Source organism: Mesorhizobium sp. YR577, assembly GCF_900116595.1.
Lineage (GTDB): Bacteria > Pseudomonadota > Alphaproteobacteria > Rhizobiales > Rhizobiaceae > Mesorhizobium_M.
Genome location: NZ_FPBI01000021.1, coordinates 1 through 92,700 on the forward strand (window position 1 = coordinate 1; position 92,700 = coordinate 92,700).

General features: G+C 60.8%; 78 protein-coding genes and 3 pseudogenes. 49 read left to right on the top strand and 32 right to left on the bottom strand.

Going from position 1 to position 92,700, the window contains the following annotated elements; all coding sequences use genetic code 11:
- Positions 1–563 precede the first annotated feature (563 nt).
- The 11 genes and pseudogenes from BM413_RS24835 to BM413_RS24885 all read left to right on the top strand — a co-directional run.
- A pseudogene (locus tag BM413_RS24835) lies at positions 564–1,046 on the top strand (tyrosine-type recombinase/integrase); the annotation flags it as partial.
- Between the two features lie 215 nt (positions 1,047–1,261).
- Positions 1,262–1,567 carry a type II toxin-antitoxin system RelE/ParE family toxin gene (locus tag BM413_RS24840; RefSeq protein ID WP_091917544.1) on the top strand — a complete coding sequence of 102 codons (306 nt, stop codon included), beginning with the start codon at positions 1,262–1,264 and terminating at the stop codon, positions 1,565–1,567.
- Complete coding sequence (locus BM413_RS24845; protein WP_091917545.1) at positions 1,560–1,853, top strand: addiction module antidote protein; 294 nt, start codon at positions 1,560–1,562, stop codon at positions 1,851–1,853. The genes BM413_RS24840 and BM413_RS24845 overlap by 8 nt, the downstream gene beginning before the upstream one ends.
- Before the next feature lie 791 nt (positions 1,854–2,644).
- On the top strand, positions 2,645–3,526 hold the full coding sequence (locus tag BM413_RS24850; RefSeq protein WP_091917546.1) for an amino acid ABC transporter permease: 882 nt from the start codon (positions 2,645–2,647) through the stop codon (positions 3,524–3,526).
- Positions 3,523–4,299: an amino acid ABC transporter ATP-binding protein gene (locus BM413_RS24855; protein ID WP_091917547.1), complete on the top strand. Its 777-nt coding sequence runs from the start codon at positions 3,523–3,525 to the stop codon at positions 4,297–4,299. Before BM413_RS24850 ends, BM413_RS24855 begins: the two co-directional genes overlap by 4 nt.
- A 23-nt stretch (positions 4,300–4,322) precedes the next feature.
- Positions 4,323–5,195 carry an ABC transporter substrate-binding protein gene (locus tag BM413_RS24860; protein ID WP_210188974.1) on the top strand — a complete coding sequence of 291 codons (873 nt, stop codon included), beginning with the start codon at positions 4,323–4,325 and terminating at the stop codon, positions 5,193–5,195.
- Between the two features lie 105 nt (positions 5,196–5,300).
- Entirely contained in the window at positions 5,301–6,950 is a 1,650-nt protein-coding gene (locus tag BM413_RS24865; protein ID WP_091917549.1) for a M24 family metallopeptidase, read from the top strand.
- A complete protein-coding gene (locus tag BM413_RS24870; RefSeq protein ID WP_091917550.1) occupies positions 6,947–8,107 on the top strand; it encodes a M20 family metallopeptidase in 1,161 nt (386 codons plus the stop codon). The genes BM413_RS24865 and BM413_RS24870 overlap by 4 nt, the downstream gene beginning before the upstream one ends.
- Positions 8,104–9,900, top strand: a complete 1,797-nt coding sequence (locus tag BM413_RS24875) for a M28 family peptidase (protein ID WP_091917551.1) — start codon at positions 8,104–8,106, stop codon at positions 9,898–9,900. The genes BM413_RS24870 and BM413_RS24875 overlap by 4 nt, the downstream gene beginning before the upstream one ends.
- Before the next feature lie 4 nt (positions 9,901–9,904).
- Positions 9,905–10,582 (top strand): aspartate/glutamate racemase family protein, encoded by a 678-nt coding sequence (locus tag BM413_RS24880; protein ID WP_091917552.1) that lies wholly within the window; start codon positions 9,905–9,907, stop codon positions 10,580–10,582.
- Between the two features lie 32 nt (positions 10,583–10,614).
- Positions 10,615–11,487: a polysaccharide deacetylase family protein gene (locus tag BM413_RS24885; protein ID WP_091917553.1), complete on the top strand. Its 873-nt coding sequence runs from the start codon at positions 10,615–10,617 to the stop codon at positions 11,485–11,487.
- A 119-nt stretch (positions 11,488–11,606) separates the two neighbouring features.
- Here BM413_RS24885 and BM413_RS24890 read toward each other — a convergent pair whose 3' ends face one another.
- The 8 genes from BM413_RS24890 to BM413_RS24925 all read right to left on the bottom strand — a co-directional run bounded on the left by BM413_RS24890 (position 11,607) and on the right by BM413_RS24925 (position 19,395).
- Positions 11,607–12,362, bottom strand: a complete 756-nt coding sequence (locus tag BM413_RS24890; RefSeq protein ID WP_175544430.1) for an ABC transporter permease — start codon at positions 12,360–12,362, stop codon at positions 11,607–11,609.
- Entirely contained in the window at positions 12,349–13,149 is an 801-nt protein-coding gene (locus BM413_RS24895; RefSeq protein WP_091917555.1) for an ABC transporter ATP-binding protein, read from the bottom strand. Before BM413_RS24895 ends, BM413_RS24890 begins: the two co-directional genes overlap by 14 nt.
- On the bottom strand, positions 13,146–13,595 hold the full coding sequence (locus BM413_RS24900) for a PaaI family thioesterase (RefSeq protein WP_091917556.1): 450 nt from the start codon (positions 13,593–13,595) through the stop codon (positions 13,146–13,148). The genes BM413_RS24895 and BM413_RS24900 overlap by 4 nt, the downstream gene beginning before the upstream one ends.
- Entirely contained in the window at positions 13,592–14,605 is a 1,014-nt protein-coding gene (locus BM413_RS24905) for a zinc-binding dehydrogenase (RefSeq protein ID WP_091917557.1), read from the bottom strand. Before BM413_RS24905 ends, BM413_RS24900 begins: the two co-directional genes overlap by 4 nt.
- A gap of 4 nt (positions 14,606–14,609) precedes the next feature.
- Entirely contained in the window at positions 14,610–16,130 is a 1,521-nt protein-coding gene (locus tag BM413_RS24910) for a class I adenylate-forming enzyme family protein (protein ID WP_091917558.1), read from the bottom strand.
- Positions 16,130–17,317 carry an amidohydrolase family protein gene (locus tag BM413_RS24915; RefSeq protein WP_210188975.1) on the bottom strand — a complete coding sequence of 396 codons (1,188 nt, stop codon included), beginning with the start codon at positions 17,315–17,317 and terminating at the stop codon, positions 16,130–16,132. The genes BM413_RS24910 and BM413_RS24915 overlap by 1 nt, the downstream gene beginning before the upstream one ends.
- Before the next feature lie 63 nt (positions 17,318–17,380).
- Positions 17,381–18,385 (bottom strand): ABC transporter substrate-binding protein, encoded by a 1,005-nt coding sequence (locus BM413_RS24920; protein WP_091917559.1) that lies wholly within the window; start codon positions 18,383–18,385, stop codon positions 17,381–17,383.
- Between the two features lie 14 nt (positions 18,386–18,399).
- Entirely contained in the window at positions 18,400–19,395 is a 996-nt protein-coding gene (locus tag BM413_RS24925; protein ID WP_091917560.1) for an NAD(P)H-quinone oxidoreductase, read from the bottom strand.
- Between the two features lie 372 nt (positions 19,396–19,767).
- Between BM413_RS24925 and BM413_RS24930 the strand changes: the two genes are divergently transcribed.
- Positions 19,768–20,496: an IclR family transcriptional regulator gene (locus BM413_RS24930; RefSeq protein ID WP_091917561.1), complete on the top strand. Its 729-nt coding sequence runs from the start codon at positions 19,768–19,770 to the stop codon at positions 20,494–20,496.
- Positions 20,497–20,781: 285 nt separating this feature from the next.
- On the opposite strand, the gene BM413_RS24935 is transcribed toward BM413_RS24930, so the two are convergent.
- Entirely contained in the window at positions 20,782–21,687 is a 906-nt protein-coding gene (locus BM413_RS24935; protein ID WP_091917562.1) for a LysR family transcriptional regulator, read from the bottom strand.
- 127 nt (positions 21,688–21,814) lie between these two features.
- Here BM413_RS24935 and BM413_RS24940 point away from each other — a divergent pair, with 127 nt between their 5' ends.
- From BM413_RS24940 to BM413_RS24985, 10 genes are all read left to right on the top strand, one after another.
- The gene (locus BM413_RS24940; RefSeq protein ID WP_091917563.1) at positions 21,815–22,537 is read left to right on the top strand and encodes a LamB/YcsF family protein; all 723 of its coding nucleotides are present in this window, start codon (positions 21,815–21,817) and stop codon (positions 22,535–22,537) included.
- Between the two features lie 66 nt (positions 22,538–22,603).
- Entirely contained in the window at positions 22,604–22,837 is a 234-nt protein-coding gene (locus BM413_RS24945; protein ID WP_091917564.1) for an acetyl-CoA carboxylase, read from the top strand.
- On the top strand, positions 22,837–24,201 hold the full coding sequence (locus tag BM413_RS24950; RefSeq protein ID WP_091917565.1) for an acetyl-CoA carboxylase biotin carboxylase subunit: 1,365 nt from the start codon (positions 22,837–22,839) through the stop codon (positions 24,199–24,201). The genes BM413_RS24945 and BM413_RS24950 overlap by 1 nt, the downstream gene beginning before the upstream one ends.
- A gap of 10 nt (positions 24,202–24,211) precedes the next feature.
- On the top strand, positions 24,212–25,087 hold the full coding sequence (locus tag BM413_RS24955; RefSeq protein WP_091917566.1) for a 5-oxoprolinase subunit B family protein: 876 nt from the start codon (positions 24,212–24,214) through the stop codon (positions 25,085–25,087).
- Positions 25,077–26,048, top strand: coding sequence for a 5-oxoprolinase subunit C family protein (locus tag BM413_RS24960; RefSeq protein WP_091917567.1), 972 nt, complete (start codon positions 25,077–25,079; stop codon positions 26,046–26,048). The genes BM413_RS24955 and BM413_RS24960 overlap by 11 nt, the downstream gene beginning before the upstream one ends.
- Positions 26,049–26,299: 251 nt before the next feature.
- On the top strand, positions 26,300–27,052 hold the full coding sequence (locus BM413_RS24965) for an ABC transporter ATP-binding protein (RefSeq protein ID WP_091917568.1): 753 nt from the start codon (positions 26,300–26,302) through the stop codon (positions 27,050–27,052).
- A complete protein-coding gene (locus BM413_RS24970; RefSeq protein ID WP_091917569.1) occupies positions 27,049–27,783 on the top strand; it encodes an ABC transporter ATP-binding protein in 735 nt (244 codons plus the stop codon). The genes BM413_RS24965 and BM413_RS24970 overlap by 4 nt, the downstream gene beginning before the upstream one ends.
- Position 27,784: 1 nt before the next feature.
- Positions 27,785–28,690 (top strand): branched-chain amino acid ABC transporter permease, encoded by a 906-nt coding sequence (locus BM413_RS24975; RefSeq protein WP_091917570.1) that lies wholly within the window; start codon positions 27,785–27,787, stop codon positions 28,688–28,690.
- 3 nt (positions 28,691–28,693) lie between these two features.
- Positions 28,694–29,776 carry a branched-chain amino acid ABC transporter permease gene (locus tag BM413_RS24980; protein ID WP_091917571.1) on the top strand — a complete coding sequence of 361 codons (1,083 nt, stop codon included), beginning with the start codon at positions 28,694–28,696 and terminating at the stop codon, positions 29,774–29,776.
- Between the two features lie 42 nt (positions 29,777–29,818).
- On the top strand, positions 29,819–31,012 hold the full coding sequence (locus BM413_RS24985; protein WP_091917618.1) for an ABC transporter substrate-binding protein: 1,194 nt from the start codon (positions 29,819–29,821) through the stop codon (positions 31,010–31,012).
- Between the two features lie 143 nt (positions 31,013–31,155).
- On the opposite strand, the gene BM413_RS24990 is transcribed toward BM413_RS24985, so the two are convergent.
- The 9 genes from BM413_RS24990 to BM413_RS25030 form a co-directional block, all read right to left on the bottom strand.
- A complete protein-coding gene (locus BM413_RS24990) occupies positions 31,156–31,821 on the bottom strand; it encodes a nuclear transport factor 2 family protein (protein WP_091917572.1) in 666 nt (221 codons plus the stop codon).
- Positions 31,818–33,200: an aspartate aminotransferase family protein gene (locus BM413_RS24995; RefSeq protein ID WP_091917573.1), complete on the bottom strand. Its 1,383-nt coding sequence runs from the start codon at positions 33,198–33,200 to the stop codon at positions 31,818–31,820. Before BM413_RS24995 ends, BM413_RS24990 begins: the two co-directional genes overlap by 4 nt.
- Positions 33,201–33,324: 124 nt before the next feature.
- Positions 33,325–34,044, bottom strand: coding sequence for a LamB/YcsF family protein (locus BM413_RS25000; RefSeq protein ID WP_091917574.1), 720 nt, complete (start codon positions 34,042–34,044; stop codon positions 33,325–33,327).
- Positions 34,045–34,056: 12 nt separating this feature from the next.
- The gene (locus BM413_RS25005) at positions 34,057–36,405 is read right to left on the bottom strand and encodes a xanthine dehydrogenase family protein molybdopterin-binding subunit (RefSeq protein WP_091917575.1); all 2,349 of its coding nucleotides are present in this window, start codon (positions 36,403–36,405) and stop codon (positions 34,057–34,059) included.
- The gene (locus tag BM413_RS25010) at positions 36,398–36,895 is read right to left on the bottom strand and encodes a (2Fe-2S)-binding protein (RefSeq protein WP_091917576.1); all 498 of its coding nucleotides are present in this window, start codon (positions 36,893–36,895) and stop codon (positions 36,398–36,400) included. The genes BM413_RS25005 and BM413_RS25010 overlap by 8 nt, the downstream gene beginning before the upstream one ends.
- On the bottom strand, positions 36,892–37,746 hold the full coding sequence (locus BM413_RS25015; RefSeq protein WP_091917577.1) for an FAD binding domain-containing protein: 855 nt from the start codon (positions 37,744–37,746) through the stop codon (positions 36,892–36,894). The genes BM413_RS25010 and BM413_RS25015 overlap by 4 nt, the downstream gene beginning before the upstream one ends.
- Before the next feature lie 171 nt (positions 37,747–37,917).
- Complete coding sequence (locus BM413_RS25020; RefSeq protein WP_091917578.1) at positions 37,918–39,885, bottom strand: hydantoinase B/oxoprolinase family protein; 1,968 nt, start codon at positions 39,883–39,885, stop codon at positions 37,918–37,920.
- 3 nt (positions 39,886–39,888) lie between these two features.
- Positions 39,889–41,916: a hydantoinase/oxoprolinase family protein gene (locus tag BM413_RS25025; protein WP_091917579.1), complete on the bottom strand. Its 2,028-nt coding sequence runs from the start codon at positions 41,914–41,916 to the stop codon at positions 39,889–39,891.
- A 110-nt stretch (positions 41,917–42,026) separates the two neighbouring features.
- A complete protein-coding gene (locus BM413_RS25030) occupies positions 42,027–43,172 on the bottom strand; it encodes an AraC-like ligand-binding domain-containing protein (RefSeq protein WP_244538019.1) in 1,146 nt (381 codons plus the stop codon).
- 70 nt (positions 43,173–43,242) lie between these two features.
- On the opposite strand from BM413_RS25030, the pseudogene BM413_RS25035 reads away from it, so the two are divergent.
- The 5 genes and pseudogenes from BM413_RS25035 to BM413_RS25050 form a co-directional block, all read left to right on the top strand.
- A pseudogene (locus tag BM413_RS25035) lies at positions 43,243–43,780 on the top strand (IS481 family transposase); the annotation flags it as partial.
- A gap of 69 nt (positions 43,781–43,849) precedes the next feature.
- Positions 43,850–44,227: a flagellar export protein FliJ gene (locus tag BM413_RS33250; protein ID WP_175544437.1), complete on the top strand. Its 378-nt coding sequence runs from the start codon at positions 43,850–43,852 to the stop codon at positions 44,225–44,227.
- 13 nt (positions 44,228–44,240) lie between these two features.
- Positions 44,241–44,498, top strand: coding sequence for a hypothetical protein (locus BM413_RS25040; RefSeq protein ID WP_139238646.1), 258 nt, complete (start codon positions 44,241–44,243; stop codon positions 44,496–44,498).
- Between the two features lie 674 nt (positions 44,499–45,172).
- Positions 45,173–45,640, top strand: a complete 468-nt coding sequence (locus BM413_RS25045; RefSeq protein WP_091917582.1) for a hypothetical protein — start codon at positions 45,173–45,175, stop codon at positions 45,638–45,640.
- 339 nt (positions 45,641–45,979) lie between these two features.
- Entirely contained in the window at positions 45,980–46,465 is a 486-nt protein-coding gene (locus BM413_RS25050; RefSeq protein WP_139238647.1) for a hypothetical protein, read from the top strand.
- A gap of 237 nt (positions 46,466–46,702) precedes the next feature.
- On the opposite strand, the gene BM413_RS25055 is transcribed toward BM413_RS25050, so the two are convergent.
- Positions 46,703–49,303: a winged helix-turn-helix domain-containing protein gene (locus tag BM413_RS25055; RefSeq protein ID WP_175544431.1), complete on the bottom strand. Its 2,601-nt coding sequence runs from the start codon at positions 49,301–49,303 to the stop codon at positions 46,703–46,705.
- 141 nt (positions 49,304–49,444) lie between these two features.
- Here BM413_RS25055 and BM413_RS25060 point away from each other — a divergent pair, with 141 nt between their 5' ends.
- The 6 genes from BM413_RS25060 to BM413_RS25085 are packed head-to-tail and all read left to right on the top strand — an operon-like array spanning position 49,445 to position 56,004.
- Positions 49,445–50,872 carry an amidase gene (locus BM413_RS25060; RefSeq protein WP_244538020.1) on the top strand — a complete coding sequence of 476 codons (1,428 nt, stop codon included), beginning with the start codon at positions 49,445–49,447 and terminating at the stop codon, positions 50,870–50,872.
- Between the two features lie 43 nt (positions 50,873–50,915).
- On the top strand, positions 50,916–52,463 hold the full coding sequence (locus BM413_RS25065) for an ABC transporter substrate-binding protein (RefSeq protein WP_091917585.1): 1,548 nt from the start codon (positions 50,916–50,918) through the stop codon (positions 52,461–52,463).
- Between the two features lie 58 nt (positions 52,464–52,521).
- On the top strand, positions 52,522–53,445 hold the full coding sequence (locus BM413_RS25070) for an ABC transporter permease (protein ID WP_091917586.1): 924 nt from the start codon (positions 52,522–52,524) through the stop codon (positions 53,443–53,445).
- Positions 53,442–54,290, top strand: coding sequence for an ABC transporter permease (locus BM413_RS25075; protein ID WP_091917587.1), 849 nt, complete (start codon positions 53,442–53,444; stop codon positions 54,288–54,290). The genes BM413_RS25070 and BM413_RS25075 overlap by 4 nt, the downstream gene beginning before the upstream one ends.
- Positions 54,287–55,120, top strand: coding sequence for an ABC transporter ATP-binding protein (locus BM413_RS25080; RefSeq protein WP_091917588.1), 834 nt, complete (start codon positions 54,287–54,289; stop codon positions 55,118–55,120). Before BM413_RS25075 ends, BM413_RS25080 begins: the two co-directional genes overlap by 4 nt.
- A complete protein-coding gene (locus BM413_RS25085) occupies positions 55,117–56,004 on the top strand; it encodes an ATP-binding cassette domain-containing protein (protein ID WP_091917589.1) in 888 nt (295 codons plus the stop codon). The genes BM413_RS25080 and BM413_RS25085 overlap by 4 nt, the downstream gene beginning before the upstream one ends.
- Before the next feature lie 77 nt (positions 56,005–56,081).
- Here BM413_RS25085 and BM413_RS25090 read toward each other — a convergent pair.
- A pseudogene (locus BM413_RS25090) lies at positions 56,082–56,516 on the bottom strand (transposase); the annotation flags it as partial.
- A 137-nt stretch (positions 56,517–56,653) separates the two neighbouring features.
- On the opposite strand from BM413_RS25090, the gene BM413_RS33760 reads away from it, so the two are divergent.
- The gene (locus tag BM413_RS33760; protein ID WP_244538021.1) at positions 56,654–57,121 is read left to right on the top strand and encodes a hypothetical protein; all 468 of its coding nucleotides are present in this window, start codon (positions 56,654–56,656) and stop codon (positions 57,119–57,121) included.
- A gap of 735 nt (positions 57,122–57,856) precedes the next feature.
- Here BM413_RS33760 and BM413_RS25105 read toward each other — a convergent pair.
- The 4 genes from BM413_RS25105 to BM413_RS25120 are packed head-to-tail and all read right to left on the bottom strand — an operon-like array spanning position 57,857 to position 62,146.
- Positions 57,857–58,696: an HTD2 family dehydratase gene (locus tag BM413_RS25105; protein WP_091917592.1), complete on the bottom strand. Its 840-nt coding sequence runs from the start codon at positions 58,694–58,696 to the stop codon at positions 57,857–57,859.
- Between the two features lie 10 nt (positions 58,697–58,706).
- Positions 58,707–59,975 (bottom strand): acyl-CoA dehydrogenase family protein, encoded by a 1,269-nt coding sequence (locus BM413_RS25110; RefSeq protein WP_091917593.1) that lies wholly within the window; start codon positions 59,973–59,975, stop codon positions 58,707–58,709.
- Positions 59,956–61,320 (bottom strand): MmgE/PrpD family protein, encoded by a 1,365-nt coding sequence (locus BM413_RS25115; RefSeq protein WP_091917594.1) that lies wholly within the window; start codon positions 61,318–61,320, stop codon positions 59,956–59,958. The genes BM413_RS25110 and BM413_RS25115 overlap by 20 nt, the downstream gene beginning before the upstream one ends.
- A 1-nt stretch (position 61,321) precedes the next feature.
- Entirely contained in the window at positions 61,322–62,146 is an 825-nt protein-coding gene (locus BM413_RS25120; RefSeq protein ID WP_091917595.1) for an HpcH/HpaI aldolase/citrate lyase family protein, read from the bottom strand.
- A gap of 239 nt (positions 62,147–62,385) precedes the next feature.
- On the opposite strand from BM413_RS25120, the gene BM413_RS25125 reads away from it, so the two are divergent.
- From BM413_RS25125 to BM413_RS25170, 10 genes are all read left to right on the top strand, one after another.
- Positions 62,386–63,525: a CaiB/BaiF CoA transferase family protein gene (locus BM413_RS25125; protein WP_091917596.1), complete on the top strand. Its 1,140-nt coding sequence runs from the start codon at positions 62,386–62,388 to the stop codon at positions 63,523–63,525.
- Between the two features lie 113 nt (positions 63,526–63,638).
- Positions 63,639–64,580 carry a LysR substrate-binding domain-containing protein gene (locus tag BM413_RS25130; RefSeq protein ID WP_091917597.1) on the top strand — a complete coding sequence of 314 codons (942 nt, stop codon included), beginning with the start codon at positions 63,639–63,641 and terminating at the stop codon, positions 64,578–64,580.
- Between the two features lie 100 nt (positions 64,581–64,680).
- A complete protein-coding gene (locus tag BM413_RS25135; protein WP_091917620.1) occupies positions 64,681–65,466 on the top strand; it encodes a glucose 1-dehydrogenase in 786 nt (261 codons plus the stop codon).
- A 301-nt stretch (positions 65,467–65,767) separates the two neighbouring features.
- Complete coding sequence (locus BM413_RS25140; RefSeq protein ID WP_244538022.1) at positions 65,768–66,748, top strand: ABC transporter permease; 981 nt, start codon at positions 65,768–65,770, stop codon at positions 66,746–66,748.
- A gap of 46 nt (positions 66,749–66,794) precedes the next feature.
- Positions 66,795–67,823 (top strand): sugar ABC transporter substrate-binding protein, encoded by a 1,029-nt coding sequence (locus BM413_RS25145; RefSeq protein ID WP_091917599.1) that lies wholly within the window; start codon positions 66,795–66,797, stop codon positions 67,821–67,823.
- 65 nt (positions 67,824–67,888) lie between these two features.
- The gene (locus tag BM413_RS25150; protein WP_175544433.1) at positions 67,889–70,024 is read left to right on the top strand and encodes an ABC transporter permease; all 2,136 of its coding nucleotides are present in this window, start codon (positions 67,889–67,891) and stop codon (positions 70,022–70,024) included.
- A complete protein-coding gene (locus BM413_RS25155; RefSeq protein WP_091917601.1) occupies positions 70,024–71,124 on the top strand; it encodes an SMP-30/gluconolactonase/LRE family protein in 1,101 nt (366 codons plus the stop codon). The genes BM413_RS25150 and BM413_RS25155 overlap by 1 nt, the downstream gene beginning before the upstream one ends.
- A 2-nt stretch (positions 71,125–71,126) precedes the next feature.
- Positions 71,127–72,659, top strand: coding sequence for a sugar ABC transporter ATP-binding protein (locus BM413_RS25160; RefSeq protein ID WP_091917602.1), 1,533 nt, complete (start codon positions 71,127–71,129; stop codon positions 72,657–72,659).
- A 44-nt stretch (positions 72,660–72,703) separates the two neighbouring features.
- Positions 72,704–73,831 (top strand): zinc-dependent alcohol dehydrogenase family protein, encoded by a 1,128-nt coding sequence (locus BM413_RS25165; protein WP_091917603.1) that lies wholly within the window; start codon positions 72,704–72,706, stop codon positions 73,829–73,831.
- 85 nt (positions 73,832–73,916) lie between these two features.
- The gene (locus BM413_RS25170; RefSeq protein WP_091917621.1) at positions 73,917–75,395 is read left to right on the top strand and encodes an aldehyde dehydrogenase; all 1,479 of its coding nucleotides are present in this window, start codon (positions 73,917–73,919) and stop codon (positions 75,393–75,395) included.
- A 50-nt stretch (positions 75,396–75,445) separates the two neighbouring features.
- Here the strand turns inward: BM413_RS25170 and BM413_RS25175 are convergent, their stop codons facing one another.
- Genes BM413_RS25175 through BM413_RS25190 form a run of 4 tightly spaced genes read right to left on the bottom strand, consistent with a single transcriptional unit; the run spans position 75,446 to position 79,069 of the window.
- Positions 75,446–76,156, bottom strand: a complete 711-nt coding sequence (locus tag BM413_RS25175; RefSeq protein WP_091917604.1) for a hypothetical protein — start codon at positions 76,154–76,156, stop codon at positions 75,446–75,448.
- A gap of 38 nt (positions 76,157–76,194) precedes the next feature.
- A complete protein-coding gene (gene ugpC / locus BM413_RS25180) occupies positions 76,195–77,277 on the bottom strand; it encodes an ABC transporter ATP-binding protein (protein WP_091917605.1) in 1,083 nt (360 codons plus the stop codon).
- Between the two features lie 59 nt (positions 77,278–77,336).
- On the bottom strand, positions 77,337–78,161 hold the full coding sequence (locus BM413_RS25185; RefSeq protein ID WP_091917606.1) for a carbohydrate ABC transporter permease: 825 nt from the start codon (positions 78,159–78,161) through the stop codon (positions 77,337–77,339).
- A complete protein-coding gene (locus BM413_RS25190; protein ID WP_175544435.1) occupies positions 78,161–79,069 on the bottom strand; it encodes a carbohydrate ABC transporter permease in 909 nt (302 codons plus the stop codon). Before BM413_RS25190 ends, BM413_RS25185 begins: the two co-directional genes overlap by 1 nt.
- A 281-nt stretch (positions 79,070–79,350) precedes the next feature.
- Between BM413_RS25190 and BM413_RS25195 the strand changes: the two genes are divergently transcribed.
- Both BM413_RS25195 and BM413_RS25200 read left to right on the top strand, forming a co-directional pair.
- Positions 79,351–80,607 (top strand): ABC transporter substrate-binding protein, encoded by a 1,257-nt coding sequence (locus tag BM413_RS25195; protein WP_091917608.1) that lies wholly within the window; start codon positions 79,351–79,353, stop codon positions 80,605–80,607.
- A gap of 142 nt (positions 80,608–80,749) precedes the next feature.
- Positions 80,750–82,018 carry an ABC transporter substrate-binding protein gene (locus BM413_RS25200; RefSeq protein WP_175544436.1) on the top strand — a complete coding sequence of 423 codons (1,269 nt, stop codon included), beginning with the start codon at positions 80,750–80,752 and terminating at the stop codon, positions 82,016–82,018.
- A gap of 265 nt (positions 82,019–82,283) precedes the next feature.
- On the opposite strand, the gene BM413_RS25205 is transcribed toward BM413_RS25200, so the two are convergent.
- Positions 82,284–83,936, bottom strand: a complete 1,653-nt coding sequence (locus BM413_RS25205) for a thiamine pyrophosphate-binding protein (protein WP_091917610.1) — start codon at positions 83,934–83,936, stop codon at positions 82,284–82,286.
- A 218-nt stretch (positions 83,937–84,154) separates the two neighbouring features.
- On the bottom strand, positions 84,155–84,907 hold the full coding sequence (locus tag BM413_RS25210) for an IclR family transcriptional regulator (RefSeq protein ID WP_091917611.1): 753 nt from the start codon (positions 84,905–84,907) through the stop codon (positions 84,155–84,157).
- Between the two features lie 372 nt (positions 84,908–85,279).
- Here BM413_RS25210 and BM413_RS25215 point away from each other — a divergent pair, with 372 nt between their 5' ends.
- Positions 85,280–86,992: a flavin-containing monooxygenase gene (locus BM413_RS25215; RefSeq protein ID WP_091917612.1), complete on the top strand. Its 1,713-nt coding sequence runs from the start codon at positions 85,280–85,282 to the stop codon at positions 86,990–86,992.
- Between the two features lie 225 nt (positions 86,993–87,217).
- On the opposite strand, the gene BM413_RS25220 is transcribed toward BM413_RS25215, so the two are convergent.
- Together BM413_RS25220 and BM413_RS25225 are read right to left on the bottom strand one after the other, a co-directional pair.
- Positions 87,218–87,961 (bottom strand): enoyl-CoA hydratase/isomerase family protein, encoded by a 744-nt coding sequence (locus BM413_RS25220; protein WP_091917613.1) that lies wholly within the window; start codon positions 87,959–87,961, stop codon positions 87,218–87,220.
- Between the two features lie 11 nt (positions 87,962–87,972).
- Positions 87,973–90,072 carry an acetate--CoA ligase family protein gene (locus tag BM413_RS25225; RefSeq protein ID WP_091917614.1) on the bottom strand — a complete coding sequence of 700 codons (2,100 nt, stop codon included), beginning with the start codon at positions 90,070–90,072 and terminating at the stop codon, positions 87,973–87,975.
- Between the two features lie 549 nt (positions 90,073–90,621).
- On the opposite strand from BM413_RS25225, the gene BM413_RS25235 reads away from it, so the two are divergent.
- A complete protein-coding gene (locus tag BM413_RS25235; protein ID WP_091917616.1) occupies positions 90,622–92,259 on the top strand; it encodes a GMC family oxidoreductase in 1,638 nt (545 codons plus the stop codon).
- Positions 92,260–92,489: 230 nt separating this feature from the next.
- The coding region (locus BM413_RS33440) for a hypothetical protein (RefSeq protein ID WP_210188976.1) at positions 92,490–92,700 on the top strand (211 nt) is incomplete at its 3' end.

Sequence of the window (92,700 nt, forward strand, 5' to 3'; positions counted from 1 at the left end):
ATGCTGCTTGTCGATGCGGTGCGTTCCGTCGATTGGCCCTCAGACCTTGGCCGTTCATTCTTTTGGGGCGGCTGCGAGCACAAAGCCTTTCGGGCGACGCGGTCTTGAATAAACCGCAATGGGTATTCATATAGAGCGGGTGTAGCGCGTCCCCATCATGAGGTTGATGCGCGGAGGCTTTCCTTTTTGTCCGACCACGGATGTACTGGCGAGTTGAGAAGTTAAGCCGCACATCTCATCTGAGACACCGAAGCCGTTGGGAATTTCCCGGCGGCTTTTTCGTTTGAGCGGGTTGCCATTCTTCGTCCTGCGATTAGATCAGGAACGGCGACCAGTCGCCCTGATCTATGATCTGTCCGAATGTTCCGAAACAGTTCTTTCGGGTGAGGCTATCGAGCTTTCAGGCCTAAATCCCCCGCAGAGTTTCGCCCAAAGAAGGATCGCCCACACCTCTGAGAGAGGCGGTAGTGATGGTCCCGATCTGGTCAGCCAGTTGATATGATCCTCAACTAGCAGCGGATGCTCCGAGAGAGGAAGCTGTTCCACAGCTTCTGAGCCAAGTTCGCCTCGATCAACTCGTCGACCAGGACCCGGTGCCGGCCGATCCAAAAGATTCTTCGGGCGGCACCCTGCCCTGCCTGGCGATCAAACTCGGTCGCACAAAAACCACCGCGGCCGATGCCGACGCGTTTGTGCTGCTGGTCGGCCGGCCGGTTCTAGCGCTCAAGGACTGGATCGCGCGCGCCGGCATTTTTGAGGGCGCCGTGTTCAAAAAGATCGATCGCTGGGGCCATCTCGAACGCCGCGCGCTGACCCCGCAGGCGGTCAATCTGATTTTAAAACGCCGGGTTGCCCAGGCCGGGCTCGATCCGCGGGTGTTCAGCGCCCATGGGCTGCGCTCCGGCTATCTCACGGAAACCGCGCGCCGCGGAATTTCTCTCCCCGAAGCCATACAGCAGTCGCAGCATCGCTCCGTCCAGCAGGCCTCATGCTATTACAACGACGCCGAACGGCAGCTCGGTCGGGCAGCGCGGGTGATTACATGATCCCCGGACAGAGCGCGCATATTGCGAGATACGGCCCGCTAAGAGCGACTTCCGGGAGGCCGCGAGTTTCAACGGTGTGGGTGCAGATGCTTTGCCATGGGAGCAAGGCTGATCCAACGACGAGCGGTTTCCAAAGCCAAGAAAATCAAGCGAAGTGACATCTCCGACGTATCTGCGTATTTTGACAAACTGTAATTTATACCTTACAAATCCCCATGACGATATTGAAGCAGACCGCCACGTTCCGGAAGTGGCAAAGACGGTTGAAAGACGGAAAGGCAAAGGCTGCAATTGCCATGCGCCTGCATCGTCTCGCATCTGGAAATCCTGGCGACGTCGCCCCGGTAGGAGAAGGCGTTAGTGAGTTGCGTATTCACTATGGTCCCGGCTATCGCGTCTATTTCCAAAATCGCGGTGAAACTATCGTCGTGCTTTTGTGCGGGGGTGACAAGGGTACGCAGGAAACTGACATCAGAACGGCCAAGCGACTGGCCTCCGAATGGAGCGAAGACAATGGTTGAAAAAATTCTTGATTTTGATCCCGCTGAAATGCTCGATTCGGATGAGGCCGTTGAGGCGTTTTTGTCCGAAGCCATGCAAACTGGTGATGCAAAGTTCATTGCATCTGCATTGGGTGTTGTCGCCCGGGCCAAGGGCATGAGTAAAATTGCCCGACAGACAGGACTGGCCCGTGAGCATCTTTACACATCGCTCAGTGAAAACGGCAATCCTACCCTGGAAACGACGCTGGCCGTTATGAAAGCTCTAGGCTTTCATCTCGAGCCTAAGCACAATATCGCAGCCTAACCATTCGGATAGGCTCCTGTTGCGACGATCCGTATCAATGCGTCGGTCCCAAAGTGCGGGAGTCGCCCTCTCCTACCGCGACGGCTGGGTGTGTTCCGGCCCTTTAATTGCGGCTAATGGTCAAGCATTTTCTTTTCTTTCGTTCGGAGAATCATGACAGGGTCGATATGACTCGACGTGTGCAACGAGTTCGGATGATCCGACGTCAGCCGATTCAACGAGGTCACCGCAACCACCGTCCCGGCGTGGACATCACGAGCTCCGCAGGGAAGGTTCGAGAACTGGTTTGCGATTTGAGATGCTACGCCATAATCGAGCGCGGAGACGATGTTGCTGGCTGGGATCGAACTGGGCCTGCGTTGCGAAGTCTCGGCAGGCTCGTGTTCCGTCGCGGACGTCGATTTTCCGCTTCATTGACGATCATGGCCGCCTTGCGTGAGACACGCCGGCCACTGCAACTCAACGCGGTTTGACCTGGCACGTACAATACCGCACATAACCCCGGACAGGGACAGATAATTCTGGACTGCACACCGCCTTTGTCCTTTGCGGGCAAACCATCATCCGGAATTTCTCCGCGATGTCTATCAAGCTAGCTGTTGATTGCCGTCGCATGAAGCCGTGGCTTTATGGAAGTATCGGCTTAATGCGGTTTATAAATCCCAGCATGCGGGATATTGTATCTCGATAATTGACACGTTTTGCATTTAGCCTGATCATGAAAGTGGCTTTCCAGCCAGGGTGACAGCATTAGATGGTGTTACTGCAAAATCATTGAGGCTAGGCGAGCTATGACGGCCAATGCGGAGATCGACCTGCCGTTTACGAACGGCGTGAAGCGGGTGAAACTCAGCCATCCGTTGCGCTGGGTCACCGGCATCATCTGTATTATCTTTCTGGCACTCCTGTTCCGAGCCTTTGCCAACGGCCAGATCGAATGGTCTTATGTTGGCCAGTTTCTGACTGCCAAGGCCATCCTGTTCGGGTTCGGCAATACGCTGCTGATGACCGTTCTTGCCATGGCGCTTGGCATCGCGCTTGGGCTCCTAGCCGCGTTGATGCGTCTGTCCGACAATCCCGTGGCAAGCACGGTGGCAGGTGGGTACATCTGGTTCTTCCGCGGCACGCCGGTCTATCTGCAACTCCTGCTCTGGTTCAACCTGGCGCTGATCTTCCCGGTGATGGGCATTCCGGGTCTTTGGGAAGCGCGCACCGTCGATATCATGACGCCATTCTGGGCAGCATTATTGGGCCTTGGCGTCTGCCAGGGCGCCTATACGGCCGAAGTGATCCGGGCGGGTATTCTCTCCGTCGATGCGGGTCAGGTCGAAGCCGCCAAGGCGATCGGCATGCGCCGGTCCCAGGTCTTGCACCATGTCGTGCTGCCCCAGACACTCCGTGTCATCACGCCGCCTATCGGCAACGAAGTCATTGGCATGTTGAAGCACACCTCGCTCGCAGCAGTCATCAGCTACCACGAGATCATGCACACGGCGTCGATGATCTATTTCGTCAACAACCGCGTAATGGAAATGCTGATCGTCTGCTCGATCTACTATCTCGCGACGGTGACGCTGCTCAGCATCGGACAGTCTTTCCTCGAAAAGCGCCTGGGGCGGTCGCTCAGCCGGTCGTCGGCCAAAGTCAAGATCGAAGAGGGAGTGGGCGCATGACGCCAGCCATTCTGTCGCGCGATCTGCGCAAGTCCTTCGGTAGCGTTGAAGTCCTGCGTGGCATCACTCTGGATGTGCAACCCGGTGAAGTCTTTGGCATCATCGGGCCGTCGGGAAGCGGCAAGAGCACTTTCCTGCGCTGCCTCAACAGTCTGGAGACGATCGACGGCGGCGATCTCTACGTCAGTGGCGACTTCGTTGGCCATCGCTTGGAGGGCGGCAAACTATATGAACTAAATGACCGGCAACTCGCCGCCCAGCGCATGCGCACCGGCATGGTATTCCAGCGCTTCAATCTTTTCGCGCATATGAAGGCACTTGAGAACGTCATCAGCGGCCTGACCATCGTCAAGAAGATGCCGAAGGCGGAGGCGATGGCAAAGGGCCGGCGCCATCTGGATCAGGTCGGGCTCTCCGGGCTCTATGATCGCTATCCAGTCCAGTTATCCGGTGGCCAGCAGCAGCGTGTGGCCATTGCACGCGCCATCGCGATGGATCCGGAAGTTCTGCTTTTCGACGAGCCGACATCCGCACTCGACCCAGAACTCGTCGATGAAGTGCTCGAAACGATCAAGGCGCTCGCCCAGCAGGGTCGTACCATGGTGGTCGTGACGCATGAGCTGGCCTTCGCTCGCGACGTCTGCGATCGCATCGCCTTCATGGATAAAGGCCAGCTCGTCGAATGCGGACCTGCTGCCGAACTTTTCGGTGCGCCGAAGATGGAGCGCACGCGCGACTTTCTTCAGCGCTTCCACCTCTCAAACAAGCAATAACCAACGAAAACAAGGGAACTAAGATGATTAGAATGCTTCTTTCAGGCTGCGCACTTGCTGCCGTCCTTGCCATGGCTGCCGGCGCCGCCTCCGCGCAGGACGATTTCAGCGCCGAGGTACCCGCCAAGTTCAAGGATGCCGGCCAGCTCGTCGTCGGCACCAGCCCGACCTATCCGCCTCTGGAGTTCAAGGATCCGGCGACACTGGAGCTGAAGGGCCTCGATATCGATCTTGCCGAAGAGATCGGCCGCCGTCTCGGCCTCAAGGTCGAATGGCAGGAACAGTCCTTCGACCAGCTCATCAATTCGCTCGACACCAGCCGTATCGACATGGGTGCATCGGGCATGACCGATATTCCGGCACGGCGCGAAAAGACTGATTTCGTAGACTATTTCTCCACCGGTACGCAGCTGTTCACCATGCCGGGCGTTGGCGACGATCTGGAAAAGGTCGAGGATGTTTGCGGAAAGCCGGTTGCCGTCAACCGCAACGGCATCTTCTACATCCGTCTGCAGGACTTCAATGAAAAGGTCTGCAAGGCTAAGAGCCTGCCCGATGTCCAGTACGTGCTCGTCGACAAGACCGCGGATGCGCGCCTCCAGCTGATCCAGCAGCGCGCGGTAGCCGCCGCACAGGGCGTCGATGCCATCCGTTACCTCAATGAACATGAAGGTTCCGCCGACAAGGGCAAGTTCAAGCTGATCGGCGAGCCGGTCGCCATCGACTATGCCGGTTTCGGCTTCGCCAAGGCCAATGCGGAACTGCGCGACGTCGTCGCCGACGTGGTCGATTCGATGATCGCCGACGGCACCTACACCAAGATCTTCGCCAAGTGGGAAATGCCCTACGCCGAGGTGAAGGCGACGAAGATCAACGGCGAACCCCGCGCCAAGTAAGCGATCGCGTCATTGCGCCGCCGTGAAATGCGGCGGCGCAAAACACCCGTAGGAAAATGCCGTCTCGCCTCAGTAGGGGCAGCAGCACACAGCAGGACCCCAGCCATGACGGCGCGTCTATTCGCCAGCCTCGATACCGTTTTCGACCACCTCGGAGACGAATTTGCCGACCAGTTGACCTATCCGGGCATCTATCGCGGTTCGCCTCTCAGCGTCTCTCCAGTCGTCGTCGAAGGTGAGGGTGGAGTGTCGGTGGTCATCAGCGAGGCAGACTCGGATGCCTGCCGCGTCCTGAAACCGGGCTTCCAACGCCAAGTCTATGGCCGCTATTTCTCCTGGGACAAGGATATGGCGGCACCCGTCACGACCTTTGCCGAGGCGGTGCGAAAGGCGGTGGGCAGCAGCGTGCTCGCCTGCGAGGCAACGCTGCCGGTAAGCCGGTATCAGATGCTGGTGGACAGCGGGCCGGTCACGCTGTTCGGATTGCCCGATCACCAGCCGCTCTTCGTCTATGAGAAAGCCCGCTTCGAGATCGAAGCGCAGTGGATAGCCACGCGCAACGCCGATGTTGCCGCCTTCGCGCCTTTCATACGCGCCCTGCCGCATGGCGAGCGGCTTCTCGAAGCCGCCACTGCCCATGCACGCGGCTTTGCCCCGCTCGATGCGCTGTGCGTGGAAAAATCCTTCGATGCACTTTATGTGACCGCTCCGCACGAGGTGGAGATGTTTACCAGCATGCCGGCGAAGGTCATCGAACAGCATGGTATCTCCGTGCTGTTTGCACCGCAGGCCACAACGATAACCCTGTTCTCGACCGAGCCGCTGCAACGCGGCGACGTCGTGGCACGCGGCAGGTGCGACAGCCTTGCTGCCGTTCTCCGGAAAGCCGGCCACGCCCGTATCGGATATCAAAGGGACCATTTGTCGGTCGGCGCGCATCTGCTGATTGCCGAAGCGAAGGTATCGCTCGACGATGCCGGCTATGTCCTGAAGCGCTGGCAGGACCGTCGCGCCGGCGACGATCTCGTCTACTTCATCCTTGCCGGCAACGCCGTACTGCATGGCATTGCGGCAGCGCGCGATTTCTTCCGGCGCAACGCCGAGGGCACCATCACCGAACGCGATCTGGTCGCCGTCTATCATCAGGCGGTCAAGCGGTTTGCAGCCAAGTACGGTTTCGAAGAACGCGTCTTTTCTTACTTCGACATCGTGCACTCGGGCGCTCGCACCTTCCTGCCCGCAACCGCAGGCGACTATGCGGTTTCCCCCACCGACCGGACGATCAAATTCGACATGGGTCTGGTCGTTGCAGATGCGTTCGGCTGCCTGCGCGGCTGCTCCGACATTGCCCGCACCATTTGTACCGAACCTGAAATCGCAGCCCTGCACGACCGGTTGCGAGCTATTCTAGTCGAAGACCTGATCCCGGCGATCCGGCCAGGCATGAGCGGACACGAAGTGCATGCCATTGGCGTGGAGAAGCTGCGCCCGCTGGAAGGCGAGCTGCGCAGGCTTAATCTCCTGCCCGAGGGCAAGGGTGTCGAGGGCTATCTGCGCGACTGCGGCCATACCATTCAGCGCCAGACCATCTCGTCGGTCTATTTCCTGCCGGGCGTGACGGAACGGGTCGAGGACGGCATGCTCGGCTGCACCGAATATGTCTGGCCGATCGGCGATGTGCTGATCGCTGTCGAGGACGGCTATCTCATTACCGAAAGCGGCGCGATCCCCTTCACCGCGGATGTGGCGTCGTGACCTCTGCCAATGCCTATGACGACGAGTTGGTCGGCCTTTTGAGCGAACTCGTTGCCATCGAGAGCTATTCCGGCGCCGAACAAGCTGTGCAACATCGCATCGCAGAATGGTTCCGCTCCGAAGGCATGACCGCAATTATCGAGGATGCGGACGGTGGCCTGAAGAACGTTGTCGTCGAGGTCGACGGTCAACCCGGCGGCCCGACGCTCTGGATCGGCGGTCACTGCGACACGGTCGGCATCGCGTCGGACTGGTCGCGCACGCCGCATGAGCCGCGGATCGAGGAGAGCCGCCTCTACGGGCTCGGCGCGATGGATATGAAAGCAGGGCTGGCTGCCGCAATGATGACGACCCGCGCGCTTTATAAAAGTCGCGAAAGCTGGTGCGGCAAACTGATTTTCGTAGCTCTCGCCGACGAGGAAGCCTATTCACGCGGCGCTAACGCCTTCGTGCGCAAGGATCGCGGCATCGATGCGGCCATCATGTGCGAGCCGCATTTCGACGACGTCGTGATCGGCGCGATGGGCAAGATCAACCTCAAGGTCGAGGTGCGGGGCCGTTCTGCCCATGGCTCGCGCCCGGAACAGGGCGTCAACGCCGTCATCGAGGCAGCGCGTCTGCTGGTGGCAATCGGCAGCCTGGATCGCTTCGCGCATCCCGACTTCGGCAAGGCAAGCCATTGCGTGCTCGATGTCAGCTCGGGCGATGGGCGCTACGAAATCCGCGTGCCCGACCTGTGCCGCTTCACCATCAACTGGCATTTCATGCCCGGTGAAACGGTGGAAGGGTCGGTCGCATCGATCGAGCGCCTTGCCGCTGAACTCGGCTCTCCCGCGCAGTTCACAGTCACGGTCGGCGAGCCGCGCTACGAAAGCTTCTGGCTCGGCAAGGAACACATCTTAGTCACGGCATTCGCCGATGCCTATCGCAGCGTCATCGGCAAGGAGCCGGATCTCGCCTTCGGGCGCGGTGTTTCCGATGCGAATATTTTTTGCGGTCGTGCAGGTATCCCGACCATCCTGTTCGGTCCCGGCGGAGCCAATATGCATGCCGGCGACGAGTGGGTCGATCTCGACCAGCTTCATCTTGCAGGCAGGCTCTATACCGAGTTCGCCCTGCAGTTTCTGAAATCCTCGCATGAAAGGCTCTTGCCATGACATCCGGCATCAGCGCCCTCAACTATTCCTTTGCCCAGACGCTCAAGCATGTCGATCACATGCGAACCAACTTTCCCAACCGCAAGAGCGGTCAGGGCCAGGATCTTGCCGCTGGCGAGTATATTATCGAGACCATGAAGTCATTCGGCCTAGATGCTGCGCTTCAGCCTTTCGAGACTTTCGACAGCGACATCGGACAGGCTGCCTTGCGGATCGACGGTTCGCAGGGGCCGGAAATTGCCTGCCGTCCCTGCCTTCACGTCGAGCCTACGCCAGCCGGCGGGCTGACGGCCGAACTGATCGATGTCGGCCCGGGTGCCATCAGCGACTACGAAGGCAAGAATGTTCGGGGCAAGCTTGTGCTCGCGGAAGTGTCCTATGCACCAGCGACCCCCGAAAAAGCCCGCATTGCCGCAGCGATGGGCGCGGCGGGCATCATCCTGATGAACTGGGGCAGTGATGATGGCCGGGAAATTCCATGGCGCGCCCTGAAATCGGTCTGGGGCAACCCGACACCGGAGAACTGGAACGACATCCCGCGCATCGCCGGTATCAGCATCTCCCGCGCCGACGGCATCATGCTGCGCGGGCGCCTGTCTAAAGGCTCTGTAACCCTTCACGCGGAGCTTACCGCAAAGCGCGTTTGGCGCACCCTTTACCAGCCGCTCGCGTGGCTTCATGCCCCTGAAACCTCGCCGGAGCACGAGCAGTTCGTCATCGTTTCGGGCCATATCGATTCCTGGGATCCGGGCGTCACCGACAACATCACCGGCATGTCGGTTATGCTCGAGATCGCACGACTTCTGTCGCGGCAGCGCGATACCTTGCGCCGCTCTGTCGTGTTCTGCTTCTGGAACGGCCACGAGGTCGCGGAAGCCGCTGGCTCGACCTATTTCGTCGACAGCCACTGGGAGAAGATCAACAAAGACGCCGTCGCCTATGTGAACATCGATTCGGTGGGCATGAAAGGCACGAGCGAGTTCCACATCAATTCCTGCCCGGAGCTTGCCGCCTATTCGCAGACGCTCTCCAAAGCCGTCTTCGCGGATACCCTGCCGCAGAAGGTCACGACGCTGCGTCGCGTCGGCGATCAGTCCTTCTTCGGTATCGGCGTCCCGGCCGTTACTGGCCGGCACAGCTACGATGCCGGTGTGGTCAAGAGCCAGAACGGCGCGACGCTCGGCTGGTACAATCACACCGAGTTCGACACGATCGACGTGATGGACGAGTCCGCATTGGAAGCCGACCTGGACTGGTGCTCGCGCTATGTCCATTCGCTAGTGACGAATCCGGTCCTGCCGCACCGCTTCTCCTCCCGGATCGCTGATCTGGAAACCCGCTTCGCCAAAATGCTCGACGGCAGGGACGACCCGGCGGAGTTGTCGCGCATTCCCGAAGGCCTTGCCCGTCTCCGAACCGATATTGTCTGGCTCGACGACTATCTTGAGAACGAGGCCGCAACGAAGACTGCCGCCCATCGCGAGCGCGCCAATCGCCTCGTGCTGCGGCTGGCACGCAATCTCACTTTCATCTCCAGCTCAGCCATCGGTCGTTACGGGCAAGACAGCTACGGCATCAGCACGCTGTCCAAGCCTGTGCCGCTGCTCGCCAGCCTCGACGATTATCGTGCGCTGCCGGCTGATGCGACCGAGGCGCGGTTGTTGTGCACCAAGTTGATGCGTCTGCGCCAGTCCATTACCGATGCGCTCGAGGCAGCCCACGGATTGATCGACGATTTCCGGGCGCTCAGCGATGCGCTCACCGGCACTGCCTCGGCACACGCAGCGGAGTAATCCAATGTCCCGCTTGATCCACGTCATCAACGCTTCGAGCCGTACCGATACGGGCATCACCGAAGATATCGCCAAAAGCCTCGCCTGGACCGAGGCGGAAAGGCTGCCGGCCTTCAACTGCCTGACGCTGGCGGATGGGCCTAACGGGATCAGCACCGCGCGCGACAGCGACGACGCGGCTCCGGCCGTCTTGCGCTTTATCGAGCGCGAGGCTGCGCGTACTGAAGTGGCGGGTTTCGTCGTCGCCTGTTTTTCCGATCCGGGCGTCCACGCTGCGCGCGGCCTGACGGGCAAACCGGTTGCCGGTATCGGTGAGGCCGGATTTGCGGCGGCGCTCAGCCTCGGTGACCTCATCGGTACGATCGGCGTTGCTGCCGGGCGTGGCGCAAAGAGCATGCGTCTAGCCCGCCACATGGGAATCGCGGCACGCATCGCCGGCCATCGTGGCCTCGGCCTCACCTATGACCAGCTGCAGCATCCGGATTTCATCACCGAACGAGCGATCGAAGCGGGCAAGGCGCTCCGTGAGGACGGTGCCGAAGTGCTGTTGTTCGCCGGCGCCGGTCTCGCGCGCTACGTTGCACCGGTCGAGAAGGCTGTCGGCCTGCCCGTCATCGACCCGACGCAAGCCGCGGCCGGAATCGTGCTTGCCCAGATCATGCAATCCGCCAGCCGGGCCTGAGACCCGGGTGCTCGAAGAGGAAGGACTGTCTCATGGACGACAATCTCGCGACAAAGCCTGCAAACCCCGCACCCGCCGCGCCCGAGTTTCCCTGGCCAAGCGGCGCTACATCTGCTCTCTTTCCTGCCTTCGACGTCGATTCTGAATCGGTGTGGCTCGGTGCGGATCCGCAAAACGCCAAGCGTCTGATCACCATGTCCTATGGCGGCTATGAAGCCCGCGTTGGCATTCCCAAGATCCTCGAGGTGCTCAAGCGCCATGAGGTGACGGCGACTTTCTTCGTCACCGGCTGGTCGATCGATGCCAATCCTGCGGCTTGCGAAGCCATTCTCGCCGGTGGCCATGAGATTGCCCATCACGGCTATCTCCATCTGCGTCCGGACACCGCCGACGAGGCGACCCGCATCGACGAAATGGACCGCGCGATCGACGCCATGAAGCGCGTGCTCGGCATTGTGCCGGCAGGCTACCGCGCCCCTTGGGGAGAAACCTGCGTCGAGCAGATGGAACTGCTCAAATCGCGCGGCATCCGCTACTCCAGCTCGTTCCGTGACGACATCAGGCCCTATCGCCATCTCTTGCCTTCGGGTGCCGGCCCAATCGAGATTCCAGTCAACTATTCCTTCGACGACTGGAGCTACGGGCTGACGCACCGCACCAGCCCGCGTGCCATGTTCGGACGCGAGGAAGTTCTGTCGATCTGGCGCGACGAATTCGACCAGACGCGTGAATGGGGCGGCGTCACCACCATGGTCATGCATCCGCAGGTTACCGGCCGGCCAATGCGTATCCGTATCCTCGACCAGTTCCTCACCCATGTTCGTCAATTCGACGACGTCTGGATCGCTACGGGCCGCGAGATCACCGAGCATTACGAGCGCTGCGAGGCAGAAATATCGCGATGACCGTGGAACCTGTTGCGCGCTAGGGTTAGCCTAGCGACCTGAGCACAGGACTTTGACGGGAAAGAGAAAGGGCGGCCGCGCGGCCGCCCTTCTTCTTGCATGGAACACTCCAGCCGGGTTCAGTCCGACTGGAACCGCGCGCGCCAGGACACGGCCTTTTCAATGCGGGTGATCGTGTAGAAAAGCGTTGCGCTTATCAGAATGATGAGCAACAGCGTCGCAAACACGTTGGCCGTCGCAAGCGACGAATTGTAGGCGAGCAGCAGATAGCCCAGACCCTGGTTTCCGACCACCCATTCGCCGACAACCGCGCCGATGACGCTCACCGTCAGGGCAAGCTTGAGGCCGGCGAATATCTGCGGGACGGCTGCGGGCAGCCGCACGTGGCGATAGATATTCCACAGACTGGCATCGACCGAGTGCATCAGTTCGAGATGGCCCTTGTCGGTCCCTTCAAGCCCGGCAACCGTGTTCACCAGAACGGGAAAGAACGCCAGCAGCGCGACAATGAAGATCTTCGGTTCAGGTCCAACGCCGAACCACAGGATCAGCAGCGGCGCGATGGCAATCTTGGGGATCGTCTGCGACATCACCACCAGCGGATAGATCGCGCGCCGCACCGGCGGCAGGACGAGCATTATGACGGCGAGCGAGATGCCCATCACCACGCCGAGCACATAACCCGACAACAGCACCGAAAGCGTCGCCCACATGTTGCGCGCGAGTTCGGGCGCGATGGCGATTGCCGTCTGGATGACGACGGAGGGCGCGGGCAGGATGAACTCGCGGATCGCCAGATAGCGGGTGGCGAATTCCCAAATCAGCACGCCGGCCAGGATCGTGAGCCCGGGCAGGAAGCGGTTAAGCAGGTTCATGCGCATTGCTCCGCTGCATGTTCGAGACCAGGTGGTGGTGGATTTCCTCGGCATGTCGCGTCAGTTCGGGGCCGAACCGCTCGCTCGGCCTTCGCGCGCGCGGCATGTCGATGCGGATGTCGGCGACGATGCGGCCCGGACGCGGGGCCATGACGAAGACCCGGTCCGACAGATAGGCGGCCTCGGCGATGGAATGGGTGACGAAGATGACGGTCAGCTTGTTCTGCGACCAGACACGCACCAGCTCATCGTTCATATCCTCGCGGGTGATCTCGTCGAGCGCGCCGAAAGGCTCGTCCATCAGCAGAATGCGCGGCTTCAGCGCATAGGCGCGGGCAAGTGCGGCGCGCTGGCGCATGCCGCCGGAGAGCTCGTGCGGATAGCTGTCGACAAAATGGCCGATGCCGACCATGTCGGCCAGAGCCTGGACCTCTTCCCGGCTCGGCCGGCGCCCGGCGATTTCGCCAAGAAGCGCGATGTTCTGCCCGATGGTTTTCCATGGAAGCAGCGTTGCGTCCTGGAACATCTGGCCGATGACCTTTTCACGGCGCAAGGTCGCCGGCTGCTGGCTGTTGATTGTCAGCGTGCCCGTGCTCGGTTGCAAAAGGTCGCCGAAGATCTTGAGCAAGGTGGTCTTGCCACAACCTGACGGCCCGATCAGCGAAATGAATTCTCCGTCAGCGATGGTGAAGGAGACGCCCTTCAGCGCCTCGACCGGTTCGGCGCCGGCGCGACGATAGACGAGGTTGAGGCCGTCGCCGATGATTGTACTCGATGCCGCAGTCATGCCTGACGCTCCGTCTGAGATACAGTTTGTATCCCCGCCATGGCGTAGTTCGCGCGAGCGATCGCCACCAGCGCGCCATCCTGTGTGTGGATGTCGATATCGACAAATGCGATGTTGCGTCCCGTCTTCCTGACCGTCGCTGTCGCGACGATACTCGGACCAGTGATGGGGCGCAGGTAATCGACCCGGATGTTGACGGTCGGTGGTGGGGCGCCATGGATCATGATCAGCGCGAAGTCGCCGGCTGTGTCGGCAAGAGCCGACACCACGCCGCCGTGCCATCGTCCCGTCTGGCCTTCGGACCTTTCGAACTCGGGCTTGAGTTTCATGCTCAGCGCCAGCTTTCCCGCGGCCGGATCGACGAGCGTGAGTTCCAGGCCCATGAAGGCGACGAAAGGCGACTGGCGAAGATATCGTTCCAGATCGTTGTTGACGGGCGGGGTCATGGACGAACCACAACCTTGCCCAGAACGCGTCGCTCTTCCACCCGTGCGAAGGCTTCGGCCGCATTCTCAAGCGTGTAGGTCTCATCGATCAGCGCCTTCAGCTTGCCTTGGCTCGCCAGCTCCAGGCATTTCTCGATATCCTCGCGCGTATAGGCGTTGGACCCCAGGATCTGTAGCTCGAAAACCCAGATGTAGCGGATGTCCTCGACCGGGTCGAAGCCTGCGGTAGCGCCGCAGGTCAGCACGCGGCCGCCGACACGCAGTGTTTTCAGCGATTTCACCCAGCTATCGCCGCCGGTGTAGTTGATCATGACGTCGAGACCGTTGGTCGATTTCGGGCCCCGGCGGCTGGGCTTGCCGTAGAGTGCATGGATCTCCTCGAGGAAATCCTTCTCCTGATAGTTGATGACGTGATCGGCGCCCAGATCCTTGAGGCGGGCAAGCTTGTCGGCGGAGCTTGCAAAGGCCACGACCTCCGCGCCGACCAACTTGGCAAGCTGCACGCAGCAGACGCCGACGCCGCCGCTGGCGCCGAGGATGCCGACCTTCTCGCCCGCGCTCACGCGGCCATTGGTGAACATCATCCGCAGGGCAGTCGCATAGGCTGTCGGCATGACCGCCGCCGTGTCGAAGTCGACGTTGTCGGGGATGCGGACGAGCTGATGGGCCGGAACGACGCAATATTCAGCCAGGCCACCATCGATCGTTTCGCCGACGATGCCGCGGCTGATGCGGTTGATCGGATCGACCACGACCCGGTCGCCGATGGTCCAGCCCTCGACATTCGCGCCGATCTCGACGACCTCGCCCGCGACATCGAGACCAGGCACGACGGGGAGGGGCAGTGTGATGCCGGGCATGCCGCGCCGGGTGAAAATGTCGTGGTAATTCAGCGTCGAAGCCTTGACGCGCAGCACAACCTCGCCCGGTTTGGCAACAGCATCAGGATAGTCTGTCGAATAGACACAGACCTCAGGTCCACCGTGCTTGCTGATATAGAAGGCTCTCACTGACTTACCTTTCAACTTTCAATGTCGCGTCCGCGCTGCCGATGTTCAGGCTTCGGGCGAGCGCGTTCCTGTCGATCTTGTTGGTGCCTGCAAGCGGCATTTCCGGCAGGAAATAGACCTTGCGTGGATGCTGGCAGGCTGGCCCGTTGGCGAGCGCGAAGGCCTTGATCTCGTCTTCCGTGACGGTGGCATTCGCATGCGCCACCACAAACGCCACCGGCTTGTGGCCCTTTATCTCGTCGGCTAGTGGGATGACGCTGACTTCGGCGATGGCCGGATGGCGACCGAGGATCGCCTCGACATCGCCGGGAAACACATTCTCACCGCCGCAGACGAACATGTCGTCGGCTCGGCTGACGAAGAAAAAGAAGCCATTGGTGTCACGCCGGAAGATGTCGCCGGTGCTGTAGAAACCGTCGGCGGTCATGGCCTTGGCTGTCAGGTCGGGCCGGTTGAGATAGCCCATCATCACCGCGCGGCTTTTGACTTCGAGCACGCCCTCGTCCTCGACCGGTCGCCCATCGCGCATCAGCCGCAGATCGACGTCGGGATGGGCGCAACCGACCGACATCTGCGGTGTGTCGATGCCGTCGGGATGGGGGCCGAAGAAGATAGGCCCGCCTTCTGTCGTGCCGAACCCGTTGACGATCCTGGCATTGCGGAAGATGCGCGCGATATCGGCGAACAATTCGGGACTCGAAGGTGCGGAGCTGACACGCACCAGCTTGACCTTGGAGAAATCCAGTTCGCGCAAAAGGTCGGCACGCCGCATCAGCATGGCGATCATGGTCGGTACGGCGGTGATCATCTCCACGCTGTGCTCGACGATAGCGCGTGCGAAAGCTTCGACTTCGAAGGTTGGAAGGAGGATCACCGTACCGCCGCTGCCGAGCGTCGCTTGGGAGGATGCGAGGCCGTTCTGATGATAGAGCGGTGCCGCCACAACAGTGCGCTGTGCGGTGGGGCTGGCAAGGCTGGTACGGTGGTCAAGCGCCCAGAGATGGGCGCGGTGGGAGAAGATAACGCCTTTGGGCACGCCGGACGAGCCCGACGTGTAGATAACCATCGCCATGTCGCCTTCCAGCGGGGCGACCGCTTCGAAAGCTCCGAAGTCCCGGAAAACCGACAGTGCATCTTCATCGCCGATGTCGATGTGTCGTATGGTATCCGGCACGAGATGCCGCCGGGCTGCATCGCAGAAGACCAGTTCGACAGCGGCGTCCGCGAGGATGAACGCGACCAGCTGCGCCGGCAGCTTGTAGTTGACCGGAACCACCGTGATGCCGGCGCGCAACGCGCCGTAGACGATTGCCAGATATGTCGTGCTGTTGGAGGCGACAACCGCGATGCGGCTGCCTGAGCCGAAGCCGTTGCCCTTGAGGCCGCGCGCATAAGCCTCCGCAAGGGCGTCGAAAGTGCTGTAGGAAACGTCGCGACGAACGGGACCGCTCAGATCGACGATCGAGATGCGATCCGCATCGATATTCCCCGGCAGCGCCGCGCCAAGGTTGTTGTACATGACCATCAGGCGCGATCCTCCTTGCGGAAGACGACATGCCCGCCGGCAATCACGAGACGGATGTCATCGTCGGGGCCGATCAGCGCATAGTCGGCGTCATAGCCGGGCGCGATCCGGCCCTTCTTCCCCGTGATGCCAAGGACGCGGGCGACATTGGTTGTCGCGGGACGCAAAGCCTGTTCGAACGGCAGGCCTGCTTCATGCACGAGACGAACCACGTCGCGCCACAGCACCGATGGCGGCACCGTCCTGTAGCCGAGCGCGCGCCCCTCCGTATCGCGGATGGTTGCGGGAATATTTCCGTCGGTCGAGATTGTGATGTTGTCGAGGGCTATCCCTTCGGCCAGACAGGCTTTCACCGCCTCCGGCACGTCGATGCCGGTTGGATTTCCATCCAGTTTGGAGACGCAGCACGTCATGTCGATCGTGCCACCTTTCCTGGCAAAAGCGATCGCCTGTTCGAAGACCGGCGAGAAATCGGGCGTGCGGTTGACATGTGTCGGCACGATCTGATCGCGCGGCATGCCGAGTTCCTGGACCAGCCGCTCCAAAGATTCGATCGCTTCGGGCAGCGAGCCGACATGGCAGTGAAGCACGGCGGCCTTGCCCGACATTGCGCTAGCGCGCATCAGTTGCCCCGCGAGTTCGGCGAGATCGTGCCAGGACCGGTTGGGGTGAAGTTTTTCGGCGACCGCCGATTTGGCGCCGATGACTTGGTCGATGAAGGACACGTCGGCACAGACGCTATCGAGAAGATGACGCGCCGGTAGCGGCATACCGCCGGTATAGATGAAGGCATTCAAGCCGCGGGCGCGCAACTCGTGCGCCTTGCGCAACAACAGCCTCAAGTCGCGCGTCTCGTTGTCGACGCCCAGTAGACCCACCGCCGTCGTAGTGCCGCCTTCAAAGAACATGTCGGCAGTCAGCTCGGGAACGCGGCCGAGCGGGCCGTTCGCATCCCCGCCGCCGACGAAATGAATGTGCTGGTCGATCAGGCCCGGAATAGCGCGCAGGCCTGTCGCGTCGATCTGTTCGAGGCCGGGTAGCTCAGCCAGACGGTCGGCTGTTGCATCATCGACCGAGACAGTTCGGCCGTTAATGGCGAGAATAGAGCCAGCGCCAAGCGGCTCTGGCGCATAGATATCCACACCACGAATGACTAGGCCGAGACTTTTAGAAGGGTTATGGGGCAAAGGCTCAATCCGAACGGTAAAAGGCGCGCCGGCCAAACCCGGCGCGCCTGTTTTGGCAGAAGATCAATTCTTACCGGGCAGGTAGTCGTTGGTGTAGACCTTGGAGATGTCGAGGCCCGGCTGCATGACGGCGCCCTCAATCAGGCCGCTGTAAAGATTGTTCCAGGATTGGTCGTCCATATAGCCCCAGCCACTGGCTTCCGAGCGCGGGCTCGTGGTCAGACCGGCAATAATGGTAATCGCATCCGTCAGTGTTTCACGCGGCTGGGTCGGGTCGATGCGCGCCATCATCTCCACGGTTGCAGGAATGTCGGCATTGGCTTCCTGATAGCCGCGTGCGGTGGCCGCCAGAAAGGCGCGCACCGTATCGGCGTGGTCGGCGAGATAGTCGTTGTTGGCGAGAATGACATGGCCGAGGATAGGGAAATCCGGCGTGCTGAACGGCAGGAAGACGGGGTCGATGCCCTTTGCCTTCACCTGCAATGCATGGGCGAAGGAGAAGCCCGTACAGCCATCGGCCTGATCGGTCAGCATCAGGGTGCAGACAGCCTGCGCATCAACCGATAACACCTTGACCTTGTCGGTCATGCCTTCGCGCTTCAAGCCCGCTCGCAACAGCGTGGCAAGCGTGGTGGTGTCGGAGGTGACGATCGTCTTTCCATCGAGATCCTTGAAGCTTTTTGCATCCACCTTGGCCTTGTCGACGATGACGCCGGTAGCATCCTTTTGCAGATGGTTCGCAACCACCCTGATGGGAAGATCCTTGGCGACCGCGGACAATGCGGTGTCGGCCGCGGCGATGCCCAGTTGCGACTGGCCGGCTGCGGTCGACTGGACGGCGAGAGTGGAACCGCGCAGATACTGATAGTTCAGCTCGATGCCGGCTTCCTTGAAGTAGCCCTTCTCGTCGGCCCAATAGATGCCGTACCAGGACAATTGCGGCACGTTGAAGTGCATGGAAAGGTTGATCTTTTCCGGAGCCGCCGCGGATTGCGCGCAGGCGGGAGCCGCAGCGGCAAAAGCCAGGCCGAGCGCCAGCAATGACGAGTACAAAATACGTGATTTCATTTTTTATTTCCCCTTTATGAATTCGAATTTTCTCGGACGGTGAGAACGATCTTTCCGGTGTGCCGGCCCGACTCCATATGGCGATGCGCATGCGCCGCCTCGCCGAGCGCGAAGGTCCGGTCGATGACCGGCCTGACCGTTCCAGACGCAATCAGCGGCCAGATATCGCGAAGCACACCCTGCACGATGCGCGCTTTTTCGCGCGTCGGCCGGTCGCGCAGCGAGGTGGTGAAGAGCGAGGCGCGTTTGGCGAACAACTCGCCCAGCGAAAGCTCGACATCCTTGCCGCCCTGAAGCCCGATCATCGCCAGCCGGCCATCGACCGCCAGCGCGTCCAGATTGCGCCGCAGATAGGACGCGCCCATATTGTCGAGGATCACGTCGGCGCCGTGGCCGTTGGTCGCTTCTTGCACGACGGTGACGAAATCCTCCTCGCGGTACGAGATCGCCCGGCTTGCGCCAAGTTCCTCGCAAAGACTTAGCTTGGCATGGCTCCCGGCTGTCGCGAACACCGTGCTGCCGCGTGCCGCGGCAACCTGGATCGCAAAAGAGCCGATCCCACCTGCACCGCCATGAATCAGCAGTGACTCGCCGCTGTCGAGCCGACAGATGTCGATAAGGTTCGACCAGACGGTGCATGCAGCCTCTGGCAGCGCAGCAGCGGTGATGAAATCGAGCCCTTCGGGTACAGGCATCAGCTGATCGGCCCGCACCGTGACATACTCGGCGTAGCCTCCACCTGAAACCAGTGTGCAGACACGGTCGCCGATCCGCCAGCCGTCCACTTCGCGCCCGATGTCTATGATCGTGCCGGCACATTCGATGCCGGGTACAGTCGGCAGCGATGCGGCTTTGGTGTATATGCCCTGCCGCTGCATCAGATCGGCATAGTTGAGAGCCGCCGCCTCGACGGCGATGACGACTTCGCCCAGACCGGGCTTCGGCTTTGGGAGTTCAGCCTGCTCCAGCACCTCGGGCGCACCGGTTCGAGTCAGCAGAACTGCGCGCATGGCACGGCATGACAGGGTTCTACGGCGAGATGGCAGGGCTCAGCGGAGAGAACCACTCGCCCAACATCACACAAAGATACGCCTCGCGCGAAGATCGCGCTTTTCCCATTCCGATGGGCCATGATGTTCCCTTGGTTCTCTCGCGCCCGATTTTAGAGCGCTACGCCAGTTGTTAGCGCAACTCTGCCGAAGAGCACAATTCGTGTCAATAATTGGAATATTTATCCTATATATTGGGATAATTCATGATATGACATGATTTCTGATTGCGGGTCTGCTGTTATCCGGACTGGCTGTTTGGTGGGATCGTCTGAGACGGGAGCGCCGTGAAGACGCAGGGAACAGCGGTTATCGGATTGAGGAGGATTGTGAATGAGCCTTGTGGTGGAGAAGACGTTGAAGCTTATCGAACTGGTCGCCGACGGCAACCAGACGCTCGCCGGGCTGATACGGGAATCGGAACTTTCACGCAGCACGACCCATCGGCTTCTGGCGACGCTGGTCTCCCACGGATACCTCTCATACAGCCATAAGCGCTATGAGCTGGGTTTCCGGTTTCTCGAAATTGGAGAGAAGAAGAAGCGTAGTCTCGGTTTTGTCGATATTCTTAGGCCCGCTTTGCACGAATACGCGGAAGAGATCGGTGACACGCTTCATATCGCCATTCTCGACGGTACCGACATAATTCTGGTCGAGCGTGTCTCCGGTCGACGGGAGCTTCAAATCCGCTCCCATGTTGGCCAGCGCGCACCGGCCTTCCGTACTGCTGTCGGCAAGGCTCTTATCGGACGGCGTCCTGCCAATACCTGGAACGCTTTCCTGCAGGACATTCCGGTAGGTTATCCCCGCAAGACCTCGGAGGTCCGGGCAGATTTCGAGAACGCAAAACGGCGGAACTTCGCCACCGACTATGACGAGGTCAGCCTGGGGACGTGCGGGATAGCTTCCGCCTTCAAGATCAACCAGTCGGTGGATGCAGCTGTCAGCATCAACGGTGCGACGGTGTATTTTCCGAAGGAGCGCATGAATGAACTGTCCTCTATCATAGTAGGCATATCGGCACGCTTCACCGAGATTATCGCGGCGAGCAACCAACATTAGCCTCATGCGCCAAAGCCGACAGACTTCATTGGATCTCGGCATAGCTGGAACCAAATTGGCATCACGGCGTCTCTCCAGATACTCAATGCCGCGAAAAGTCGCATAAGATGCAGAGTGGATCGCTTTCGCCTACGGTTTGAGATAGTTGACCTTTGCTACGTGCTGCTCGAGTCGAATGCTGCAGCAACGACAGATTTACATGTGAACCGGGGGTGGGACCTAGCGTAGATCTTTGTAGAAACTTTTCGCCGTCGATATCGGTGATTTTGAGACGATGGGCTGCGGTCATCCGCCGCCGCCCATCGTCACCGACATGAAGGCGCGGAAGGTGGCACCGGCTGGGCCAATGGGCCGGTTGCGTGACCACGCCAGGCCGACATCCATGCTGGGGATCGGCTCGACGAGGCCGCGCACCTCGATCCGCTGTCCCTCGAGGGACCACGGCCTGTAAACCATGTCTGACAGCACGGTGACGCCTATTCCCGCGGCCACGAGGGAACGCACCGCCTCCACGGAACTCGTCGTCAGAACGGTTTTGGGTGTGAGGCCTGCGGTGTCCCAATAGCGGGAGGCGGTTTTGCGCGCTTCGTCGACGGTCAGCATGATGTAGTCCTCGGCCGCGACATCGGCGAGGGTGATGTCCCGGCGGACGAGCAGGTGATGATCAGCGGAAAGCCACAGCCGGCGGTTTGAGCGCATCAGCACTTCCTGGACGAGGTCGTCGATATGCGCCAGGTTTGAGACCAGCATGACCGCCATGTCGATCTCCCCTCGCAGTAAGCCCCGTTCGAGGTCCTCTCTCGGAAGCTCGAGCAGCTCGACGTCGATTTGCGGATAGGTTTTGCGAAAGCGCGCATAGTGCCGCGACATGTAGTAGCCGACAACCGTATAGGTCATGCCCAGGCGGAGCTTGCCGGAGAGCCCGCTCTTTTCGCGCAGCGGGGTTCGCACCGCGGCGGCGACCGCGCCGGTTATGACCCGCGCATGTTCCAGAAATCGCGAACCCTCCATAGTCAGCCTTACGCCGGTGTGGGTGCGTTCAAAAAGCTTGACCCCCAGGTCCGCCTCCAGCCCCTTGATGGCCGCGGTGACCGCCGACTGCGAGAGATTCAGCTCGGCCGCGGCGTGGCTGACCTGGCCGGTTTCCGCCGTTGCAATGAAATAATCGAGTTGTTTCAGTGTGATGGTCATGATCTTGGCCCGGATATCTGTTTTTTTGATATCACAATCAAAAAACTACTATTTCACAAGTCCCCCGCGTTGCGTAAAAAATGCTGCAACGCCACAGAAGATGGCAGCTTCCAGGGGTAACAACACGATGACTGTCACACTGAACTGTGACATGGGCGAAAGCTTTGGCCTCTATAAGATGGGCGATGATGCCGGCATGATGCCGCTTATCGACGTAGCCAATGTCGCCTGTGGTTTTCACGCTTCCGACCCGGATCACATTCAAGCGACCGTGCTTCGCGCAAAAGCCAGCGGGGTGAAGGTCGGCGCCCATCCAGGCTTGCCCGATCTTCAGGGTTTCGGCCGGCGCGAGATGCGCATGACGCGCGACGAGGTGAGGAACAGCATCGTCTACCAGGTCGGAGCGCTCATGGGCTTCCTCAAGGCTGAGGGCGTGGAGCTGCACCACATCAAGCCCCATGGCAGCCTGTACTTCATGGCCACGAAGCAGGAAGCCGTTGCGCATGGTGTGTGCGACGCCGCCGAAATCTTCGGTGTGCCGCTCTTCGGCATGACCGGAACCCTGCACGAGAAGGTCTATCAGGAACGCGGCATTCCATTCGTCGCCGAGTTCTACGCCGATCTGGACTACGACGCTTCCGGCAAGCTCATCGTAACGCGAGTGCATGACGCCAAGGACCCTGCCGCGATGGCCGAGCGGTGCGTGCGCGCCATCACCGAGGGCAAGGGCACGACGGAAGATGGAGGCGTCTTCCCGGTCCGCTGCGAAACCATCTGCGTACATTCCGACACGCCGAATGCCCTCGAAATCGCAAAGGCCGTGCGCGACGCCATCGCACCCTGGCACTAAAGTCGATCCCAGCCGTCCCCACGGGCGGCTTTTTATCAGTTAGTCCGCAGATTTTTGGAGTTCGTTATGGCCCAGATTCTTTCGCCTCTTCCTGGTACCTTCTATCGGAGCCCTTCGCCCGACAAGCCGCCTTACAAGGTGGATGGCGATGCGGTGGCGGCGGGAGACGTCATCGGCCTCATCGAGGTGATGAAGTCGTTCCATGAGGTCACGGCCGAGGCGTCCGGCACCAACATCCGCTTCCTTGCCGACAACGAGGACCCCGTCATGGCGGGCGCCCCTCTCGCGGACGTCGACTGATGCTGAAGAAGCTTCTGATTGCCAATCGGGGCGAGATAGCAGTCAGGATCATCCGGGCGGCGCAGGATTTGGGTATCGCCACCGTGGCGGTGCATTCAGCGGCCGACACGGAGTCGCTGCATGTCCAGCTTGCCGATGAGGCCGTCAACATCGGCCCGCCGGCTGCGAAGAAGTCCTATCTGAACATCGAGGCGCTTTTGCAGGCGGCCCGCGATACCGGCTGTGACAGCGTTCACCCCGGCTATGGTTTCCTCGCCGAAAATGCCGCGTTCTCCGATGCGGTCACCGCTGCCGGACTGATCTTCGTCGGTCCATCCGGTGATGCGATCCGCCTGATGGGCGACAAGGTCTCCGCCCGTTCGGCTGCTGCGGCTGCCAATGTTCCGGTGGTGCCGGGCTCGATGGGCCGGGTGGAAGGCATCGAGGCAGCCCGCGAGGTGCTGATCGACACCGGCTTCCCGGTGATGATCAAGGCTGCCGCAGGTGGCGGCGGGCGGGGCATCCGCATCGCCAACTCGCTGGCCGAATTCGAGCAGGCCTTTCCGCAGGCCGAGGCCGAAGCGCTCGCAGCCTTCGGCGACGGTGGGCTCTATATGGAAAAGGTTATCGGCAAGGCCCGCCATATCGAGGTCCAGGTGCTGGCGGACGGAAACGATGCCATCCACTGCTACGAGCGCGAGTGCTCGCTGCAGCGGCGGCGGCAGAAGGTGTGGGAAGAGGCGCCATCGCGCGCGCTGCCTGACCGGTTGCGCGAAGAGCTCTGCGCCTCGGCGGTCGCGCTGGCAAAGGCCGTCGGCTATTCCGGCGCGGGCACGGTGGAGTATCTTTACGACGACGAGGCCGACCGCTTCTACTTCATCGAGATGAACACCCGCATTCAGGTGGAACACCCGGTCACCGAGGCGATCACGGGCATCGACCTTGTTGCCGAGATGCTGCGCATCGCCGGCGGCGAGAAGCTGCGGCTTCGCCAGAGCGATGTTTCGGTCAAGGGACATGCGATCGAGGTGCGGCTCAACGCCGAGGATCCCGCGAAGGATTTTGCACCGTTTCCCGGGCAGATTGGCGAGCTTCGTATCCCCGGCGGTCCCGGCGTGCGCTTCGACTCCATGCTCTATCAGGGCTATCAGGTGCCGCCCTTCTACGACTCGCTGCTCGCCAAGCTGATCATTCATGCCGAGACGCGGGAGGCTGCGATCACCCGTCTTGCCCGCGCGCTTCGCGAATTGAAGATCGGTGGCCTCAAGACCACCAAGCCGCTCTTTCTCGCGCTTGCCGCCGATCCGTCGGTGCAGGCCGGGGAGGTGCATACACGCTGGCTGGAAGGCTGGCTCACCGAAAACGCTGCATCATTGGCAGACTGAAAGGAGACCGATGTCGATACGTTTCAACTTCGGCGGTGACGAACACATCTTCGGTGAAGTGTCCGAGGAAATGTCGCTGGCCTCCTTCTTCACCGGTCTTTCAATGACCAACGCGGTGCGCGCAGCCGACATCAAGGGTGTGACGGAAATCTGCCCGGCGAACGCCAGTTTCCAGATACGGTTCAATCCGGACCTGATTGCGCCGCAGGACCTGCTCGTCGAGCTCAAGTCGATGGAAGAGGCAGCGTCCAAGGCAAATCCGGTGCTGAAGACCCGGATCATCGAACTGCCGGTTTATTTCCAGGATCCTTGGACGCATGAAACCTGCCTGCGCTTCCGCGAGCGTCATCAGGATCCTTCATCCACCGATCTCGAATACTCGGCTCGCATCAATGGCTATGCCACGGTGGAGGAATTTATCGCAGCCTATTCCGACCAGCCCTGGTTCGTCTCCATGGTCGGTTTCGTCGCTGGCTTGCCTTTCCTGTACCAGATGGTCGAGCGCCAGAGACAGATTCAGGCACCGAAATATCTTCGTCCGCGCACCGACACGCCCAAGCTCACCATCGGCCATGGCGGGTGCTTTGCGGCGATCTATTCGGTGCGGGGGGCAGGTGGCTACCAGATGTACGGAGTGACCCCCGCCCCGATCTACGATCCGGCCAGGAAGGTGCGCTATCTCTCCGACGAGATGTGCCTGTTCAAGCCAGGCGATATCGTCAAGTTCAAGTCCATAAGCCGCGACGACTACGACGCCACGCTTGAGGAGATCGAAGCCAATCGGTGGCAGCCGGTGGTGCGCGATTGCACCTTCAGCCTGACGGACTTCAACCGCGACATCTACGGCACCAACGCAAAGCTGACGGAGCTTATCAATGGCCGTTAAGGTAATCTCTCCCGGCCTCTCCACCTCTGTGCAGGACCTTGGCCGTCCGGGCCACTACCATGTCGGCATCCCCGAAGGCGGCGGCATGGACCGCTTCGCCACCCGCATCGCCAACCTGCTTGTCGGCAACGATCCTGGTGCGGCGCTGCTCGAAGCGACATTCATGGGGCCGGAACTCGAGTTCACGCAGGCTGTAACTGTCGCGGTCACCGGCGGGGAGCTGCCGCCCAAGCTCAACGGCGAGGAACGGTCGACCTGGGAAAGCTTTCCGGTGAAAGCGGGCGAGCGGCTTTCCTTTGGCTTCCTGAAGGGCGGTGCTCGCGCTTACATCGCCGTTTCCGGCGGCATCGACGTACCTTTGGCCCTCGGTTCGCGTTCCACCTATATTCTGGGCGCGCTCGGCGGCCATGAGGGCCGCACGCTGAAGGCAGGCGACGAGCTTCCTATCGGCCAGGGCTCCGGGATCGCCGGGCGTTCGCTGCCTGCCAACCTGCGCCGCGCGCAAAGCGCTCCGTCAGAACTGAGGATGCTTCCCGGCATCTACTGGCACCGGATCACCGAAGCCGCCGGCAAGCGGTTCTTCGAGGAAACATGGAAGGTCGCGCCGGAGGCCGACCGCATCGGCTATCGCTTCCGTGGTGGCACGCCACTGGAATTCATCGAGCGTGAGCAACCCTTCGGTGCAGGCTCCGATCCGTCGAACATTGTCGATGCCTGTTACCCCTACGGCTCCGTCCAGGTGCCGAGCGGGACCGAACCCATCGTTCTTCATCGCGACGCGGTTTCCGGTGGCGGTTATATGATGGTGGGTGTGGTTATATCGGCCGACATGGACCTGATAGCCCAGCTCCAGCCACACACGCCGGCCCGGTTTGTTCCCGTGACGCTGGAGGAGGCGCTCGTTGCTCGAGCGGAAGGCAACGCCGCATTGGCTCGCGCTGAAGAGTATCTGGCCGGTTGATATCGGCCAGGGGACTGCCGGCGGAGGAGCCGGAAGGGAGGGGATCGGTCGGCCAAAACCGGCCCCGGTGTGCCGGAAGACAAAATCCGGCGCGCGAAACGACAAGACGATGCCAGTAAATGGCGTGAATTTGGCCATCCGAGCGATCCGTTAGAGACCGCCGGAACCGACAGGGGAAGACACTCGCAACTTAGCTGGCCGCAAGGCCGGACGCTGCGCGCCTTTCCGTCGGCAACAAGAAGGAAAGGGACATGAGTCATCTGAGCGCGGAGAACGTCTCGGTGGCGTTTGCGGGGCTAAAAGCCCTGTCGGCTGTCGACCTCCAAATCACGCCGGGCCGTATCAGCGGCCTCATCGGTCCGAACGGCGCGGGGAAAACCACACTCGTCAATGTGCTGACGGGTTTCCAGACGCCTACGGAAGGTGCCGTGAAGCTCGACGGAGAAGCGCTGACGGGCCTCAAGCCACATCAGGTCAGGCGGCGCGGCATTGCGCGAACCTTCCAGGGCGGCCGCCTTTTCCGCGACCTGGCGGTGGTGGACAACCTCGAAGTGACGGGGGTGGGGCTCGGTATGAGCCGGCGCGCCGCCATCGCGGAGGCGGAAGCGATGCTCGACTGGATCGGCATCGCTTCGCTGGGCTCGCGTATCGCGGGAACCTTGCCCTATACGGACGAGCGACGGGTAGCCATCGGTCGTGCCCTCATGGGCCGGCCCGCCTACATCCTGCTCGACGAACCCGCGGCCGGAATGAGCGGGCCGGAATCGAAGGAGCTTTCGTCACTCATCCGCCGCATCGTGACCGATTTCGGATGCGGCGTCCTGCTCATCGAGCACAATGTCGGGCTCGTGCTCGGCCTTTGCGAGCATATCGTCGTGCTCGATTCCGGAGCCATCATCGAGGAAGGCCCGCCGGCGTCAATCCGCGTCAGCGAGAAGGTGCGCCACGCCTATATGGGCACGGCCGCAGATGCCAACCTGCCCGTGCTGGAGGTGATGGAATGAGCCTGCTTTCCCTTTCCGATATCACCATCCGCTACAGCCGGCTGACGGCGGTTCGCGATGTTTCCTTCTCGATGGACGAGGGAGAAATCCTGTTCATCACCGGCCCGAACGGAGCCGGAAAGTCGTCGCTTCTGCGAGCGATCGCCGGGGTCACGTCGGTGGCGGGCGGGCGGATCGACCTTGCCGGCCACGAAATCACAAGCCAGGCACCGGAGAACATCGCCCGGCTCGGCTTTTCCATGGTGCCGGAGGGACGGGAGGTCTTCGGCTCTCTGACCACCGAGGAAAATCTTCTGATCGGCACCGGCATGCACGCCAGCGATCGCGGCTGGCGCGCACGGGCGACGACCCAACTGGAAGCCATCTACGCAACCTTCCCAATCCTGAAGGACCGGCGCCATGGACAGGCAGGACTGCTTTCGGGCGGCCAGCAGCAGATGCTGGTGATCGGACGCGCGCTGATGACCAATCCTAAGCTGATCGCCATCGACGAGCCTTCGCTTGGCCTTGCGCCCAACATCACCGACCAGGTGTACGAGCGGCTGATCGCTCTGCGCGCACAACGTGGGCTTACGCTCCTCATCGTCGAACAGAGTTCGGCCCGCGCGATGATGGTGGGGGGGCGGATGATCCTGATGCGCGGCGGTCAGATCGTGCTCGACGGCGACGCCCGCACGCTGGGCAATGGCGAGGCGATCCAGGCTGCCTATTTCGGCTACGAGGACCATTGAGATGCTGCAGATACTGTTCGACGCACTCTCGCTCGGTTCGCTGTATGCACTCGGCGCACTCGGCATCGCCCTCATCTTCGGCGTCATGCGGCTCGTGAACTTCGCCCATGGCGACGTCATCGCCTTCTGTGTCTTCGCCCTGTTGTGGCCATCCACGGACGCAATGGCCATCGTCTTTGCCGGTCAATTGCCGTGGTATCTGCTGGTGCCCTTCGTTCTCCTGTGTGGGGCGGGTCTGTCGGTGCTGTGCGAAATCGTGGTCTTCCGACGCTTCCGGAATGCAAATCCGGCGACGATGATGATCGCCTCTTTCGCGCTTGGCTTCGTAATCCGCTACTTCCTGCTGATGCTGTACAGCAGCCGGCCGAAATCCATCTCGCTGCTGCCGACACTTTCCCAGCCGGTCGAAATCTTCGGCGCGCGGCTGCCACTCCTGCAACTGATAACGATCGTCATGACCATGGCCATCCTGATCGGCCTGACGCTGTTCCTGCGCCAGACCCGCTTCGGCCTGGAAATGCGGGCGGCGGCGGAAAACTTCTCGATGGCGCGCATGCTCGGGGTTCGCGCCAATAGGGTGATCATGGGCGCGTTTGCGCTGTCGGGCGCGCTTGCCGGGGCCATAGCCCTGATCTTCGGCAGCCAGACGGGCACCGCCGACATCCAGATGGGCGCCTCTATCATGCTGATGGCCTTCATTGCCACCGTCATCGGCGGCCTGGGCAGCCTTGGAGGGGCGGTACTTGCCGGCTTCCTGCTGGGAGCGGCTTCGGTGGTCATGCAGGTCGTGCTGCCTGTCGACGCCCGGCCTTTCCGCGACGCCTTCGTCTATGGCGCCGTCATCCTCGTGCTCCTCTTCCGTCCTCAGGGACTCATTGCCGCCCGCGGCACCAAGGAAAGGGTCTGACCCATGTCCGCAGTGGTATCTGAAACTCCGCTTGCCGGCGATGTCGTGGCCGCGAAAAAGCCGGCGCGTTTCTCGCTGGCGCGCCGCACGATCATAACGCCGATCCTGCTCTCGCTTTTGCTGATCTCCATCACTCTGATTACCGTGATGACGGGGTCGCGCCCCTTCAACCAGACGGTGATCGACGTTCTCGTCCGCGTCATCTTCGTCGTGGGGCTCTACATTTTCATCGGCAATTCGGGAGTGCTCAGCTTCGGGCATGTCGGCTTCGCCTGCCTAGGTGCCTATGCCACCGCCTGGCTCACCATCAATCCCATCATGAAAAGCAGTGCCTTGCCGGGGCTGCCCGAATGGCTGCTGCAGATGCGGCTTCCTTATTGGGAGGCCGCGGTTCTTGCCGCGCTTTTTGCCGGGGTGGCGGCGCTGATATTCGGCAGGGTGTTGATGCGGCTTTCAGGCATCGCCGCGTCGATCGCCACGTTTGCCGTGCTGGCGATGATCAACACCATCTATTCCAACTGGGACAGCGTTACGGGGGGAACCTCGTCGGTCGTCGGCATTCCCATCATCCGCACCATCTGGCCATATCTGATCGGTGCCGTCGTCGCCGTCTTCATCGCCTGGGCACATGCCATTTCGCGTTCCGGCCTTGCGCTTCGTGCGGCACGGGACGAACCCATCGCAGCGTCGGCATCGGGCGTTGACATCCCCAGGGAACGGCTCGTGGCTTTCGTGGTTTCGGGCGCGGTGATGGGTTTGGGCGGCGCGCTTATGGCGCACTCAATCGGTGTCGTTACACCCGACACCTTCTATCTCAGCCTGACATTCACAACCCTCTCCATGCTGGTCGTCGGCGGCATGGGCAGTCTTTCAGGCGGAGTGATCGGTGTCGTGCTTCTGTCCGCCCTCATCCAGGCGCTGCGCTGGTTCGAGGCGGGCGTACCGATGGGCGAGTCGACTTTCGCACTGCCGAAGGGGCTTCAGGAAATCGCCCTTGGCATCATCATGATCGTGATCCTCGCGCTTCGCCCATCCGGGCTCATGGGCAATCGCGAAGTCACCTTACCCCGCAGAAACCGTGGCTAACCGGCGGCCGGAAGCCGACCGGAAATCAACAAGGAGATGTCGATGGCATACAAGATGAGAATTGCGATGACAGCTTTTGCTGTGTTGTCGGTGGCGTACTCCGCTCTGGCCGATGACGACAAGATCGTCGTCGGTTTCGCCACAGCGGAATCGGGCTTCATGGAAGCCTATGACAAACCCGCCCAGGAAGCGGCCATGATCCGCATTGAGGAGATCAACGCGGCGGGCGGTCTGCTCGGCAAGCAGATCGAGGTGGTCAAGGCCGACACCAAGTCCGACCGTGCAGAAGGGGCCAAGGCGGGTCTTTCGGTGCTCGACGGGGGCGCGGATCTTGTGGTCGTCTCATGCGACTACGACTTCGGATCCCCAGCCGCGCTGGCCGCTGAGGATGCAGGCCAGGTCTCGTTCTTCCTGTGCGCGGAATCGATCAAGGCCGGTATCCAGGGCGTCGGCCCGCACAGCTTCTCGGCCTCGGTGCTGGCGCCGGTTCAGGGTGCGACCATGGCCGAATGGGCCTTCAAGGAGAAGGGAGCAAAGGATTTCTACCGACTGCTCGACACCTGGACGGTCTACAACAAAGGCATCTGCGACGGCTTCGACTGGATGATGCCGAAGCTCGAAGCTCAGGGTGCGAAGCTTGTCGGTGAAGATACCTTCAAGAACGAGGACGCTTCCATCGCCGCGCAGATCACCCGCATCAAGTCCCTGCCCAAGGAGCCGGATGCGATTATGCTGTGCACCATGATGCCGGGCGCCGTCTCGGCCATCAAGCAGCTTCGCGCCGCCGGCATCAATTCGATGATCCTGAACGGCTCGGGCGTCGATGGCAGCTACTGGCTTTCCGCTGTGCCGGACCTGTCGAACTTCTTCGTTCCTGTTCAGGGCTCGATCTATGGCGACGATCCGAGTGCCGACGTCAACAAGTTCAATGCCACCTATAAGGCAAAGACCGGTGCCGATCCGTCGAGCCAGTACGTCTATCCCGGTTATGTCATGATCGACATCTGGGCCAAGGCGGTTGAACGCGCAGGCACCACAAAGGCCGACGCGGTCGTGGCGGAGCTGGAGAAGATGAAGGATGAGCCGACACTGTTTGGTACCCGCACCTTCACGCCAGAGCTGCATCACCAGAATAAGGCACGCTACCTGATCGTCGAAACCAAGGCCGGCAAGCCCGGCGTCGTCGGCAATTGGACGATCTCTGAGCCGGTCCCGATGGAAGCCCTGCTGAAGTAACGGACAGAAGAAGGGCCGGACCAGCTCCGGCCTTTCATGCAAAAGGCCCGGTTGTGTTTACCGGGCCTTTTGTCTTTTCCGTGAGGGATATTTCGGACTCAAGGGCGTCGTCTGGATCGCGCCTTGGTAACTTGAGATGTTCGCTACCCGCGCGCCTTGCGATAGGAATCCTTCAGCGAGATGAGGTCGCCTGAAAAGGCGAAGATATCGCAGCCATCGACTTCAACGCGCTGCCCCGCCGTCGTGGTGCCGACGAAGCGCCAGGACGAGAGGCCGGTATCGCCCGTCACGACGTGACGCCCATTGGTCCAGGCGGCTTCCGGGAAGGCATCGAAAAACGCCGCATAAGCTGCGCGCACGGCGTTTCGTCCCAAATGCCTGCGCCCTTCCGCGTCGGGACCGGCAGAACCGTGGAAGGCGCAATCCTCGGCCATGCAGTCCATCAGCGCGTCCACGTCGCGAGCATTCCATGCCGCCAGGAAACGGTCGAGAACCGAAAGCCTGCGGGCGGAGAGGTCACTGTTCACGACCTCGACCTCTAGGAAGGCGAGGGGCGTCTCGCCCGCATTGATGACATTGTGGGCCACGCCAGTCCGCCGCGAATAGGGAACGCCCTGGGTGAGCGCGGCCTGTGATTGCGTGCCGTCAGGACCCTCGAGACCGAGTTTGCCATCGGTCAGAGGCACGATGACGTAATCATGGCCGTGGATGTGCCACCCCGTCTCAGCCCCGGTGGCAAAGCGCCATTCGGTCACACGGAAACGGTCGTCGTCTATATGGGTAACGGGTTCAGCTTTCGGACGGCTCATTCCAATCCCTCCTCTGTCATGGCGCCGGTCAGGCGTTCGAGCGTCCGGCCCATGCGTGCCATGATCTCCCTGACATCGTCTTCCGTGGAAATCAGTGGTGGGCACAGCGCCAGCTGGTCGCCAATGGCGCGGAAGATGAGGCCTTCCTCGTGGCCGATCCCTGATGCGATAGCGCCCGCTCGCCCGACCGTCGCGAAGGGGCGCTTGGTGGCCTTGTCGGCCACCAGTTCGACGGCTCCGATAAGACCCGTGCCGCGCGCTTCGCCGACCAGGGGGTGATCGGCAAAGGAGCGGATGCCGGCCTGGAACGACGCCTCAAGCCTGGCGGCGTTGCCGATCAGATCGTGTTCCTCGAAGATGGCGAGGTTTTCCAGCGCCACCGCGGTCGCCACCGGATGGCCTGAGGCCGTGAAGCCGTGGCCGAAATTGCCGATGGTTGCCGTGTTGTCGGCGATCGCCTGATAGATTGCTTCCGAAAACACCACGGCGGCCAGCGGCATGTAGGACGAGGTGATCTGCTTGGACAGCGTCATGATATCGGGCGTGAAGCCGAATTTCTGGCAGCCGAACGGTGTGCCGAGACGGCCGAAACCGCAGATCACCTCATCGGCGATCAGGACGATGTCGTTTGCCCGACAGATCTTCTCAACACCTTGCCAGTAGCCGGACGGGGGCGGCAGAACGCCGCCGGCGGCCATGACCGGCTCGCCGATGAAGGCGGCAATGGTGTCGGCACCTTCCTCTGCGATTACGGCTTCGAGTTCGGCGAGCAGGCGCGCGGTGAAGGCCGTTTCGTCCTCGCCTTCCCTGCCGAAACGGTAGAAGTGCGGGCAGGTCAGGTGGCGAACCGGGATCGCCGGCAGGTCGAAGTCGCGATGGTTGACCGGCAGGCCCGTCAGGCTGCCGGAGGCGACGGTGATGCCGTGATAGCCCTTGGTGCGTGCCAGGAACTTCTTCTTTTTGGGCCGGCCGAGCGCGTTGTTCATGAACCACATCATCTTGACGATGGTGTCGTTGGCTTCCGAGCCCGACGACGTGAAGAACACGCGTGTCAGGTTCTCAGGTGTCATCTCCACGAGCTTCTCGGCGAGCCGGATGGAGGGCTCATGCGCCTTTGAGGAAAAGGTGTGGTAGTAGGGCAGCTTGAGCATCTGCTGATAGGCCGCTTCGGCCAATCGCTTTTCCGAGAAGCCGACGGCCACCGACCAGAGCCCGGCGAGGCCCTCGATATACTCCTTGCCGCGCTCGTCATAGACGCGGATGCCGTCGCCTCGGCTGATGACCAGCGGGCCGGTTTTCTCGTGCTGGCGCAGGTTGGTGTAGGGATGCATCGTAGTGGCGATGTCGGCTGCGGCGAGAGAGTTGGAAAGCGCGTCCATGAAAGTCCTCAGCGGCTTGGGGAAATGGCAGGGGTTTTGAGTTCGGGGTATTCTTCGGTCCCGTGTGCTTTGCGCAGATTGCTTTCGCAGAGCAGCGGATCGGTCGCAAGCAGCATGATGAACCTCAGCAATGCGTGTCGATGACCCGCCGCATCAGCGCGGCGACATCACGCGCATTGGGCGGATCGGAGTGAATGCATACCGTGCTGAAGGATATCGGGCGCACCGTATTGTCCGTCGTCACCAGTTCGTTCCTGGTGAGCGCTCGCGCCATGCGGTCTTCGGCGAGCGGCAAATCGATGGCCGACTGGACGCGGGGAATGATCAGGCTGCCGTCCGGCGCATAGGTGAGGTCGGGGAAGAATTCGCCGATGAACTTCACGCCGAGCGCCTGCGCCGCCGTCTCGTGACAGGTTCCGGCCATGCCGAAAAGCGGTACGCCGAACGGCTTTACGGCAGTGGCAATGGCCCGGGCGGTGTCCATGTCGCGCGCGGCCATGCCGTAGACGATGCCATGCGGCTTCACATGGCTGAGCCGACCGCCCTCGGCTACCAGCGTCCCGGTCAGAGCGCCGATCTGGTAGAGGAAGGCTGCGGTCAGTTCTTCCGGCTGCAGTTTCATTTCGCGCCGCCCAAACCCCTCGCGATCCGGAAGGGAAGGGTGCGCGCCGACCTTCTTGCCATGCGACAGCGCCAGCCGGACCGTCTTCAGCATCGTCCATGGGTCGGAGGCATGGAAGCCGCAGGCGATGTTGGCACAGTCGATGTATGGCATGATGCCGGTGTCGTCGCCGAAGCGCCAGTTGCCGTAACTTTCGCCCATGTCGCAGTTCAGGGTGACCATAGTTTGCGTCCCTCAGCCCAGGGTGTTTGCTGCCCAGCCTGGGGCAATGTGCGGGAATTCCGGTTGCGGTTCGCGCTCGTGGAGTAGCCGGAGCACGCGCGGCGGCGTCAGCGGCAACTGCCGCACCGGTTTGCCTGTGGCGCGTGCCACCGCGCAAGCGATCGCTGCACCTACAGCCAGGATCGGCACCTCGCCCGCGCCTTTGGTACCGAGCGGCCCCATCGACGGCGCGCCCTCGTAGAGGTCGGCGTCGACCGGAATTACGTCCGGGGCCAGCGGCAGGCGATAGGTCTCGAAGTCGTCCTGCGCGATGCGTCCGTCAGCGGTGATCGTCACCTCCTCGTGCAAGGCGTAGCCCAGCCCTTGCACGACGCCACCCTGTATCTGGCCCATGATGGCACGTGGGTTGAGCGCGCGGCCGACATCCTGCACGACGCGATAGGCAAGGACCTCAACATGGCCGGTGTCGGGATCGACTGCCACCTCCGCCTCGTGAACCACGAAGACCGGAATATCGAGTGCGTCGATGAAATGACCCATGGCGCAGCCGGACATGGCCGGAGTGTTCTTGGCCGTGAACGCTCCGCTGCCGGATATTGGACCGGTGGTGGCCTGCGCGTGGGCGACGACGGCGGGGATCGCCACGCCGGAGCCCGGGCGTCCTGAAATTTCAACCCGTCCTTCGCGCAGCACCAGGTCGTCCGGCCGGATTTGCAGCATCTCGCCGGCGCTCCGCAGCAGCTTCTCGCGGACCTCGGCGCAGGCGGCTACACTGGCGGCGCCAATGGATACGGTGGTGCGGCCACCGCCAACGCCGACATCTAGGCCGGCGGCGTCGGTATCGGCCTCGCGCACAATCACCTGGTCGGGCGTCAGGCCGAGCTGTCCGGCCACGATCTGCGGCAGGGACTGCATCATCGTGCCCGAGCCGATCTCGACACCTGACGTCACCAAGGTCGCGCTGCCGTCGGCGTTCAGGTTGACCGTCGCGGCCGACGGCCCAACGAAGACGAACCAGGTGCCGACAGTCGTGGCAATTCCGTAGAGCCGACCGTCGGCCTTTGCCTCCGAGGTGCCGGTGTTTGCCCGTAACGTCACCATGCGGTCAAGCATCGGACCCAGCACGTCGGCCTCGAAGACCTGGCCGGTGGGACCGAGATCGCCGTCCCTCAGAACGTTTTTCTTGCGGAATTCAATCGGATCGATGTCGAGCGTATCGCAGATTTCGTCGGTATGCCGCTCCAGCGCGAAGGTGTTGTAGACGCCGTTGCATGCGCGAAAAGCACCATTGGGCGGCGTGTTGGTGTATACGGCGCGGCTGACGAGCCGGATTGCGCCAACCCTGTAGTTGCCGCCCAGCGTGTGCGCGGTCATCGTGGTCAGAAAGACCTGCTCGCCGCCATAGGCACCGCAATCCATCAAGACGACCGCCTCGCGTCCGACGATTTCTCCCTCTGCGGTGACGGCCGAACGGATACGGATTTCCGCATTCTCGCGGCACAGGCAGGTGGCCATTTCTTCCTGCCGGCTGTTTTCCAGGACCACCGTGCGCCCCGTCATCCGCGCCAGAAGTGCGGTGATAGGCTCGATGGAGGCATCGAATTTCAAGCCGAAGCCGCCGCCGACGGGCGGCACCGTGACCCGCACGCGCCCGGGCGGCAGCTGCATCACCCTTCCGGTGACGTTGCGGACCGTCCAGGGCACTTGCGTTGAGGTCTGGATGTGGGCGCGTCCGTCTTCCCAGGAGCCGATGGCAACGCGCGGCTCGAAGGGGACATGACTCTGCCGGCCGACGGTGAAGCTGCTCTCGACGATGCGGACATCGGGACGGGCGAAGGCAGCGTCGACATCGCCGCGGCTGGACTTGGCTTCCCAGGCGATGTTGCCGGCGCGCGCGCTTCCTTCGGTGATTATCTCATAGCTATGCCAGTCTTCATGAACGAGCCGCGCGCCCGGCTGGAGCGCTTCGGCCATGGTGAAGACCGGTGCAAGCGGTTCGATCTCCAGCACGATCGCCGCAAGGGCCGCTCGCGCCTGCGCCTCTGTCTCTGCTGCGACGACCGCGATGGGTTCGCCGTGATAGCGGATCGTGTCGATGGCAAAGAGCGGATGGTCGGCAATGCCGATGCCGTAGAGCCCGGGCGCGTCGGCTCCAGTCGCTACTGCACGGACACCGGGACAGTCGTGTGCCGCTGACACGTCGAGCCGCCGGATACGTCCTGCCGGCACCGTCGAGCGCAAAAGCACGGCATGCAGCATGTCGGGGCGAATCCGGTCATTGGTGTATTTCGTCCGCCCGCGCAGCTTGTCCTGCGCGTCGCGGCGGGGAAGATTCATTATCGTGGCGGACAGCTCAGACATTCATGCTCCCTGCCGTCTCAGTGGTTTGCCGATGTGTATCGAGGCAGTCGACGACGGTGTCGACGATCCGCTCGTAACCGGTGCAGCGGCAGATATTGCCGACCATGGCGGATTTGATTTCAGCACGGCACGCTCCCGGATTGTCGCGCATGAAGGCTGACAGGCTCATGACCATTCCCGGAAAACACATACCGCATTGCACGGCATCCGCCGCCTCGAACGCGGCCTGAAGCGGATGGAGTGCTTCCTGGCCGGAGCTCAATCCTTCGATGGTGGTTACCTCGCATCCGTGCAGGAGGCCGACCGGCTTCAGGCAAGAAGGGACGGCCTCACCATCGACATGGACCGTGCAGGCGCCGCAGAAGCCTTCGCGGCATACGGCCTTCGTGCCAGTCAGGAAGTGTTCCTGCCGCAATATGTCGACAAGCGGGGTCATCGGATCGTCGCGAAAGCGATAGTCTTCGTCATTCAGCCGGAATGTCACCGTCATGCCAGACCCTCCGTCTTGAGAAATGCCGCCAAGCCGCGCTTGACCAAGGCTGGAAGAACCTGACGCCGATACCAACCCTCAGCTTCCGTGCTGTCGCGGCCGTGAAAGTCGTTGTGTTCTGCTGCCAGCTCAGTGACGCGCTCCGGATTGAGCGCGAACCCACCCGGTTCTGCAGCCAATGCTTCCTCCAAGGCGGTCCAGCGCCGCGCTATCGGCTCCACAGAACCGACCGCGATACGAAACCGTTTGTCTTTGTCCACAGCGATGGAGACGATCGCTACGGGATAATCGCCGGCCATGCGAAGCGGCAGGCGGATATGTGCGCTCGCGATCAGGTCGCGGCGCAGGTGGACCTTCGTCAGGATCGCATCGGCCAGCAAAGTAGGCCGGTCTCTGAGGAAATCCGAAATGCCGATGAGCTTCGGGCCGTCGAAAGTCTCCATTTCCACCGTCGCTTCGCAGACAAGAAGGGCAGGGGCAAGGTCCGCGGCGGCAAAATCCAGGGTGCAGAGGTTGCCGCCAACGGTCGCAACTCTGCGGATGCCGGGATTGGCCGCACCGTCCGCCGCTCCAACCAGAGCCTCGAAGCCCGCCAGCCCTCGCAACGCACGACCAAGGACCGCGTGAGTCACCACAGCGCCGATAACGGTATGATCCGGATCGACTTCGACCTCGGACAAGGCCGGAATTCGGTGAAGTGCGACGACCGCCTCGGGAAGATCGACCCCGCGAAGGGGGTCACGCATCATCCATGTGCCGCCGGCAAGCACCGCTGCGCCTTGCCGGCGTGCGACCAACGCCTCGTCAATGCTGCTGGCCACGGTGAACGACCGTTCCACGCTTTGCGCCATTTGTCTTTACCCCTCGGAAACTGCCATCTTTTTGTGGCGCTGCAGCATTGATGCTCCAGCTTTTGGCTCCTGTGAAATAATAATTCTTGGAATATTATATCGAAAAAACAGATAGCTCTGATCGTGGCGAGCGCTCCCGGGATTCTGCGGCGCTCGCCTTTCTCCAGCAGGTCAGGCCCAGTGGGCGGCGCTGCGTTTCTCGAAGCTCTCGCGGAACTGCGCCGTGGTCTTGGGGAGGACTTCGCCCGTCTCCCAGTCGAGGATCACGGCATAGTGCCGAACCGCATCGAGCGTATTGATCTCGCCGGCCTGATATTTGCGCGCGACCTCGGCCGGATCCATTCGTGCCCGATCCTTGCGTGTGGCCCGAATGTCGGCGCGACAGGCTTCGGTCGCCGCCTCGTCGATTTCATATTGGCAAAGATCGCGGTCGATCTCGCGGATTACGACGCCATAGTCGGTCTTTGCGCGTTCCAAGGAAACGTAGTCGTCGATGACGTCCTCCTTCACCTTGGCGGGATCGCGCTCAAGCGGATCGCCGAAGCCGCCACCGCCGGCCGTCGGCCGCGCGAATTCATCGCCAGTACGGACGGCATGATCGGAAAACACCGAGCCGAGCCATGTCGCCGTGTCTTCTCCGGCTCGCTTCAGCGTCAGGCCGTGTGGCATGGAAGGCAGGCCGCCTTCGACGCCCCAGACCACGGCGCGCTCGCGGTCGCAGATGTAGGACATGACGGCATTTTCCGCTTCGAGCAGCACGGAGGTCTTCTGCACGCCGACGCCGCCGCGCCATTTGCCGGGGCCGGCCGAATCCTGCTTGATCTGGAACTCGGTGGTCCGCGTCGGGTTCACCCGCTCGTTGCCTTCATTCGGTTGGGACATGAGGCCCGTGCCGAAGCAGGCGGTGGTGACATCCGCGCCATCCTTGCCGTTGCGCCCACCCCAGCCGCCGGGCAGCCACTCGTAGAACATGAAGATCGGCTTGTCGGGTTTGCGTGCATCGCGGCCGCCCGCGAGCAGATATTCGAGATTGAATGCGCAGGCGATGGCGCGTTCGGGCATGATCTTGGACCACATTTCGAAAATCGCGTTCATGATCTTCTCGAACGGCATCAGGAACCCGGTCACCGCCACCGGCCATTCCGCGCTAACCACGCTGTTCTTCGGCGCGGTCACCTCGATCATGCGATAAAACCCGCTGTTGAGCGGAAGGTCCGGGAAGAAGGTCTTCATGCCGGCGACCACGGCCGAGAAGGTCGCGCCCGGCGCGGAATTGTACATCGAGGCAATCGTCGAATGGCTTCCGGTGAAGTCGTAATGGATCGTGTCGCCCTTGATCGTCATTTTGATGCGGATTGGGATCATTCCTTCGCCGGCGCCGAGATCCCGGTCGATGTAGTCGACCGTCTCCCAGGTGCCGTCGGGCAATTCGGCGAGACGCTTTCGTACGGCACGTTCGACGTAATCCTGCACCTCCTCCATGCCACGCGTTACCTGGTCACGCCCGTATTTCTTGACGAGCCTCAGAAGTTCGCGTTCGGCCGCCTGCGTTGCCTGCGCTTGGGAATGGATGTCGCCGATGATCGATGCCGGATCGCGCGTATTGGCAGCGATCATATTTGCTACGTCCGAGCAGAAGCGGCCGCGTTGAAAAAGGCGTATCGGTGTGATCCGCAGGCCTTCACGGAACATGTCGCGCGCCGTAACGTCGAAGGAACCAGGCACGGAGCCGCCGAGATCCGACCAGTGACCGTTCGACTGTGAAAAGCCGATCAGTCTGTCTTCGTCGAAAATCGGCCGGACGAGGCGAACGTCGTTGAAATGCGTGCCGCCGGCATAGGGATCGTTGATGGCATAGACGTCGCCGGGCGCCATGTCGCCCTCGAAGACGCGGATCACGTCCTTGCAGGTGTTGTGCAGCGTGCCGACATGGACCGCGATGTCGTAATTGCCCTGGGCGACCGAATTTCCGTCGGCATCGTGAAGGGCGTTTGAAAAGTCACGATTGTAGATGACGAAGGAATAGCAGGTGCGCAACATCTGCTCGGCCATCTGATCGACGGTGGTGATGAAGGAGTTCTTCAAAACCTCGAAGGTTACAGGATCGAGGCTGGCGGCGGGTTCAACCATCTTTGTCATGTCTCAGCCTTTCGTTCCGATGAGGATGTTGAGGAAACCATCAACGGTCGCGCTCATCCCCGGTGGAACCACTGTGGTGGAATCGAACTGTTCGACGATTGCGGGGCCGGCAAAGGCCGCGCCGGCAGTCAACCGCTCGCGCTCGTAGACCGCGGCGTCATGGGAAATGCCGTCGAACCAGACACTACGGCGTCCAACCGGTTCGGCCTTGTGCGGTGAGACGTCGTATTTCGGTATCTCGGCTTTAGGAACAATGCCAACCGCCTTCACGGCGATACGGAAGATGGAGACGGGCGCTTCTTCGCGACGGTAGTTGAATTCGCGCTCGTGCTCATTGTGGAATGCCTCGATCATCGAGCACATGCTGTGGATCTGCGATGGCGCGGAGACGGCAAGCGAGCGCCACTGGCCCTGATACATCATCTCGACCGTGCGCTGCAGCGCCATGTCTTCTGGCGCCACACCCTCATGGGCAAGGCGCTCGATGGCCTGTTCCTCCATACGGGCGAAGGCTGTCTGCATCTCGGCAGGCGAGACGGTTGAAGCGTCGGCCATGAAGCTTTCCGAGAAATCGTGCTGCACGTCGACGAGAAGGCAACCGAGCGCGGAGGTGACGCCCGGGTTGAGCGGAACGATCACGATCGGTATCGATAGTTCCTTGGCAACCGCGGCGCCATGCAGGGCGCCGGCACCGCCAAAGGCGACGAGCGCGAAGTCGCGCGGATCATAGCCGCGGCTGATGGAAAGCAACCGGACGGCATTGGCCATGTTGGCGTTGGCCACCGCGACGATCGCCTCGGCGGCCTTGTGCAGTTCCATGCCGAAGGGGGTTGCCACGGTCTCCCGCACCGCCTCGGCGGCGAGGGCAGGGTCAAGCGTGATCTTGCCACCGGCAAGGCTCGTGCCGAGACGGCCGAGCATGACGTTCGCATCGGTGTTCGTCGCCGTGGGGTTGCCGTTCTTGTAACAGGCGGGGCCGGGATAAGCACCAGCGGACTGCGGTCCGTTGCGCAAGCTGCCGCCTTCGTCCTGCCAGGCGAGCGACCCGCCGCCCGCACCGATCGTCAGCACCTCGATGGAGGGGAAGCGGATCGGATAGCCGTACTCGATGTACCAGTCCTTCGTAATACGCGATTCGCCGTTCCAGGCGAGCGAGACGTCGGTACTGGTGCCGCCCATGTCGAAGCCGATCGAATTGGGAAAGCCGCAGAGATTGCCGATGAAGCGGCTGGCGATCGCGCCGGCAGCAATGCCCGACCCGGCAAGGCGGGCTGAGAAGTCCTTGACGCTTGCGGGTGTCATGACGCCGCCGCCCGAATGCAGCAGTAAAAGGTCGCGCTTGTAGCCTGCGGCGGCAAGCTTTTCGCCCAACCGCGAGACGTAGTCGACGACGACCGGCGCGCAGACGGCGTTCGCCATGGTGGTGGAAAAGCGTTCGTGTTCGAAAATTTCCGGCAGCACCTCGGACGAGATCGAGACCGGCACGTCCGGCATGATCTCTTTGAGGATATCGCGCATGCGGCGCTCATTGGCGCCGTTGACGTAGGAGTTCATGAAGCAGACGGCGATGGACTTGACCTCGCGCTTCTTCAGCACCTCGCCAACACGACGGGCGTCCGCCTCGTTCAGCGCCTCCAGAATTGTCCCTTCCGCATCGATCCGTTCCCGAACCGTCAGCCGGTCGCGGCGAGGGATGTAAGGCTTGGCGACGTCCTTGTAGGTGTCCCAGAGGTCTTCCTTGTTGGCGCGGCGGATCTCGACGACGTCTCGAAACCCCTCGGTGCAGACCATGGCGGTGCGCGGCAGGCGGCGGGTGATCAGCGCGTTGGTCGCGACAGTGGTGCCATGCGAGAACATGGTCACCTCCGACAGGTCAATGCGGCCTTGTTCCACGCCGTTCATGATCGCCTGCATTGGATCGTCAGGCGTGGATGCGGTCTTTTCGATGCGGATCGCGCCGCTGTCTTCGTCCATGATGCAGATGTCGGTGAAGGTCCCCCCGACGTCTACGGCAACTCTGGTTCTGCTCATAACGGTTCCTTCGCAGGCTTGAATGTTTCGGGCATGACCCGTCAGTCGCCGCCCCGCGGGAGCGGCGTTACGAAAAATCAGTCGGGAAAGCGGCTAGGCCGCCGCGCGCTTCAGTGCCGTCCGCGGAGGGTCGATGCGTGTCCTGCCCGGACGGCTGCCTCGCGACGGGTATCGGTGGGCGAGCAGCCGAACCGCGCCCGGTAGTGCTTGCAGAATTGCGACTGGTCGGCAAACCCCCAGCGATAGGCGATCTCGGCGATGCTGCTGGTATTGGTCAGCAGCATCAGTTCCTCCGCGCAGCGGTCGAGGCGATGGTCGCGGATAAAGCCGTTGATCGATTTGTTGCTATCCTGGAAAAGCCCCTGCAAATAGCGCAGGGAAATGCCGCAGGCATCAGCCACGGCCTGCGGTCCGAGATCGAAACTCTTCAGGTTATCGCGAATATGCTGCTCGGCGCGGTGCAGATGGCCGGCCCGGATCGGCGAGATGCTGCTGTCGAGCACGCGGTCGTCGCTAACGATAGACAGGCACAACATTTCCAGGATGTGCCTGCCTGCCATCTCGCGTGCTGCTTCGCCGACATTGTCGGCATGGCCGATTGTAGTGCGGACCGTATCGATGAAGAGTGCGGCCACACCTTGTGTGGCATCGAAGCTGAGGGCGCTGAGCCGTTCGGCCGATCCGATCCGCGCGCGGACGCTCGACGATGGCACCTTGAGAACCCACAGCGCGTTCGGCTTGCCGTGCCAGAATTCGTAAGGGGCATCGCCGCGCTCGAGGAGGAACCCGCCCGGCGCGCATTTCACGGTGCGCGACCCCTGCGAGAAATTCACCTCCGACATTTCCGGAATGGTGATGAGAAGACTGGCGTCGCGCTCGTTGAGGAAATGGCGGCGGTGACGGCGATAGCTGACGGCATTGCAGCGCATCTTCGAAACACTGACAGGCCCCAGCGAAAAGATTTCCAACGTACCGGAAAATTCCCGACGATTTTGATAATCCGTGTCGAGCGGAAAATAGGCTTCGGTTACTGCGGCCTGCCAGGCGTCTCCGCCCGTGGGGCCGCCGATCGTATCGACGACGTATTTCATTCCCCGACCTTTCTGTTTGGCCCCCGGTTTTCCCGGTGTTTTTTGCAGAGTACAGGAAATCGGCGATACGTATTGTTCAAAAACGAATAAACTTATGTTGCTGCAGCCTTCACGAAGCTTTGTCTCAGGCAACGTAAAAGCGTGCGACAGCGCTCCAACTTTCATCAAGCTGTCCTAGGTGGTTAGTCCCGGCATTTGATGGTGCATTATTCGGCCAGGAATGGAAGGATGTGCTATGGGCCAGATTTTACACGGGGAGCGCCCGCACGACAGAGGCAGTCCGTCGAGCGATACAACATAGTCAAGAGAGCCTGAGGGTTCTGGCGAAGCGTTACGGGATCAACCAGAAGACTGTCGCGAAGTGGAAGCGACGCACAGCGGTGAAGGACCTGCCGACTGGTCCGAAAGACGTGCGCTCGACGACGCTTTCAATCGAAGAGGAGGCGATCATCGTTGCCTTCCGCCGACACACACTGCTGCCGCTTGATGACTGCCTCTACGCTCTGCAGGCTACGATCCCGTATTTGACCCGCTCGTCCCTGCATCGCTGCCTACAACGGCATGAGATCAGCCGATTGCCTGAAGTGACGGGCGACAAGGAACCAAAGAGGAAGTTCAAGACCTACCCGATCGGATACTTCCACATCGACATCGCCGAAGTGCGCACGGCCGAAGGCAAACTCTATCTTTACGTGGCGATCGATCGGACCAGCAAGTTCGCCTTCGTCCAGTTGGTCACCAAAACGGGCAGGACATCAGCGTCCGCTTTTCTGGTCGGGCCGTTTGGGGGCTGCAAGAGGCAGGCTGATGGGGGGAGTGGGCGTGAACGGGAGTATCGAATCATGAAATCACCTGGAAACCCGGTGCGGCTGAAGCAGTTCCAGGTCAATGAGAGACGCCGACAACTGCTGCGGCTGGACGTGATGATCGCTGACTTCGATCGCATGGCTGGAGAACTGGAGTTCCAGATCAACGCCGAGGAAGTGAAGGCCGGTATCACCGCCATCAATCATTTTGCCTATCCGACTTTCGCCAAGGCCGCACGCCTGCGCCGCGACAACCTCAAAAACTCGCAATCCGACCTTTTTCAGCAGAGAGCCGCAGCCGAATCATTACTCGGCGAAGCTGAAGCGGAGCTTTCCAGGGCAGAAATGCTTGAATCGCGCGACAGCAAGAACCGCGAGATCGGAAGCGGCAGCCGCAGCGCCGTGATTGGTTGAGAAGGCGCTCAGCTTGTCACTGAACGGCAACCCTGATTTCATGACAAAGGGCGGCAGTTTATGGAGGGCAGCGGAGTTGCCCAAGCTGACGTTTTACTGCCCGGTAACAGGATATGTTGTCCCGACAGGCGTCTGCATGAACGCCAGGACATTCGCCAACCTGGAAATTGAGGGCGGTATCGTCGCCTGTCCGCATTGCGGGAACAATCACAACTGGGACAAAAAAGATATCATCATCCCACTCGACAACGATACAAGCAACGGACGTTGAAGGTATCGCTGCGGTGTCAGCCTCGGGTATTTTCGCCCTGTAGGACTTGCAAAAAAGGCTGAGTACGCAACCGCCCTTCCCAGAAGAACGTCCTCGACAATAAAAGTGGACTATACCCTTCGCGCTCTGCTTCCAAACAGCGCGCCGATCCGGGAGGGTGGACGCGGAAGCAATTGCCTGACCCGCCACTCAAGCATTGCTTAAGCGGCATGCCGCCGCGCCCGCACCGCCATTACTGCATGTTGCGACGCAGCAAAAATGACGAATTGTTGCCGGCGGAAACCGTCTCAGCACAGGTTTTCGCTTCAATTTTGATCAGAACAATTCCCACAGCGGCAATCTGAGGGCACCGTGTCGAGGCTTGCGGCATGTTGCGATCCATACGACGATGGATGGTTCGCTTATCCAGGGATTACCTTCAATGCGCAGCAAGCTTTTCCTCCAGGCGGCATTGAATGGCGTTCGGATCCACCCGTCAACGCCACGCACGCCGGTGCAGATTGCCGCTGAAGCCCGATCGGCCGTGGCTGCGGTGTCGGTGCACCTTCATCCCTACGATGCCGATGGACGGGAAACCTTCGACGCCGTGACTGCGCCGAAACGATCAGAGCCGTACGCACGGCCTGCCCGATATCCCCATATCGCTCTGCATATCCGCCGCCATCGAGAGGAATGTGGACCGGCGCTTTCGCAGTAGCGCCGCCTGGTTCGAGATGCCTGATCTGGTGTCGGTGATCCAGGGGGAAGACGGCATTCTGGATATCTGCGAACTGCTTCTCGATCGAGGGGTCGGCATCGAGGCCGGAGTGCTGAGTATTGAGGGCACGCAACGCTTTATTGCGTCTGGGCTGCTGTCCCGCACCCGGCGGGTACTGATCGAACCGCTTGACGCCGACCCGGATAATGCTGTCCAGCACGCCGACGCAATGGAACGCATAGTGGCTGGTGCCGGCATTGCGCTTCAACAAGTGCACCATGGCCCGCATGTCTTGGGCGGTCAATCGTCGCGCCGCTGCCAGAGGGCATGGGATCAGGACCGGCTGGAAGACACGCCGGCGTTGCCTGATGGACGGCTTGCGGGAGGCAATGGCGATCTCGTCACGGCGGCAGCGGCGATCATCGCACAAGCCGAACGTAACTGAGGATGATATCCAGCTTGGCGCGCCGCCGGCTTGCCAGGGGACAGTGGATTTCGAAAAGAACGATCCCGTATCTTGGATAGGGAGTGCTGAACTTGGAATCAGAGCCCGCCATGGGACGATCTGCCCCGTGACTGCCAGGCATTTGAAGGAAGCACTGGCAATGGCACCCAATGGCGCGCCGAAGTCGTGGTTTTGCGGCTGAACACGCCGGGCGGCCTCATCGATAGCACACGCGATCGCTGATGTGGTCGCCTCTCCTGTTCTGGTCGTCGGTTACGTTGTTGCTTCCGGATGTCACGCGTCCCGATCAGGTTGCATAATTTGCAACGTGGAATTTGAGTGCTGGAGAGACAGTCGTTGCAACTGTCAATAGCAGGGCTTGTAAACTCTCTGATTGATCAATTAGTTGCCGGTATGGCGCGGACTTCGGACCTTGATTCGGTTTTGATCGAAATGATCGTGCAGGGTGCAGCCTATCCGACAACCAGCTTCGACTCGATAGTTGATCTGGCTGCCACTGGATCTGGTGGACGGCTGTTGTTCAACATGCGAGTTGACAGTCATGCTGATGTTCGCCGCGTTGCGGCCATTGCCAGCACCTCAGGGGGCGGCGTGACGCTGCTGCTTCTGGATTTTACCAGCATGTCGGTTGAGGTTTGCGAGGCGAGCACGGAGCTATATCCTTTGGTGATCTCAATCGCCCGATGGGCCAACCAACCGCTGAACGCGCAGGTCAGCACCAGTTGCGAACCTACCTTGCTGAAGCTGCTGGAGGCTCATCATCCCACGAAACCTAGTCATACCAAAGGTTACCTTTGTCGATGACGAAATCGGTATTATTTCGGAGGCGGTTTGATATTGCGGGCTGCAGACAAAATATAGTGCTGCCTAGATCGGGGAGGCACGGGCCTCTCCAGTCTATCCGCTTTCACCATTCTGCCTTCAATGCAAAATTGCGTACAGCGTAATCAGAGGCTATCTAGCTTTCGACGGTGATGTCACGTTATTGTCGGCTTAGCCACCAACCGTTAAGCCGACAATAACGTGACATCACCCTTTCAACTATTCCATCGTTCTTAGCACTGCCTGGGTGCGGCTTTTGACGCCGAGCTTGGAGAAAAGATTCTTGGTATGGGATTTGACTGTATTGAGATTGATATCGAGCTTACGAGCGATCTCGCTGTTGGAAAGGCCCCATCGCAACAGTTCCAGTACTTCCTCTTCCCGCTGCGTCAGGGCATTTGAGACAAGATCCGATGAGCCCACGCTCCGACGATTCGCCAAAGGTGGAGTTAACTTCGTGCGTGAAATATCGAGATAGGCGTTTAGCGTGTTGCCGAGTGTCGGATGCTGCGGCGCCAACCCTGCATTGCGGCCATCTTTCAACTGCGCGATCAGACGCGCGACCTGCAGGGCGCTTAGCGTGCGGCTCTCCTGGCTTGCCCTGGCCTCGACAGCATATAATTTTTCGAGAGCCGGGCCCCGTTGCCCGGTCTCCAACATCGCCCGTGCCTCAACGATACGAAACGCATCCCAGATCTGCCAGGCAGAGGGCGGAAAACGCCGCTTGGCCTCCGTCAAGTGCAGCGATAGTCGTTCCCACTCGCGCAACCCCTCGGCCGGATTGCCGAGCCGGAAGCCGCGATTGGCCCGTTCAATGGCAAGCTGGAATTCAAGCCTAAAATCCTCGGTTTCGTACGCACGCCGGCTGGCCCGCACCAGCACATTCGTTGCCTCATCCGACCGGCCGGTCGCGTCGTAAACGCGGGCAAGACCGATCGTGGCGATCTGGATGCGTTCGCAGAGACCCGATACGTCGGTGGCATTTTCGGCCGGCATGGCCCTTAGCCAGAGTTGTTCGGCCTCATCGAACTTGCCTCGATCGAAGGCGATCACCCCCAGAAGCACGGAGGGTAGCGCGACCATGTAGGAATGTTCTCCGAAATTGCCGCGCGCGATGCGCAGCGCTTCTTCCGCCACGCTCTCCGCTTCATGCATCAGGCCACGTGCAATATAGCACATGGCAGCGATGGAGCGGGAATGGAGGCCGCCCCAATGGACTGCTATCTCGTCATAGATGCCCTTTGCCTTCCAGGTCAGTTTTTCGGCAAGCTCAAGGTTGCCGGACTGCAGGGCGAGGTAGCTGTGGATGGAATCGAGATCCACCTGGCCGAAGGCGAGTTGGTCAAGCTCGCGGCCGTCGAGCGCGTCGATATGGGCAAGGCCGCCTGTCAGATCGCCACCATAAGCCCCGATCAAGGTACGCATCAGATGCAGGCGGCCTTCGACGTCGAGGCCGGTTTCGCGGGCAATGACCGACATTCGGCTTGTCTTGTCGGAAGCGAGCGTCTCGATGGTGCGAAGTGTCTGTTCGGCCTGCAGGAAGCGTCGCATATTTATGGAGCGCCAGACCTGGAGGAAGAGCAGCAGAGGCCGTTCCTCGCGCGCGTCGCGCGGCAGTTGCTGCATCCAGCGGGAAAAGACCTCGAACCGCCCGTGGCTCAGATAGTCGAAGAGGCAGTAGCTCTCGATCATCTCTGCCGCCCAGCCGGGCCGGCGCGCAAGGAAGGCGTGCCGCACGGCATCCATTGGCGATCCGCTCTGGATGAACCACCGGGCGGCGCGCGAATGCAGCTCAGTCAGGTCGGTGCCTGTTTCGGATTGAAGACGAGCCTGCAGGAACTCCTGGAACAGGTGGTGATATTTGTACCATCGTTGCGTTCCCGGCAGGGCAACCACGAACAGCTGGGCTTCTTCGAGGAAGGACAGAATCTCGTTGCCGTCGTGGCGCCCCGTCACGCCATCGCAGAGGTCGGCGTTCAAAGCGTCGAGGATCGAAGTCATGGTGAGAAAACGATAGACTTTTTCCGGCAGGCCGAGGATCACTTCTTCCAGGAAATATTCCACGAAGGCACGATGACTGCCCGTTGGCGGCGTGGCGGCAAATGCGCCTGGCGTTCGGCCAAGGACCAGTGAGGCGAGACGGAGACCCGCTGCCCAGCCTTCAGTATAATTGTGCATCTTGCGGCTTTCTTCGGAGGTTAGCGACACACCTGCCGACGCCTGGAAAAAAGCCTCTGTCTCACTCTCGTCGAAAAACAGCTCCTCCACAGGGACTTCGAGAATCTCGCCGCTGACACGCCGGCGGCCGATCGGGATCGAGGGACGGTTGCGGCTCGCCAGCACAATAGTCATATTCGGGATCCGAGCCGCCAGAATGAGATTGATCGTTTCGCCGCCGTCACCACCTTCCGCCAGATGATAATCATCGACGAACAGCGCGAACGGTGCAGTGGCCGCGCATCGCGCGACCATTGCCACGAGTCGAGCCAGGACATCCGGCTCGTCGCGAGCCGGTAGAGAGGCGCCGATCTGGTTGAGGCTTGCCTCGACAGCGAGATTCAGCCCATCGGCAAAGGCGAGCGGATCGCGGTCGGCCTCGCTGGCGGAATACCAGACCGTTTTGGCGCCGGCCTCTACCAGGGATTCATGCCACTGCGCAAGCAGCGTGGTCTTGCCGGACCCTGCAGGCGCATGCACGAGGCAGAGCCGGTGTTGCTGCAGCAGGCCGGACAGTGTCGTCAGCCGAGGCCGGTTGATCACGCCCTGCGAAGCGCGTGGCGGCGAAATGTGGTGATTGATGAGGCTCGATTGCTGCGACAAAAGACATCCGAACATTCAACTGATCGCGATATGCGTATCACACTTAGGGGTGAGATGAAGTTATTTTTCCCCGTCACCCTTTAGGATCATGCCAAAAATTTGGGCGTGCCGTAGCTTTGAGCAAAGATCGAACGGGGACTTATGACATTGCAGCTCAGCGAATATCAAAACCATGACGCCACCGGACTGGCCGAACTCGTCGCCAAGGGCGAAGTGACGCCGGGTGAGTTGCTCGACACTGCGCTCGCGGGCGTCGAGGCAGTCAATGGCAAGCTGAACGCCGTGATCGCGACCTTCGAGGAAGAGGCTCGCCGTTTTATCGCCGAGGAGCTTGCCGACGGCCCGTTCAAGGGCGTTCCCTTTCTGCTCAAGGATTTGACGGCGCAGTATGGCGGCCAGCCCACCGGCGCCGGATGGCCACCGCGCTCAGCCGTCAAGCCCGCCAAAGATTCCGAGCTTGTCCATCGCTTCAAGAAGTCGGGCGTCGTGATCTTCGGCAAGACCGCCGTGCCGGAACTCGCCATGGACTGGACGACGCGGTCGCGCGCTCATGGCGTCACCAACAATCCATGGGACACGAACCGCACGGCAGGCACGTCGAGCGGCGGAACCGCGGCGACCGTCGCGGCCGGCGTGGTGCCGATGGCGCATGGCAACGATGGCGGCGGCTCGATCCGCGTGCCTTCGTCCGTCTGCGGCTGCTTCGGTCTGAAGCCGACCCGTGGTCGCAACCCGGTCGCCCCGTCGGGCAGCACCTGGCAGGGCATGCTGGTCGAGCATGTGCTCTCCCGCTCGGTACGCGATAGCGCCGCCATGCTGGACGCCACGCAGGGCCTGCATGTCGGCCAGTTTTTCAACAGCCCGCCCGGCGGTGATTTTGCAAGCGAAGTCGGCCGTGATCCCGGGAAACTGCGCATCGGCGTCTCGACCAGGGCGCCCTATGGTGCGGCGACCCATCGCGATTGCGTCAAGGCGGTCGAGGAGACAGTGAAGTTGCTCGAAGGTTTGGGCCATATCTGCGAGCCCTATGATATCGAGCTGCCGGAAGATGGCTGGAATGCGTTCGAAACCTTTATCCTGGTGGAATACGCGGCCGACATGCGGCTTGAGGAAGACGTCTTAGGACGCAAGCTGACGGCAGATGATTTTCCATCCATGCTGTGGGAAATGATCGATGCCGGCAACCGTATCTCGGCGGTTGACGTCAATGTCGCAACGACGCGCCTACACGCTGTCGCCTCTGTCGTCACCTCGACGTTCAACCGCTATGACGTCTTCCTGTCGCCGACGCTTGCGCAGCCGCCGCTTCCGCATGAGGCCTTTCCGCAGGCGACGTCCATGCGGGAGCACTACGAGTTCTACCTATCCTGGATGCCCTTCACGCATATCTTTAACGTCAACGGCTCACCGGCCATGTCGGTACCGCTCGTGTGGAACGAGAAAGGCTTGCCGATCGGCGTTCAGTTCGCCGCCGCTCCGGCCGCTGAAGGCCTGCTCTTTCGGCTCGCGTCGCAGCTCGAAGTGGCAAGACCATGGGAAGGCAAACGACCGCCGGTATCGATCGGCTAATATAGCATTCGCAGTCTAATCAATAAAAAGGGGAACATAGCACATGCAACAGGACCATCTCCGTAAATATACTCGCGGGCTACTGGCCGCCGCGTTCGGCGCCGGCGTAAGCCTCTCCGTCGCTGCCGCCGCAGACCTCACTGTCGCTCGCGCTGTCGACGCCGACAGTCTTGACCCAGACAAGACCAGCACGACCCAGTCGCTACAGATGACCAACCTTATTTTTGACACGATGCTGACCATGGACAAGGATGGCTCATTGCATCCGGGCCTGGCCGGCGAGTGGTCCGTTGCGGAGGATGGCAAGACCTATTCCTTCACCATCCGCGACGGAGTGAAGTGCCATGACGGCAGTACCTTCGACGCCGCCGGCGCCAAGGCGAGAGTTGATCGCGCTATCGATCCGGCCACCGTCAATCCCGACCGTTCGCTCTGGGGACCGATCACGGGCACGAGCGTGGAAGGCAAAGTGCTCAAGGTATCGCTGTCGGAACCTTACAGCCCGTTCTTGTCATTCCTGACTGGCATCCAGGCGGGCTTCGTCTGCCCATCCGCATTCGCTAACGCCGATTTCAAGCCGATCGGAACCGGCCCCTTCAAGTTCGTCAGCTGGACGCGCAACGATAGCCTCCAGCTTCAGGCCAATGCCGACTACAAGAACTTCAATCCGCTCATCGACAACCCGGGCAAGCCTCATATCGACAAGCTGACGTTCAAGGTAATTCCGGAAGCGGTTGCCCGCATGGCGGCGCTGCGTTCCGGAGAGGCCGATCTCGTCGAACCTTCGCTGGAGGAAACAGCAGATCTGAAGAGCGACAGCAATTTCAAGGTCTATGCCGCCGAACTGTCGGGCCAGCAGGTGCTTGCGGCCTTCTCCTGGAAGATCAAGCCGCTCGACAAGCCGGAAATTCGAAAGGCGATCGGGATGGCGATGAATCGCGATGCCTATGCCAACATCGCGTTCGAGGGGCTGGTCAACACTTCGAATTGCCCCGTCGCACCGAAGCTGTTCGCGACCGACCAGGAATTGTGCGCCACGTGGGGGGCAAAATACGATCCTGACGGCGCCAAGGCGATCATGGAGAAGGCCGGCTATACGGCCGACAATCCGCTGAAGATCAAGATAATAGCTCACAAATTGTCGGGCTGGGATCAGATGCATCAGATCATGCAGCAGGATTTGGCTGCTATCAACATCCAGGCAGAAATCGAAACGCGTGAGGTCGCATCCCACTTCGATCACATGACAAGCGAGAACAAGCGCACTGACGGAGAGCCGTTCGTCTGGACAATGGGCATGTCGGGCGTTGATCCGGATTACCTCAACTTCCTCTGGAAGCGCCCTGGCTTCGTCAACATGGGCCTGAATGAACAGGTCGACACCATGCTCGACGAGCAGCGCGGGCTGTCAGGTGACGCTCGCGCTGCCAAGATCCATGACATCGAAAAGTATCTGATGGAAAATGCCTACACAATCCCGCTACTATCGCCGGGCTGGAACTGGCTTATGGCATCGAGCGCAAAAGTCGACGGCTTCAAGCTGGGGTTCATGGTTTCCCTTCTGTTCAATGACGTGACCCTCAAGCAATAGTGGGTTTGCGACCGCCCTGTCGCCATAGACAGGGCGGCCATTGACCGGAAGGGTTCTGATGCTGTTTCTGATTTCAAAACGAGTTCTTGCCGCCTGCGCCACCGTCATAGCGGTGATTATACTGTCCGGCATGCTAATCCACTTGGTTCCGGGCGATCCCGTCACCGCCATGATGGCGCAGTCGGTCTCTGCGACACCGGAGGCAATGGCCGAAATGCGCGCTAAACTCGGCCTCGATCTTCCGGTTTGGCAGCAGGTGTTGCTCTATCTCGGCCAGGTGTTGCAAGGCGATCTCGGCACGACAATTCGCGGCAACGAATCTGTCGCCATGCTGCTCCTGCAGCGACTGCCCAACACTTTCGCGCTCGCCGTCTCGGGTCTCGGTGTGGCCCTGGCGATCGGCATCCCGCTCGGCTTTCTGGCGGCCGTCAATCGCGGCCGGATCGCCGATACCGCGATCATGGTCATAGCCGTCTTTGGCGTGTCGATCCCAGCCTTCTGGCTCGGTCTCATCATGATGCAGGTCTTTTCGCTTAAACTCGGCTGGCTGCCTGTCGCGGGATCGAGCTGGCGCAACATTATCCTGCCAGCCTTGACGCTCGGCCTGACCTATTGCGCGCTCGTTGCCCGCATGACCCGTTCGGCGCTGGTCGAGGTGCTCGCCGAAGACTATATCCGCACCGCTCGGGCCAAGGGACTGCGGGAGCATGAAGTGCTGCTGGTGCATGCGCTGAAGCCGGCGCTGATCAGCATCGTCACCGTGGTCGGTCTCGTCTTCGCCTATCTCCTCGGCGGCCAGGTGATCATCGAGAACGTCTTCTCCTGGAACGGTATCGGCCGCCTTGCGATCCAAGCTATGCTCGAGCGCGATTATCCGATGATTCAGGGCTTCATCGTTGTCTTCGCCATTTCGGTGGTCATCGTCTCGATGCTCATCGACATTGTTTACGGCTTTCTGGATCCGCGCATGAGGCAGAGATGACCAGCACGATACAGACCTCCGTACAGCGCCGGCCCCTGCCATTCAGCGTCATTCTTGGCCTCGGGCTTGCGATCGTCATCGTTGCAGCATCGCTGCTGTCTTCCTATCTCGTGCCCTTCGATCCTATGCGGATGGCGGCCGGGCCACGGCTTGCTGCACCCTCTGCCAAATATCTGTTCGGTACGGACGAGTTTGGCCGTGATCTTTTGAGCCGCGTCCTCATCGGCGGACGCTTGTCGCTCGGCATCGGCATCACAGCGGTGGTCAGCGGTCTCATGGTCGGCGGGCTCGTCGGGCTGGTCGCGGCCTTCTCCGGCCGAACCATCGAGGCAGTGTTGCTTCGGCTTATCGATGTACTTTACTCCTTTCCCGACACGCTGATCGCGCTGGCGCTCGTCGCCTTCCTGGGGCCGGGCATCGAGAACGCCACGCTTGCCATCGCCATCAGTCTCGTTCCATTTTATGCCCGCGTCACCTATGGGTTGGCGGCTGCGGAACGGGCCAAGCCCTATATTGAGGCAGCCCGGCTCGCGGGCATCGGGTCCGGTCGACTGGTCCGGGTGCATGTCATGCCGAATATCGGCCAAAGCCTCATCGTGATGGGAACGCTCGGGTTTTCCTCCGCCATCCTGTCGGCTGCTGGCCTATCCTTTCTCGGTCTCGGTGTTCAGCCACCATCGCCGGAATGGGGAGCGATCCTTGCCTCGGGTCGCAACTACATCACCAAGGCCCCTTGGATCCTGATCTTCCCAGGTGTCGCCATCTGCGTGACAGTGCTCTCCTTCAACCTGATCGGCGACAGCTTGCGGGACCTGGTCGATCCCCGTCGAAAGGGCCGGCCATGAGTGCTCCCTATCTCAGCGTCAGGAACCTGTCGGTCACGTTTCCGACCAGGACAGGCACCTTCCACGCGATCGACGACATCAGCTTCGACCTTGCCCGCGGTGAAATCCTCGCGCTCGTCGGCGAATCCGGTAGCGGCAAGAGCATGACCTCGCTCTCGATCATGCGCCTTCTTCCCGAGGCAGCCGAAATGAGCGGCCGCATTGAGATCGACGGTCGGGATATCTCCGCTCTTGGCCGGCGGCAGATCGAGAATGTGCGCGGAGCAAAGGTCGGTATGATCTTTCAGGAACCGATGACGTCGCTTAATCCGGTCCTGACGATCGCGCGCCAGATGACGGAGGGGCCGGTGCGCCACAACGGCGTCTCCCGCCGGGACGCGCTGGCTGCGGCACGCACCTGCCTGGAAGATGTGGGCATTGCGGAGCCTGACCGCGTGCTGGCGCAATACCCGCACCAACTCTCGGGCGGCATGCGCCAGCGTATCATGATCGCGGCATCACTTGCGCTGCGGCCTGGTATCCTTATCGCCGACGAACCGACGACGGCGCTCGACGTCACCGTGCAGTCGCAGGTGCTCGACCTGCTGGTTGACCTGAAGGCACGGCTTGGCTCGGGCATCCTGCTGATCACGCACGACATCGGTGTCGTTGCCGAGACCGCTGATCGTGTCGCCGTCATGCGCGGCGGGCGTATCCTCGAAACGGGGACGGTCGACGACGTGCTCGGCGCGCCCCAGCACGATTACACCAAAGAGCTGCTTGCCTCTCACCTGACGGTGGAAAAGGGACTGAAGCTGCGCGATGCGCAATTCGAGGGAGCGCGACCATGACGTCAAAACCTCTGCTGAAGGTCGAGGGCATGCGGAAGTCCTTTGTCGCCAACCGGCACTCGGTGCATGCGCTCAATGGCGTTTCCCTTGCCCTCGAACGGGGCGAGACGCTCGGGATCATCGGCGAGAGCGGGTCCGGCAAGTCGACGCTGGGTCGGATCGCCGTCGGGCTTGATACGCCGACTGCGGGGGAACTGCACATCGAAGGCACGCGCATCGATACGTTGTCGCCGTCTTTACGCCGCGAGAAACTGCGGCGATGCCAGATGATCTTTCAGGATCCCTATTCCTCGCTTAACCCGCGATTGACGGTCGGCCGGCAGATTGGCGAAGGGCTGTTCGCGCGGGGCGAAAGCGATTGGCGGGCCATCGATACGACGGTCGCCGATCTGCTCGAGCGGGTCGGGCTGAAGCGGGAGTTCGCGCAGCGCTATCCGCACGAATTCTCCGGTGGCCAGCGGCAGCGCATCGCCATCGCCCGGGCGCTGGCGCCCGATCCGCAAATCGTGGTCGCCGATGAGCCTGTCTCCGCGCTCGACGTCAGCATACAGGCACAGATTCTCGATCTCCTTGCCGAGCTGAAGAAGTACGGAGACCTTTCCTATATCTTCATTTCGCATGACATGGCCGTGGTCGCGCGCCTCTGCGATCGCATCGCGGTCATGCACCGCGGGCGGATTGTCGAATGCGGGCCTGTCAGGGCCGTTATCGAGAATCCGCGGCATCCATACACCCGGAACCTGCTCGATGCCGTGCCGCGCTTCGGTCGGCGGCGGACCGGGCAGAAACCGGTCATCATCCGTCTGCCGCAGCACAGCGATGGCGATAGCTTCATGACTGTGGGGGAGGGCCATACCGTACTTCAGGCTGCCGGCAGCTATTAGCCGGCAGCTATTAATTGATATGGGCATGTTCAGCACGGAGATAGCGTATGAAGCGCTTGGCGATGGTGTTAGATGTCCGTCTTTGCCCTGGCGATAGCCTCATGCGTCTTCGACAGTTCCTGTACGTCGTTGATGCCGGCGCGCAGCGGATCGTGGTAGCGCTGCGTTGCCTGGATCTTGAGCATGTGCAGGATCACCTGCGCGTCCTTGGGGTCGTTCTTGTCCCAGCTATTGTGCAATGCTTCTCGCGTCCGCGCGAGCGACAGAGACGACACCAGTCGAACCTCGAAACCAGCCTCAGCCAGGCGCAATGCAATCGGCCGGTGATAGTTCCCCGTCGCCTCGAAGGCACAGACCACCGGGCGACCGTACGTCTGCAGGACTTCGACCAGATGGTCGTGCTCAGCACGGTTGTTGAGGACCTTCACGTAAGCCGGCGCGATCAGCTTGACCGTGTGGCCGAGCTTACCGATCTCACGTCCCCAATAGTGCGCGCCCGGGCAAGCCTCCATCGCCACGAGACACGGCGGCTGCGCAGCAAAGAATGCCAGCACCTGCTCGCGCCGGAGCTTCCTTCGAAACACGACTGTGCCGGCGGCATCTGCGCCATGGGCTTGAAAGACATTCTTGGCCAAATCCAGATGATTTCGTGCCGGCGAGCCAACTCCGGGTCAGCCGCAATGATCGTCGCAAGCTCGGCATCGACCTGTTCGATATACCGCTCGATCTGATCGAGACGCTTTTTGTGCTGACGCTTGAGGAGAGGCAGCGTCACGTTCTTTGCTTGATTTTGAAGCGCGATCTTATCACGGACCAAGCCATCGCGAGCGCTGATCAATTCCGCGAGCTTGGCTTGTTGTGGCGTACTTGCCGCGCGCACGGGAGGCCGGAGCATCGCCGCCATGCGGGCCAAGATTACCGCATCAATTCTGTCCGTCTTGGCGAGAGTGCCTGCCGCTTGTGCGAACCGCCGCGCGCGAGCCGGGTTGAGCTTAACACATGGCAGATCCGTCAGAGCCTGCTCAAGTTGCCGGTGGTAGGCGCCAGTAGCTTCATAGGCGATCCGATCGATCTGCCATTGCCCAAGCCAATCTATCAGTTCCCCGTGGCCCCCTGACCGTATTGGTGAATTGTCGCTCGCTGCCCGCAGGATAGGCATATACATCAAGGGTCGCTTTTGAGATGTCGATGCCGATCGTTTGGGGTAGAGTATTGTCCATCTTTTCCGCTGTCCTACTCTTGTCATCCGGGCCCGAAGCCCTGGTTTCCGTCCAGGTCTGGTGGAAAAGAAAGGGGTGATCACACTAATCGACGGTCCTCCACGACCGAGACAACTTCGATCCAACCCCTTCCGCCCGATCCGGGTAGCCACCCGGATCGGGCATCTCTTAATGCCCACAACCGGTGGAAAAGTCATAAGACAAGACAACCCCATCACTCCATATCGGCATCCGAATTTTGACCCCCTTGCAACGTAGACAGTGCTTGGCCTACCCGGCGCTCTCCGGGGTGGTGATCGTCCTTGACTTTAGTCTAGAGCATGTCGCACAAAGTGTGCAGCGGCTTTGCGACAACGACATGCGTAAAAACAAAGACTTAAAGCGCGGGAAGCGAATCTGAAAGATCGCGACGCGTTTGAGTGCGGCTCTTGCAACACCAGGACACGTTTCCGGTTTCGACAATCGCGCAGTGGGTCGACCGGTTGAGGAGCGCTGGAATTCGACTGGTCCTGGGAAGCGTAGACACTGATACCGACAACTTATCAGATATAGAGTTGATCGACACCCAGGGGCAGCTCGTATCCCACTCCCCAAGCATTCTTATAGGGCGCTAGGGGCTGAGGTGAGGTTATCTACTTACACCAGGCCTCCATCGTAACATTGTTTTCTTGATCGGAGATCCAAAGGGACGTTTGCTTCGTTTCTGATCGTGCATTGGTCGAAATTCGACCACCGCTGAACAAGGGGCGGGTGGACCGAAATGCAAACGTCCGAGGTGAATTTCCGTTACGCCGTTCGGTCGCCAAATCCAGAAGCAGAGTCGCTTGCAGTGGCCCGTGAAAGATTAGGCCCGGATAGCCCTCCTCGCCGGTCACGTAGGGTTCGTCGTAGTGGATTCGATGGCCGTTGAAGGTGATGGCGGAATAGCGGAATAGCAGTACGGAATTCGCCTCAACATGACGAGAATAATCCGCGACCTCGCGTGTGGGTGCACACTCTTCCTTTATGGAGGCGCTTTCGAGTTCACGGTAGACAATATCCTGTCGTTCGTCGAGGCTGCGGCCCCGAGAGGTGGCATAACGATGCCGCACCGTAACGAAGATCAGTTTGCCGCTTTGCCCCTTTTTCAGCTCGACATTTTCAATCGTCGAGACGCGGGAGACCTCGTCGCCAATGCGGAAGTCGCCTGAGAAAGCCAATTCTCCGCCCGCCCACATACGCCGGGGAAACGGAACCGGGGGCAAGAAACTGCCACGTGCAGGATGGCCGTCTCGCCCAATGCCCCGCATAGGGACGATATCGGGCGCTAGGCACCAATGGATTCCGACCGGGGCCGCCGCGCCAGGGGATGCGTTTCGCTCGATGTCCAGTACGGCGTCGAGGCTTGCCGCGAGACGGGGAGTGATTACATCGCTCACGCTTCGTTCGCGACCGATCCAGGTTCTGAGGTAGTTGATATCGACATCGGTCATGCCCCCTCCGTCAATAGGATCGCGGCATGCCAAGCACATGCTCGGAAATGAAGCTGAGAATCAAGTTGGTCGAAATCGGCGCTACCTGATATAGGCGCGTCTCGCGAAACTTGCGTTCGACATCGTACTCCTCGGCGAAGGCAAATCCACCATGGGTCTGCACGCAGGCCTCGGCAGCTGCCCAGGACGCCTCGGCCGCCAGCATCTTGGCGATATTGGCCTCCTCGCCACAATTCTGGCCCTGCTCATAGCGCAAAGCCGCTTCATGCACCATCAGTTCGGCGGCGCGCATCTGGGCATAGGAGCGTGCGATCGGGAACTGGATGCCTTGGTTCTGGCCGATCGGTCGACCGAACACTACCCGCTCCTTGGAGTAGTCGCTGGCTTTCTTGATAAACCATTTTGCATCGCCGACACATTCGGCGGCAATTAGAATACGCTCCGCATTCATGCCTGAAAGAATGTAGCGGAAGCCTTTTCCTTCTTCACCCAGCAGGTTCTCCACCGGAACCCTCACATTGTCGAAGAACACCTCTGTGGTGGCGTGGTTCATCATGGTGCGGATCGGCCGTATGGTCATCCCAGCCCGCTTGGCCTGCTGCATGTCGACGATGAAGATCGAGAGGCCATCGGTCTTCTTGGCCACTTCGTCCCTGGACGTGGTGCGCGCCAAGAGTAACATCAGGTCGGAATGTTCGGCGCGCGAGGTCCAGATCTTCTGACCGTTGACCACATACTGGTCGCCGTCTTTGCGGGCGAAGGTCTTCAGCGAGGTCGTGTCGGTGCCGCTGGCCGGCTCGGTGACGCCAAAGGCTTGTAGGCGCAGTTCGCCCGTCGCGATCTTGGGCAGATATTTGCGCTTCTGTTCATCATTGCCGTGCCGCAGGATGGCGCCCATGATATACATCTGGGCATGGCAGGCACCGCCGTTGCAGCCGGATCGCTGCACTTCTTCCAGGATTGCGGCAGCTGCCGAGAGCGGCAGCCCGGAACCGCCATATTCCTCCGGAATAAGTGCGGAAAGGTAGCCTGCTTCGGTCAGGGCATCGACGAATTTGGCGGGATAGGCACTGTCGCGCTCGAGCTTTTGCCAATATTCACCCGGAAACCCTGCGCAGAGCTTCGCGACTTCCTCCCTTATTTCGGCATAGTCCTGACTCGACACGTCTTTCTCCCTTTGAACAGTAGGTAAAGTCGAGTTTAGGGGGGCGTCATTATAACCACAAATACAGATTGGTGAGGCTGCATATATAGGAAATCTATAGCTCAGCCTCGACATGACGGATATCACCCGCCGCGTCGATGTGATCCAGCAGGGAAAACAGCGACGAGGCGCGGTTACCCAACACAGGCCTCGAAAGCGTCATGAACTTGGTTTCGATCTCGCTCATTTGCGGAAACGTTCCAGGCTCGCCGGATGGGTCGGCAATGGTGCGTTCCATTGTTCCAGACGCCGTGTGCACGGCAATATTGGCGCCGAAGGGATGGCGGAGGCCTTCAAGTAGCTCGTCGCGCCGTACGTCGATGCGCGCGGCTATGGCTTCGACATCGGGATTGCCGAGCAAGGCATAGTCATCCCAACCGAAACTGCCCTTGTACAGCGCCACCGCAGCGGCAAAAGGCATCGAGAACTGGCCTTCCACGACGCTTCTCGGCCGTCGCTTGGCTTGGAGCGGCGCACCGGTCAAGACGATGCCGTTCTTGTGCAGCCCGATATCGACCGACAGGATATCTGCCGCGGACCATCCGTTCTCGCGCCGTAGTTTCAGCAGGCCGTCAACGGCGGCATGGGTATAGCGGCAGGCCGGATAGGGCTTCATGCCGATATTCATCGTCTCGTAGACGGTGCCCAGATCGGCCACGGCCCGCTCGGGCAGAGGATCGTCAGTGTAGCCGACGAGGAAGCCATGTTTGCCTTCGATGGCATCGGCCGCACCGACGAAGCCCTCCTTTGCTAGTGTGGCGGCGATCAGCCCGTTCATGGCAGCAGCGCCTACCTGGTAGCGTTTGTTCCAGGCGCCGTTGACCAGAAATTGCAGAGAGCCGGCCGCCTGGCTGCCGGCGACGCCGAAGGCCGAGGCGATCCCTGCCGCATCCAGGCCGAGCAGTTTGCCTGCCGCCGCTGCTGCGCCAAACGTACCGGCCGTTGCGGTGGGATGAAATCCACGCGCATAATGTGCGGTGGGGTCGAGCGCGTTGCCGAGCCGGCAGCAGACCTCGTAGCCGGCAACGATGGCAGCCAGCAGTTCCTTGCCCGATGCGCCGACCATCTCGGCCGCCGCATAGGCGGCCGGTACGACGGGTGCGCTCGGATGCAGCGAGCTGTCGGCATGGGTATCGTCGAAATCCAATGAATGACCGAGCGCGCCGTTGAGTAGGGCCGCTGTCGCCGGAATATAGTTGCGGGATGATCCAAACACCGTGCACTGGCCTGGTGCGTCCAGGCCGAGCGCCTTGATCATGCCGAGCAGGCTAGGGGTGGAATCGGCTTCCTTACCGGCCCGCACGATGCTGCCGATCAGATCGATGGCGAGATGCCGTGCACGCTCAGGCACCTCAGGCGGCAGAAGCCCATAATGGAGGTCGGCGACATATTTGGCGAGGATTTCGGTGATTTTTATCATCTCACGATCCGTTTGAATGGCGTTTGTACGAATGGATTATCTGCCGCGCTCGGGCGAGAACGGGAGCATCGACCATGGCGCCATCCACGGCCCGCGCGCCGTCCTCAATGCTTGCCGCGATCCGCAATGCCCAGGCGACGTCTTCGGCGGCAGGGGCCTGGCCCGCGCGCGCCGGCGTGATTTGCGCAGGATGAATGAGCAGCTTTCCGGCAAAACCGAGCGATGCGCCGTAGCGCGCTTCGTTCTCGGCGATCGAACCGTCCTTGATCGACAGCGTGACGCCGTCGACTGGCGCCGGCCGGCCGGCAATGCGCGATGCCAGCACGATACGGCTGCGGGCGAGTAACAATGCTTCGCGACTGTGAGCGCAGCCGAGATCGGCGGCAAAGTCGATCGAACCGAAAGCCAGGCGATCGGCCGCGGCGGCAATGGCATCCGCATGGACGAGGCCTTTGGCAGATTCGATAATGGCAAGGACAGGCATTCCGGCTGGCAGCCGTGCGCGCACCGCCTCGATGTCGCGCACACTTTCCGCTTTGGGCAGGACGACACCGTGGATCGGCAGGCAGGCGGCCATGGTGACATCATCATCATGCCAGGATGTGCCGCTGCCATTGATGCGGATGAAAACCGGGCAGGCTGTGCCGGCGTCACCCAGTGCAACTGTCAGCCCGCTACGAGCATCCGCTTTCGCAGATGGCGAGACGGCATCTTCGAGGTCGACGATGATCGCATCGGCGCCCGCTCCTGCCGCCTTGGCGAAGCGCTCGGGCCGATCGGCGGGTACGAAGAGGAAGAGCACGAGATCGGCGATGTCGGCAGGCATGAATGTCCGGAGCAGTTGATGGCAAGGTGGCCATTGTCGCCACTTATGTCAAAGTTCGCCAATATATTTTTGCTCGTTGGTGTATACTCTCCCATTATGATCGCGCCCGCCAGCTGAGATAACATTTACGTATGGCCACTCCATTAGAGTGTTATTTGAAGTGATGACAAAAATCGGCGATGCTCCCCTAAGCCGAGGTAAGTCGGCCGTGACGAAACAAGAATTGTTTGGCGGGAGCAATGAAATCAGATCTCAAAGGCGTGCTGGTGGTGTCCATTGAGCAGGCCGTCGCCGCGCCTTACCTGTCGTGCAAACTGGCCGATGCCGGCGCACGGGTAATCAAGGTCGAGCGGCCCGAAGGCGATTTCGCCCGGGAATACGATCATCTCGTCCATGGCGAAAGCGCTTATTTCGTCTGGCTCAATCGTGGCAAGGAATCGGTCTGTCTCGATCTCAAACAGGAAGAAGATCGGGTGATCCTGATGAATATGATCGGGCGTGCAGATGTCTTCATCCAGAACCTGGCGCCCGGCGCGGTGGATCGTCTCGGCTTCGGCGCAGACACGCTTCGCAAGAAATTCCCGCAGCTCATCGTCTGTTCGATTTCAGGCTATGGAGACGAGGGACCGCTGCGCGACCTAAAGGCCTACGACCTGCTGGTCCAGGCTGAGAGCGGCCTGTCTGCCATCACCGGCAACGAACACGGCTCGGCGCGCGTCGGCGTTTCGGTCTGCGACATCGCTGCTGGGATGACTGCGACGCAAGCCGTGCTGCAGGCGCTTTTTGCGCGCAGACAGACAGGAGAGGGCCGGCATATTTCCATCTCGCTCTATCATGCACTGTCGGACTGGATGAACGTGCCCTATCTGCAATATATCTATGGCGGCAAGGTGCCGGCACGCAATGGCCTGAACCATCCGACCATCGCGCCCTACGGCGCCTATGTGTGCGCCGACGGCAAATCAGTGCTGTTTTCGATCCAGAACGAACGGGAATGGAACGTGTTTTGCAGCGAAGTGCTGGGGCACCGCGAACTGGCATCCGATCCGCGCTTTGCCTCCAACAGCGATCGGGTCAAAAACCGCGAAGTGCTGGATGCTGCCATCATACCAATCTTCGCTGCTGTCGCCCGGGATGAAATGGCTGAACGGCTCTATTCGGCACGCATCGCCTATGGCCGTGTAAGCACTCTGGAAGATGTCGCTGATCATCCGCAGAACCGCTACATGTCCGTGGATACGCCGACAGGCCCGGTACGCATGCTGGCGCCCGGCGCGATTGCCGATGGCGCCGTCCCCTCGTTCGGTCCGGTTCCAGCCTTGGGGGAGGGTACGGAGCGTCTCCGAGAAGAATTCTCCGTCGTCCAGATATCGGCGTGACCGCTGGAACCTATACGCACACGCATCTATACTTGACAGACTTCCTCCCGTTTCCATTATAACGGAAAGCGAAGCTGCCTTGCGCAGCCATAAAAGAATATTGGGAGGTCCGCGTGGACCTGCGTCAGTTGCGCTATTTCGTCGCCATCGTCGAGCAGGGCTCCTTCTCCAAGGCGGCCGCGACGTTGAACGTGGCACAGCCCGCGCTCAGCCTGCACGTGCGTAACATGGAAGCCGATCTCGAAACGGCGCTGTTGTTCCGCAGCCCGCAGGGCGTTATGGCTACCGAGGCTGGCGAGATCTTGCTGCGCAATGCCCGTATTATCATCGATCAATTTTCCATCGCCCAGGAAGAGATCAAGGGGCATGAGGCGGAGCCGGCCGGGGAAGTGCGATTGGGCTTGCCAGGGACCATCAGCCAGATACTGTCGGTACCGCTGATCATAGCCGCGCGCCAGCGCTATCCGAAGATCAAGCTGCGTATAGCCGAGGCGATGAGCGGCTTCATCACGGAATGGATCAGGGAAAGCCGGATAGACATCGCGGTGCTTTATATTCCTGTCGAGGACAGGGTGCTGACATCCTATTCGGTGCTCACCGAGGAACTCTGCCTTCTGGGTCCGGCGACGCCGATAGAAGACATCAAGACGCCGGCTTTCGGGCCGCTGACGCTCAGGCAAATCGCGCCACTGCCGCTTATCCTGCCGAGTTCCAGCCATGGTCTGCGCGAGTTGCTCGAACGACAGGCGTCTGCGGGCGGGCTCAGCATGAATACCGTCATCGACGTCGATTCCTATGGCAATATCAAGGAGCTGGTGGAAAAGGGGCTGGGCTATTCGATCCTGCCGTTTAACGCCATTTCGCGCGAGGTGCGCGAGGGGCGGCTGCGGTCGTGGCGAATTAGGAAGCCGGAGCTCAAGCGCGACGTCCATCTGGTCCGTCCCGCGGATCGGCCGATGACCAACGCCGTTGCAGTCATAGAAGCGCTGTGCCGCGATACGCTGCTGGAGCTTGTGGCCACCGGTCAATGGAGCGGTGCCAAGCCACTGCATTAGCGGCATAGCGGATCGCTATACCTGCAAGCTGAATATTATCTTTGAATATAGCCTGATGCGCCGCAACTTCCTCCTGTCAAATGCCGACGGAGGAATGATTATGAACAAGAATATCGGGATCAAAGTGCACGCGAAAAGCCGCCTTGCCGGCAAGGTGGCGATCGTGACTGGGGCCGGCGGTGGCTTTGGAGAAGGTATTGCCCGGCTGTTTGCATCGGAAGGCGCGAAGGTCGTCGTGCTCGACATTCGTGCTGATGCTGCGGAACGCGTGGCGGCCGCCATCGGCGGCGAGACGTTTGCGACAACTGGCGATGTCGGCTCCAGGGATGATGTCGTGCGCGCCATAGCCGCAGTGACCGATAAATTTGGCGCGCCGGACATTGTCGTCAACAATGCCGGCTGGACGCATCGCAACCAGCCTATGCTTGATATCGATGAGGAAACCTTCGACCGTGTCTACCGGATCAACGTCAAGTCGATCTATCTGATGGCGCAGCCCGTCGTGCCGCTGATGAAGGCCAATGGCGGCGGGACGATTATCAATGTCGGCTCGGTGGCTGGTATCCGGCCGCGCCCGGGTCTCACCTGGTACAACGGAACCAAGGGCGCGGTTAACATCCTCTCGCAATCCATGGCCGTTGAATTGGCCCCCGATCTAATCCGGGTCAATTGCATCTGCCCGGTACTGGGGGAAACCGGCTTGCTTGAAAGCTTCATGGGCGTGGCCGACACGCCGGAAAACAGAGCCCGCTTCTTGTCGACCATCCCCCTCGGTCGTCTGTCGCGCCGGGACGATATTGCCTATGCCGCGCTCTATCTCGCATCCGACGAAGCAGCGTTCCTGACCGGCGTGTTGCTGCCCGTCGACGGTGGGCGAACGATTTGAACCACCAACATTCGGCCGCATAACGGTGATGCCGAACGTGACGTCGCCATAACATCGACATATGGCGCATAGCGCAATTTGATAATTTAATTAATGCGCCCGCCTGCTATAGATTTCAGGAAGTTCCGAGATTTTCCGTGTTTTTCAGCGGGTCCGAACGGGAGGCTGGAGGAGCGGCGGCCATAAGATTATGTGGCTGCCGGGAAGAAAGGCGAAACACAGAAAGCGTGCGAAACTCGCAACGATCCGGAAAGTAGATCGATTGTCGCGCTGGAGTGCAGGGAGGAATACGGCCTTGAACGTGCAGAAGTTATTCCGTTATCTCAACCAGGAAAAAATCGTCTTCATCCTGACGGTGCTGCTCTTCATCGCCTTTTCACTGACGCTGAACAATTTTCTTGATCGCGAAAATGTGCTGTCGCTAGTCCGCAGCGTCGCCGTGCTTGGCATACTCGGGCTCGGCATGTTGATCGTCGTCCTCGGTCGCGGTATCGACCTGTCGCTGGTGGCAACGATGGCGATATCCGTCGCCTGGTCGATGCAACTTATCAACGAGGGAATGTCGGTCTATACAGCGCTCACGGTCGGACTACTATTCGCGCTCGGTGTGGCGCTGTTCACCGGCATTCTGGTGGCTTACGCTGAAATTCCACCGCTGTTTGCAACCATCGCAATGGCAACCTTCGTCTACGGGTTCGGCCGTGCGCATCTGATCGTCGGCACCGATGTCGTTTACATGCCGAAGACGCTGGGCTGGATCATCTCGCTGGGGCAGGGCAAATTCATCGGTATTCCGATGCCGATTATCGTCGCCGCCGTCATGGCGCTGGTGGTGTTCCTGTTCCTGAAGTTCACCAAGATCGGCAACTTCATCTATGCGATAGGCGACAATCTCGCCGCGTCGCGGATATCGGGCATTTCGGTGCGGCCGGTGCTGGTGCTGCAATATGTGTTTTCAGGCGGCATCGCTTTCGTGGCCGGCATCATTACTGCGACCTCGGTCGAGGCGATGAACACCCGCATTGTCAATTCCAATATGATCTATGACGTCATCCTGGTCGTGGTGCTCGGCGGCGTCGGCCTGTCGGGCGGCCGCGGCAATGTGCGCAACGTCATCGTCGGCACGCTGCTGATCGGCGTGCTGATGAACGGCATGACCATTATGGATATCCAATACACGGTTCAGAACGTCATCAAGAGCCTGATTCTGCTGTTCGCCATCGTCATCGACAGCGTGGTCAACCCACGCGACGAGCAGACCGGCCAACAGGGCGACATCTGACCAGACCAATCAATCAGCAAACACTTGCGCTAAGGAGGAGTGGAACATGGGTAAGACTGGTTTACTGAAACTGGCGGCGATCTCGCTTGCCGTACTGACGATCTGTGCAACCGCGGTCAAGGCGGCCGACGATATGAACGATCCCTATCGCGCGCCGGCGCTTGACTCGCTCAAAGGCAAGAAGATCGCCTATCTGCCGATTTCGATCGGCTTTGACCTGGCGCAGGCCTGGGGCGGGGTCGTCAAGACGGAAGCCGAGCGTTACGGCATGACATTCTCGTCGCAGGACCCGAACTGGAACACTGATGCCATGGCACAAGGCATGACGGCGCTGATCGCCGAGCATCCCGATGTCATCGTCACCCAGAATCCTGATATGCAGTCTCTTGCCCGCCTGATGAAGCAGGCCGAAGCCGCCGGCATTGTTGTCGTGCAGTTGAACATGCAGGGCGCGGTGCAGACCGACGCCTTTGTTGGCCCTGACTTCATCGCCATGGGCGAGCAGGCCGCCAACATGATGATCAAGAAGTGTGGTGCCGATACGCAGACATCTCACAAGGTCGCCATTGTCCAGGGTGTCCTGACCGGCGGTGTCAGCTACTATCAGGTACAGGGCATGATGAAGGTGTTCGCCGAACATCCTGAAATCAAGATCGTTTCTAGCCAGGCTGCTGACTGGGATGCCTCCAAGGCGCGCGCAATCACCGAAACCGCAATCCAGCAGAATCCGGATCTATGCGGCGTGATCGACGTCTGGGACGGCCAGGGCATTGGCACCGGTGCCGCGATCAAGCAGGCCGGCAAACAGGGCCAGATCTACTTCGTCACGTCGGGTGGTGGCGCGCAGAGCATGTGCGATGGCCTGGCTGACGGTACGTACTCGGTGGCCATCAACTACAATGCTCCGGGCATGGGCCGCGATGCCTGGACCGCCATTATGATGGCGCTCCAGAACAACCAGGGTGCCGGCGCGATCAAGACGCAGATCTATTCGCCAACCCGCGTCATGACCAAGGATGACGTCAAGGAAGGCACCTGCTGGGATCCGCAGCAATACGCCAAGATCCTGCGCTGAACGAAATTCGAATATGGCCGGCTGACCGCCGGCCATATTCCCACAGTCTATTTTACTTATATTGCATGAGGAGGCGTGCCTTGGCATCGGCGAGTAACCTAACGAAGCTGAGATACCGCTTCATACCTGACCATATCATCGGCGAAATCCTGTCGAAGAAGTGGATCGACAACGCGATTCCATTTCTGGTGCTGGTCTGTGTCATCGCGGTTTTCGGATCGCTGATCCCGAATTTCTTCTCCGGCAGCAATCTTTCGATCACCTCCCGGCAACTCGGCGAATTCGCGCTGGTCTGCATCGCCATGATGACGGTAATCGTCGTCGGTGGCATCGACCTTTCCGTCGGCTCCAATTTCGCGCTTGGCAATTTCATGATGCTGGCGCTGCTTAATCTCGCCAATTGGCCGGTCGCCGCCGCCCTGCCCACCGTCATCCTGATCTGCGGTTCGGTCGGCCTGCTCAACGGCTTCCTGATCGGCTACCTGCGACTGAGGGCATTTTTGACCACCCTGGTGACGCTGATCATCGTCCGCGCCGTAGTCGATATGCTGCTGCTCAAATATGTGCAGGCGATGTCGATGAGTTTCTACCAGTCCGATATCTGGGACCTGATGGGCCTCGGCGGCTTCTTCGGCATTCCTTTCTCGTTGTGCGTTCTGATCGTGGTGGCCATCATCGGTCATGTCCTGCTGACGCGCTCGCGTCCCGGCTGGCGGCTAATGGCGATCGGCGGCTCGCGCCGCTCGGCCCACAATATCGGCCTGTCGGTTCGCGGCGCTGTCTGCGCAGCCTATACTATTTCCGGCATGCTGTGTGGTCTCGCCGGCGCACTTTATGCGGCACGCCTCGGTGGCGCCGGCAGCGATACCGGCATGGGCATGGAAATCGCTGCACTGACGGCGGCGGTTCTTGGCGGCAACAGCCTCGGCGGCGGCCGCGGCTCGATCGTCAAGGCGCTGATCGGCGCAGTCACAGTACTTGTTCTTACCAATGGCGTGTTGCGCCTTGGCCTGAATTCTGGCTCTGGCCCGATGGTGCTCGGTCTGACGCTGATCTTTGCCGTGTTCGTAGACGTCCGTTGGCTCAAGAACCGCGACAAACTGCTGTCCAAGGTCTATGTGTCGCCGACCTATATCGAGCTGCCCGAACCGGTCTCCACCAATGCAGCCGACAACACGGCCTTCGCGCTCAACGACCGCCTCCGGGACGTTGAGATCATCGGCCTGGGAGATGTTGAATCGCCGGAAGACGTGATTCTCGACGATGATGACAACCTCTATTGCGGCACAAGGCATGGCGATATCGTCCGCTTCTTCTCCCCCGACTACAAGACCCACGAGATTTTCGCCCATATCGGCGGCTCGCCGCTGGGCATGTCCTGGGACAAGGATTGCAACCTGCTGGTCTGCGTCGGCGGCATGGGGCTCTACAAGATCGACCGCGAACGTAACGTCATCAAGGTGACCGACGAAACCAATCGCTCGACCTTCTCCGTCGTTGACGATTCCCGCCTTAGACTGGCAGACGATCTCGATGTTGCGCCGGACGGCCGCGTATACTTCTCCGAAGCGACGATCCGCTACGAGATGCACGATTGGCCGGTCGATGCACTTGAGAGCCGCGGCAATGGCCGCATCATCTGCTACGACCCGAAGACCGGCAAGACCACCACTGCCATCCGCAACCTGATCTTCCCGAACGGCGTCTGCCTGGCGCAGGATGCACAATCTATCCTGTTTGCCGAGAGCTGGGCCTGCCGGATCAGCCGCTACTGGATCGACGGCCCGAAGGCGGGCACGGTCGAGATCGTGCTCGACAGGCTGCCGGGTTATCCAGACAACATCAACCGCGCCTCGGACGGTACCTATTGGGCGGCATTGATGGGGATGCGCTCGCCAGCCCTCGACGTGGCGCTGCAGATGCCGGGCTTCCGCAAGCGCATGGCGCGCCGCATCGCGCCGGACCAGTGGCTTTACCCGAACCTCAACATTGGCTGCGTCATCCGTTTCAACGACAAGGGCGAGGTGTTGGAATCACTCTGGGACCAGGGTGCCGAGAACCATCCAATGATCACTTCGATGCGCGAGCACAGAGGCTACCTCTATCTCGGCGGCATCACTAACAACCGCATCGGCCGTATCAAGCTTGAAGGACGTGACCCCAACTGGAGCGGCTATCAGAACTACTGGGGGAAGGCGTGATGGCCAATGCATTGCGAGACTGGGTGGATCGTTTCCTGGGCCGTGGTGACGCGGCCGTCACCGTGCCGCCGCTCGATGGCGCATTGAAGCCCAACAACCTGTTGGAAGAAGCGCCAGCAGGTCCGAGCATAGCCGGCGCTGACAATATCATCACGACATCGAGCGGATTGTTTGTTTCGAGCGGCAACGAGTTGCTGCGGCTCGCGGGTGAAGGTCAGGCGGATCCGATCTCCGTCTATACCACGTCCGGAAGGATTTCGGCGGTCGCGGTGTCCACCGATGGCACGCTTGCTGTCGCATCAGCACCCAAAAGTCTGGCTTTTGTCGATCCGTTGGGCCGACCACTGCCCAATCTCGCAGCCGGCACACAAGACTGGAATGGCGTCACTGCGATGGCTTTCGCCAGCTCCCGCGACCTGATCCTGACGATCGGTTCCGCCGCCAACACGCTTGATGAATGGCAGCGCGACCTGCTCGACGGTGGCCGGTCCGGCTCGGTCTGGAAGCTCGACACCAAGACTGGCAAGGCAACCAGACTTGTCGATTATCTCGCCTATCCGAATGGCGTCGCGATCGAGCGCGACGGCAATATCATCGTCAGCGAAGCCTGGCAAAAGCAACTCATTCGCCTGAGCCCCAGCGGCAAGCTGCTGGGCGAGGTGATGGAAGACCTGCCGGGTTATCCCGCCCGCATCAGCGTCTCCAGTCGCGGCGGCTACTGGCTATCGGTGTTTGCGCCGCGCAACCAGTTGATCGAGTTCGTGCTGCGTGAGCCCGATTATCGCAAGGCGATGATGGCGCAGGTGGACAAGGCATTCTGGGTGGCGCCCGCGCTCAGCAGCGGGCGCTCGTTTCGCGAGCCGATGCAGGGCGGGGCGCTCAAGCAGATGGGTATCCTAAAGCCTTGGGCGCCGACGCGCTCTTATGGCCTCGTGGTGGAACTGACGCCTGATTTCGTGCCGGTTCGCAGTCTACACAGCCGCGCCGGCGGCAAGCGCCATGGCATCACATCGGCGATCGAGGCAGGCGGCAAGCTCTGGGCAACAGCCAAGGGCGGCGACGAAGTGGTCGCGGTCGACCTCGGTATGCGGGGGAATTGACAATGCGTCCGAATTTCGAATCCGAGCCTGCCGTTGTGTTCAAGCCAATTGTCGAACTCAAGAACGTCACCAAGGAATTCCACGGCGTGGCGGCACTGCGTGACGTCAGCTTCACGCTGATGCCGGGCGAGGTGCATGCGCTGCTGGGCGAAAACGGGGCCGGCAAATCGACGCTGACCAAGATCATGGCCGGCGTGCACGAGCCGTCCAAGGGCGAGGTGCTGTTCGACGGCCAGCCGATGAGCTTCGGCAGCCCGGCCGATGCCCTGCACAAGGGCATCGCAATGGTGTTTCAGGAGACCAGCCTGGTGCCGTCGCTGACTGTGGCCCAGAATATTTACCTGGGTAACGAAAAGTTTCTCAACCGCCTGCGCGGTATCTACATCGCTGCCCAGCAATTCCTGCAATCGCTGAATTTCGGCGTCGACCCGACCATGTATGTTTCGCAGCTGGGCGCCGCTCAGAAGCAGATGGTGGAAATCGCTCGAGCCGTCCATCACAAGGCCAAGGTGATTATCTTCGACGAGCCGACCGCGACGCTGACGCCAGAAGAGAAGCATCACTTCTTTTCGCTGATCAACCGGCTCAGGAAGGACGGCGTGTCGATCATCTTCATCAGCCACGCGCTGGAAGAGGCTCTCGCGATCTCTGACCGCATTACCATCCTGCGCGACGGCCAACACATCATCACCGACGATGCCAAGAAATTCGACCGCGACAAGATCATCGCCTCGATGGTCGGCCGGTCGCTGTCGGGCGAGCTCTACAGCCTCGACAAGGCCAGGGTCGCGCGACCCTATGGCCCCAAGGTGCTGTCGGTGCAGAACCTGTCGATGGGCAAGATGGTGCGCAATACATCCTTCTCCATCTATGCAGGCCAGATCACTGGCATTTTCGGGCTGATTGGTTCGGGCCGTACCGAGACTGCCAAGATTATCTCCGGCGTCGTCAAGCGCGACTTCTTCCATGGCGGTGAGGTGCGTCTCGAAGGCAAGTCGGTGCGCTATCGCGTGCCGCGCCCGGCAGTGAAGGACGGCATCGTCTATGTCACCGAAGATCGCAAGGTCGAGGGCTTCTTCGAGACAAAGTCGATTGCCGAGAACATATACATGAGCCTGCTGTCCGCCGACCTCAACAAGGGTGTCGTGGTCAGCCATTCCGAGATGATGGAGTTGGCCAAGAACTGGACGAAGAAGCTCAACGTCAAGGCAATCGGCGCCCAGGCGCGAGTGATCGAGCTGTCAGGCGGCAACCAGCAGAAAGTGGTTATCGCCCGCTCGCTGGTTCAGAAGCCAAAATTGGTGATCTTCGACGAGCCGACGCGCGGCGTCGATGTCGGCGCGATTGCCGAGCTCCATCACGTGATCAATGAACTCGCCGATTCCGGCCTCGCCGTCGTTGTCATCTCATCCTACCTTCCCGAGATTCTCAATCTTGCCGATCGCATCCTGGTGTCGCGCCAGGGCCGCGTCGTGGAGGAATTCTCGACCGAGGAAGCGACCGAAGAAAAGATCATGTATGCCGCCGTCCATTGACCGCTGCGCAACGCTTACCGAATGCATTGAATAAGGCTGAGACAATGAAGATCAGAGCGGCTGTCCTTGAAGAAATGGGCCTCGAACGATCCTATGCCAAGTCCCTGCCGCTGAGGGTGCAGGAGGTCGATCTGGAAGGCCCCGGCCCCGGCGAGGTGCTGGTGAAAATGGCAGTCGCTGGCCTCTGCCATTCCGACCTCTCGGTGATCGAGGGCAACCGGCCACGCCCTGTGCCGATGGTGCTCGGCCACGAGGCCTCGGGTGTCGTCCAAGAAGTCGGAGAGTATGTCGAGGATTTGGGACCGGGCGATCACGTCGTTTTCGTCTTTGTACCGAGCTGTGGCCATTGTAATCCCTGTTCCGAAGGCCGTCCCGCACTTTGCGAGCCGGGTGCGGCCCGCAACGGCGCCGGCGATCTGCTGTCGGGCGCGACGCGCCTGAGACGCGACGGCGAGAAGCTGCATCATCATTGCGGCGTTTCCTCCTTTGCCGAATATGCGACGGTATCACGCCGCTCGCTGGTCAAAGTCGATCGTGACATTCCTCTCGACATTGCTGGGCTGATCGGTTGCGCCGTCATTACTGGCGCCGGCGCAGTGTTCAATACCGGCGACGTCAAGCCGGGCGGTTCAGCCGCTGTCGTCGGCCTTGGCGGTGTTGGGCTCGCGGCGATATTGGGCGCGGTTGCCGCCGGCGCCGAGACGATCATTGCCGTCGACCGGCTGGATTCGAAGCTGGAACTCGCCTGCGAACTCGGCGCCACCCACACATTCAACTCAGACGATCCGGATATCGTCGCTAAGATCAAGGATGCCACCAAGGGTGGTGTTGAGGCGGCGCTGGAATTTGCCGGCTCGGTCAAGGCGCTGGAATTCAGCTATGCGATCACAAGGCGCGGCGGCACCACCATCACCGCTGGCCTGCCGAACCCCAAGGCCATGCTGCAACTCCCCGCGGTTACGCTGGTCGCCGAAGAGCGGACGCTGAAGGGTAGTTATATCGGCTCGGGCGTGCCATCGCGCGACATCCCGCGCTTTCTGGCGCTCTACAAGCGCGGCAAGATGCCCGTCGACAAGCTGCTTAGCCACCGGCTGAAGCTCGAGGATATCAACGAAGGTTTCGACCGCCTCGCTGATGGCTCGGCTATCCGTCAGATCGTCGAGTTCAACTGATCAACAGATTTGCGGCGCCTCTCAGACAGCCGCTTGTGCAAATTCGGGAAAGACATGGAGTAATGTCATGGCGAGAGCCGAAGGTATCAAGGATTTCCGCTGCTTCATCAACGGCGCATGGGTCAATGCGCAATCCGGCGAGACGTTTGAGTCGACCGATCCGTTCACCGCAAAAGTCTGGGCCCGTATCCCAAAATGCGATGCACGCGACGTTGATCTCGCCGTGGACGCCGCACGCCGTGCCTTCGACACCGGCGAGTGGTCGAAGCTCAATGCCACCCAGCGCGGCCATTTGCTGCGCAAACTCGGGGACCTGATCCTGCGCGATGCGGATCATCTCGCGTCGACTGAAGTCCAGGACAACGGCAAACTCTACGCTGAGATGCGCGGCCAAGTCGGCTATATCCCGCAATGGTTCTATTATTTTGGCGGGCTCGCCGACAAGGTCGAGGGCGCTGTCATGCCGATCGACAAGCCGGATATGTTCACCTACACGCGTCATGAGCCTGTTGGCGTCGTCGCGGCCATCACGCCGTGGAATTCGCCATTGTTGCTGCTGACCTGGAAGCTGGCACCGGCGCTGGCGGCGGGTTGCACGATGGTCATCAAGCCGTCGGAATTCACCTCGGCCTCGACGCTCGAACTGATGCGGCTGATCGATGAGGCTGGGTTTTCGAAGGGCGTGGTCAATGTCGTCACCGGCTTCGGGGCGGATGTCGGCGAAGCGATCTCGACCCATTCCGGCATTGACAAAATCGCCTTTACCGGCGGTGAGGCTTCGGGACGGCGCATTGCCCAGCAGGCGTCCGGCACGTTCAAGCGGTTGACACTGGAACTCGGCGGTAAATCAGCACAGTTGGTCTTCCCGGACGCCAATATCGACAATGCGGTCAAGGGCGTGGTGTCCGGCATCTTTGCCGCCACCGGCCAGACCTGCATTGCCGGCTCGCGGCTGCTCGTGCACGAGAGCATCCACGATCAGTTCCTCGAAAAGTTCGTTGAACTCGCCAAGACCGCCCGCATGGGCGACCCGATGGACATGGCCACACAGGTCGGTCCAGTGACAACCCAGCCGCAATACAAGCGTGTCCTATCGATGATCGAAATGGCGCGGAACGAAGGCGCCCAAGCGGTTATGGGCGGTCAGCCGGCCGATCGACTCGAATGCGGTGACGGCTGGTTCATCGAACCGACCGTGTTTGCCGGCGTCCGCAACGACATGCGCATTGCGCAGGAAGAGGTGTTCGGGCCTGTACTTTCGGTCATCAAGTTCAGTGACGACGAGGAAGCCTACAGCATCGCCAACGATACAGCCTACGGTCTGGCTGCCGGCGTCTGGACTTCGGATATGGCCAGAGCATTTACCGCCGCAAAGCGTCTAAGGGCCGGTACGGTGTGGACCAATACTTATCGCGCCGTCAGCTATATGATGCCCTTTGGCGGCTTCAAGAATTCCGGCATGGGCCGCGAAAGTGGCCAGGAAGCCATCCATGACTTCCTAGAAACCAAAAGTGTCTGGCTCGCCTTCAACAAGGACGTGCCCAATCCCTTCGTGATGCGCTGACCCGCGCCAGGCTCAATTGCTGTGGTGTAGTCAATTGATGAGGCATCCTGCTATTGCTCCTCCGTTACGAGATCGTGGCCTTCGACGCTGTTGCCTACCGCAACCATCGTATCCGGATAGGCAGCCGCGACCCTCTGCGCAAGGGCGGTCGCGCGGTCCGTAGTGCGGTTGCTAATAGTAATACAGGCGACACCATGGCGCGCCAGCGCGAACGCGATGCCAGCCGCCGCTCCGCCGGCGCCCGCCAAATAGACGCGACGAGTCGGGACCGTATGCCCTGCCAGCTCAAGACCGGCGACCATCCCCTCCCCATCGAGCTGCGTCCCTTCAAGACGACCGTCCGCGAGCTTGCGAACCGCGTTGACTGCGCCGACTTCGCGTGCCTGCACCGTCATCACATCAATCAGTTTCGTTATGGCCTGCTTGTGGGGTAGTGTCACGATCAGGCCGTGGAAACTGGACGAGCGACGGAACACATCGACAAAACGGGGGAGGTCGTCGGAAGCCACCTGGACGGGGAACGCCACGGCATCGGCATGGAGCGACGCGAATTCTTGATATAGTGCGAACCCACAATGTAGCCGACGGGATCCGCAATCAGGCCGAACAGCTTTGTCGTCCCGACAATTTTCATGAGACAGGTTCCTGCAATAAGCGCGCAAAGAGAGTGCAGTTTGAAATAGCCTGGGCGAAGCAGGCTTGCTGCCTGAGCTGACGTCTTTCCGTCGCAACGATGAAGCGGCGACGCAACCGAATTTCAACTATCCTGCGGGGCGTACATGGATCCAAGGCGCTAATCTCAGGCGTGGCAGGCCGCAGTTTTGATGAGCCTTGCGCCGCTGCTCGCGTCAAACCAATGGATAGCTTCGGGAGCGGTTGTGATCCGCATCGTCTCGCCCGGCTTGGCCGCCACGCGATCGCGGAATAGGCAGGTCAGTCGCTCGCCATTTTCCGAGCTAACCATGACCTGGGTCTCTGATCCCATCGGTTCGACAAGTTCGACCCTGACGGGAAAGCCCTCGTTCGACGGGACGAGGTGCTCCGGACGCACTCCCGACATCACCGCGTGTGAGATTCCGCCGCCAATCCGATCAGCGGTGAATGGCAAACGCAGCCCCTTGGTGCTTACGAATGTGTCCCCTTCGACCCGACCATTGATTAGGTTGATGGCGGGCGAGCCGATGAAACCTGCGACGAAGGCGTTCACCGGCGTGTCGTAGAGCTCAAGTGGCGTTCCAACTTGCTCGATGTGTCCCTTATTCATGACGACGATCTTGTCGGCCATAGTCATCGCTTCGACCTGGTCGTGAGTGACGTAGACGGTCGTCGTCTTGAGGCGCTGATGCAGCGCCTTGATCTCGGTGCGCATGGCGACGCGCAGCTTGGCGTCGAGGTTGGACAGTGGCTCGTCGAAGAGAAAGACCTGCGGGTTGCGAACGATCGCGCGTCCCATAGCAACGCGCTGCCGCTGGCCGCCGGACAGTTCCTTCGGATATCGCCCCAAAAGGCTGGAAAGATCGAGAATATCAGCCGCTGCCTTGACGCGCTCGGCGACCTTCATCTTGTCCGTGGCGCTCATGGTGAGTGCGAAACCCATGTTTTCGGCAACGGTCATATGAGGGTATAGGGCGTAGTTCTGAAAAACCATGGCGATGTCGCGGTTTTTCGGCGCGACGTGGTTGACGACCCGCGAGCCGATGGCGATATCACCGGCGCTGACGCCTTCGAGGCCCGCAATCATGCGTAGCAACGTGGATTTGCCGCAGCCAGAAGGGCCAACGAGCACGACGAATTCGCCGTCCTGGATGTCCACCGAGATCCCGTGCAGGACCTCAATCGTACCGTAAAACTTCTTCAGATTCCGAATGGTGACGCCAGACATTGTGATCTCCCGATTGTGTGAAGGACGGGCGCCGCCGAAAGCGCCCGCACCTTGTGAATTCAACCCTTGACGGCTCCAAGCGCGATGCCGCGGACCAGATGACGTTGCAGCAGCACCATGAACAGGATAATGGGCAGCGTGATGCCGATTGCCGCTGCGGCAGCCATCGACCAGTAGCTGACGTCCTCGGAGCCATAGGCCGAAATTGCGACCGGCAACGTTCTGGTTTGCGTTCCCGTAAGTACCCGCGCGAAAAGGAACTCATTGTAGGCGAGCAGCAACGAGAAGAGCGACGTTACCCAAAGTCCGGGGCGTACGATCGGCAAGGCGACGCGGTAAAAGGTCTGCCAGGCATTGCAGCCGTCGATCGCGGCGGCTTCGTAGATCTCCTTGGGCACGTCCGCGAAGAAGCTGCGCATGAACCAGATGGTGAAGGGCTGGTTGATGGCGACGAATGCCAGGATGAGAAGGAAGTAGGTGTCGATCAGGTCGAAAGTCTGCGCAATCACGAAGAAGGGCAGCGCCAGGAGGATGTGCGGGAACATCCTCATGCCGAGGATGGACAGCAGGATGACGCGGGCGCGGCCGGCAGGCATGCGGGTCAGCTGATAGGCCGCCATCGTCCCGAAGCTGACCGAGATCACGACCGTCGCCACCGAAACGAAGATGCTGTTGAAGAAGAACCTGACGAAATCGCCCTCGGTCCAGACGCGCCAATGATACTCCAGCGTCGGCGTGAAATCGAAGGATAGCGTCGGCATGAAGGCATCGACGGGATCCTTGATCGAGATGATTACGGCCCAAGCGATCGGCAAGAGGTTGACGGTCGTGAAGACGATCAAGACTAGCGCAAGGATGGGCTGCTTCCAGCTGAACGATTGCATCAGAATGCTCCCTTTTCCTTGCGGTAGACCAGGCGGATCATGAGCAGCACGACTGCAAGTTCGATCAGCAGCGTCAGCACGCCGAGCGCAGATGCAGCGCCGATGCTCAAGAGGTTGAAGCCGAGCGCGTATGTATACATGGTCAGCGTTTCGGTGGCGGTGCCAGGCCCGCCCGCCGTCAGGATGAAGATCTGATCGAAGAAGCGGAACGAATCCATGAGCCGAATCGCGAGCACGAACACGATCAGCGGCCGGATGTTGGGAACCATGATCTTTGTGAGCATGCGGAAGGGTCCGATGCCGTCGATCTGCGCGGCCTCTATCTGGCTGCGGTCAACAGTGTTGAGCCCGGCGAAAAGAACCAGCACCATGAAGGGCGTGAACTGCCACATGTCGGCCAGGATGATCGTGATGCGTGCCCAGAACGGGCTGCTGAGAAAATCCGGACCGTTCATGCCGAACGTGTTGAGCATGACGTCGATCAGTCCCCAGTCGGGCACGAACACCCACCGAAGGAAGACGCCGGAGACGACCGGCGTGATGATGTTCGGCAGCATCATGAAGACGTTGAAGAAGCGTGCGCCCACTGTGAGATTGTAAAGGCCATAGGCGATCAGCAGTCCGGTGCAGAACTCCAGAGCGACTGCAGTGAACACGATGTAGAGCGTCTTGGCGAGCGAACCCCAGAAACGGCCGTCGACCAACAGGTTCGCGTAATTGGCGAACCAGATGAACGTTTTCTCTTGCCCGATGAAATAGTTGAACAGGCTCAGATAGATCGCGTAGAGCAGCGGCGCGACCATCACGCCGCCCAGGATGAGCGCACTGGGCAGTAGGAACCACATGGAATCGTTGTGCAATGCTGCGTCGTTGGCCTTTTCATCGGAAGCTGTCGTCGTGGCAGCCATCGCGTATGCGCCTCCTCCCGCGGCCGGCGCCGCCTGATCCAACATCGTCATTCGGGCACTCCGCACGGCACCGCTCGGTATGCATTCGCCATCGAGGCCACTCCATTTAATAGAACATCGTTTCGAATAATAGAAGCCCGAACCTTGGGCTGTCAATCGTCAGATGACGTCCTCTGACCTTCGGGACGAGTGGCCCCGTTGACGCGAGGACGGCGTGTGTTACGATATATATACCGTCGTTCTGTTATTTAGAACGTCGATATCAATGGGAGGATTTGGCTTTGACCGGCATCAATCGTCGTGAATTCATCAAGCGGGCAGGGAGCGTTGCGCTGGCTGCGCCCGCCGTCGCGCTTGCAGCTCGGACCGTCAACGCTGCAACGCCGATCCAGGCGCTGCTCTATCAATATCCAGCGGCGGAATATTTCGCGCAGGTGATGAAGGAGGTTCCCGGCGTGGACGTGAACGTCCAACTGATGCCGGCAAGTAAGGCGATGGAGCTGCTCAACATCAACCTGGCGTCCGGCTCGGACATGTTCGACTTAGTCCTCACCAATGACATGCACGTGCTGCGCTACGCGCGTAACGGCTGGCTGCGGCCGCTCGACGATCTGTGGGAAAAGTACAAGGACGAGTACAATCTCGCCGACATCGACGACAGCTTCCTGGCGGGCTCGAAGGTCGACGGAACGCTCTACCAGCTGCCGAACGAGTTCAACTCGCACATCACCATGTTTCGGAAGGATCTCTACCAGGAGAAGGGCCTGAAGGTCGAGGCGACCGTCGAAGAATTCCGTCACAACGCCGAGAAGCTCAAGACGGATGCGATCGCCGGTACCGTCCTCATGTGCCAGATGGGCGACCAGTGCGCCACGCATGCGACCTATTATTTGAACAACATCGGCGACGGCTGGTTCCACAACGACTGGAGACTGGCGGTTAACTCCGACAGGGGCATCTCGGCCATCGATTTCCTGCGCGACATGGGTGGGCTAGCCCAGCGCGGCTATACGACCGCCGGCGGAGCGGAGGGCTCGCTGGCCCTTCATCAAGGCTTTGCCGCGATGGGCCACATGTGGCTTTCCCGCGCCAGCACCATGGAGGACCCCAAGAAGTCCCGCGTGGTTGGCAAGATCGGTTACGTGGCCCCTGCCCAGGGTGGGCAGCGTCTCAGCGTTTCTGGCTATGCCATCTCCAAGTTCAGCAAGCAGGACCCGGACACTCTGTTCCGCGTCATGCTGGAGACGCTTAAGGAGAAATCGCTGCGTGGCAATATCGCCAACAACGTGCCGACCCGTGTGTCCGTCCTGGGGGACCAGGAACTCCTGAAGAAGTATCCGTACCTGGTCGCCGCTACGGATGCGGCCCGGAGCGGCAAGTACTTCCCTTCGATGCCGTATTACGGACCCCTCTCCGAGATCGTTACCCGACGCATCCTTCAGGTGCTTTCGGGAGAAGTGCAGACCCGCGAGGCCATGGACCTCGCGGCGGCTGAAGGGAACAAGTATCTGTTGGATAACGGGTTTCTGAAGGCCTGAATGCAGCGCGCGCGTATGTCGGGCCGTGCGCGCGGCCCGACATAGGTTGCGCAGGCGGCACGTTGACGATATAAATCCGACTGCGTTATGATATATGGAGTATCGTTCTATATTTTAGAACGATACAATGGGAGGTGAACAGATGACCACACACTTTAGTCGCCGGGCATTCCTCAAGACTGCCGGCGCCGGCGCGGCGGCGGCATTGGCCGCTCCGGCAATCGGACTGAGCTCGCGTACCGTCAACGCGGCGACGCCGATTCAGGCCATTCTCAACCGCTACCCCGCACAGGAATACTTCGCAGAGCAGATGAAGTCGGTTCCAGGCGTCGAGGTCAACGTACAGCTGATGCCGAACGACAAAATCCTTGAACTGCTGAACATCAACCTGTCGTCCGGTTCCTCGACCTTCGACATTATCCCCTGTAATGACACGCAGGCGATCCGCTATGCCAGGAACGGCTGGATCATTCCGCTCGAAGAATTGTGGGAGAAATACAGGGACGAATACAATCTCGGCGACATCGAGCCGAACTTTATCAAGGGCTCGACCGTCGACGGCCACCTCTATCAGCTGCCGAACGAGTTCAACTCGCACATTCAGATGTACCGCAAGGACATCTATGAAGAGAAGGGCCTCAAGCCCGAGGACAACATCGAGGACTTCAAGGCGCACGCGAAGTCGCTCAAGTCCGACGATATGGCCGGAACCGTGCTTCTGTTCCGTGCGGGCGACCAGTGTGCCACGGGCGCGACCTACTATTTCAACAATGTCGGCGATGGCTGGTTCCACGACGACTGGAAGCTCGCGGTGAACACCGAAAGGGGCATCAAGGCCGTCGAGTTCATGCGCGAGATGGCCGGTGTTGCACAGCGTGGCTTTACCACCGCTTCGGGCGAGGAAGGTGCTCTTGCATTGGCGCAGGGCTTGGCGGCGATGGGCCACATGTGGGTTACGCGGGCCAGCAACATGGAAGACCCCAAGAAGTCGCGCGTCGTGGGCAAGATCAGCTATGCCGCTCCGGCCCAGGGCAAGCAGCGTCTCAGCGCGACCGGTTATGCGATCTCCAAGTTCAGCAAGCAGGATCCGGACGTCCTGTTCCGGGTAATGCTGCAGACTGCTTCGGAGAAGGCTGCACGCGAGAACATCAAGAACAACGTGCCGCCGCGCGTTTCCATCTTGAACGATGAGGAGCTCTCCATTAAGCATCCTTACCTGATCGCCGCGAACGGTGCTGCCAAGTATGGTGCATACTATCCGGCGATGCCGCACTTCTCGCCGGTGGCCGAGATCGTCACGCGTCGTATCGTGCAGGTGATGACGGACGAACTGCAGGCCAAGGAAGCCATGGATCTTGCTGCCGCGGAAGGCAACAAGTACCTGGTCGACCAAGGCTTTATCAAAGCCTGATCGCTTTCCAGCAACCGCCTTCCAAAGGGCCCCCGATTTTTCGGAGGCCCTTTTTATTGCCCGGTACGATGGTGGCCCCTGAACATTAAAGATCCCATGGGCTGGATGGCAGCCGACATTTTTGCAGAATGAGCGGTCGTCCAACAACTCATTTATGCTGAGGTGACGATGTTCAAGAAAATTGCGCACCTGCGGATCCCGTCGGCGCGCGTTGCCAGCCGCGCTACGCGCGGCTCCGTGGTGGAGCCGAGTCCGGTGCCCTCGATCAATAGAGGATCGGAATGCAGTGCGGATCGAGCTTGATGTCAATCAGGATTGGCTGCTTCCGATCGCGTTCGGCGACGGCTTTCGCTGCGGCTTCGAGGTCTTCCGGGCTGCGCACCGTCATCGCCTGCCCGCCCAGGGCGGCCGCAACAGGGGCAAGGTCCGGCCAGTCCAGGATGGACAATGACGGATCCATGTCCTTTGCGGTGAACTGGACGTGTTCGGCGCCGTAGCCCCCATCATTGCAGACAATCACGATCAGGTCTGACCTTGCCTTCACGGCAGTGTTAAACTCCGTCAGGCCGCCCAGCATGAAGCCGCCGTCGCCGGTGACGAGAACAGTTGGCCGACCCTCAGCGGCTTCCGCCGCCCCGATCGCCTCCCCGAGGCCAAGGCCGATGGCGCCGTAGCCGAGCCCGTAGACGAAGGAGCGCGGCCGACGCACCTTGAATGCGCCCCAGCCAATGCAGGTGAAACGGCCGACATCGGTGGCTAAGACACGGTCTGCCGGGATCGCTGCATCGAGCCGCGCAAGCGCGGTCACAATATCAACGGTGCCTGGCTGCGGTTTGCCGTATGGCCGCGGCAACGGCTGCGCCGCAGCCACCTTGCGCTTCATCTCGTCATCGCGGAACCCCGACGGCTGGATCTCGGCCTCGTCAAGCCACCGGGTGATGGCATCAGCGGTCAGCGCAGGATCGCCGACCAGGCCCGCCTCGGGCAGATAATGCTTGCCGACCTCTCCCCGCTCTAGGTTCACCTGGATCACACGCTTGCCTTCAAGAATCGTTCCCTTAGCGACCGTGAACTTGTTGAGGCTCGCTCCGAAGGCGATGATGCAGTCGGCCGAGAGGATGATTTCTAGGCCCGCCTCGGTCGCCATCGTTCCGCAGACGCCCAGATTGAAAGGATCGTCCGCAAACAGGCCGCTGGCGCGCAGCGTCGTCGCCAGCGGTGCCTCGACGCGCGCCGCCAGCCGCACCATCGCGTCCTCCGCCTCTGGCGCCATTGCTCCGCGACCGCCCAGCACCAGCGGTCGCTTCGCCGCCGCGATGATGCCGATCGCATTGTCCAGCTCCTCGCTGGAGGGAACTAGCGCCCGGTTCTCCGGCAGGTAAACGACCGGCTTGCGGTATTCGACGTCCTTCCACTGCCATTCGACCGGTATGTTGAAGACGATCGGCCGGTACTCAAGAGCGGCGCGGCGGAAGGCGCGCGCCATGTCTTCGACCAGGGTCGAGGGCGCGCGCGCCAGTTCGAAGCCTGCCCCGGTCGCCATGATGAATTCACGCTGGTTGATCTTCTGGAGATGGTCTCGTTCGTCGACCGCCGTGTCGCCGGCAATCAGCACCATGGGAACCGTGGTCTTGACGCCTTCGATCAAGGCCGTCAGCGTGTTGGTGAGAGCCGGTCCGTGAGTGACGCTGGCGACGCCGACCTTGCCTGATACTTGCGCATAGCCGAGCGCGGCCGCAACGCTCGTCGCCTCATTCGCAACCGCCACGAACCGGCCGCCGAGCCTGCCTGCATAACAATCGACGGCATAGAGGTTCGCGTCTCCGATGAGACCGAACAGAACCTCAACTCCGAGATCCCTCAACGCGTGGGCGACGGCCTCGTGGCCTTTCATCTGGCTGGTAGTGATCGCGGGCATGGTCTTCCCCCTTTGCGGCGTGCCTTGGCGCCGGGCGGCGTGAAGCCGTTGGCGCAGGCTTTCATCGCCGGCACTTTGATTTTCTACTTCACGTCGGTCCAAAATATGGAACGGTGTGCCGTATAACAATACAAAGCATGGGATGATGTCAATGTGCCAGGGGCGTGAAGGTCTGGTCGCAGTGGCAGGGTTGGGGCTAGCGGCGCGCTACGGCTGGATTACCGCGCGCCGCGGTAACCCATGACGTCAGAGATGTCCTTGGCAGCTACCTGGACGTGCGCGGCAAACATCTTGATTTGGCGAGCCTTGTAGCGGGAGGAGGGGCCGGATATCCCAACCGCCCCCGCCACCTTGCCGCTGCCATCGAACACCGGTGCCGCGACGCCGAACACATCGGCGCGCCATTCGCCGCGATTGACCGCGAAGCCGGCCTCTCGCACGCGCGCCAGTTCTTCGCGAAGACCGGCATAATCGAGGATCGTGTGCTCCGTGTAGGCGGTCAACGTCGGAACCAACGTCTCGAGCGTCTCATCGTTCAGGTTCGCGAGCATCGCTTTGCCGGTAGCGACACAGTATAGCGGCGCGCGGCCGCCGATCCTGGTGTACGCCGCGATCGGCTGGGTGCCTTCGACCTTGTCGATATAGACGACTTCGCTGCCGTCCCGGATCGAAAGATGCACGGACTCCTGTGTTTCGGCGCTGAGCCGCTGAATGAAGGGCCCGCTTACCTTGAGGAGGCTCAGGCGCCCGCGCACGAGAGAGCCGAGTTCCCAGATTTTTTGGGTCAGCTCGTAGGTGCTGTTCAAGTCCACGCGACGAACGTAGTTTCGGGACTGCAGCGTCAAGAGAATGCGATGGACATTACTCTTTGATAGCTGCAATTCTCGGGCTAGACTGGAGACCCCGCGCGACTCATCGCTGTGAGCCAGCGTTTCAATCAGGGTCAATCCTTTGAGGAGCGTTTTATCCATTTCCTCGAATACCAATATCTGACACTACGTTCCAATTATCAGTACGCTCACGGAGCGTCAAGCGCTTGCAACGAGGCGTGGCCGGAGCGGCCAGTGCGGCGGGCAGCAGCAAGGCCGGGTTTCGCGCCGGTCGCTGCCGGTTTCCGCGATTGTCCGGACGTATCCGCGGGTGGCGGCAACGGACCAACAATGCGTTGACTTCACGTTGCCTGCGCTTTATATTCTGATACGCCGTTCTATAAATCGGAACGCTGATCGGCCGGCCTGGTCGACCCGCTCCAGCCGAATTGGAACGGCGGAGTTCCGTCGGCGTGCCCGGCGGATCGGGTGCCCCCGCCGCCGGCCGGCGACCGCGATTCCAGGGAGAAGTACGTGTATAGCGAAGTCAAAACAAAGCATGGCGATTGCGATTTCGACGCCATTGTCATCGGCGCCGGTTCGGCGGGCCTTTATCAGCTCCACAGGCTGCGCGAGCTTGGCCTCAAGGTTCGCCTGCTCGAATCTGGAACGGGCGTGGGCGGCGTTTGGTACTGGAACCGTTATCCCGGCGCGCGTTTCGATTCGGAAAGCTATTCCTACGCTTACTTCTTTTCCCATGAGCTTCTGCGCGACTGGAAATGGAGCGAGCATTTCGCTGCCCAGCCCGAGACGGAACAATACTTCAACTTCGTCGCAGACAAGTTCGACCTGCGTCGTGACATCAGCTTTTCGAGCACCGTCGTTTCCGCCCGGTATCGCGAGGACTGCTGCAGCTGGGTGCTGACGCTCCAGGACGGCAAGGAACTCAGCTGCCATTACGTCGTGGCGGCCGTCGGTCCTCTCACGCATCCCACACTGCCTGCCTATGAAGGAGTCAGTTCTTTTGCAGGCGAGGCGTACCACACTGCACGCTGGCCCAAGGAGCCTGTTGATTTCGAGGGCAAGCGGGTGGCGGTGATCGGAACGGGCGCTTCGGGCGTCCAGACCATCCAGGAAGTCTCCAAGACGGCAAAGCAACTGACAGTCTTCCAGCGCACCGCAAACTACTGCGTGCCGCTAGGCAATTCGAAGATCGCGAGCGAGGAACAGCAGCGCATCATCGACGATTATCCCCGCATCTATCGCCGCTGCTTTGAGACGATGGGCGGGTTCATTCACAACATCGACCCGCGCTCTGCCTTCGACCTGTCGCCGGAGGAACGGGAAGCCTTCTGGGAAAAGCTATACAACCAGCCCGGCCTTGGCATGTGGCTCGGCAACTTCCACGATTGTTTCGTCAACGAAGAAGCCAACCGTCTCGTCAGCGAGTTCGTCGCCGGCAAGATCCGCCAGCGCGTCAAGGATCCGAAGGTCGCGGAACGTCTGATCCCGAAGAACCATGGATTCGGCACCCGTCGGGTGCCTCTGGAGACCAATTACTACGAGCTGTTCAACCGGCCGACTGTGCACCTCGTCGATCTCACCGAGACTCCGATCGTGCGCGTCATGCCGACCGGGATCGAGACGTCGGATGGTTTCTTCGAACTCGACATGATCATCTACGCCACCGGCTTCGACGCGTTGACCGGCAGCTTTGACAAGATCCATGTCGAAGGCGTTGGCGGCAAGACGCTGAAGGACAAGTGGGCGGATGGTGCGGAGACGTTCCTGGGCCTCACGGCGAGCGGCTTCCCGAACTTCTTCATGCCGGGCGGACCGATGTCCTGGCTCGGCAACATTCCGCGCGGCCTCGAATACGGCGTCGACTGGATCGCCGGCCTGATCAAGTTCATGGAAGACAATGGCATCGACGCCGTGGATGCCAAGGCGCAGTCCGAACAGGAGTGGACGACGTTCTCATCCGAGGGCGCCCAGAAATTCCTCTCCGCGAAAGTCGATTCCTGGTTCACAGGCGTGAACACCAACGTTTCCGGCAAGAGCAAGCGCACCTATCCCTTCTACCGCGGGGGTGGCCCAGCCTATCGCCAGCGGGCCGAGCAGGTGGTTCGTGAGGGCTATGCCAAGGACTTCAACCTCATCGAGAGGCCGGCAGCTAGCGGCACAGAATCCGGACGTCAGGACACTGCACCGTTCGAAGAGCCGGCACGCAAGGCAATGGCTGGCTGACAGTCGGTCGCACAGAAAGGGCTCGGCGCTTTGCGCCGGGCCATTTTTTTTGGCGTAGGTGCGCCACATATCGTAGATGACGCAGCCTTCCGGAAAGCGTCGCCCCTGCTGCCCGAAGGAAGCGAGCCAAACCACCCCGGTCGGACTCGGCTACAAATGCGAAAGGGGCGCAGCCATGGCGGCTCCGCCCCTTGTCCATATCCGGGTAGCTCAGGTCCGGCGCTGTCAGCGGCCCTTGAACTGCGGCTTGCGCTTTTCCTTGAACGACAGCACGCCTTCCTTGCGGTCTTCGCTGAGCTGGACGATTTCAAGCAGTCTGCGCGTTTCCGACATGTTGTCGAGGGGGCTCCTCGGCAGGGTGTCGTCGGTCAGCCGCTTCAGGACCTGCAGGACAAGCGGCGCGCCCTCGGCGATCTTGTCGGCAATCTTTCGGGCTTCGGCGAGCTGCTGGCCCACCTGAACGATACGGTTCACGAAACCAACTTCGTAGGCCCGCTCGCCCGAAAGCGTGTCACCCGTCAGAAGAAATTCCATCGCGACCTTGTGCGGCATGCGCGCCACCGTCGACGAAATGACGCCACCGGTCACGCCGATCTTGGCTTCCGGATACATGAACTTGGTTCCTTCGGCGGCCACGCAGATGTCGGCCATCTGGGGAAACAGGAAGCCTGCGCCAACCACCCATCCCGAAACGGCAGCGATCAGCGGCTTGCCGATGTCGACGCCAATACCGGGAACGCCATACCAAAGGTTCGGCGGGATGTCGCCGACGTCGGCGCCCACGCAAAAATACTTGTCGTCGCTTGAGGTGACGATCGCAACGCGGTCGTCACTGTCGCGAAAACGCTTCCACGCCGCACGCAACTCATCGACCATGGCCTGGTTGAGGGCGTTCTTGCGTTCTTTGCGGTTGAGCGTCACAACGGCGACGCCGCCACTGCTCTCGTAGCTGATGAAATCGGTCGTCATTTGAGCCTCCGTCATTTCGCGATGACGGCAGCGGCATCAACCGCCACAGCGCCTTCGCCCCGTTTCTTCACGATGAGTGGGTTGATGTCGATTTCGACGAGTCTTTCGCCGAGTTGATCCGCCAGCCGGGACAGGCGGGAAACGGCCTCGGCTGCCGCGTCCACGTCGGCCGGCGCGCGACCGCGCGCGCCGTCGAGGAGCGGCCAAAGCTTGAGACTCATGATCATGCGTTTCGCCGCTTCCGGCGTGACGGGCGCGGTCGCAATCGCGACATCACGCAGGATCTCGACGAAGATGCCTCCAAAACCGACGGCCACCAGTGGCCCGAACTCGGGATCGAAGCGGGCGCCCAGGAACAGTTCGACCTCGCCGACGACCATCTCCTGGATCACGACGCCCTCGGCGCCCTCGGGATCCTTTTCGGCAAGGATGGCAAAAATGTCCTCGGCAGCCTCGCGGACCGCGTCTTCGGTCTTCAAACCCACGCGCACGATGTTGGCTTCGGATTTGTGGAGAATGTTGCGCGACACGCCTTTGACCACGGCCGGCAGAGCGACGCCGGAGAGCCCAGCCATTCCGGAAGCGTGCCTGATCCGAATTTCGCCCGCCGGACGGATGCCGAAGGCTGCGATCAGGCGCTTGGCTTCGGATTCCGTCACCTGCCCTGTGGGGAGGTCCTGCGGCGGTTGCGGCGCCGTGCCCTCCAGTTGCATCGGGGGAAGCGGCGTCGCCATGGCGCGCGCAACCTTCGTCAGCAGTTCGAGCGCCGAGAAGGTGTCGGCGAGGTTTTCCGTATAGGGGTAATCGAGGTCGCGCAGCGTCTTGCACACCGGCGCACCCATGCCGCCGGCCAGCATCGAAAACACGATCGGCTTGCCCATGCGCGCTGCGATCTCGGGCACCATGGCAGCATACTCGCTCATGCGGGGCGAGGTCGTCATGGCATACACGACCGCCGCGACGTCATCGTCGGCCAGCATGGCTTCAAGCACTTTAACGATGCCTTCCTTCGACGTGCCACCGCGGAAGGCGCCGGTATCAACGGGGATGTGGGCATCTTCCGCCGGCATCCACTCTTCAAGTTTGCGCTTTGTTTCGGCGCTCGCGCTGGGGAGCCGCAGCGCACGGTCGACAATCTGGTCGGCGAAGTTGGCCGTGCTTCCACCCGACGAACTTATCGCGGCGATACCGCCTGGATTGGCGGGCATGCGCGGGAGGCGGACGAGGAGGTCGGCGGCGAGCGTCATGACGTAGGGATCGGCCGCGACGACAATCCCGCTGGCTGTGCAGGCCGCGACAAATCCGTCATAGGAACCGGCGAGGCTGCCCGTATGCGATTGTCCGATCGCGGCGCCGGCTGCGCTGCGGCCCGCCTTGACGGCCAGAACCGGCTTGCAGGCGGCATGCGCGCGCCGGGCGATCTCGAAGAACCGTCTGGTGTCCTTCAGGCCCTCTACATAGAGGCAGATGGCGTTGGTCGCATCGTCGTCAACGAGGTATTCAAAGAAGTCGCTGAGTTCCAGATCGGACTGGTTGCCGACCGAAACGCAGCGGCTGAATCCGACGCCGAAGTCCGTGCCACGTGCGATCATCGTTCCCATCAGCGCGCCGCTCTGGCTGACGATACCGACGCCACCGGCCTTGACGGCGGGGGTCTCCATGGCAAGCGAAGGTGTCATGGCGATCTTGTCGACGAAATTCACCAGACCCAGGCAGTTGGGTCCGAGCAGCCGCATCCCGGCGGCCGCGGCCGTGCGCAGCACCCGATCCTGCAGATTGTCACCCGTGGAATCCACCTCGTCCAGCATCCCTGTGATGAGGATCACCGATTTGACGCCGATTTCGGCGCAATGCTCGATCTGCTCCAGCAGCGCCTTGGCGGGCACGGCCATGACGGCGACATCAGGTACAGCGCCGATGTCTTTCACGGATGGGTAGGCACGGATTCCCCGGATTTCCGTGGCCTTCAGGTTGATAGGGTAGATCGCGCCGGAATAGCCGTGCTTTTGCAAATAGTGCACCACCCTGCCGCCGAATTTATCCACGCCCTGGGATGCGCCGATCACTGCAATGCTCCTCGGCGACATCATTGACTTGAGCGCGGCTTGCATGAACGTCTCCGGGATTGAGTTAATGTTCTATTATATGATATGGCGTATCAAAGTACGTAACGGCCTTAACATTGCGGCCGACAGGAAGTCAACCTCGCAAAGGGGGCGTGCGGTTGGCTGGGGGCTGGGCTTGGGGTCGGTATCGTCTCTCTGGCGGTCGCAAGCGACCATGTCGCGCTCGGCCGACTCACTGTATTGCAGGTGCGCGGCCTGCGCCTCACGCGACGATTGACGCGCCTCTTCCTTCGCGGCCGTCTGGGGAGCCCGGCAACAGCGGCCTTCGAATCGCTACTCGACAAGGACGGCGCGGCCATAGCCGGAGCGGGATCATGATTAAGGCGGGAACGTGCCGGGCGATGGCATTGCAACGCCCTCCGTCGTCGTGCGCGAGCGGTGCCATGGTTGCGAAGGTCCGGCCGATTGACAGGACGCGGCAGCTTCGATAGAAATATGAAACGACGTTCCAGATTATGATACAACTCAGTCGTGATGTCGCTCCTGCCGGGGCCGGCCCGACACTTTGCGGTTCTTGAGAAAGGCTTGGCGCACATGAATTCCAGTCAAGAGCTTCACAACGATGGAGATTATGACTTCATCGTCACCGGAGCCGGATCGGCCGGCTGCGTCTTGGCGGCGCGGTTGAGCGAATCCGGCAGGCATCGCGTTCTGCTGCTTGAGGCCGGGGGAGAAGACAAGGGATTTTGGATACACACGCCGCTGGGATTTCCGTACCTGTTCAGCAATCCTAGGGTCAACTGGATGTTCGACAGCGAGCCGATCGCCGAATTGAACGGCCGGTCGGCGTATACGCCGCGCGGAAAAGTTCTGGGGGGCACCAGCACCATCAACGGCATGGTCTACATACGCGGCAATGCGCGCGACTATGACGAGTGGCGACAGATGGGTTGCTCCGGGTGGAGCTATGACGACGTGCTGCCCTACTTCCGCAAGGCGGAGGATCAGGCGCGTGGGGCGGACGAATTCCACGGCGCCGGGGGTCCCCTGAAGGTCTCGGATCATCGCGAGACGCATCTCATGGCGGATGCCTTCATCGAAGCCGGCGTGCAGGCGGGACTACCCCGCAATCGGGACTTCAACGGTGCCGTTCAGGAAGGTGTCGGCTACTACCAGACGACAAGCCATCTCGGTCGCCGCTGGAGCACCGCTACGGCCTATCTCAAGCCGGTACGGCGACGCGCGAATCTGCGCGTAGTCACCGGCGCGCATGCGACGCGTCTGAGTTTCGAAGCAGGACGCGCCACGGGCGTCGAATACCGCGTCGGTGACACGATGAGGGTCGCGCGGGCAAGCCGCGAGGTGATCGTCTCGGGCGGGGTCTTCGGCTCGCCACAGCTCCTTATGTTGTCGGGTATCGGCCCTGCCGATCATCTCTGCGAGCACGGCATCCCGGTCGTGCAAAATCTTCCCGGTGTAGGCGGCAATCTCCACGATCACTTCTTCATCCAGCTGATGTTCCGATGCCTCCAGCCAATTACGCTGAACGACCTGGCGCGCAGCTGGCCGCGCAAGCTGGCGGCGGGCCTGCAATATCTCGCGTTGAAGAAGGGACCCCTGTCCATCAACGGCATTTTTGCCGGTGCGTTCATGCGCAGCGATGAACGGCTCGAGAGGCCGGACCTGCAGCTCAACATGAATTCCTGGAGCGTTGCCCAGCGAACGCGCAGCGGCGCGATCCCGCACCCGTTCCCCGGCTTGACGATCAGCCCCATCCATCTCAAGCCCGAAAGCCGTGGCAACGTTCGCCTCAAGAGCCGCGATCCGCTCGCAGCGCCAGCGATCAATTTCCGCTTCCTGTCGACGCATTACGACATGCAGGCGATGATCAATGGCATCCGCCTCGTGCGGCAGATCTCGCAGCAGCCGGCGCTGACGCATTTCATCCAGCAGGAGATCCAGCCTGGCCTCTCGATAGACAGCGATGACGAGATGGAGGCGTTTCTGCGCAAGCTCGGCTATCCAAATCTCCATCCGGTCGGGACGTGCCGGATGGGACAGGGGACCGATGCCGTGGTGGATGCCGAACTCAAGGTGGTCGGCGTGGCGGGGCTTCGCGTTGTCGATGCCGCGGTCATGCCGAGGCTGGTCGCCGGCAATACGAACGCCCCCACGGTGATGATTGCCGAGAAGGCCTCGGACATGATCTTGAAGGACGCTCTTGCCGCTTGAGCCGCTTGCGGCCTGGCGATGTGATGACATCGACATCCGCGGCACTACCGCGAGGGTTGCGGCGATGATGCAACGCGATTGGTGTCGGCGTGCCCGGACGCTGCATGGCACAGCCGTGGCTCCAAATTCTTCAGCTTTTCTCCGAATCGATGAAATGATCTATCTTATTGTTTCGCGCAATTCCGGACGGAAAACCGGCGACTGTCTTAAGTGTCAATGGCGATAGAGCGTTGGGCGTAGGTTTTATTGGCTTTGACCAGTCCGTTTGCAAGGACGAGGAGCTTTCTGGCGATGGCGACGAGAGCAACCTTGCCGGGCTTTCCGGCGCGACGCATGGCCTCGTATTGGCCCCTGAACATCTGTGGACACCCCCGGAAGTGCAAGAGAATTTTTCAGGCAAAGTATTTGCGCGTAGTCGGGTGCTGACATCTGTCCGGCCTC

What these genes read in the sequence shown, in the direction of transcription:
- BM413_RS24840 (WP_091917544.1), top strand. Translation starts at nt 1,262, where the DNA reads ATGACGATATTGAAGCAGACCGCCACGTTCCGGAAGTGGCAAAGACGG.
- BM413_RS24845 (WP_091917545.1), top strand. Translation starts at nt 1,560, where the DNA reads ATGGTTGAAAAAATTCTTGATTTTGATCCCGCTGAAATGCTCGATTCG.
- BM413_RS24850 (WP_091917546.1), top strand. Translation starts at nt 2,645, where the DNA reads ATGACGGCCAATGCGGAGATCGACCTGCCGTTTACGAACGGCGTGAAG.
- BM413_RS24855 (WP_091917547.1), top strand. Translation starts at nt 3,523, where the DNA reads ATGACGCCAGCCATTCTGTCGCGCGATCTGCGCAAGTCCTTCGGTAGC.
- BM413_RS24860 (WP_210188974.1), top strand. Translation starts at nt 4,323, where the DNA reads ATGATTAGAATGCTTCTTTCAGGCTGCGCACTTGCTGCCGTCCTTGCC.
- BM413_RS24865 (WP_091917549.1), top strand. Translation starts at nt 5,301, where the DNA reads ATGACGGCGCGTCTATTCGCCAGCCTCGATACCGTTTTCGACCACCTC.
- BM413_RS24875 (WP_091917551.1), top strand. Translation starts at nt 8,104, where the DNA reads ATGACATCCGGCATCAGCGCCCTCAACTATTCCTTTGCCCAGACGCTC.
- BM413_RS24880 (WP_091917552.1), top strand. Translation starts at nt 9,905, where the DNA reads ATGTCCCGCTTGATCCACGTCATCAACGCTTCGAGCCGTACCGATACG.
- BM413_RS24885 (WP_091917553.1), top strand. Translation starts at nt 10,615, where the DNA reads ATGGACGACAATCTCGCGACAAAGCCTGCAAACCCCGCACCCGCCGCG.
- BM413_RS24890 (WP_175544430.1), bottom strand. Translation starts at nt 12,362, where the DNA reads ATGAACCTGCTTAACCGCTTCCTGCCCGGGCTCACGATCCTGGCCGGC.
- BM413_RS24895 (WP_091917555.1), bottom strand. Translation starts at nt 13,149, where the DNA reads ATGACTGCGGCATCGAGTACAATCATCGGCGACGGCCTCAACCTCGTC.
- BM413_RS24900 (WP_091917556.1), bottom strand. Translation starts at nt 13,595, where the DNA reads ATGACCCCGCCCGTCAACAACGATCTGGAACGATATCTTCGCCAGTCG.
- BM413_RS24910 (WP_091917558.1), bottom strand. Translation starts at nt 16,130, where the DNA reads ATGGTCATGTACAACAACCTTGGCGCGGCGCTGCCGGGGAATATCGAT.
- BM413_RS24920 (WP_091917559.1), bottom strand. Translation starts at nt 18,385, where the DNA reads ATGAAATCACGTATTTTGTACTCGTCATTGCTGGCGCTCGGCCTGGCT.
- BM413_RS24925 (WP_091917560.1), bottom strand. Translation starts at nt 19,395, where the DNA reads ATGCGCGCAGTTCTGCTGACTCGAACCGGTGCGCCCGAGGTGCTGGAG.
- BM413_RS24930 (WP_091917561.1), top strand. Translation starts at nt 19,768, where the DNA reads ATGAGCCTTGTGGTGGAGAAGACGTTGAAGCTTATCGAACTGGTCGCC.
- BM413_RS24935 (WP_091917562.1), bottom strand. Translation starts at nt 21,687, where the DNA reads ATGACCATCACACTGAAACAACTCGATTATTTCATTGCAACGGCGGAA.
- BM413_RS24940 (WP_091917563.1), top strand. Translation starts at nt 21,815, where the DNA reads ATGACTGTCACACTGAACTGTGACATGGGCGAAAGCTTTGGCCTCTAT.
- BM413_RS24945 (WP_091917564.1), top strand. Translation starts at nt 22,604, where the DNA reads ATGGCCCAGATTCTTTCGCCTCTTCCTGGTACCTTCTATCGGAGCCCT.
- BM413_RS24950 (WP_091917565.1), top strand. Translation starts at nt 22,837, where the DNA reads ATGCTGAAGAAGCTTCTGATTGCCAATCGGGGCGAGATAGCAGTCAGG.
- BM413_RS24955 (WP_091917566.1), top strand. Translation starts at nt 24,212, where the DNA reads ATGTCGATACGTTTCAACTTCGGCGGTGACGAACACATCTTCGGTGAA.
- BM413_RS24960 (WP_091917567.1), top strand. Translation starts at nt 25,077, where the DNA reads ATGGCCGTTAAGGTAATCTCTCCCGGCCTCTCCACCTCTGTGCAGGAC.
- BM413_RS24965 (WP_091917568.1), top strand. Translation starts at nt 26,300, where the DNA reads ATGAGTCATCTGAGCGCGGAGAACGTCTCGGTGGCGTTTGCGGGGCTA.
- BM413_RS24970 (WP_091917569.1), top strand. Translation starts at nt 27,049, where the DNA reads ATGAGCCTGCTTTCCCTTTCCGATATCACCATCCGCTACAGCCGGCTG.
- BM413_RS24975 (WP_091917570.1), top strand. Translation starts at nt 27,785, where the DNA reads ATGCTGCAGATACTGTTCGACGCACTCTCGCTCGGTTCGCTGTATGCA.
- BM413_RS24980 (WP_091917571.1), top strand. Translation starts at nt 28,694, where the DNA reads ATGTCCGCAGTGGTATCTGAAACTCCGCTTGCCGGCGATGTCGTGGCC.
- BM413_RS24985 (WP_091917618.1), top strand. Translation starts at nt 29,819, where the DNA reads ATGGCATACAAGATGAGAATTGCGATGACAGCTTTTGCTGTGTTGTCG.
- BM413_RS24990 (WP_091917572.1), bottom strand. Translation starts at nt 31,821, where the DNA reads ATGAGCCGTCCGAAAGCTGAACCCGTTACCCATATAGACGACGACCGT.
- BM413_RS24995 (WP_091917573.1), bottom strand. Translation starts at nt 33,200, where the DNA reads ATGGACGCGCTTTCCAACTCTCTCGCCGCAGCCGACATCGCCACTACG.
- BM413_RS25000 (WP_091917574.1), bottom strand. Translation starts at nt 34,044, where the DNA reads ATGGTCACCCTGAACTGCGACATGGGCGAAAGTTACGGCAACTGGCGC.
- BM413_RS25005 (WP_091917575.1), bottom strand. Translation starts at nt 36,405, where the DNA reads ATGTCTGAGCTGTCCGCCACGATAATGAATCTTCCCCGCCGCGACGCG.
- BM413_RS25010 (WP_091917576.1), bottom strand. Translation starts at nt 36,895, where the DNA reads ATGACGGTGACATTCCGGCTGAATGACGAAGACTATCGCTTTCGCGAC.
- BM413_RS25015 (WP_091917577.1), bottom strand. Translation starts at nt 37,746, where the DNA reads ATGGCGCAAAGCGTGGAACGGTCGTTCACCGTGGCCAGCAGCATTGAC.
- BM413_RS25020 (WP_091917578.1), bottom strand. Translation starts at nt 39,885, where the DNA reads ATGACAAAGATGGTTGAACCCGCCGCCAGCCTCGATCCTGTAACCTTC.
- BM413_RS25025 (WP_091917579.1), bottom strand. Translation starts at nt 41,916, where the DNA reads ATGAGCAGAACCAGAGTTGCCGTAGACGTCGGGGGGACCTTCACCGAC.
- BM413_RS25030 (WP_244538019.1), bottom strand. Translation starts at nt 43,172, where the DNA reads ATGAAAGTTGGAGCGCTGTCGCACGCTTTTACGTTGCCTGAGACAAAG.
- BM413_RS33250 (WP_175544437.1), top strand. Translation starts at nt 43,850, where the DNA reads ATGAAATCACCTGGAAACCCGGTGCGGCTGAAGCAGTTCCAGGTCAAT.
- BM413_RS25060 (WP_244538020.1), top strand. Translation starts at nt 49,445, where the DNA reads ATGACATTGCAGCTCAGCGAATATCAAAACCATGACGCCACCGGACTG.
- BM413_RS25065 (WP_091917585.1), top strand. Translation starts at nt 50,916, where the DNA reads ATGCAACAGGACCATCTCCGTAAATATACTCGCGGGCTACTGGCCGCC.
- BM413_RS25070 (WP_091917586.1), top strand. Translation starts at nt 52,522, where the DNA reads ATGCTGTTTCTGATTTCAAAACGAGTTCTTGCCGCCTGCGCCACCGTC.
- BM413_RS25075 (WP_091917587.1), top strand. Translation starts at nt 53,442, where the DNA reads ATGACCAGCACGATACAGACCTCCGTACAGCGCCGGCCCCTGCCATTC.
- BM413_RS25080 (WP_091917588.1), top strand. Translation starts at nt 54,287, where the DNA reads ATGAGTGCTCCCTATCTCAGCGTCAGGAACCTGTCGGTCACGTTTCCG.
- BM413_RS25085 (WP_091917589.1), top strand. Translation starts at nt 55,117, where the DNA reads ATGACGTCAAAACCTCTGCTGAAGGTCGAGGGCATGCGGAAGTCCTTT.
- BM413_RS25105 (WP_091917592.1), bottom strand. Translation starts at nt 58,696, where the DNA reads ATGACCGATGTCGATATCAACTACCTCAGAACCTGGATCGGTCGCGAA.
- BM413_RS25110 (WP_091917593.1), bottom strand. Translation starts at nt 59,975, where the DNA reads ATGTCGAGGCTGAGCTATAGATTTCCTATATATGCAGCCTCACCAATC.
- BM413_RS25115 (WP_091917594.1), bottom strand. Translation starts at nt 61,320, where the DNA reads ATGATAAAAATCACCGAAATCCTCGCCAAATATGTCGCCGACCTCCAT.
- BM413_RS25120 (WP_091917595.1), bottom strand. Translation starts at nt 62,146, where the DNA reads ATGCCTGCCGACATCGCCGATCTCGTGCTCTTCCTCTTCGTACCCGCC.
- BM413_RS25125 (WP_091917596.1), top strand. Translation starts at nt 62,386, where the DNA reads ATGAAATCAGATCTCAAAGGCGTGCTGGTGGTGTCCATTGAGCAGGCC.
- BM413_RS25135 (WP_091917620.1), top strand. Translation starts at nt 64,681, where the DNA reads ATGAACAAGAATATCGGGATCAAAGTGCACGCGAAAAGCCGCCTTGCC.
- BM413_RS25145 (WP_091917599.1), top strand. Translation starts at nt 66,795, where the DNA reads ATGGGTAAGACTGGTTTACTGAAACTGGCGGCGATCTCGCTTGCCGTA.
- BM413_RS25150 (WP_175544433.1), top strand. Translation starts at nt 67,889, where the DNA reads ATGAGGAGGCGTGCCTTGGCATCGGCGAGTAACCTAACGAAGCTGAGA.
- BM413_RS25155 (WP_091917601.1), top strand. Translation starts at nt 70,024, where the DNA reads ATGGCCAATGCATTGCGAGACTGGGTGGATCGTTTCCTGGGCCGTGGT.
- BM413_RS25160 (WP_091917602.1), top strand. Translation starts at nt 71,127, where the DNA reads ATGCGTCCGAATTTCGAATCCGAGCCTGCCGTTGTGTTCAAGCCAATT.
- BM413_RS25165 (WP_091917603.1), top strand. Translation starts at nt 72,704, where the DNA reads ATGAAGATCAGAGCGGCTGTCCTTGAAGAAATGGGCCTCGAACGATCC.
- ugpC (WP_091917605.1), bottom strand. Translation starts at nt 77,277, where the DNA reads ATGTCTGGCGTCACCATTCGGAATCTGAAGAAGTTTTACGGTACGATT.
- BM413_RS25185 (WP_091917606.1), bottom strand. Translation starts at nt 78,161, where the DNA reads ATGCAATCGTTCAGCTGGAAGCAGCCCATCCTTGCGCTAGTCTTGATC.
- BM413_RS25190 (WP_175544435.1), bottom strand. Translation starts at nt 79,069, where the DNA reads ATGGCTGCCACGACGACAGCTTCCGATGAAAAGGCCAACGACGCAGCA.
- BM413_RS25200 (WP_175544436.1), top strand. Translation starts at nt 80,750, where the DNA reads ATGACCACACACTTTAGTCGCCGGGCATTCCTCAAGACTGCCGGCGCC.
- BM413_RS25205 (WP_091917610.1), bottom strand. Translation starts at nt 83,936, where the DNA reads ATGCCCGCGATCACTACCAGCCAGATGAAAGGCCACGAGGCCGTCGCC.
- BM413_RS25210 (WP_091917611.1), bottom strand. Translation starts at nt 84,907, where the DNA reads ATGGATAAAACGCTCCTCAAAGGATTGACCCTGATTGAAACGCTGGCT.
- BM413_RS25220 (WP_091917613.1), bottom strand. Translation starts at nt 87,961, where the DNA reads ATGACGACCGATTTCATCAGCTACGAGAGCAGTGGCGGCGTCGCCGTT.
- BM413_RS25225 (WP_091917614.1), bottom strand. Translation starts at nt 90,072, where the DNA reads ATGCAAGCCGCGCTCAAGTCAATGATGTCGCCGAGGAGCATTGCAGTG.
- BM413_RS25235 (WP_091917616.1), top strand. Translation starts at nt 90,622, where the DNA reads ATGAATTCCAGTCAAGAGCTTCACAACGATGGAGATTATGACTTCATC.